Below are 115,343 nucleotides of genomic sequence, written 5' to 3'. Positions count from 1 at the left end.
GTCGATGCAGCTCGATGCCCTGCGTTCGAGCGATCACCCTGATCAGTCTTTGATCGAGGAATACGAGCGAACTTGCAGGGAGATCGAAAACAGCATCGAACCGTATCTGCGCATGTTTCGACCACCCCTGACGATGGGTGGTCGCTGAGGGCAGGAAAAGAAAAAGGGACGACACTTTTGTGCGACTGTCCCGGCTGCCTTGCCGAACCGTTAGCATGTCCCAGCTTGGCCAGAGCGAACTTGAGGCGGGACAAGAAAGTGCTGAACCGATGGAACTCGCACGCCCCACGGGCGTTATTCCACCGGAGGTGCAGTCATGTCCAAACATACCCCTGAGCAACGGTTGAATACGCAACCGCCCAAACCGGTGTTCGATGTCGTAGAACACTGCGTCCGGCACAGCATAAACAGCAAGGAACAGGGAAAGCTCCTTTCGCTGCTCGGGAGGTTCGCGAGCAGACATGAGCTCGAAACCAACGCCCCGCTAAAACCCCCGCGCTTCCGCTGAGCGATGCGCTGAATCCGTCAGGCGAGTACACGTGAGCCAAAGCAACTGCGTTGTACCGGGTGCTGCGCGGATGAGCGTACCGGGGCGACCTTGAACTCACCACCCGTCAGGCGTTAGCCGTCTTTAGCACCGGCACGCCCTCAGCATCACGTTGCTTCACCGCTTCGATATCGCGGTAGCCATCTGCCGGGTGAACCTTCGGCAGATAGGGACCTTCGCCGAAGAGTTTTTCGCGCAACGTGCCCGGCTTGTAGGTCGTGGGATAGGCTCCACGCTTTTGCAGCTCTGGCACGATATGCGCGACGACATCCTCGAAACTGTCTGGTGTCACCGCATAAGCAATGTTGAAGCCGTCAACATCCGTGTCGTCTACCCATTCCTGCAAAATGTCGGAGATACGGGTCGGCGAACCGACAAACACCGGACCCATACCGCCGATGCCGCCGAACTGGGCGAGTTCGTCGATTGTCCAGGACCTGTCGCCGCCGGCGACATGCTCGACAAAGGAGTGGATCGCATTGGTCTCGATCCTTTCTACAACGTCGGTCGGGGCGTACTGGCCGAAATCGATCCCGCTCCAGCCCGACATGAACGTCAGTGAACCGTCGTAGGAAACGTAGCTCTTGTAATCCTCAAACTTCCGCTGCGCCTTTTCTTCGGTCTCGTCGGTTATGATCGTGATCAACGTGTAGATATAGACTTTCTTCGGGTCGCGGCCGGCGTCGGCGATCCTTTGACGGATATCGGCAACATAGGCCTTCAGCACCGACTTGGTCGGCGCTGCCACGAAGATGCATTCCGCGTGGGCTGCGGCAAAGGCCTTTCCGGGACCGGATGCGCCAGCCTGATAGAGAACCGGCGTGCGTTGCGGCGACGGCTCCGTCAGGCCGTAACCTGGAACCTCGAAGAACTTGCCCTTGTGGGCGATTTCATGGACCTTTTCCGGATGGGTGAAAATGCGCTTGCTTCCATCGCGCACCACCGCGCCTTCTTCCCACGATCCTTCGAGCAGCTTGTAGAGCACCTCGACATACTCGGCGGCGACCTCGTAGCGGTTGTCGTGCTTGCGCAAGCCGCCCTGCCCGACATTCTTCGCACCGCTTTCCAGATAGGACGTGACGATGTTCCAGCCCAGGCGGCCCTTGGAGTGGTGATCGGCTGTGGCGAGGCGCCGGGCGAACGTATAGGGGTGCTCGAATGAGGTGGAAGCGGTGAGGCCGATGCCGAGATGCTCGGTGGCAAGAGCGATGGGCGCGACAAGCTGCAGCGGATCATTGACCGGGATCTGCGCCGCCTGATGAATGGCATGGTAGTTCGAGCCTTTGTAGACGTCGTAATAGCCGATGACGTCGGCGATGAAGATACCGTCAAAAACGCCGCGTTCCAGCGTGCGTGCCAGATCCTGCCAATAGTCAAGGTCCTTGTACTTCGAGGACTTGTCGCGCGGATGCGCCCAGAGGCCCGGTGACTGATGGCCGACACAGTTCATATCGAAGGCGTTGAAACGGATGTGGCGGGTCATGGCATTCTCCAGTGCAGTGACGCGATGCCAACCGGCATCATTTCTACAGCAGTAACGCGGCTAACAGTCTGTTTTTATCCACTTTATCTTGAGCGCATTCGGGCTCTGGCGTGTTGGCATGTTCGGATACCGCCACCACGAAACCGGTGATCGATGCCGACGTTGAGGGCAAGATCGCGCAGCAAGACTTCAGGTCCTGGCAGCCGCCTTGCGGTTGGCAAAGCCGATCGCAAGAACCGAGAAAATGAGAAGTCCTGTGCCGACCTGCTGCCAGTAGAAGTTCAGGCCAGAGAGAAGCAGGCCATTGGCGACAATGCTGAGAAGAAGCACGCCGAGCACCGTGCCAGGGATGTTCGGCCGACCATGCGGACTCAGCGTCGTACCGATAAAGGTCGCGCCAATGGCATTGAGCAGGAAGGCGTTGCCGGACGACGGAATATAGACGGTCACGGTCGATGTCAGGATCAAGCCGACAACGGCAGCGATACCCGACACGAGGATGTAGGTCGCGGCCGTGTAACGCCGCAACGCAATGCCCGAATAGCGCACAACGCTGGCCTGAATGCCGGTTGCAAGCACCACGCGACCGAACCTTGAGCGCGACAGGCCAAGCCAAGCGCCGGCGATCACCAAAGCAGCAACGAGGAGCGGGACCGGAATGCCCACGATGGTGCCGTGGCCGAGGAAACGGAAGGCGTCCGGCACACCCGTTGGCGGCAGATAGACCGGGTTGCCGCCATTGGTCAGCAACTGTTGCACACTGCGACCGACGAAGAGTGTGCCGAGCGTGGCAAGGAACGGCGAAATGCCGATACCCGCAATCAGAACCGCATTGAAAAGGCCGACGACAACACCGCCGGCAAGTCCGCCAAGTGCGGCAAGCGGGATAGGCTGCCCGGCTAGAACGAGGGAGACAAAGGCAAAGCTCGCGAAATCGATGGCGGTGCCGACCGAGAGGTCGATACCGCCGGCAGAGACGGCGAAGGTCATGGCAGTTGCGACGATGGCGAGAAGCGCAAAATTGTTGACCAGCACACTGAGCAGGTTGGCCCCGGAAAGAAACGCGGGCGCAAGCCATGCGAAGAGGACGAAGACGGCTGCAAGCGCTGCGATCAGGGCGTGGCGCCCGATGCTGCGGGTGACTGTCGGGATCGAAACGGAAAGCTGGCGAGCCGGCATATCAGATATTCTCCTGGCGACGCAGCAGCGTCGTTGCGGACACCACGAGCAGGATGAGCAAGCCCTGAACGCCGCTCACCAGCGTGCTCGAGATGTTGAGGAGCTGGAAACCGTTGATCAAGAACCCGACGAACAGCGTCGAGAGCAGCGTTCCCGTGATCGTCGGCACCAGCCGGCGCGAAAACACCGAGCCCAGTAGCGCCGTGACAACGACCGGGAGCAGCATGTCGCCCGCCCCTGTCGTGCTGCCGCTCAGGAAGGAAACAGAGAGGATCCCGGCAAACCCGCCGCACAGGCCACTCGCGATGAAGGACCCGGCCACGAAGGCCTTGACGGGCAGCCCCGCGGCGCGCGCCGCCTGCGGGAACTCGCCGACCGCATAGAGCCTGAGCCCCAGCGGAGTAAACTGCACGGCGGCGGCAACGAGCAGCGTGAAGCCGAGTAGAACATAGGCGAGCACGGGAATACCCAACGGCCCGCTGGCGGACAGGGCGGCCAGGAGCTCGCTCGAAGCCGGCACGACGGTGTTTTGAGTAAGCACAAGTTCGAGGCCCGCGACAACGTTCATGACGGCAAGCGTCGCCAACAGTGGCACGATGCCGGCAAGCGTAACCGCGGCCGCGTTGACCGCACCAATGACAAGCCCGGTCCCCAAAGCCGCCATGATTGCCACTGCGTCGCCCTGTCCCGCCTGCACCAGCGTCGCATAGACGGCCGCGCTCAGGCCCATGTTGGCGGCGAGCGAAAGGTCGATGCCACCCGTCACGACGTTGGAACCGCCACCGATCACAACGATCGTCAGGCCAATGGCAAGAACGCCGGCTATGGCGGATTGTCCGAGCACGTTTCCGATATTGCCGACCGTCAGGAAGAACGGCGCGGTCACGGAGAAGAACACAAGGACGCCGATGAAGACGGCCAGCGAGCCTCCCCGTAACGCAAGTGCTGCGGCCTGCCGCCCGTATGCGGGTCGGTCATTTCGCGGCTCCTGCGGGTTGCCTGCATCCGGTTCCGCCAAGGAACCGGGAATGTAGTATGGGGCGTCAACCAACATTGCTCAGCGTCTCGTAGGCGCCCGTCACTTCCGAAAGGATCTGATCGGTGCTCGTTTGGGAGGAAATGAATTCCCGCGTGACCTGGCCGCGGAAGAAGACGAGGATGCGGTCGGTTACCCCGAGCAGTTCCTCAATGTCGGACGAAAGCACGATGATGCCTGCGCCGCGTTGGGCAAGCTCGCCAATCAGCGTGTAGATCTCGACCTTGGCCGCGATATCGACGCCAACAGTCGGCTCGTCGAGCAGGTAGATCTCGGACTGGCGGCTCAGCCATTTGGCAATCGCCACCTTCTGCTGGTTGCCGCCGGACAGCGTCTTGACCAGCGCTTCGATACCATCCGTCTTGATCTGCAGGCGTTTGACGAGGTCTTCGGTCGCGCGTCTTTCGGCGGCCCGATCGAGCACCCCCCTGGAGAAGCGGTCGAGGCTGGCAAGCGTCGTGTTTTCCGTGACCGAGAGTTCGAGCGCCACACCGTCCCGTCGGCGGTCTTCCGGCACAAGTGCGAGGCTTTTGGCCGTGGCCTTCGCCGGAGTTGCGGTGAAGATCGGCTCGCCCTTGACCGCCACCGAGCCGGCGGTCGCCGTTTCCAGGCCGAAAAACGTGCGGAGGATTTCTTTTGCACCCGATCCCAAGAGCCCCGTCAACCCAAGCACCTCACCCTTGTGCAGCGTGAAGGACACGTTGGCGTAGCGGTTCGCCAGGCTGAGAGCATTCACCGCAAGCAGCGCCTCGCCGGCAACGACGTGCGGCTTCGGATACAGATCGCCGATCTCGCGGTTGACCATCAGCGCGCCGATTTCGGCAGCCGAGGTTTGCTTGACCGGCAGCGTCGCGACATCGCGGCCGTTGCGCAGGACCGTCACCGTATCGCAAAGTGCGGCGATTTCGCCGAGGTAATGCGAGATGTAGATGATCGTGACGCCATCGTCTCGAAGGCGTCGGATGAGTTGGAACAGAAGATCCGCCTCGCGCCGGACGAGTGCTGCCGTCGGCTCGTCGAAGACGAGGACCTTCGGGTTGTCGAGCAGCGCCCGCGTGATCTGGACGATCTGCTTTTCGGCAGCCGAAAGGTCCGCGATCAGCGCTGAATGCGGCAGCCGCAGGCCGAAGTAGCGATCGAGTATCTCCCCAGACCGGCGACGCATCAGCGCACGATCAAGGAACGGCGTTCCTGCAATACGCGGTTCGCGACCGAGAAAGAGCGCTTCGCCCACCGTGAAGGTCGGAACCAGCAGGCGATCCTGATGGATGAAGTGGATGCCGAGTTCCTCGACCAGATGCGGTGTCAGCCGGTCATAGGCCTTGCCATCGATCTCGATCCTGCCCTCGTCTGCCTCATGCAGGCCGGCGAGCAGCTTGATCAGCGTCGACTTGCCGGCGCCGTTCTGGCCAACGAGACCGTGCACCGTGCCGCGCTTGACGGCCATTGACGCACCGGAAAGCGCTTGCGCGCCTCCGAACCGCTTCACGATGGCGTCAAGGCGAATGATGTCGCCGACTTCGCCCCTCACCGTTTCAACCATTGCCGCTTTCTCCTGCACATCCTCGGAACGGATGGATCGCAGCCTTCCGTCGCAATCCGTTGTCGAGGCCGGATCAGCCGATGCCGAGCTTCCTGGAGATCTCGCCGACATTCTGCTTGTTGGCGAGCAGAGCAGGCACATAGGTTTCGCGCGCTAACGTCTCGCCGGCGAGGTATCTGGCGACGTTCTGGATCGCGACGCGACCGAGTTCTGCCGGTTGTTGGGCGACGTCGGCAGCCGCCGGCGAATTTGCGTCGGCGACGAGTTGGAGGACTTCCGGACTGCCGTCGACGCCATAGGTCTTGATCTCGGTGCGGCCTGCGGCGGTCAAAGCCTGCGTCGCGCCAAGCTGCGGAATGTCCCAGGCAGACCAGATCGCCTTGATGGACCCCTTCTCAGGATACTTGTTGAGGATCGCCGTAATCTGGGTGAAGGCGTCCTGCACCGTGTTCGGGATCACGTCGCGCAGCTCCGGCTGCACGATCTGCACCTTCGGGAAGTACTTGATGACGTTGACAAGCTGATCATAGCGGATCGCGCATGGCGTGACGCCGTAAAAGCCATTGAACACGACAATATTGCCCTCTCCCCCGATATCGGAAACGAGCTGGAGAGCGAGGTCCTTGCCGATGCCCCAGTTGTCGGACGTGGAGTTGTTGATCGAGTTCACCGAACCGACATCGATCGTGAAGACCGGAATGGCCGCATCGCGCGCTTTCTTCAGCCACGGATCGATCACGCTCAGCGTGCCGAGAAGCTGGACGATGGCATCCGGCTTCTGCGCGATAAGGGTTTGAAGCTGGGAGACGAGCTTGCCGTCGTTGCGACCGGCATCGACAGCGATCGGCTCGCCACCGAGGCGCTTCACCTCTTCGACCTGGGCATTGTAAGCCTGCAGATCGAAGAAATGGTCCGTACCGGCGGTGCTGATGCCGATGCGTTTGCCCTTCAGCGAGAGCTCGCCCTGAGCGAAGGAGGCGCGGCTCGTCAGAAGCCCCGACCCCGCAACGATGCCGGCTGCGGCCGTAAGCTTCAGAATGTTGCGGCGGTTGACGCCGGTGCGGGTCTCTTCCGTCATGCTGGTTCTCATCCTTTGGATTAAAGATATAATCCATAAATTAAGTGATTTATTATTACAAAACAGAGAGAATTTTCCAATTCTAGACGGGGGACAGAAATATTAGCACTGTCGCCGGCGCCCTTCGCGTCGCCGCCCCGACCTTCAACCGCGATGGTCGAGGCGGGAGACGAGCCGGTCGCCGAGCCACTGGATGCCGCAGACGAGCACGATGAGAACGGCAACGACAGCGATCATGACGGCCGTCTCGAAGCGCTGGTAGCCGTAGCGGATGGCAAGGTCGCCGAGCCCGCCGGCGCCGATCGCACCGGCTATGGCCGAGGCGCCGATGAGAGTGACCAATGTGACGGTGAAGCCGGAGACGATGCCGGGCATTGCCTCTGGGATCAGCACTTCGCGGACAATGGCCCAGCGATTGCCGCCCATGGCGCGCACGGCCTCGATCAGCCCGCGATCGACCTCGCGCAGCGACACTTCGGCGATGCGGGCGTAATAGGGCGTCGCGGCGATCGCCAAGGGCACGATTGCCGCCCAGGTGCCGATCGACGTCCCGACGATCAGGCGCGTCACGGGAATGAGCGCCACCAGCAGGATGATGAAAGGCACGGAGCGGAAGCCGTTGATCACCGCACCGAGCGCGCGGTTGACTGCGAGATTTTCCGCAATGCCACCACGCGCGGTCGCCACCAGTGCAAGCCCGAGCGGCAGACCGAAAACGAGCGAGATGAGGCCGGAGGCGGCTGTCATCACGATGGTTTCCCAGAGCGAGCGGACGAGAAGTTCAAGCATGATCGGCGACATGGCCGAGGACCTCCACCTTTGCGCCGAGGCGCTCGACAAAAGAAACAAGGCCGGCCGTCGAGGCTGCCGGCAGGGCAATGAAAAAGCGCCCGACGGGCTGCTTCTGGATATGGTCTACGCCACCGTGGATCAGTCGGTAGCCACCCGGAAACGCCCTTGAAAGATCCTGGAAGAGCGGGCCGGTGGCAGCAGGACCGGCGATGTCGATGCTGAGCACCACTTCGCCGGGCCCCTTCAACGAAAGCGTCTGGGCGATATGGTCAGGAAGTTGGGGGCGGATGCCGCTCAGCAGGCTTTTGGTCGTTTCCGCCTGCGGCGTTGCGAATACCTGCCAGACCGGCCCTTCCTCGACAATGCGCCCCGCATCGATGACGGTCACGCGGTCGGCGATGTTTCTTACTACCTCCATCTCATGAGTGATGAGAAGGATCGTCAGGCCGAGTTTGCTGTTGATGTCCTTGAGGAGTGCTAGGATCGAACGCGTCGTCTCCGGATCAAGCGCCGACGTCGCTTCGTCGGATAGCAGCAGAGCGGGGCTTGCCGCCAGAGCCCGGGCGATACCGACGCGCTGTTTCTGGCCTCCCGACAGCGCCGACGGATAGGCCTTCGCCTTGTCGGACAGACCGACCAGCTCCAGAAGTTCGGCCGCTCGCGCCAGCCGCTTTGCCTTCGGCCACCCCTCGATTTTCAGCGGCAGCGCCACGTTTTCCTCGACCGTCTTGGCCGACAACAGGTTGAAGTGCTGGAAAATCATGCCGATGCGGCGCCGTAGCGGCTGCAGCTCGGCCTCGCCAAGGCCGGCAATCTCGCGACCTTCGATCTCGATGCTACCGCCATCCGGCCGTTCGAGGCCGTTAAGGCAGCGAATGAGCGTCGATTTTCCCGCGCCGCTTCGCCCGATGATGCCGAGGATTTCACCGCGCTTGACGCCAAGTGAGACCCCGTCGAGGGCCGCCGTCTCGCCGAAGCGGCGTCGAACGTCGGTAAGCCGGATCACGTCGCCACCGGCGGCGGCTGTTTCGACCGGTGGCCATGACACGTGTCTGTTCATTCTGGTTCCCTTCCGGAAACGCCGAGACAGCCCGCAATGGACCGGGCCATGGCGGGCTGTCTCGGCTGACCTCACATGCCTCAGTAGGCGCTGATGCCCGTGCCCTTGTAGACACGATCGAACTCGGCCTTCACGATGTCGTTCTGGTAGGCTTCGACAAGCGGCTTGACCCAGGGCTGGTCCTTCGATTCCTCGCGCACGGCGATGAAGTTGCGGTAGGGATTGTCATCGACCGGTTCCTGCGCGATGCGGTTGTCCGGCGTCAGGCCGCTTTTCAGCGCCCAATCCGTGTTGACAACGGCGGCATCGAAGTCGTCGACCGAGCGGCCGACGATACCGGCGTCAAGTTCCTTGATCGCGACATTCTTCGGATTCTCGACGATGTCAGCGATCGTCGCGAGGATGCCGGTGCCCTCCTTGAGCTTGATCACGCCCTCGTTTTGCAGGACGCGAAGGGCGCGGCCCTCGTTTGACGGATCGTTCGGCACGCCGATCACGGCGCCCTCCGGCAGATCCGCAATCTTGGTGTGCTTCTTCGAATAGAGGCCGATCGGCCAAACGCCGGTGTAACCGACCGGGACGATCTTGTACCCGTGTGCCTTGATCTGGTTTTCGAGGTAGGGAAGGTGCTGGAAGGCGTTTGCGTCAACGTCGCCGCGGGCGAGCGCCTCGTTCGGCTGAGTGTAGTCATTGAAGACGACAGTCTCGATGGTCAGGCCCTTCTTGGCGGCTTCCGCCGTCACGGCGCGCCAGACGTCCTCGTCTTCGCCGGAGATGATGCCGACCTTGAGCTCCTTCTTGTCTTCAGCGAACGCGGGTGCGGGCGCAGCCAGGCTAACGGCAGTGACCGCAGCCGCGGCGAAAGCGGCAAGCGTTGCACGACGGGAGAGGAGAACGGTTGCCAGGAGGTTTGTGCGGATCTTCGACATGGTGATCTTGCTTTCGCGGTTGGGAGGATCAACTTCGAAACACGATTGTTTCTGCCCCAAAAATCGCAAATGCCGCGTTTGTGAACAACGAATGGCGATTTATGGAGGGTCAGGAACGGGAACTTTCCCTATCGCAGTCGCGCACCTCGGCGGAAAATATTTTCTATTAAATTTATCGAGTAAGAAGATTTACAGAGAGATCGAACCGAGTTGCGTGCGCTTGCGGGTTGGATTGTCGGAATGACCGGCACAGTCCCGCGACCGATGAGAATGGTGCGCAGGGCGTTGTGTCATAGGCCGCGTCAGCGGCGCATAAGCGCGCGGATGGCAATCTTGCCAGCAGGCTTGCGGCAACGGAACCACCGGCCCGCAGACACCGGGCTTACGTCAAGCGCGGTGGGAGTGCCGCGACCTTCGACAACAGCATGGATTCTTTCGATCCGCTGCCGCACATCACTAATGCATATCATCCATATACTATAGTTATTTAGTGTATTTCTAATGCGCCCTTTGATCGCCTGCCCCCGCGGTCGCTATCCCAATGATCAACTGTTCATCTTTGGCTGCCGTGGAATATTGGCATTCGACGTCGCCGCAGCACTCAGACCGCCCTCGATAGGCGAAAGACGCCCCAGGAACATTTCCGGCAAGTTCGAGACGAACAGGAGACGACGATGAACGAGGTCCGAGTTCCCAAGCCCAGTGATCACGCCGAAGCATCGGAAGGCAGGGTGCGCCGTTCCTCGGCAAAGCCACACTACGATCGGGACCGGTCCCTTCAGGATTACGTCCGCCAGCATGCACGCGCCGCGCCCGAGGCAACGGCCATCGTCTTCGATGATCGGTCGGTGAGCTATGGGGAGCTTGACCGGCTGTCCGATGCTCTTGCTGCCTACCTCGTGGCAGAAGGTGTCGGTAAGGCCGATATCGTCTGCCTCTTCGTGCCCCGCTCACTCGACAGCGTGATCGCGATGCTTGCCATACTGAAAACGGGCGGTGCTTATCTGCCGTTCGATACGACGTTTCCCGTCGAACACCTGAACTACGTGATCGGCGAATGCGCGCCGACGATGATATTCGTCGACAGATGCACGTCGGGAACAATGCAGCTGGTGGCAGGTACGCGGGGCAAGATCTCCGATCTGAAGACCACGATCGAGGGTCTTGCGGCCCTGGAGCCAGGAGTGGCGCCCGCAGTTGACGTCGGCGGAGACGATCTTGCCTATGTCATGTACACCTCAGGATCGACAGGCCGACCCAAGGGCGTCGCGATACCGCATCGCGGCATTGCCCGCCTGGCACTCGATCAGAACTACGTGGAGATCAGCAGCACTGACGTCGTGCTGCACGCTGCGACCATCGCCTTCGATGCCTCCACCTTCGAAATCTGGGCAGCCCTTACCAATGGTGCCCAGATCGCGGGCCTGCCGGACGGCACCTTTTCGATTGGTCGCCTACGCGACGTCATCCACGAAAGTGCAGTCACGGTGTCGCTGATCACAACGGGTCTGTTCAATCTGCTGGCTGATTTCGCATCCGGCCCGCTGCCATCGCTGCGTCATATGCTGTTTGGTGGAGAGGTCGCCTCGGCTGAACATGTCAAACGGTTCCAGACCGCCCACCCCCATTGCCGGTTGACCAACTGCTACGGCCCGACGGAAATTACGGTTCTTGCCAGTACCTTCGACATACCAACCGGATTTGACGGCAAGGACGTGGCGATCGGCAGCACCGTGAACCACACCGACATCCTGATCGTCGACGAGGATCACACGCCTGTGGTCAAGGGCGTCGAGGGAGAGCTCCTGCTGATCGGCGATGGCGTCGCAATCGGCTATTTCAAGCGCCCGGACCTGACGGCGGAACGCTTCGTCACGGTCGAAACGGACGACCGCCCTGTGCGGGGTTATCTCACCGGCGACCTGGCTCTCCTCGACGAGCACGGTGTCCTGATTTTCAAGGGGCGCAGGGACAGGCAGATCAAGCTCAACGGCAAGAGGATCGAGCTCGACGAGATCGAGGCTGCACTCCGGCGCGATCCGCGCCTCGCCGATGGTGTGGTGATCTGCCAGGATCTCGGCCCTCGTAGCAGGCGTATTGTCGGCTATCTGTGTCCATGCGAAGGCACCACCATCGCCAGTGCCGAACTCAGACGCGGCGTCATGGAAACGTTGCGCAGTACCTTGCCGGCCTACATGATCCCAAGCGTGGTGATGGTTCTCGATCAACTTCCGCTGCATCAATCCGGCAAGATCGACCGCAGCAGGCTGCCGCTGCCCGCTGATACGGCTGCGGTCGATCACATACCGGTCGCGAACCGGACCGAAGGGCTGCTTGTCGAATTGTGGTGCAACGTATTGGGCATCCAGGCGGTGGAACTGGATCGCAATTTCTTTGATCTCGGAGGGACATCGCTTCAACTCATGCGGGTTCAGGCAGCGTTGGAAGTGAGGCTCGGCCGCACGATCGACGTGATCGCGCTGTTCCAGCATCCAACGATCCGGGACCTGGCGCGCTACATCGACGGCAAGGCAATGACGGGTGCCCGGGCGATCTCGGCCGCCGAGCGGGCAGCTTTGCTGCGCAGGACATTGTCGCATCTTCGCAGGGCCGAACCATAAGGGAAGCCAAGCCGCCTGCCGAGCGCCCTCCCAGTCCTTCGCCACCACGGACATTCTTCGTCGGATACGTTGAGCGGTCGGGCCTTCCTTGTTCCAGGCGACCGCGAGCCCACCTCCGCAGCCCCCTGACATCAAGCACAGATGCTCATCTGACCAGCTACCGTGCGGCGACAATGATATTATCGCAAAATTCTGACGGCTCGGATCCATCTCGGTCTATGGAAAGCAAAATTTAACCATACTTGTTCATTCTTTGTCGATCCGTCGTCAAAAAGGGGACAATCCGGGAAATCGCGCAGCGGTGGTCGCTCGTCGGCCCGAGAGCGTTTGCGAGATTTACTGGCTTGAGATGCGTTGTTGAGTAAGATCGTTCGTTCACAGTCTTTGCGCCGTCTGCTGCGTCCACTGCTGATCACCTGTTGCGGTATCGCCCTCGCCGGCGCGGCCGCGGGATCAGTGGTCGGTGCGGTCGCGATGGGCAGCTTTTTCGCTCACGGCTCGGGCAACCTCTTGCCCAAGCCACAGCTCTATGTGGCGCAGCGAAAAAAGGAACGCTCGTGGGTCAAGCAAGCTCGGGTCGAACAGACGCCGAGGCTGGTCGCCGCCGTCGCTGAGCCCGTCGTCCTTGCAAACGTCAACGGGGCCGAAGGCAAACTGCCCCGCAATGCAGACATCTTTGGAGATGCCGCGGCGAGAGGCAAGGCGGCGCGCTTTTCCCTGGCGGCGACGCAGGCCACTTTGACATCCGAGCAGATCGTCCGTCACTTCAAGGCCTCTCACTCCATCACGCCCAGCGGCGCGATTGCCAGCATCGACACGCCAGCACCGGAACGGTTCGGGCCGCCGCTCACCCGCGCGATCGACAAGCCCCTTGTCTCGTTGGCTTACGCGGGGCCCTCCAAGAGCGCATCGGGCAGCGCTGTGTTCTCGGCCTTGCTGACTGCACCATTAGCGGACGAATTCCCTGCCTCGAAAGACGCAAGCGTCGAAGATGAGGCCGTTGCCCTGCCAGATTATGAGGATACGCCGTCCTCGGGGCCGATGCCCCAGTTCCGTCCCGGCGGCGACCAAGCCCAAAAGCCTGCCACTGAAGCGGAGAAACCGGAGACCGGGCGCGCCAGGACCGACGCAGCGCCGAAGGCCGATGAACGCGAAACGCCAAAGCAGCAAGAGCTTGCCTTTGTGCGGCCGAACAATCCGGCAGACAATAAATCGGGTGGCGGCCTCAGGGCGTTGCGAGACCTGTTCGGCGGTGGGTCCCGGGCCGGAAATGGCGTCGCCGTCTACGACATCAGCGCCGCGAAGGTCTACATGCCCGACGGCAGCGTCCTCGAGGCTCATTCCGGCATCGGCAAGATGGCCGACAATCCGCGTTACGTGAATGTCAAGATGACCGGACCGACACCACCGCACACCTACAATCTCAAGATGCGCGAGACGCGCTTCCACGGTGTCGAAGCAATCCGCATGTTGCCGATCGACGGCAGAAACAAGCACGGCCGCGACGGCTTCCTGACCCACAGTTACCTGCTGCGCGGCAACCGGGCGGAATCGCACGGCTGCGTCGCCTTCAAGGACTATCCGCGTTTCCTCACCGCCTTCAAACAGGGCAAGGTCAGGCAAATCGTCGTGGTGCCGAGCGGCGGACGTGCAGCCGGAATGCAAATGGCATCAAACGGCAAGAACACCTGACAGGCAGTGCTCGCCAGTCGATTGGGTGAAGGAAGGCATGACGATAGGCTCTTCCGCCGGCGAAGCGTGGGCATTAGGATCTCGACTTCCAGAGGAGCGAGAATTACAGGCGCGGGAGCCAGTCATGTGCCGAAACATAAAACCCCTGTTCAATTTCGATCCGCCTGCGACCGACGAGGAGATCCACGACGCCGCAGTGCAGTTCGTGCGCAAGCTGAGCGGGGCGACAAAACCGTCCAAGCGCAATGAGGCAGCCTTCGAGCACGCCGTCGCTTCGATCGCGACCTGCGCCCGGGAATTGCTCGACACGCTCAAGACATCGCAACCCCCACGTAACCGCGAAGAAGAAGCAAGCAAGGCGCGCGCCAGGATGGCGACCCGATTCGCCTGACGAGCGACGACAGTTCCTCAAGGAGTTACGCCAGTCGGCGTGAAGCAATGTCCTCCTTCACGGGTCTTCGGACAGACCGGCAGTGCCGCGGCCGCTCACGCCGGCCCGAGCATGATGAAGGTTTCGCTTTTCGAGACGCCATCGATGGCCCGAACCGTCGAGATGAGCTCGTTCAGCTCCGACATGGTCGAAACCTCGATCTCGGCGATGATGTCCCAGACCCCATTGGTATTGGACACGGCAGCCACCCCTGGAAGACGCTTTACGGCCGACACCGCCGGCCGTGGCGAGCCGTCGATCGTGATCAGGATGAAGGCCCTGATCAGATCCTTGCTGATGTCGTCCTTCAGGCGGACCGTGAAGCCCTTGATCACTCCGTCGGTGACAAGGCGATCAAGCCTCTTCTGCGCCGTTGCGCGCGCTACCCCGAGAAGCTGTGCCAGCTGCGGCACCGAAGCTCTGCCGTTGATGCGCAGTTCTGCAATCAGCCGTCTATCGAGATCATCCACCGCAGACTTCCCATTTCGTCAATTTTGCTACTATTCCGGCATAAATAGGCAACTTCAAGCACTTTGTATTCTTTTTTGTTCCCCCCAACCGCAATACGACTCCCTCATCGAGATGGAACACCGGAATAAAGCGGGATCAGACAAGACAGCCCGGCCTCACATTCTGTCGATCGATCCATGCCCTTTGAATTGCCGTCGTAAACCACGCGATGATCCGTGATGTCGGGTCGAATTGGGAGATGATACAGATGAAGTTGCACCGCGTTTTTTCTGCCGTGATGGTCGCTGCCGCGATCTGCTTGCCGTTCACCCCTGCACAGGCTGATGATCTGCAGAAGATCGAGGAGGCCGGCAAGTTGTCGGTTGCTCTCTCGGGCGTGTTTCCACCCTTCAGCTTCGTGGACGAAAGCAACAAGGTCGTCGGTTTCGACGCCGATATAGGCTCCGAGATCGCCCGTCGGCTGAAGGTCGAGCCGAACATCGTGACAACTGCCTGGGACGGCATCATCGCCGGTCTCGTCACCGGTCGCTATGACACGATCATCGGTTCCATGAGCATCACCGACGAGCGCAAGAAGGCCGTCGACTTCGTCGGCCCCTACTACCGTTCCGGCCTTGCCGTTTTCGTTCGCAAGGGCGCCGCCGTCGCCCGTGTTGACGAACTGAAGGGCAAGACGATCGGTGTCACGCTCGGCGAAGCCGCCGAGAAATGGGCACGCGACCAGAACACATTCGAGATCCGCACCTACAAGGGCCTTCCCGAAATGCTTCTCGATCTCGGCGCAGGCCGCGTCGATGCCATCGTTGCCGACGACGTTCCCGTGTTCGTGGCGATTGCCAAGAGCAACGCGCCGATCGAACAGATCAAGGACGACAAGCTTCCCCGCTACGACATCGGCATCGCAATCCGCAAGGACAATCCGGAACTCGCCGCTGCCATGCAGAAGGCACTGGACGACATGATGGCCGACGGCACCTACGAAGCCATTTCGAAAAAGTGGATCGGCCAGGACATCCGCTGATGGGTTCGGCCGGGACACGAGATGTGTCTCGGCCGGCTATCCTTCATAGGGAATGACCGTGTTCGGCCTCAGGATGTCAGGCCGTCGGATCCGTCGAGTTTGGTAGCTCTAGGGCGTGTCATCTCAGGTGCCGTTTCACGCGGCCCGGAAAAGGCAACGCATCGCCCGTGAGCCTAGTCCGCAGAGGCCGGAATGGATTTTCAACTGATCGGGCGACTATTGCCCCATATATTGGAAGCGTCGCTGTTGACGATCGGCCTTACGGTCTGTTCGCTGGCGATCGGGCTTGTCGTCGCCACAATCGTGGCCACAGGACGCTTCTCCAGAATGACGCCGATACGCTGGCTTGCAACGGCCTATGTCAGCGTCATGCGTGGCACGCCATTGCTGGTGCAGCTCTTTATCGTCTTCTTCGGCGGTCCGCAGTTCGGGTTGGAGCTGACGCCGTTCATGGCCAGTGTGCTGACCATGGGGCTCAACATCGGCGCCTACATGTCGGAGGGTATCAAGGGCGCCATCGTCGCCGTCGACAAGGGACAGGGCGAAGCTTCGCGTTCGATCGGGTTTGGCCGCTTCGATACCTTGCGGCTCTTCATTCTGCCGCAAGCGGCGCCGCTGATGATCCGGTCGCTGGGCGTCAACACGGTTATTCTGTCGAAAAGCACCGCGCTTGTATCGACGATCGGCGTCGTCGAGCTGACCTACTCGGCGCAGCGTTTCGTCACCTCCACTTACAAGCCGTTCGAGGTTTTTGCGGTTGCGGGCGCTGCCTACATTGCAATCGTCGCCATGATTTCACTGTTCGTGCGCGGCACAGAAAAGCTTTTCGATGCCGACAGGAGGGTCGGAGCATGACACTCGATTTCGGCGTGGTGCCGTCCTACTCGGAGCTTCTGTTCACCGGTCTGCTCTGGACGATTTTCATCACCGTACTGGCCGGCTCCGTCAGCATCCTGCTCGGCCTTGCCATCGCCACCACAACGCTTTACGGGCCAAGTTTTGCAAGCCTGCCGGTGCGCGGCATCAGCTTCCTTTTCCTGGGCACGCCGCTGCTGCTGCAGCTCTACCTGCTCTACTACGGCCTATCGCAGGTGGGCGTCATGCTTCCCGCTTTCTGGACCGGGGTGGTCGGGCTTGGCCTGCACTATGCCGCCTACAACGCGGATATTTTCCGTGCGTCGCTGCAGGCGGTGGATCCCGGGCAGGCGGAGGCGGCACGATCATTGGGATTCAGCCGCGGCGCCACCCAGCGCCTCTTCATCATGCCGCAGGCCATCGCGACGGCGCTACCGCAAGTCGGCAACAACAGCATCATTCTGCTGAAGGACACGGCCGTCCTCTCGGTTCTGGGCATCGCCGAACTGGTCCTGAACGCGCAGCGTGCGATCAGCGAAACCTATCGCCCCTTTGAATTCTACTTCACCGCAGCTCTTCTCTATTACGTCGTCAATCTGGCGATGGAATTCCTGTTGAGCATGGCCGCCCGGAAAGCGGAGGAAATCCGATGACGACACAAACGCCCATGATCGAACTGCGGCAAATCCGCAAATCCTACGGCAGCCACGAAGTGCTCCGAGGTATCGACCTCAGTGTCGCCCGCGGCAAGATCGTTTCCATCATCGGCCCGAGCGGTTCGGGGAAAAGCACGTTGCTGAGATCCATCAACATGCTGGAGGAAACATCCAGCGGCGAGATCTGGCTTGACGGCCATCAGGTCAACCGCCCGTTAAAGGGGCGCGCCTTCGAGAACCACATCAACCATATCCGCCGCGAAATGGGCATGGTGTTCCAACAGTTCAATCTGTTTCCGCACCTGACCGTCCTGCAGAACATCACGATCGGGCCCATGCGCCTCAAGGGCCTGACCAAGGCGGAAGCCCTGGACCGAGCCAACGCCCTGCTTGCCAAGGTCGGGCTTTCGGACAAGGGAAATGCTTACCCCGCACGGCTCTCGGGCGGCCAGAAACAGCGTGTCGCCATTGCCCGCGCGCTCGCCATGCAGCCGAAGGTCATGCTGTTCGACGAGGCAACCTCGGCGCTCGACCCCGAACTTGTCGAGGAGGTCAACCAGGTCATGAAGCAGCTTGCCGCCGAACACATGACCATGCTGATCGTGACGCACGAGATGCGGTTTGCCGCCGAAGTGTCCGATCACGTGATGTTCATGGATGCCGGCGTGGTGATCGAACAGGGAGAACCCGCGCAGGTTCTTTCCGACCCGTTAGAGGAGCGCACGCGCGCTTTCCTTCGCAAGCACCTCTCGAATTGAACGACGGAGAAACAGAATGACGAACCCACAACAACGACAACATGTTTCCCGAACAGGAACCCGGATCGACGGCAATCGCGCCCGGGAACTTGCGTTGCGCATTACCTCATGGCCGAGCGAAACGGGTACTTCCGGTGAAGCCGGATTTGCCGACCAATTGCACGAACTTCTGAGCGAGCTTGCCTATTTTCGCGCGCACCCCGAAGATCTTCGCCTGGTTGAAAGCCATGGAGAGCCCCTCACCCGCAATGTCGTGGCACTTGTTCGTGGCACGGGCAAGCGGACGCTCGTCATGGCAGGACACTTCGATACGGTCTCGACCGATAACTATCACGAGCTCAAACCGCTGGCGTGCGACAGCCTCCGGCTGAAGGAAGCCTTGATCGAGAGCCTCTCGGTGCGGGATGACCGTTCCGAACAGGAGGAACGGGCTTTGCAGGATCTGCTGGGCGGTGACTTCTTGCCCGGCCGCGGTCTGCTCGACATGAAGAGCGGCATCGCGGTTGCGATCGCCTGCCTTGAAAACTTCGCGGCCGATCCCGATCGCCACGGCAATCTGATGCTGGTCGCCACGCCGGATGAAGAACGTGAAAGCCGCGGCATGCGATCGCTTCGCGACGCGCTGCCGAGCCTCACGTCAACATTGGGCGTCGAGATTGCGGCCGGCATCAACCTGGATGTGACGTCGGATCAGGGCGACGGCAGCGAAGGCCGCGCCGTCTATGCCGGCACGATCGGCAAGCTTCTGCCTTTCGCGCTGGTGATTGGCTGCAGCTCCCATGCCAGCTATCCATTCGAAGGTGTCAGCGCGCAGGCCATGGCCGCTGGAATTCTGGCGCGTTTGGAAGGCAACGCCTCGCTGGCCGATCGCGACGAGAACGATATTTCACCCCCGCCGATCTGCCTGGAGGCCAAGGATCTGCGCGATGGGTATGAGGTTACGACGCCGGAACGGTTCTGGATCGCTTTCAATTGGCTGTACCATGCAACGCCAGCGGACGACTTGTTCGCCCGCTTCGGGCAGGAAGTGCTCTCCGGCGCCACCGAAGCGGTAGATCGTTTCGCTTCGCAGTCCGCCGAATATGGCAGGCTCGTCGGCAGAAGCGCGGGCGCCACGCCGGGCAGACCGCATCTTTTGACTTTCAAGGAATTGCGGGCACTGGCCAAACGAGTTTGCGGCGAGGGTTTCGATGCCCTTTACGCGGCTAAGGAAACGTCACTGTCCGCTATCGACAATCCGCTGGTCTTCACGCGGCAACTGACGGAGTGGCTGGTCGGGATCGCCCGATTGTCCGGACCTGCCATTGTCATCGGCTTTTCCGGGCTTCACTATCCCTCCAGCCACCTGCGGCTCGACGAACCGAATGACCGCGCCCTGCATCACGCCATCGAAAAGGCACGTGCGGGTCTCGGCAACGATCCTGACCGTAGCCTGGTCTGGAAGCCACATTTCCAGGGTATCTCCGACATGAGCTTCCTAGGCTTGGCGGCGAGCGGCAGCCAGGTCGTTTCGGACAACACGCCGATCTCGCGGTTGATCGATCGTCCGCCGGAGAATGCGCTGCGCTTCCCGGCGGTCAATCTCGGTCCCTGGGGCCGCGAGTTCCACCAGAAGTTCGAGCGCGTGCATGCACCCTATGCTTTCGAGGTCCTGCCGGATCTCGTTTCCGAAATCGCCAGAACGTTCCTCGCCGACAACTGCCAAGGGAATTGATGCCGTCAATGGGTGCGAGTTGGAACCATTCCTCGTATCCTCAAGCCGAGTGTCTGAACCAAAAGGATTGAACAGTGACTGCTCCTTCAAATCTGAACATCGTACCGTTCGTCAGCGTGGACCACATGATGAGACTGGTACTGAAGGTCGGGATCGAGACCTTTCTCACCGAACTCGCCGCAGTGATAGAAGACGACTTCCGCCGGTGGGAACAGTTCGACAAGACGCCGCGTATCGCCTCGCATTCCAAGGAGGGCGTGATCGAGCTGATGCCGACAAGCGACGGCACGCTCTATGGCTTCAAATATGTCAATGGCCACCCCAAGAACACGAAGGAAGGGCGCCAGACGGTCACTGCCTTCGGCGTGCTCTCGGATGTCGGCAATGGCTACCCCATGCTTCTCTCCGAAATGACGATCCTGACGGCGCTTCGCACGGCAGCGATGTCGGCGGTCGCCGCCAAGCATCTCGCTCGCGCGAACGCCAAGACCATGGCGATCATCGGCAATGGCGCACAGAGCGAATTCCAGGCGCTTGCCTTCAAGGCGATTGTCGGGATCAGCGAGCTTCGGCTCTACGATATCGACCCGAGCGCGACCGAGCGCTGCGCCAGAAATCTCGCCGGCAAGGGCTTTGCGATCAAGTCGTGCAGCTCTTCGCAGGAAGCAGTCGAGGGAGCCGACATCATCACCACAGTCACGGCGGACAAGCAGTACGCAACGATCCTGTCCGACAACATGGTTGGTCCGGGTGTGCATATCAACGCTGTCGGCGGAGATTGCCCCGGCAAGACCGAACTGCACAAGGATATCCTGCTGCGCTCCGATATCTTCGTCGAATATCCGCCGCAAACGCGCATCGAGGGCGAAATCCAGCAGCTCGACGCAGACTATCCGGTGAAGGAACTCTGGGAAGTGATCGCCGGCAAGCGTGGAGGCCGTCAGTCCGAGCGGACGATTACGCTGTTCGATAGCGTCGGTTTTGCAATCGAGGACTTCTCGGCGCTGCGCTATGTGCGCAGCAAACTTCAGGAAACCGGGCTTTACATCGATCTCGATCTGTTGGCCGATCCGGACGAGCCGCGTGATCTCTACGGCATGCTGCTGCGTTGTGAGGCGAAGCTGCGCGAGGCGTAGAACCGTCTTTCGCATCCCTGCTTGCGAAGGCCAGCCAGCCGAGCCGTCGAGCCTGCGATATCGACGATGCCGTCTCGTGTTGCGGCAGGATCTCCCGTCCTGCGCACCACACCGCCCGGGGGCCGCCCAACAGTGATCCGGAGAAGACGAAGAATTCTATCGCTGTTACGTTCTAGGATTGAGACCGAACGCGTTGGCACCAAAACAAGAGGAGTGGGTTGCCGGTACAGCGCATGGCGAGATCGTTGCCCTCATCGCTGAAGAAAATGCCTCCCGGCGAGCGAACGAGCCAATCGTCGTCGTTGAGGCGCACTTCGGCGCGCGACAGCGCTAGAAAGACTGTCGGATGTTTCTTGCGGTGATCGGGAAAGCGGCTATAGGGCGCCATGATCGTCGCGCCAATATGGACGTCGTCACGCTCCTCCATGCCGCCAGGTCCCACCATCAATGCATGTGCATGACCACGTACGAAATTGATGCTTGCGAAAGGTCCCGTCCTTGAACTGTACCAGCGAAGGTCCGGCGCGATTTCCGCGATGGCTTTTCCGAGGTCCGCGATAGGTCCGCCCGCCTTGACCGCCACGGCCAGGGCCTCGGTCAGATATCCCGAGGCTGGCAAGGTGTTGCCGGAAACGCCGAACATGGACGATGGCTTGGAAAGATCGTGGAAGATCTTGCCTGCGGTATAGCGCGCCATGGACGGGACATCGTGAGCAAACAGAAGGTTGCCCGCTGCGTTGATCAGTCGCTGCAGTGCGATGGGCCGATGTCCCCAAACCGAGATCGGCCCGTGTCCTTCCGGTGAAGGATCGCAGTCGACCGCGGGAAGGGTAGCACGTGTCGTCATGTTGTGTTCCCTATGAACGGTGCGAACTCCATAGCTGCTACGAAAATGTGTCGCAACACACTTCGTTCACTGCACATTTCGCCACCCCGACTGAGGTCCATCGGCAGGCCCTCTGCCGCAAGAACCGCCCCCCCTAAACCTCTCCGACGCCAAATCGATAGCTCCACCGAGGGCATTCGAACTCTTTGCCTGATCACTCTCACACCTTTGGCCCAACCACGTTTAGACCAATGCATCGCGCTCGGTTCGGCTGGTTGCCACAACCTGATGTCCACTGCCAAACGGGCATTCTCCTGCACAGATCAAGCGGTGGTAATCGCGAAATGCCGTCATCGCCCACAGCCAATCCGCCATGCGCGATTATTCAGAATGTTCACGCTTTATTTTAACAAATCTGCAAATTCACAATTTTTGACCAATCATCGGCAAACAATTTGACGATTGTTTCAATAGGCTTCCGTCAACTGGGAGACGGAAATGGACATCACAATTTTGGATCGGCAGCCCTGTCACCGATCGCCGAGTACAGAAGGCATGCCAGGTTATCTGACCGTGGACCTTGGCGCTCTCGCCCGCAACTACGAGAAGCTGGCGGCCGACGCAGCGCCGGCGCGCGCAGCGGCCGTCGTCAAGGCGGATGCCTATGGGCTTGGCGCCGAGCAGGTGGCCGTCAAACTCTATGCCCATGGCTGCCGCCACTTCTTCGTTGCCCAGTTTGGTGAGGCGCTCGGCCTTCGGCCTTGCTTGCCGCTGGACGCGGACATCTTCGTGTTGAACGGCCTGCAGCCTGGTAACGAGCGCGCCTGCGCCGAAGCCGGCATCATTCCGGTCGTCAATTCGCTGGAACAGTTGCAGCGCTGGTCCGCGGCCGCCGACAGCCTCAAGAGCCGTCTGAGGGCCGTGTTGCAATTCGACACCGGGATGTCTCGCCTCGGCGTGCCGCCGGAGGAACGGCTGGCCCTTTCCGGCGCAGTTGAGGACGCCGGCCTTATCGAAATCCTCTTCATCATGAGCCACCTTGCCTGCGCCGACGATGTCGGGAGCACCCAGAACGATGCCCAACTTGCCGAGATGGACCGCATCGCGGCGGAATTCCCAGGCTTCGAGATCTGCGTCGCCAACTCTGGCGGCATCTTCCTCGGCAACACCTATCACCGTGCACTCGTCCGCCCAGGCATAGCACTGTACGGTGGTGCGCCGACGGTCGGCGCACGAAATCCCATGGAAGCTGTCGTGCGGCTCGACGTTGCAGTGGTGCAGACGCGCTGCGTCCCCTCGGGCGCACGCGTCGGTTACAGCGGCGGCCATGTCACGACGGCAGAAACCCGCCTTGCAACCATTGCCGCAGGCTACGCCGATGGCCTTCCACGCAGCTTGAGCGGCAAGGGTGCCGTCTATTGCGACGGAGTTCGGCTGCCGATCGTGGGGCGCGTTTCCATGGACAGCATCACGATTGATATCTCCGCTTTGCCGGAAGGCCGGCTTAAGCTCGGCACATTGGTGGAAGTCCTTGGCCCGAACCAGACGCTCGAAGACGTGGCGCGCGATGCCGGCACCATTTCCTATGAGATTCTGACCGGTCTCGGACGCCGTTACGACCGGAGATACGTCTGACCATCACGCCCCCGGCAAGGCACCGTCAGGCTGATGGTTATCGGCATTGACGTCCGAGAGCCGGCGTTGCCGTGGATAGATTTGCGACCCCGTTACCGGTCGCCCGTGCGTGCCACAGGCTGGGCCGCCTCGGCATGAAGTCGAGAAAACCGATTGATCGCTGACCGACGCGCCGAGGAAGAAGGCGTCGTTGCTTGACAGCGACGCAAGGACCAGACGGCAGCCTTGGCGCTCCCCACGCGCAGCAACCGTACGCCCAATCTGTGGAGGGCAATTCGAACGGGTACACGGGGTACCAAAGCCCCCTCCCTTTGTCCGCCGGAACAACCGCGGCGGCACGCCCTTGACAGGTTCTTCTAAAAAATTGCAAGCTTAGTGAAAGTGTAGGCGTCTGCCTCACAGGAATCGCCCCGTTCAACTCACGTTGATGACGATCCGGAGTTCGCACCTCCTGGAACAGGGTCCTAGCGAAACTGGCCAATGGTCGGTTCAACTATGGAGCTGGTGGGGCATGGAGACTGATCTCCCCTTTCGTATTATTTTTTGCTTTGATCATGGTTGGAAGATCACGCCCGACGGCGGGTTAGTCTATGACTTTCATTGCGTTTCCGGTCGCAACACACGTCCGTGTGATGCCCGTCGCGAGACCCCCGTCAGCACTCCTGCAAACGCTTCGGGACGCCCTGTCCCTCTTGCGCGAAGAGCCATCTCTTTTGCGCGTTCCAGCAACGACAATCGGCAACGATTTCTGCTTCAGGCATGAGCCCATGTGCGGCATGGGCCTGTGCCCCGATGGCTATGCCGACGTGCCTGATTGGAATGGGGATCAACTCAAAGCGCAACACACGCAAAGGTATGGAGGAGTTTACCTTGGCAACTTTAGAAGAGGGAAGTGCATCAAGCCGGCGCCCGGAAGACGAAAAGCTCAGCATCGGCGCCAATATCGCCTATGGACTACAACACGTTCTGACCATGTACGGCGGCATCGTCGCCGTACCCCTTATTGTCGGCCAGGCAGCCGGGCTTAGCCCAAGCGATATCGGCCTTCTCGTGACGGCGTCGCTTTTCGCCGGTGGTCTGGCCACCATCCTGCAAACATTGGGAGTGCCATTCTTCGGAAGCCGGCTGCCGCTTGTTCAGGGCGTCTCGTTCTCGGGCGTCGCGACCATGGTTGCGATTTCCGGTAATGGAGGAATACCGTCTATTCTGGGTGCCGTTATCGCGGCGTCGTTGATCGGGCTGTTGATCACGCCTGTTTTCTCCCGGATTACCCGCTTCTTTCCGCCCCTTGTCACCGGGATCGTCATCACCACCATCGGACTGACCCTGATGCCGGTCGCCGCGTTCTGGGCGATGGGTGGCAACAACACCTCGCCCGATTTCGGGAGCCCGGCGAATATCCAGCTGGCCGCCACAACGCTCGCCATCGTTCTCCTGCTCAGCAAACTTGGAAGCGCCTCGGTTTCAAGGCTCTCCATCCTGCTTGCGCTCGTGATCGGAACGGGCGTCGCCTATGCCGCTGGCATGACCGACTTTTCGCAGGTGGCAAACGGCCCCTTCTTCGCCCTGCCGACGATATTCCATTTCGGCTATCCCACATTCGAGATCGCCGCCGTCGTCTCGATGCTGATCGTCATCATCGTAACGCTCGTCGAGACATCGGCCGACATTCTCGCTGTCGGCGAAATCGTCGAAACCAAGGTCGATTCTCGCCGCCTGGGCGATGGCCTTCGCGCCGACATGCTGTCGAGCATTCTCGCACCGATCTTCGGTTCGTTCACGCAGAGCGCTTTTGCGCAAAACGTCGGGCTTGTCGCTGTCACCGGCGTCAAGAGCCGCTATGTGGTAGCGACAGGCGGTCTCTTTCTCGTCGTCCTCGGCCTTCTGCCGGTCATGGGACGCGTTGTTGCGGCGGTGCCGAGTTCCGTTCTCGGCGGGGCCGGCATCGTCCTTTTCGGTACGGTCGCGGCAAGTGGCATACGCACGCTCTCCAAGGTCGACTACCACAACAACATGAATTTGATCATCGTCGCGACGTCGATCGGTTTCGGCATGATCCCGATCGCGTCACCGGGATTCTACGAGCACTTCCCGGCCTGGGTTGCGACGATCTTTCACTCGGGCATCAGTTCCGCCGCCTTGATGGCGATCGTCCTCAATCTGCTGTTCAACCATTTCAAAGCAGGGAATGCCGACCAGCAATCCGTGTTCGTGGCGGGGACGGAACGGACGATCCGCTACAAGGACATCGCGCCACTTCGCGACGGCGACTACTTCCTCAACGGCAAGCTCTATGACGAAAAGGGTATCGAAATACCAATGATCCCTGAAGGCGCTCATTGAGCTTTGCTTTGAACTCACGCTCCGGATCGAAATTCAAAATTTTGATCCGGGCAAAATTTACCCGACATTTCAAGGAGATGAAGAATGTCAGAAAAAATCGAAACGGCGCGGCTGCTCGACGCCCTGCTGACCACCATGGAGGCTGGCATCATCCCCGCCACGGAGGCAGGCGTTGCCGCCGGCAACAAGATCTTCGGAGCGGCACTCCTGCGCAAATCGGACCTTTCCACGGTCCTTGTCGAAACCAACAACGAGACTGAAAATCCCCTGTGGCACGGCGAGGTTCACACCCTGAAGCGCTTCTATGAGATGACCGGATCCGAGCGACCGGATTCGAAGGACCTCATTTTCCTGTCGACCCATGAGCCGTGCTCGATGTGCCTTTCGGCGATCACCTGGGCAGGGTTCGACAACTTCTTTTATTTCTTCAGCCATGAAGATTCCCGGGACGCGTTTTCCATTCCGCACGATCTGAAGATCCTGAAGGAAGTCTTCACCTTGGAGCCAGGGGGGTACAATCGGTCGAACTCATTCTGGAAAGGCCAGTCGATCGGGGGGCTAATAGATCAGCTGCCCGAGCCGCAGCGTTCCGATCTGAAGGGAAGAGCCTCCGCCATCAGCCGGAAGTACGACGACCTCTCTGCCGTCTATCAAGCCAGCAAGGGGGACAATGCAATCCCCCTCAACTAAATCGTCGCCCCGCCCCCTTCGGCGTCGGTCTCGATAGAGACCGTTGTCGGTGGGCTGACGATTACGCAACCCTTGCTCTGCGGCCGGACGGTCGTGCAGTCGCGGGCCAGGCGGCCCTCGAAATCATTGCGGCCATACCTTGCATGCTCCCGCAGAAAGTTGCGGATATCAACCAATACGAGCATTTCTTCTGCCGAACCGCATTGACGCAACCAGCAAAATCGGCACAACGCGTCGAAGCTACAATCGGCTGGAATCACTCAACTCTTTTAGGGACAACTCGCAAGGGCATCCTAGACAGACTGCATCGTGGGGGCGATGGCTAGATGAAGATACTGAAACGCGTGCGTCAATCTATGATTGAGGGCCTGCCAAACCGGCAGTTTGTCCAATTTACAAACGGCACCAGCGTATTGAAGGGCTACAGCCATCGCATCGCGATGCATAGCAACGACAATACGATGACGGTCATGGACGGAAGCGACAAGCTGCGTATTTGCCGCCGCGACCGGCTCTGGCTCTATAAGCGCGGTATCGGCGCCCGCGTGAACCAGCTGGCGGAATCTTATCTGCTTCATCACATCTCGGAACCACTCCAAGGCGCTTTTGTCGATTGCGGCGCTAATGTCGGCGAATTGGGTGCATACAGCCGTTCGAAGGGCCTGGAGTACCACGCCTTTGAGCCGGAAGGCCTGGAAGCGGACTGCTGCGACCGTAACAATTTCGACGGCAAGCCCCAGACAAACCGGTTCGGGCTCTGGTCGAGTGACGGAGAACTGACATTTTACTCCAAGCCCGGGACTGCAGACGGTTCGCTTTTCGAGACCGAGCAATATGCTGACCGCTTCCAGGTCAAGGTCAGGAGCCTCGATAGCTATGCAGCTGAGACGGGGCTGACGAATGTTGCCATCTTGAAGATCGAAGCAGAGGGTGCGGAACCGGAAATCCTCGCCGGCGCTCGCGAAACCCTGAAGTCGACGCACTATGTCACCGTGGATTGCGGCTTCGAAAAAGGGGTAGCAAAGGAAAGCACCCTCATCCCGGTCTTCAATATCCTACTGGACGCCGGCTTTGAAGCGATCGACTGGAACCCGCGACGGGTGACGGCTCTTTTCAAGAACCGGGCCATTTAGAGCGCGTCGCGATCTTTCAGATTCGCTTGGCGCGCTTTAAGTTCCTGTTTTCACGCATGCAGTTGTCGCAAAACCGCGGCACACTTTTGCGCGATACGCTTTAGGTTCGACCATCGCATGACCGTGTGACTGTTTCTCTCTGTCGGCGCATTCTCCAGGGATGTGCGCCGAGGAGCCTGTTGGAGCGCGATGGCAAAAAGCATCGCGGCGAATTCGTTCTTTACTGCGACCAAACAAAACGCGTCGCCGACGTTACGATGGCCGCGATATGCCACCGCCTTTTGGTCTCATTCTATCCATGCCACGTCCACCGGCCATGGAATATCGCAACCGCCAATGACGACGGCTGCGATTGCATTGCGTTTCCACTGGGGAGTGTGCACTCGATCTGCGCACCAGCCGCAACCTTGCGGCAATGCTCCTCAATCAAATGTGCCGCCGTCGCACAGACACATTGGAGAATCGATGCATGCGCCTACTCCTTGTTGAGGATGAGCCCGAGATGGCTGCCGCGCTCGGCGTCGCTCTTGGTCGGTTTGACATGATCCTTGACCACGCGCCGTCGCTCGATCACGCCATCGCCGCCATGGCCAATCAGGTCCACGACGCGATCATTCTCGATCGGCAACTGCCTGACGGCGACGGGCTGACGCTCATACCGCGCGTTCGGGCGCTGAAGCGGGCATTCCGGTGATCGTGCTGACGGCACGTGGCAGCGTCGACGAGCGGATCAAAGGACTGGACATGGGCGCCGACGATTATCTCGCCAAACCCTTCGCCGTCGAGGAGTTGCTGGCAAGGCTTCGCGCGTTGATGCGCCGTGCGCCCGATATCGCACCAATGACTGCGCGCATCGGCAATCTTGTCTTCGATTTCGATGGTCGGGAAGCCCGCATCGACGGCCGCGTCCTGGAGCTTCCCCGCCGCGAACTGCTTGTGCTGGAGGCGTTGGTGCGGCGACAGGGCAGAACCGTGCAGCGTTCGACACTGGAGGAGTCGGTCTACGGATACGACGACGAGATCCAGTCCAATTCGCTCGACGCACATGTTTCGCGGCTGCGTAGAAAGCTGCTGGAATCGGGTTCCGGCGTTGAAATCCACGGCATTCGCGGGGTTGGATATCTGCTGAGGACATTGTCGTGACCACGAGCGCCAACCACTCGCTGAAGAAGCGGCTGATCTGGCATATCCTGACATTTCAGGTGCTTTTGCTCGTGGCCGTCATTGCCGGTTTCATGGCCCTTTTGATCAGGGCCGATCTCGGCGGCATGATCCTCGACGCCGGTTCGGCATCGATCGCCGCCGGCGCCGTCGAGGTTGGCTCGGACCAGAAGCTGAAACTGAAAGACACGCCCGAGCTGCGCGCCATGCGCGCCGAGACGCCGGGCTTCTGGTTCGTTGTGCGCAACGAGCGCGGCGAGACGGTCCAAAGCGGACCGGTGCCCGACGCCTATCGCAGCATCGGCGAACATCTCGATCGTGTAACATTTGCCGATATCCGGGACGGTATGGCACCTTACATGCTCTCGGCGATCGCCCGGGTGGTTCAGACCGAGCGGGGTACGTATACGGTCCTGACGGGCGGCGGACGCCTGTGGAGCGCCTCGTTCGCCGTGTTCTTCCTGACGAACCTGCTGCTGCTGCCGATCGTTCTGATCCTCGTTCTCATTCCGGCCTTCGCCATTCCGATCATCGTGCGCCGTGCCTTTGCAAGCCTTGCCGAGGTCGCCGACCATGCCAAGAGCATCGATGTCGACCGTCGCGGCGCCCGCCTGCCCGATGGTCGCGTTCCCGGTGAAGTGCGCCCGCTCGTGGAAGCAGTCAACGGCGCGCTGCAGCGCTTGGACGAAGGCTACGAACGACGCCAGCGCTTCATCATGGATGCCGCTCACGAGCTCAGAACACCGGTCGCAATTCTGCAGACGCGTCTTGAGGGCATGGACTTCGGCCCGCTGCGCAGCCGCCTGCTGGTTGACACCGCCCGTATTGCCGGGCTTGCCGAACAATTGCTCGACCTCGAGCGCATCGATCGCGACAGCGCTCACTTCGCCTCAATAGACCTGGTCTCGCTCTGCCGCGATGTGGCTGCCGACCTCGCCCCTCTCGCTCTGTCGGCCGGCTGCGACATCTCCTTTACCCACGGACCCGAACAGGTCAGTGCGCACGGAGACGCCGGCGCCCTGGAGCGTGCCGTCACCAATCTGGTGCGCAACGCGATCGAGCATGCGGGTGGCCTGATTTCCATTCATGTCGAACGTGGCGGTATCATCGAGGTCAGCGACGCAGGTCCCGGCATTCCCGAAAGCGAACGGGAACGGATCTTCGAGCCATTTCACCGGCTGCAACCGCGCGACCATGGCGCGGGCCTTGGGCTCCATCTCGTCAGCGAGATCGTCAGCCGCCACAAGGGCCACATATCGGTGGTTTGCGCGCCGACCGGCGGCGCCTGCTTCCGCATGACCCTGCCTGTGGCCTGAGACGAATACCGCCTCGGGCCGCCCAACATTCGCCATAGAGGCTAACAGGTTATTAATAATAAAATCAGCACTTTAATCGATATTTGCAATGTTGATGCAATCCGCGCGGCGCACAAATGCGCACATCTTCCAGCGTCGATGATCGCGCCAGCCCGGCGCGAAACAGAGAGCGGAGATGAAAGCGCCACAAGCGGCGCTATGTCCAATCCACGGAGCAACGCCATGCAGCAGCATTACAAATTTCCCCTCTGGCTCGGTATCGCCTTCCTGGCAGCAGCCGGTGTGCAACAGGCACAGGCCGCCGACCCCTATTCGCCGGAACCGGCCTCCTCCTACCAGGATCCGCCGGCCTTCAACTGGAGCGGCGCCTATGTCGGTGCCCATGGCGGTATCGGCTTTACCGGCAGCCCCAATCCGTTTGCCGACCGCAACGGCGTCGCCTTCGGCGCGCAGGCCGGCTACAACATGCAGGTCGGCCCCGGCATTGTCGGCGCTGAAATCGAAGGCTCCTATCTCGGCGACACCGAACACAAGGTCAGCGGCGGCAAGCTCAAGGAGAAATGGCGCGGCGCGATCAAGGCGAAGGCCGGCCTGTCGTTCGACCAGACGCTTGTCTACGGCACCGCCGGTTATGCCATGACCAGCTACAAGAAGGGTGGCGGCGTCCAGAACGATGTCGGCTTCAAGGGTGGCTATCTCGTCGGCGCCGGCGTCGAGCAGGCCTTTGCAGGCGGGCTCTCGGCGAAGCTCGAATATAACTACATCACCACCCCTGATGTCCGCACCAACACGGCCTTCGGATCGAGCGAGAAAGACATCAACAGCCACGTGATCAAGGCCGGCGTGAACATGCGGTTCTGATCGTTCGATAGTGATCGCAGCGCCGTTGGCCAATCCTCCCTGGGTCTGCGGCGCCCGGATCGACATGGAACGATCAAGCCGATGGCCGGCCCCGGCCCTCGGCTTCACTGTTTCGGCTGTCCACGCGATCGACGATGAGGTTGCCAGCCCATCCTTCGGCCGCTAGGCCGCCACCTCCGACACGTCATCTGCGGCATTCGAAAGCCGTCGCCAGATCGGCGCCATTGCTTCGGCAATATCCTTGTAAAGCTCATAGCGTCGCGCGTAATGGCGCGCCATGGCCGCGTTCGGGCGGTAGTGACGTTCCGTCTTCACCATGGCTGCCGCACCTTCCGAAAAATCGGCAAAAATGCCCGCCCCTGTGCCGGCGGCAATCGCCGCCCCCAGCGCCCCGGTTTCACGCGACCGGGCAACCGACACCGGAACCCCGAGCACATCGGCAAAGATCTGCGGCCAGATCAGGCTGCGCGATCCGCCACCCGAAAGCACCGCTTCGTCGAAGGTCGCGCCTGCCGCACGCATGGTGGCGATGTGCTGGCGATGGCCGAAGGCGACACCTTCAAGCACGGCCCGAACGAGATGACCCTTGGTGTGCCATCCGGCGACCCCGTAGAAGCCGGCACGGGCATTGCCGTCCTGCTGCGCGCCATAAAGGAACGGATGGTAGATCGGGTCGTTGGCGGCCGGCTCGATATCGGCTGCAAGCGCGCAGCAGACATCATAGGGCGAGCGCCCGTCTTCGATGCCGACTTCGGCAAAGAACTCGCGCACCAGCCATTCGAGATTGGCCGCAGACGTCGCGCTCGATTCGATCGCCATGTAGCGGCCGCGGTCGAATGTCGATGACATGAACACGGGCCCCGAAAGATCGGGGCCGTCGATGATGACCTGGTTGATGCTCCAGGTCCCGGCGATGATGGAGGCCGCGCCGGTACGCGTCACGCCCGAACCCACGGCCGAGGCGATGACATCGAAGAGGCCGCCGACCACCGGCGTGCCGGCGGCAAGCCCTGTCTGCGCTGCCGCCTCCGGCGTGACCGTGCCGACGACATCGGCGCTTTCGGCGAGATCCGGCAAAAGCCCGGTTGCCTCGCCGAGATCGAAGGCGGCCATCAGGTCGCGGTCGTAACGCCGGTTGACGACGTTCAGCAGGCCGCAGCCGGTCATATCAGAGACGTCGCTCACTCGTCGGCCCGTCAAACGGTTGACGATGAAATCCTTGCACAGGAACACGGTGCCGATCCTGGCGAACGTCTCTGGCTGATAGCGCTTGAGCCAGGCGAGCAGGGTCGGCGTCTGCGACGGCCATGGGCGTTGACGGCCGATGGCATAGGTGCGGTCGCCGACGCCTTGCGCCTTCCATTCCTCAACCAGTCCTGCGGCGCGCGTGTCGAGCGACTGGATGCCGAGAAACGGATCTCCGCTTTGATCAAGTGCGTATAGGCCGTTGCCGTGCCCGGCGCAGCCGATCGCGACGATCTCTTCGGCGCGGATGCCGGCACGCTCGACGCATTGGCGGATGACTGCCCGGGCATGGGTCCATAGCTCTTCGAGCCCCCGCTCGACATGCCCGGGCCGCGGAACCCGGCTGTGTCCCTCCTGCGCAGCCGCCGCGATCTCGTTACCCTCAAGGTCGAAAATCACCGCTTTGATGACGGTGTTTCCGGCGTCGAGTCCCAGAAGATAGTCTGCCATTGAAGAACCCCTCCCAAGGTTCGGATCCTCGCTCTTATACCAAGCGGAACTGATGTTAGCCCTGTTGATACAACGCGAAGGCGGCTTCACCATCGGCGTCGTCGTGCACGATGGCCATCAATCCGCGAACGATGGCGCTCGGGTTTGCATGCTGATAGATATTGCGCCCGTAGACCATGCCGACGGCACCTTGCCGCATCAAGGCCGCAGACTTGTCGAACACCGCACGCAGGTCTTCCTTGCCGCCACCACGCACCAGGACTGGGCAACGAGCGGCCTCGACTACCCGATGGAAATCCTCCGCATTGGTCGTCGGGTCGGCCTTGATGATGTCGGCGCCCATCTCGCGGGCAAGCCGCGTCAGCGTCACGATCTTTTCCGCATCGCCGTCGACCATGTAGCCGCCGCGCTCGGTGACCGGCTGCATGACCAGCGGCTCGATCATCAGCGGCATGCCGTATTTTTCGCAATCGGCGCGCACGCGGGAAATGTTGGCGACGCACTGGCGGAAGAGATCCGGCTCATCGGGCAGCATGAACAGATTGACGACCACGCAGGCGGCATCCATCTCCAGAGCGCCGATCAGCGGTTCGGCCTCGTTCTGCAGCACAGCCCACATGTCGCGGTGGCGAATACGGTTGTAGGGATTGCCCATGTCGATGCGCATGACGAGGGCCGGCTTGTCCTTGCCGGGAATATCCTGCAGCAGGTCGGCTTGGCCATAATTCATCTGGATCGCGTCGGGCCTGGCATCGACCAGCGCCTTGACTACGGCCTCCATGTTCTCAAGGCCGTCAAGGAAGGACGGCTCGTTGCAGACGCCATGGTCGATGGCCACGTCCAGGCAGCGTCCTGCGCCAAAGAGACGGTTCATCCGGACCTTGCGGTTGTTTCGCATAATGCACTCCTTTGTTCGTTCCGTGCGGAAAGCATGTCTTCGTCGACGCCGTGGCGTTCGAAGAGAAGGGTGAGAAAACGGGCGCGCTCCTGCGCCTGATGGGCAGCGGGCCAGTGCTTTTCAGCGGCGAGCAGGGCGAGCACGGCATCGGTCATTTCGAGCGAAAGTTCGCCGGTGATTGCCAGCGTCGTGCGGCGAAGCAGGAGATCGTCGAGATGCTCCACCTTTTCGCTACGGATCAAAAGCTGGATTTCGCGGATAGAGTAATCAGGGTGCGGGAGCGGCGCGTCAGGGGCTACGGCAATGAAGGCTGCGATGCGCTCGGCGTCCGTTCCATAGCGTTCGAACAGAGTGGTGATACGCGTCGATGAAAGCGCCGTTGCCGCTGCGACCCGCACAATCCAGGCCTCGCGATCGGCCGGAAAATCCCGACCACCGCCTATCGCCCGGTCGGCGGTGGCCACAAGGCGAGGCTGCGCCAGGCGTTCCAGAACAAGATCTGCCGCCAGCTCGCCGAAGGAGCGGAAGGTCGTCCACTTGCCGCCGATCATGCACAGCACCGGCGGCCCGGCATCGGCGGTCTCGACGAAGGTGCAATAGTGGTCGCGCGGAATGCGGCCGGTAAAACTGTCCTTGCTTGCCGGCAGCGGCCGCACACCCGAAAACTGAAATACGATCTCTTCAGTTCTGACCTTGATGGTCGGCAGGACGAAGGCGAGCGATTGCAGGATGTAGTCCCGCTCCGCCGTTTCGCAACGCACGGCTTCGGGATCGTCGACACGAATGTCGGTGGAGCCGACCAGAACCTTGCCGAGATAGGGAAACAGGATGCAGATGCGCCCGTCCTCGTTCTCGTAGTAGATCATGTGGCCATCGAGGGCGCGGGTCAGATCGTCGTTGTCGATGATCAGATGCGAGCCCTTGGTGCCGCCCATCAACGGCGCCAGACGTGCGGGCTCGGAAAATAGGCTCTGATTGGCGATGTCGATCCAGCCGCCTGTCGCGTTGACGATCAGTGTCGGCTCGATCGAAATTTCCGTGCCGCCGATCGTGTCCTTGATCACGTAGCGTCCCGGGGCGGTCAGCTTGAGTTCGGCATAGTTGACGGCGCGTGCGTGAGTGCCGGCCGACAGCCCGTCCTCGAGCAGTTCGATGCCGAGACGCTCGGGCTGGCTGACCCAGGCGTCATAATAGGTGGCGGAATTCTTGATCGCCGGATTGAGCGCCGGCCATCTGTCAAGCGTCGAGCGCCGCCCGCGAAACTCGTGACGGGGCATCAAGGCGCGCTTTCGCGTCAGGAAATCGTAGATCGCCAGCCCCGCCTTGATGACGACAGCACCGCGGCGGCTCGGCCGGCGGGAAAGCCCGAGGAACCGCACGGCGCCGTTGGCGATGCCAGAGAAGACATCGAAGACGGGAACCGTCGTCGGCAACGGACCGACATAATGCGGCGCGTTGCGCAACAGTCGGTCGCGCTCGACCAGCGATTCCCGCACCAGGCTGAACTCGCCGTTTTCGAGGTAGCGCAGCCCGCCATGGACCATGCGCGACAGTGCCGCGCTGGCGCCGGAACAGAAATCGTGTTTCTCGACGAGCACGACATTGACGCCCTGTAGCGCCAGCTCGCGAAATACGCTGAGGCCGTTGATGCCGCCGCCGAGGACGCAGACGTCCACCTTCGGGCTCTGGCGGAGCCCGTCAAAGATCTCTTCTCGGTTCATGATGGCGGTCCGTTACCTATCCATGTGGGCGAGCTTCGCCGCTATCGCGTCGTCGATCGCCGCGAGATCCGGGGCGTCGAGCCGGAGTGTACCTGCCCGGGCGTTGTCGAGCGCCTGCGCCGGGTTGCGTGCACCGCAGAGTGCAAACGTCACGCCGGGCTGGGCGAGCGTCCAGGCGATAACGGTCTGGGCGATGCTGGCTCCGTGCTTTTCGGCAACCGGACGAATGGCCTCGGCAAAAGCCGTTGCCTTCTCGCGGTTTCCGACCGAGAAGCGCGGATTGTCGCGACGCTGATCGTCGCCTGAGAACACGCGGTCAGGGCCGACCGTGCCGGAGAGCAGGCCCAAAGCAAGCGAAGAATAGCTGAGTGTCGCGACGCCGTTCTTCGTCGTCAGCGGTAGCAATTCCGCCTCGATCTCGCGATCGATCATGCTGAAGCGCTCCTGGATCGCATCGAGGCGACCGGTGGCGATGTACGCCTCAAGTTCGGTCCGGTCGACGTTGCTGGCACCGATCGCGCGGATCTTGCCGGCATTCTTCAGATCCTCGAGCGCCCGAACCGTCTCCTCGATCGGGGTCGTCGGATCTTGCCAATGGGTGATGTAGAGATCGATGTAATCGGTCCCGAGCCGTTTCAGGCTCTCTTCCACCTCGTGAACAATGGCGTCACGGCCGAGATAGCGATGAACGGGCTTATCGTCCTGGTCGAAGAAATGCCGCCCCTTCGTCGTGTGCCAGACAAGGCCGCATTTGGTTGCGATCACCGCCTTGTCGCGACGGCCGGCGAGCGCCTTGCCGACGATTTCCTCGGAGCGGCCAAGGCCGTAGGCTGGTGCCGTATCGATGAGGGTTACGCCGGCATCGAGCGAGGCCTGGATGGCGGCGATCGAAGAGCCCTCATCCGTCCCGCCCCACATCCAGCCACCGATCGCCCAGGTGCCGAGACCGACGGCGGATGCCTTGACACCGGAGCGGCCGATCTCGCGCGTCAACTGTTCATTGCTCATGCCGAAAGTCCCTTTTCGCTTGCCATGGCAAGGATGCGCTCGCCGGTCGCCTCGTCGGTCACGAGTGTATCGAGATGCCTGCCGCGCAGGACGCTGAGGATGGGGCCGGCCTTGTTCGGTCCGCTCGCCACCCCGATCTTGGTCGGGATCGACGCGAACTCGTCGAGGGTGAGCGAAACCAGCGAACGGTTGAGGCTGTAGTCGCAGACCCGGCCCTGATCGTCGAGCAGGTGCGCGAGCAGCTCGCAGCTTGCACCGGAGCGCTTGATCGCATCACGATCCGTGCTCGAAGACGGGTGCAGGTCGTAGTAGCTGGAATCGTCGGAGAGGATCGAGCCGATGCCGACGATCGCGACCTTCGCTTCCCGGGCGCGTTTGAAGACGTCCGCCACCGAGCGCATATTGATCAGCATGGCGCGCTCGGCCGCACTGTCGGCAAAGAGCGGCGCGTGGATCTGATAGGATCTGCCGCCGAGCCTGTCGGCCATCAGCGTCGAGACGTGGTTGACATCGGTATAGTGCTTGCCCTGCACGCAGCCGGTCGCCGGGATCACCTCGACATCGAGGCGCCGTGACGGATGCAGGCCTGCAACGACGGCACTGACGCCCTTGCCGCCGGTAATGCAGATGGTGTCGCCGTCGGCGATCTCCTCCATTAACAGCCGGGCCGCGGCCTCGCCCACCGCCTGCAGCGCCGTCTGCTGGTTATCCGAGACGGTCGGGACCACGACGGCACGGCTGATGCCGCCGAGCGCCAGCAATTGCTCTTCCATGTCGACGAGCGGCTCGATCGGCGACTTGATCTTGATTTCGACGAGGCCGAGCTGGCGTCCGCGCTTGATCAGACGGTTGACAGTCGGCTGGGAAATGCCGAGCCGCTCGGCAATCTGCGACTGGGTCAGACCTTCCAGGAAGTGTAACACCAGAGCCTGGTGCATCTGCCGGGCGACGACGAGCTCCTCGCGAGCGCTGGAGATGATGTTCTGATTGGAATTGGCAATCGGCATGGTCAGACGGCCTTCCGCTTATGCAGGAAATGATCGATCGAAACGGCGGCGAGCAGAATGCAGCCCTTGATCATATCCTGCCAATAGACGGAGACGTCGAGCAGGATCAGCGAACTGGTGACGACCGACAAGAGGGCCATGCCGAGAATGGCGCCGAGGATCGTACCCGATCCGCCGTTGAGCGAGGCCCCGCCGATCACGGCCGCTGCAATGATGTTGAGCTCCATGCCGACGCCGAAGGTGGGCGTGGCGGCACCGAAGCGCGACATGTAGATGACACCGGCGACACCGGCGAGCGTGGAGCAGAGCACCGTCACCCAGAACTTCACCTGCTTGGTCTTGATGCCGGAATAGAGCGCCGCCTTCTCGTTGCTGCCGGTGTAGAACACCTTGCGAAAGGCGGTCGCCCGGCGGAGCAGAAAGTCGAACAGGACGACGACCGCGACAAAGATCAGGATGACATATGGGATGCCATTGAAGGTGCCCTGACCGACGGCCTTGAACGATGGCGGCAGGGTGAACAGCGACAGCGGCGTGCCCTTGGTAATGACGAGGCAAAGGCCGCGCACGATCACCATTGCCGCAAGCGACGTGATGAAATGGTTGAGCCCGACCACGGTGACGAAGAAGCCCATGATGGCGCCGATGAGGCTGCTTGCCAGGATCCCGAAGAGCGAGGCCGTCCAGGGATCGACGCCGGCAAGGAACAGCGATCCCGCCAGTACCATGGCAAAGCAGACGACCGATCCGACAGCAAGGTCGATGCCGCCGACGATCAGGAGGATCGTCATGCCGACGACGACGATGCCTTCGACCGAGAAGCTCATGAGCATCGCGCGCATGTTGCCGAAGGTGAGGAAGTGTGGTGAGGCGAAGCTCATGATGATGCCAAGCGCGAGAATGATGGCGATCAGCCCTGCCTCGCGCATCGTGCCGATCCGCCGCCAGGCCGGAACCCGCACCTGCGTTGCAACCACCGTATCGACTGCCATTTCCGCCTCCCCATTCACTCTGCTTGTCTCAGGCAACATGCTCGGCCGCCCTGCTTTTTTGTTGGTCGCTGTGCGGCCCGACCCCGGATGCAAGCCGGATCACCGCCTCTTCCGTCATCTCGGCCTCGCCGAGTTCGCCGGCAATGCCGCCTTCGCGAACGACCAGAACCCGGTCGCACAAGCCCAGAAGCTCGGGCAGTTCCGACGAGATGACGACGATGCCGATGCCCGAGCGCGCGAGATCGCGCAGCAGCCGATGGATTTCTGATTTCGCACCGACGTCGATGCCGCGTGTCGGCTCGTCCATGAGAATGACTTTGGGCCGCACCGCAAGCTGCTTGGCGATCGCCACCTTCTGCTGGTTGCCGCCCGAGAGCGACGACACCGGCATGGCGATGCCGCCCATGCGCACGCCGAGCCGCCGGGTGAAATCACGGGCGAGGTCCGCTTCCGCCTTCGCATTCATCAAGCCGAGCGGCCCGGTCAGCGTCTTCAGATCCAGCACCGAAATGTTCTGGGCGATCGACATGTCGACGAACACGCCGGAGCCCTTGCGATCCTCCGAGAGGTAGACGATGCCGGCATCGACGGCGTTTCTGTAGTTGCCGATCGTCTGTTTCTTGCCGTGCAGCAGCACGTCGCCGCGCACTTTCCGGCGCAGGCCGCAGATGGCTTCCGCGATCTCGGTGCGGCCGGAGCCGATCAGACCGCCGATCCCGAGGATTTCGCCTTTGCGCAGTTCAAACCCGACATCGTCAATGCGCTCGCCGTCGCCAAGACCGCGAACCGACAGGATGACGTCGTCGGACTGTTCGCGGGGTGTCTGCTTCGGCGGGTAGAGTTGCGTGATCTCGCGGCCGACCATGCGTCGCACGACATCGTCCGGAGTTACATCGGCGACACGCTCGGTCGAGACATGGCGGCCGTCGCGAAAGACGGTGACGCGGTCGCACAGGCTGAAGATCTCGGCCATGCGGTGGCTGATATAGATGATGGAAATGCCCGCGGCCTTCAGGTCGCGGATGATGCCGAAAAGCGCCTGCGCCTCCGCCTCCGTCAGCGCCGCCGTCGGCTCGTCGAGGATCAGCACCCGGCAATCGAGCGTCAGCGCCTTGGCGATCTCGACCAGCTGCTGGCTGGAAATAGAAAGGTCGGCGACCTTGCGGCGCACGTCGATCGGCGCCAGCCGGTTCATCACGGCCTGCGCATCGCGGGCAAGCGACGCATAGTTCATCAGCGGCGAGCGCCGCCGGTTGGTCGCGGCCATGAACATGTTTTCCGCCACCGTTGCATCCGGGCAGAGCGCGATCTCCTGGTGGACGAGGCCGATGCCGAGCGACTGGGCTGCAGCCGGCGAGGCGATCCTCGTCGGCGTGCCGTCGACGAGGATTTCACCCTCGTTCGGCTGCAGCACGCCGGCGATGATGTTCATGAGCGTGGATTTTCCGGCGCCGTTCTCGCCGCAAAGCGCATGGATCTCGCCCTTTTCCAGGTTGAAATCCACATTGGTCAGCGCCTTCACAGCCCCGAAGTGCTTGGTGACGTTGCGGACCTGAAGGACCGGCTGCGATGTCATCGCCTTCTCCACTCTTATGCGTTCGACGGGCTATCCGGGTATCCGGATAGCCATGTCAAAAGTCCCTTACTCGTCAATGCCCTTGGTGCCGCGGCGCTTCAGGTACTTGTCCCAGTAGAAGTCGTCCGCATTGGCGGCGGTGACGATGGAGAGACCATTGTCGACGAACGGAATGCTCATCGGGTTGAAGCCGGAACGCTTGGCGTCATTCATCGGATCGATGAGTTCCGGGTGCTTGGCGAGCCACAGCAGCATGAAGCCCATATAGCCCTGCATGCCCTGGTTCGGGTTGATCGAGCCGAAGACTTCGCCGGCCTTGATCATATCGAGGATGTTGGCGTTGACGTCGGCGCACATGACGAGAACCTTGCCGCCGCTTTCCTTGCTCGCCTGTGCGGCACCGATCGCGGAGTTCGCTTCCGGCATGAACACAGCGCCGAGGTTCGGGTTGGCCTGGATCAGGCTCATCAGGCCCTGATAGGCCTTGTTCGGATCCTGGTTGGACGCGGCGCGGCCGACGAGTTTCATGTCGGGCCACTTTTCAGCCATGCGGCCGACAAAGGCCGTGATGCGCTTGTCATGGTTGTCCTGGCCGGGGTTTTCCAGAACGGCATATTCGCCCTTGCCACCCATCTTCTCGGCGATCGCATCGGCAGCATAAACGCCTTCGCGGTTGTTGTCCGAAGTGATGAACGAGATGCGCTTGGAGAGCGGCGAGTCTGCCGCAAACGTGACGACCGCCGTGCCCTGATCGATGGCGCGGTTGATCGGCTCGATGAACGGATCCGAGTTCATCGGATGAACGAGAATGCCGGCCGGGTTCTGCGCCAGCGCCTGATCGAACGTGGCGATCTGCTTGTTGACGTCATATTCCGGGGTGCCGGTATATTCGGTCTCGCAGCCGAACTGCTGACCGGCCTGCTTGAACATTTCATAGACCGGGAACCAGTATTCGACGCCCGAAACCATGACGTTCATGACATATTTTTCGCCGGGTGCGCAGCGAAACGGGTTAGCCGTCTCCGCGCTGGCGGCGCCAGCCAGAAACGTCGTTGCAATGACCGCCAGTGCGGTCGTGCTCAAAAAAGTGCGCAAGCGTCCTCCTCGAGGCCGAAGCCCCTCCCAAAAACCAATCGTGCCGTCAGAAATGACCGCTGATGTGTGAGTTTGCCGGAACTCCTCCTCGACTTCCGACTGTCACGATTAAAACGACGACCAGGGCTTCTGTCAATATAATTCATGCCATGAATAATAATTCATGGCGACCTGTATATTGCCACCGCCTGTCGGCCTCACTCGCCCATCGCCATCGCCAACTGTGCGTTCGACGCAGCGGCTTCGGCGATGATCCACTCGCGGAACGCCTGGATCTTCTTCTGCCGCCGGTGGCTCTGCGGATAAACCAGCCAATAGGCGCGACCGTCCCTGACCACGTGATTGAACGGACGGATGAGTTTTCCGCTGCGAAGCTCCTCGATCAGAAAGGTCGAGACGGCCATGGCAATGCCGTGGTCGAGCAATGTCGTCGCCACGTCCATTGCCTGGACGTCGAAGATCAGCTCGGTGCCGTTGCTGGCCGGCGGCTCCACGCCGGTTTCGACCATCCAGCGCCGCCACCAGCTGGCGTTGCCGAACCGCCTTACCTTCAGAACGTCGGCGGGATGCTTGAGCTGATGCTTTTCAAGAAACGTCGGCGTGCAGACCGGCAGGTATTCGATCGGGAAAAGCGGAAACACATCGTGGCCCGGCCAGTCGCCGTTGCCGCTGCGTACCACCAGATCGATCGCGTCGCGCTTGAAGTCGATCAGCTCGGTCGACATGTGCACGCGAATGCTGATGTTGGGATGCGCCGCCTGGAACGAGGCGAGCCGCGAGCCGAGCCAGCTTGAGACGACCGTCGGAAGCACGGAGATGTGCAGGTGATGCTCGGTCTTGTCGGCAATCTCGGAAAAGGCCGTGCCCAGGAGATCGATGGCCTCCGTTACCTTCGGCGCGAGCTGACGGCCGGCGGCGGTCAACCGCACTTCCCGCGGCAGACGAACAAAGAGCGCCGTTCCAGTACGGTCCTCGAGCAGCCGGATCTGATAGCTGACGGCCGCTTGCGTCATTCCAAGCTCCTGCGCCGCGCGGGTGAAGCTCAGGTGCCGGGCGGCTGCCTCGAAGGCGCGCACCGCGCTCATGGGGGGAATCTTGCTCATACGCTGAGATAAGCATTCTTTATGCCAGCATGCGAGAAACCGCTTTGCGCGAAACCCTGAAAATCCTCAATTTTCTCGCGAACACATCACCGCAAAAATGAAGGGGTTAGCAATGCCGAGCGCACTGCGATCGATCATCCGCCATGTCTGGACCTTGGCCAGGAGAGCCGCCGACACCACGACAACGGTCGATACATTCAGCGAATTCCAGTTGAGGGACATCGGCCTGACGCGAGACAATGACGGAATCCGGGCACGCGCCGGCGACATCGCCGTCCCATGGCAGCGGGTCGCGGATCCCAATCCTGGAGACGCCCCGTCGCTGCAGGTAACGGAGAATTCAATCGCGTCCGTGCAGACAACGTCTCATGACGCTGTACCGCGGACCGTCGCTACAAGACCCCTCTGCCCGCCGAGGAACGAGAATAAAGACATAAACATTTCTTTATGCGATTGACCTGCCTGTCTTTGCAGGGCATTGTCAAAGCATCGTGGTTCTGCGGCTCGTCTCACGGCGGGCCGGAGCTAAGAGGGAATTCGGTGCGGCGCCGCAAGGCGCTCATGCCGGAGCTGCCCCCGCAACTGTAAGCGGCGAGCGGCCGTCCAATGATGTCACTGAGGAGACGCCTCGGGAAGACGGGACGGTTCGTGTTGACCCGCAAGCCAGGAGACCTGCCGCGATCGATAACGTCCACGGGCGGGGTGTCCGATGTGCCGCCTTGACGAGCGAGCCTGCCTCGGTCGTGGATGCGTCGCGTTCCAGCCTTGCCCACAACCTTCGGGGTAAGGAAATGACCATCAAGACAGCCAATCTCGGCTTTCCACGTATCGGCAGCCACCGTGAACTGAAGTTCGCGCTGGAGCGCTATTGGGCCGGCAAGATCGAAAGACAGGACCTGCTCGCCGTCGCCGCCAGGCTTCGGGCAGAAAACTGGGCCGCGCAAAATGCGCGGGGAATCCAGATCATTCCGTCCAACGACTTCTCGCTCTACGACCAGGTTCTCGACACATCCGTGCTCGTCGGCGCGGTGCCGCCGGCCTATGGCTGGAAAGGCGGCCCGGTCGATCTCGACACCTATTTCGCCATGGCGCGCGGCTCAACAACCGCGACCTGCGCTTCCGGCTGCGCCCATGGCGGACCTGACGGCGGCAATCAGGCGCTGGAGATGACCAAGTGGTTCGACACCAACTACCACTACATGGTTCCAGAATTCGCGGAGGACCAGCGCTTCGAGTTGACGCGCAATGCGCCGCTTGACGCCTTCCTCGAGGCCAAGGCGCTTGGGCATGTTACCCGTCCTGTTCTCCTCGGTCCCGTCACGTTCCTGAAGTTCGGCAAGGCACTTGCCGGCGGGTTCGACACGATCGAGCTGATCGAGCGGCTGTTGCCTGTTTATGTGAAGCTCTTGACCGAGCTTGCGATCGCCGGTGTCGAATGGGTGCAGATAGACGAGCCCTGCCTGGTGCTCGATCTCGACGAGCGGGAACGCCGGGCGCTGGCGCTCACCTACAGGACGTTTGCTGCGGAAACCCCGCAGCTGAAGATCATGCTTGCGACCTATTTCGGCGCGATCGGCGACAACCTGCCGACAGCGCTTTCGCTGCCGGTTGCCGGGCTGCATCTCGATCTCGTGCGGGCGCCGCAACAATTGGAAGTGCTGCTTCAGACGGCACCGGCGCAGCTCGTGCTGTCGCTTGGGGTCGTCGATGGCCGCAACGTCTGGCGGACAGACCTTGCCGGGCTCTTCCGCCGGCTGCAGCCGCTGATCGAGGCGCATGGCCGCGACCGCATCGAGCTTGCCCCCTCCTGCTCGCTGCTGCATGTGCCAATCGACCTCCATCTCGAACGGGGGCTCGATCCCGAGCTTTTCTCCTGGCTTGCCTTCGCCCTGCAGAAACTGGACGAACTCAGCCTGCTTGCCCGCGCCTTCGAGCCCGGCCTTGCCAATCCCGAGCAGGTCTTTGCAAAATCGACCGCAGCCGCCGCGGCGCGGCTGACCTCGCTCAAGGTGCACGACCCGCTGGTTGCCGGACGCCTGAAGACCCTGACGGCAGCCGACAGTCGCCGCAAATCGGGCTTTGCGACCCGCCGGCACCTGCAGGAAGACAGGCTGGCCCTGCCGCTCTTCCCGACAACGACCATCGGCTCCTTCCCGCAGACATCAGAAGTGCGTCAGGCACGGTCGCTGCATGCCAAGGGCGAGCTCAGCTATGTCGACTACCTCGCCTATCTGCGCCAGGAGACGGAGAAGGCCGTGCGCTGGCAGGAGGAGATCGGCATCGAGGTGCTGGTGCACGGCGAGTTCGAGCGCAACGACATGGTGCAGTATTTCGGCGAACAGCTTTCCGGCTACGCCTTCACCCAGAGCGGCTGGGTCCAGAGCTACGGCTCGCGCTACGTGCGCCCGCCGATCATTTTCGGCGATGTCTCGCGGCCGAACCCGATGACGGTTGACTGGGCAACCTATGCGCAGTCGCTGACGTCAAGGCCGATGAAGGGCATGCTGACCGGCCCGGTGACGATGCTGCAATGGTCGTTCGTGCGCGACGACCTGCCCCGGTCGATCGTGTGCCGGCAGATCGCGCTGGCGCTGCGCGATGAAGTCACCGATCTGGAAACGGCCGGCATCGCCGTGATCCAGATCGACGAACCGGCGCTGCGCGAGGGGCTGCCACTGAGACAGGCCGATCGAAAGGCCTATCTCGACTGGGCGGTCGAGTGCTTCCGCATCAGCGCCTCCGGTGTCGGCGACGAAACCCAGATCCACACCCACATGTGCTACTCGGAGTTCAACGACATCATGGCGGCGATCGCTGCGATGGATGCCGATGTCATCTCCATCGAGACCTCGCGCTCGAAGATGGAACTGCTCAGCGCCTTTACCGATCAGGCCTATCCGAACGAGATCGGCCCCGGCGTTTACGACATCCACTCGCCGCGCGTGCCGACGGTCGATGAGATGGTCCATCTGATCGAGAGGGCGACGGACGGGCTGACACCGGCGCAGATTTGGGTCAATCCGGATTGCGGCCTGAAAACGAGGCGCTGGGAGGAAGTGCGCCCGGCCCTCGTCAACATGGTGCAGGCGGCACAGGCGCTGCGGCAATCCTTTGCTGCCGGCCGGCGAGAGGCCGTGAACGTATGACGGACGATAGCAATGTCGAAATGGCGCCGGGGGAAACCCCGGCGCCTGCCACCCTGATCGACATCGTTTTTCCCGGCGATGCCAATCACCATGGCACGCTCTTTGGCGGAGCCGGTCTGGCGCTGATGGACCGGATCGCCTTCATCGTCGCCACGCGTCACGGCCGCGTTCCCTTCGTCACCGCGTCCTGCGATCGCGTCGACTTCCGCGCCCCTGCTCGTATCGGCCACGTCATCAGCTTCAGCGGTCGCCGGGTCCGGGTCGGGCGGCGCTCGATGGTGGTCGAAGTCGACATGGTCGCCGAGGATCTGATTGCCGGTACCCGCGATCTTTGCACCCGCGGCCAGTTCACCATGGTGGCAATGCCCGAAGGCAAGGACGCCGAATGGTCGTTGCCCTCTCTCGACAGCGCCACGATCGGTCCGACAAAGGACGACGCCGTGCGCATGGTCGATATCGTCTTTCCCGACCAAGCCAACAGCTTCGGGGCCATGTTCGGCGGCGACGCGCTGGCGCAGATGACCAAGGCGGCCTTTGTCGCGGCCACGCGGGCAAGCCGCAAGACGACGGTTCTCGCCTCCTGCCAGCGCATCGATTTCAAGCACCGCATCACCGTTGGCTCGATCATCGAGCTTGTCGCCCGGATCGTGAAAACAGGGCGAAGCTCGACGACGGTCGAGGTCGAATTGTGGTCCGAAGACCTGATGGGCGGGAAACGGACGCTGACTGCCCGTGGCGCGTTCATCATGGTGGCTGTCGACCGGGACAATCGTCCGGTTCCCGCTTTCGCAGCCTGACGATTTCAACCGAGGGAGCCGTCGCGACGGCCCCTCATCCACAGGCATTGCCGGAAGCGCGCGTTTACTCCCCGTTATCCACACCCGGAAAAATATTGTCGGCTCCCAGCGACCGCGGCAGCACCAGACCTATTGACGAGATTTCACACCCATATACTATATCTAGTGTTCGAGGTTCTTCCGATTCGCAAGGATTGGGAGCGAAGATGGGAATACGGTGCGCTTTAGCGATTTTGCTTGGCTAAGCCGTGGCTGCCCCCGCAACTGTAAACGGCGAGCGACTGTCCAGCATTCGGCCACTGAAGCATGATGCTTCGGGAAGGTCCGGACAGAAGCACCGACCCGTGAGCCAGGAGACCTGCCTCGATCAATAAACGTCCACGGGCGGGGTGTCCGGAGGGGTCAGAGTGTAATTGAGGCGGGATGAACCCTGCCTGATTGTCTCGACGTATCCCCGGAAGCGCCGTCTTCAACTTCGGGGTGAAGTCATGTCCGCGTCATCGAATTCCTATCACTCGCCAATGAAGAGGCGCGGGAACCCGCGCACCTGACGAAGACGTGCGCTCGGTCGTTTCGATCAGAGCAAGCCGTCATCCTGCCAGCCCTGCCCTTTCGCCGGAGCGCGTTCGCGCGCCCGCATGCCTTTTCATGCCCAGATCCAGCCGACCCAACGAGGAAGAAATGAACGTCACCGTCTACAGCAAGCCCGCCTGCGTCCAATGCACCGCCACCTACCGCGCACTCGACCGCAAGGGCGTCAACTATGAGGTGATCGACATCTCGATCGACGAGGACGCGCTCCAGACGGTCAAGGGCCTCGGCTACTTGCAGCTTCCCGTCGTCGTTGCCGGTCCTGAACATTGGGCGGGCTTCCGCCCCGACAAGATCAGCGCGCTGTCCTAAAGCCAAGGTGCCGGGCGATGGGCCTGATCGTCTATTTTTCCACCCGCTCGGAAAACACCCATCGCTTCGTCGGTAAGCTCGGCCTGCGCGCCATCCGCATCCCCGTCAGCGCAGCCGACGGGCCGCTTGAGATCAAGGAACCCTATGTGCTCGTCGTGCCGACCTATTGCGGCGACGACGGCCGGGGCGCCGTGCCCAAACAGGTGATCCGTTTCTTGAACGATGCGGACAACCGCTCCCACATCCGCGGCGTGATTGCCGCGGGCAACAGCAATTTCGGCGCGACCTACGGGATCGCCGGCGACGTGATCTCCGCCAAGTGCCAGGTGCCCTATCTCTACCGGTTCGAGCTCCTGGGAACCGACGAGGACGTCGCCAATGTCAAAAACGGGATGGAACGATTTTGGACGTCTCAACACTCGAACGCCCCTTGAAGGCGACGGAAGCGGCGCTCGATTACCACGCGCTGAACGCGATGCTGAACCTCTATGACGAGGACGGCCGGATACAGCTCGACAAGGACCGGCTGGCCGCCAAGCAGTACTTCCTGCAGCACGTCAACCAGAACACCGTGTTCTTCCATAACCTGCGCGAGAAGCTCGATTACCTCGTGGTCGAAGGCTACTACGAGCAGGAGGTTCTCGACCAGTATTCGTTCAATTTTGTGCGCGACCTGTTCGATCACGCCTATGACAAGAAGTTCCGTTTCCCGACCTTCCTTGGCGCTTTCAAATATTACACCAGCTACACGCTGAAGACCTTCGACGGGAAGCGCTACCTGGAGCGCTACGAGGACCGGGTGTGCATGGTGGCGCTGACGCTTTCGCGCGGCGACGAGGCGCTGGCGCGCGACATGGTCGACGAGATCATCTCCGGCCGCTTCCAGCCGGCAACGCCGACCTTCCTCAACGCCGGCAAGAAGCAGCGCGGCGAACTCGTCTCCTGCTTTCTGCTGAGGGTCGAGGACAATATGGAGAGCATCGCGCGCGGCATCAACTCGGCGCTGCAGCTGTCGAAACGTGGCGGCGGCGTAGCCCTGTCGCTCACCAACATCCGCGAAGCCGGCGCGCCTATCAAGCAGATCGAAAACCAGTCATCGGGCATCATTCCCGTGATGAAGCTCCTGGAGGATTCGTTCTCCTACGCCAACCAGCTCGGCGCGCGCCAGGGCGCAGGCGCGGTCTACCTCAACGCCCACCACCCCGACATCATGCGTTTCCTCGATACCAAGCGCGAGAACGCCGACGAGAAGATCCGCATCAAGACTCTGTCGCTCGGCGTCGTCGTTCCAGACATCACCTTCGAGCTCGCCAAGAACAACGAGGACATGTACCTTTTCTCGCCCTATGACGTGGAGCGCGTCTACGGCGTTGCCTTCACCGATATCTCGGTCACGGAAAAATACCGGGAAATGGTCGCCGACAGCCGGATCCGCAAAAAGAAGATCAAGGCGCGCGAGTTCTTCCAGGTGCTGGCCGAAATCCAGTTCGAGTCGGGTTATCCCTACATCATGTTCGAAGACACGGTGAACCGCGCCAACCCGATCGCCGGCCGCATCACCATGAGCAACCTTTGCTCGGAAATCCTGCAGGTCAGCGAAGCCAGCGAATATAACGACGACCTGTCCTACAAGCACATGGGCAAGGACATTTCCTGCAACCTCGGCTCGCTGAATATCGCCGCGGCGATGGACAGCACCGATTTCGGCAAGACGATCGAAACATCGATCCGGGCGCTGACGGCGGTGTCGGACATGAGCCACATCTCTTCGGTTCCCTCCGTCGAAAAAGGCAACGACGACAGCCACGCGATCGGCCTTGGCCAGATGAACCTGCACGGCTATCTCGCCCGCGAACGGGTCTATTACGGCTCGGACGAAGGCATCGATTTCACCAACATCTACTTCTACACCGTGACCTACCACGCCATCCGCGCCTCGAACCGGATCGCCGTCGAACGCGGAACGAGCTTCAAGGGCTTCGAGAACTCGAAATACGCCTCCGGCGACTATTTTGACAAATACACCGAGCAGGAATGGAAGCCGGCGACGGAGCGCGTGCGCGAACTGTTCGAAACCGCAGGGATCGATATCCCGACGCAGGAAGACTGGCTGGAACTCAAGAAGGCCGTGATGACCTCGGGCCTTTATAACCAGAACCTGCAGGCCGTGCCGCCGACCGGGTCGATCTCCTACATCAACCACTCGACTTCCTCGATCCACCCGATCGTCTCGAAGATCGAGATCCGCAAGGAAGGCAAGATCGGCCGCGTCTATTACCCGGCCGCCTTCATGACCAACGACAATCTCGACTACTATCAGGACGCCTACGAGATCGGGCCGGAGAAGATCATCGACACCTACGCGGCAGCGACGCAGCATGTCGACCAGGGCCTGTCATTGACGCTGTTCTTCAAGGATACGGCCACGACCCGCGACATCAACCGCGCGCAGATCCATGCCTGGAAGAAGGGCATCAAGACGATTTACTACATCCGCCTTCGTCAGATGGCGCTGTCCGGCACGGAAGTGCAGGGCTGCGTCTCCTGCGCACTGTGATACCCCGGGGAACACGATGAACATCCAAGTGAAGACCAAGACACCCAAGGGTTCGCAGGCCGTGCGCGCCATCAACTGGAACCGTATCGAGGACGACAAGGACCTCGAGGTCTGGAACCGGCTCACCGGCAATTTCTGGCTGCCGGAAAAGGTGCCGCTCTCCAACGACATTCCCTCCTGGTCAGCACTTCGGCCGGAGGAGCAGCAGCTGACGATCCGGGTGTTCACCGGCCTGACCCTGCTCGATACGATCCAGACGAGCATCGGTGCGCCGACACTGATGGCGGATTCGATCACGCCGCATGAGGAAGCTGTCTATTCCAACATCTCCTTCATGGAAGCGGTGCATGCCCGCTCCTATTCCTCGATCTTTTCGACGCTCTGCTCGACGCCTGATGTCGACGATGCCTATCGCTGGTCTGAGGAGAACGAACACCTCCAGAAGAAGTCGGCGCTCATTCTCGAGCACTATCGCAGCTCGGACCCGCTGAAACGCAAGATCGCCAGCGTCTTCCTCGAGAGCTTCCTGTTCTACTCCGGCTTCTATCTGCCAATGTACTGGTCGAGCCGCGCCAAGCTCACCAATACCGCCGACATGATCCGCCTCATCATCCGCGACGAAGCGGTGCACGGCTACTACATCGGCTACAAGTTCCAGAAGGGGCTGGAGCGGTTGAGCGAGGAGCGCCGGCAGGAGATCAAGGATTTCGCCTTCGACCTGCTGCTCGAACTCTACGACAATGAGGCGAAATATACGGAATCGCTTTACGACAGCGTCGGGCTCACCGAGGACGTGAAAAAGTTCCTGCACTACAACGCCAACAAGGCGCTGATGAACCTCGGCTATGAAGCGCTGTTCCCGGCGGATGCCTGCAAGGTCAATCCGGCGATCCTGTCGGCCTTGTCGCCGAACGCCGACGAGAACCACGACTTCTTCTCCGGCTCCGGCTCGTCCTATGTCATCGGCAAGGCGGTCGCGACCGAGGACGAGGATTGGGATTTCTGAGCCCGAACGCGCCTTACATCATCGCTGCATTTTCCCGTGGACCGAAGTGGTCGGAGGCTGAAAGCCTGCAGCGGGTTGAACGTGCTGCCGGCTCACTGCCGGCCGCACCATTGACTGCCGGCCCGCCTTCGAGTAAAGGGCGCGCCAATCCGTATTGCCGCGGCTGCTGAACCCAAGGCAACGGAGAATCTAGCAATGTCCAACCAATATAACCCTATCGTCCGGAACGATATCGTTTCCGGGCATGCGATCAGGTCCGTCGTCGCGATCGACGAACCTGAGCACCAACGCGCGCGCGCACTCGGCGATCTCACTTCCGCCCTTCCATCCCCGGAAGCGCTGGCGATCCATGGTGCCGTCGCCGGACGCATCATCACGACCCCGGACTTCCACCCGGGAAAACCGGTTCCGGTCGGACTTGTCGCCGACATCGAGAATGCCGTCATTCCGCACCTGATCGGCAACGATATCGGCTGCGGCATGCGCATGATTGTGCTCGACGGCATCCGGGAGGACGAACTTGTGCCTGATCTGGAGGGGCAGCTGCGGCATGTGTTCTTCCAGGGAGGGCGCGACATCGCGCTGACCGGCAGGGATCGCCATGCCGCCCTCAGGGACGGCGTGCCGGGCCTGCTCGAGAGCCTGGCCGGCAAGCGGCAGGGCCTGCTTGCGCGGCTCGACCTGGCATCCGCCTGGGCGGATGTCGCGTCCACATCCGACGATGGTTGCTTCCGCTCTGATGCCATCGATCCTGATTTCACCGACTATGCGGCACCCGATGACCGGCACCGGCATGATGCTATTCTCGGCACCATCGGCGGCGGCAATCACTTCGTCGAGTTCGGCGTGGTCGAGCGCATCGTCGACGGCGGTTTTGCCCGCATCGCCGGACTGAAACCGCAGAGCGTGGTGATCGTCGTGCATTCCGGGTCGCTCGACTTCGGCCAGCGGATCGGGACGGCGGTGCGTGAGCGGGCACGTCAAAACGGTGCGGTGGCGGTTGACGACCGGATCGTCTCCGAGGCCCGTCACGCCAGCCATTACCGGCGATACATGAACGGCCATGCCAATGCCGCGAATGCCGCCTTCGTCAATCGCTTCCTGATCGGCCTGGCGGCGGTGGAAGCGCTCGCGCGAACGATCGGCCGGCCGGTCGCACACCGGCTGGTCTACGACGCGCCGCACAACACCGTGTGGCAGACCGGCAATACCGTTCGCCATCGCAAGGGTGCTTGCCCTGCGCGCGGCCCCGGCAGGATCAGGGGTTCGCCCTACGAATGGTCGGGCGAACCGGTGATCCTGCCGGGTTCGATGGGCGATGGCACCTGGTTGTTGCGTGGATTGGGCGCCACGGAAGGCTTGGAATCGTCGGCCCATGGCGCCGGTCGACGGCTCTCGCGCCAGGAGGCACGCGGAGCGAAAACGACGCTCGCCGGCCTGCGCGTCGTCGGCCCGGTCGACACCGCGAGCGCGGCGATCCGCGGCCGGCCCGATATCCTCGCCGAGCTTCAGGGCCGGCTGAAGGAGGAAGCCCCGGCCGCCTACCGGCCGATCGACCAGGTCGTCGATCCGATGGTGGCGACCGGACTGGTCGCCCCTGTCGCCCGCATCAGACCGGTGCTGACCGTCAAGGGATAGGTCAGCCCGAAGCAGAAACGCCGGGAAAGCACATCCGCTTCCCGGCGTTACATACTGTATTCTCCGGCTTCACCACCTTCCTCAGCCGGCACCACTGGTGCCAGAGCGGGCGAGCGCAAAGCTCCGGTCCGCAAAGGTTGTGCTGCGACATTGCCCGCCCGCTACCCGGTGATCTGGAAGCCCTGAACCGGGTCGGGCACGGCGACCGGTTCGGTCTCGACGCTGACGACGGAGGCGGCCGCTGGCCCCATCCACAACCGCTCGACCATGTTTGAAAGCGCCCTGTCCGTGCCGACAATCATCGCCGCCACCGATCCGTCACGCTCGTTGCGCACCCATCCGGTCACGCCCAGGCGTTCGGCTTCTCGGCGGGTCCAGATACGGAAGCTGACGCCCTGCACCCTTCCACTGACACGGACCAACATCGCCTTGCGCTCTTTGACCATGATCGCACCTGATTCCGTCCCAGAAGAGGAACTGGAGCGAAGACGGCAAAAGGCAAGGCAGCCGCGTGTGACGCGCGACCATGTTGACAAGAGATTGAGCGGCGACGACATGCCGGATCCGTCGTAAACGCCGACGACCACCCAGACGAGAGGCGGAATAATTTTTCGCGCTACCTTGTTATTAATTACATCGCGTATTTTTACAATTTGACGTGCGCAAAGTTTTGTGGTTTTTGCACCATCGCCAAGACGGTGACGGGAGGGCCCTCCTGCTTGGCAGCCAAGACCAAAGGCCCACGTCGTTTCCAGGGAGGAAACTCATGAACATGCCCCGCATTCTGAAATCGCTTGTCGCCGGCACTGCACTGACCCTGATTGCAACGGCCGCATCGGCCGAAGGCATCGGCGCCTCGCTGCTCACCCAGCAGCATCCTTTCTACATCGAGCTTGCCGACGCGATGAAAGCCGAGGCCAAGGAGAAGAACGTCGCGCTCGAAGTTGCGATCGCCAACCAGGATCTCAACAAGCAGCTCGCCGACGTCGAGGACTTCATCGTCAAGGGCGTCGACGTCATCGTCATCTCGCCGGTCGATAGCCAGGGCGTGCGCGCCGCGATCGAAAAGGCAGAGAAGGCTGGCATCAAGGTGATTACCGTCGACGTGCCGGCAAATGGCGCGACCGTCACCTCGCATATCGGCACCGACAATTTCACCGGCGGCGTCAAGGCCGGCGAGCTGATGGCCAAGGTCCTCGACAACAAGGGCAAGGTCGCCGTGATCGACTACCCGACGGTCCAGTCGGTGGTAAACCGCGTCAACGGCTTCAAGGAAGCGATCGCCAAGCATCCTGACATGGAAATCGTCGCCATCCAGACCGGCATCACCCGCGCCGAAGCCCTTGCCGCCGCGCAGAACATGCTCCAGGCCAACCCCGACATCACCGGCATCTTCGGCTTCGGCGATGACGCGGCACTCGCCGCAGCCGTCGCCGTCAAGGCGGCGGGCCTCGAAGCCCAGGTCAAGGTCATCGGCTTCGACGGTATGAAGGAAGCCCGCGACGCCGTCGACAGCAACCCTGTCATGGTCGGCGTGATCCAGCAGTTCCCGGACCAGATGGGCAAGCAGGCCGTCGACACCGCCGTCAAGGTTGCAGCCGGCGAACAGGTTCCGGCCGAACAGCCGATCGTGCCGGGCGTCTACACCGCGAAGTAAGTCCTCCCAGGACAGCCGCCGCCCCAGGGGCGGCGGCACCCATACGACGAACGTCTCGGCCTGCCGCATGGAAAATGCAGGCATGTCAGAGCGTTACAGCGCCCATGCATGTCTCTTGAGATGCTCTGGGCCGTGACGCAGGAGACGCTTCTCGGCGCGATCCAAGGAGGCCGCCATGCATGGTTCGACCACGGACACCGTTCTCAAGATCAGCAATGTCACGAAATCCTTCGGGCAGGTTGCCGCGCTGAAGAGCATGCGGCTCGATGTCCGCCGCGGCCGCGTGCACACGCTGCTGGGTGAAAACGGCGCTGGAAAATCGACACTGATGAAAATCCTTGCCGGCGTCCACAGCGCGACATCAGGCGAGATTACGCTCGACGATCAGCCCTATCGACCCGCCAACCCGCAGCAGGCGTCAGCGCTCGGGCTCGCGATCGTCTTTCAGGAGCTGAGCCTCTGCAATAACCTGACGGTTGCAGAAAACATTCTCGCGACCCGCGAGCCGCGCAAGTTCGGCTTCATCAACGACAAGGCGCTTGTTGCCAGAGCCAAGGCGATCGTCGCCGAGCTCGGCTTGCCGATCGATGTCACCGAGAAGGTCGGCAATCTGTCGATCGCCCAGCGGCAATTGGTCGAGATTGCCAAGGGCCTGAGCCACGATGCCAAGGTCGTCATTCTCGACGAACCGACCTCGTCGCTCAGCGACAGCGAAGCCGAGATCCTGTTCGATATCATCGGCCGGCTGAAGAACCGCGGCGTCGCCGTCATCTACATTTCCCACCGCATGGAAGAGATCATGCGGCTGAGCGACGACATCACCGTCATCCGCGATGGCGAATATGTCTCCACTCACGATCGCAACGACGTCACCATCGAGGCGCTGATTGCACTGATGGTCGGGCGCCGGATGGAGGAGATCTATCCTCCGCCGATCCATGATCGCTCGACGCCGGGCGCACCGGTGCTCGCAGTCGAGCGCCTGACGCGCGACGAGGAATTCGCCGATATTTCCTTCACGGTCGGCGCCGGCGAGATCCTCGGCTTCTTCGGCCTCGTCGGCTCGGGCCGGTCCGAGGTGATGAACGCGCTCTTTGGCATGAAGAACGCCAATGGCACCGTCCGCCTCGATGGCAAGGAGGTTCGCTTCCGCTCACCGGCCGAAGCGATTGCCCGCGGCATCGGCTTCGTCACCGAAAACCGCAAGGAAGAGGGCCTGGTGCTTGGCCACAGCGTCGGCTGGAACATCTCCATGGCCGCCCTTCCCGATTTCACTGGCCCCTTCGGCTTCACCCGCGCTGGCGCCGAGCGAAAGGCGTCTGCCGCCGAAGTCGGCCGTCTCGCGATCAAGACGCACTCGCTCGACACGCCGGCCGGCTCCTTGAGCGGCGGCAACCAGCAGAAGATCGTGCTGGCGAAATGGCTCCTGACCCGACCGAAGGTGCTCATCCTCGACGAGCCGACCCGCGGCGTCGACGTCGGCGCGAAATTCGAAATCTACAAGATCATCCGCCAGTTGGCGGCCGAAGGGACGGCGATCCTGCTGATCTCCTCCGAGCTGCCGGAAGTGCTCGGAATGAGCGACCGCGTCGTCGTCATGCATGAGGGCGTCGTCGGCGCGACCCTCGCCGGCACTGACCTCACACCCGAAACGATCATGGCGCGCGCAACAGGTTTTCAATCATGACCCAGCAAACTGCAGCCCAGGCCGCCTTCGTCAGGGCGTTTAAGCAATATGGCGGTATCCTCCTCTCCCTGGTGATGCTCTGCGTCATCTTCTCTTTCCTCAATCCTCGCTTCATGTCGGTCGTCAACTTCATGAACATCCTGCAGCAGGTAGCCGTGATCGCGATTGCCGCCTTCGGCATGACCTGGGTGATCCTGCTTGGTGAGATCGACCTGTCGGTCGGCTCGATCATAGCTGTCGCCGGCATGGTCGGGGCGCAATGTTTCGCCTTCGGCCTTGGCTTCGGCACGGCGCTCGCCGTGACGATTGTGGCCGGCGCATTGATGGGCATGCTCAACGGCGTGTTGACGGCAAAGCTCCTGCTGCCTTCGTTCATCGTCACGGTTGCCACCATGGGCATCTATCGCGGCCTCGTCAGCCTGCCGACCAACGGCGCGCCGGCGATGATCGACAATTCGACCTGGACCGCCATCGGTACCGAAAGCTTCCTCGGCCTGCCGATCATCATCTGGGTCGTGGCCGTGCTCTTCGTCGTCAACCAGATCGTGCTCAGCAAGACGAGCTTCGGACGCCGCGCCTATCTGACCGGCGGCAACCGCGAGGCGGCCATCTATTCGGGCATCAAGGTCGATCGCCTCAAGATCATCATCTTCATGATCTCGGGCGTGATGGCGGCGATCAGCGGCGTGCTGCTCTCCTCCCGGCTCTTCTCCGCCCAGACCAATGCCGGCATGAGCTATGAGCTCGACGCCATCGCTGCGGCCGTTCTCGGCGGAACATCGCTTGCCGGCGGTGTCGGCACCATGGTCGGCACGCTCATCGGCGCCTTGATCATTGGCGTGATGAACAACGGCATGAACATGCTTTCCGTCCCCTATTTCTACCAGCTCATCGTCAAGGGCCTGGTGATCCTGATCGCCGTTTGGCTCGACGTGCGCGCCAAGCAGGCCAAGCGCTGATCCCTTCGAGAGTAACACACATGCACAAGATACTGACGATCGGCGAAATCCTCGTGGAGATCATCGCCACCGAAAAGGGTGACGGCTTCCGGCAGGCGACGCCGCTGATCGGCCCCTTCCCCTCCGGTGCTCCTGCCATCTTCATCGACCAGGTCGGCAAGCTCGGCCAGGCAAGCGCGATCATTTCCCGCGTCGGCGGCGACGATTTCGGTCACGTCAATATCGCACGTCTTGAGGCCGATGGCGTCGATATCTCCGGCATCGCCGTCGATGCACTCGCCACCACCGGCAGCGCCTTCGTTCGCTATCGCCATGACGGCAGCCGCGCCTTCGTCTTCAACATCCGCGACAGCGCCTGCGGCACCATTCGCCTCGATGACAAGGCGACCGCGCTCGTTCGTAGCTGCAGCCACCTGCATGTCATGGGGTCGTCGCTCTACGCGCCGAGCGTGGTCGAAAGCATTCTGGCGGCGATCGACATCGTCAAGGCCGCCGGCGGCACTGTGTCCTTCGACCCCAACCTTCGGGCAGAAATCCTCGAAAGCCCTGGAATGCGCGAGGCACTGAGGACGGTGCTTGCCAAGACCGACGTCTTCCTGCCGAGCGGTGCCGAACTCTTCCTGTTCACCGAAGCGAAAAACGAGTCGGACGCCATCGCCGAGCTCCTCGCCTCCGGCATCAAGGTTGTCGTCGTCAAGCGCGGCGCCGAGGGCGCCAGCTACTTCGACACGGAAACGACGCTCTCCCTGCCCGGCTTTGCGGTCGAAGAGATCGATCCGACGGGCGCGGGCGACTGCTTCGGCGCCACCTTCGTCACCTCTTGGCTGAACGGTGCCAGCGCCCGCGAAGCGCTCGAATTCGCCAACGCTTCCGGCGCCCGCGCCGTGATGATCTCCGGCCCGATGGAAGGCGCATCGACGAGAGCAGAACTCGAAGCCTTCATCAGCGCGCGAAAGGATTGAAGACTATGAAACCGAATTATCTGATCGACATTGCCCAGTGGCGCGATCGTCCGGGCCTGCGCGGCATTCCTTCGATTTGCTCGGCGCATCCTTTGGTGATCGAGGCTGCAATGCTCAGGGCGCTGAAGGAAGGCACGCACCTGTTGATCGAGGCGACCTGCAATCAGGTCAATCAGGACGGCGGTTACACCGGCATGACGCCTGCCGATTTCACCGGCTTTGTCGCAGAGATCGCCGCAAAGACCGGCTTTCCGATCGACACCATCATCCTCGGCGGTGATCATCTCGGCCCAAACCCGTGGAAGAACTTGCCGGCCGATGAGGCGATGGCGAAGGCCGAAGCGATGATTCGCGCCTATGCCGAGGCTGGCTTTACCAAGCTTCATCTCGATACCAGCATGGGCTGCGCCGGCGAGCCGGTCGCCCTTCCCGATGCAATCACGGCATCACGCGCGGCACGACTGGCCGCTGCCGCCGAAGATGCGATCCGCGGACTAGACGGCGTCGCCCCGGTCTACATCATAGGCACCGAAGTGCCGGTTCCAGGCGGTGCGCTGGAGGAACTGGATACGCTCGAAGTCACCGCACCCGAAGCAGCCGTCGAAACTGTTGGCATTCATCGCCAGGCGTTCGAGCATGCCGGCGCCGGCGAAGCCTTCTCGCGGGTGGTCGGCGCCGTCGTCCAGCCGGGCGTCGAATTCGGCAACGAGAACGTCATCCCCTATGATCGACCGAAAGCCGCCAACTTGAGCGCAAGCCTCACGAAGCTCGATGGCCTCGTCTTCGAGGCGCACTCCACCGACTACCAGACGCAAGACGCGCTTCGCGCCCTGGTGGCCGATGGTTTCGCCATCCTCAAGGTCGGCCCCGGCCTGACCTTCGCCTTGCGTGAAGCCCTCTATGGCCTCGACCAGATCGCCGCATTCCTGTTTCCCGATGCACGGTCGAAGACGCTGGCCGAGGTCACCGAAGAGGTCATGCGTGAGGAGCCGGCCAACTGGGGCAAGTATTATCACGGCTCGCCCGAAGCGCTGCGCCTTCAGCGCCACTTCTCCTACAGCGACCGCATCCGGTACTACTGGCCGCATCCGAAGGTCGCCACGGCTGTCGAAGAGCTTCTCCACCTGCTCGATGGCGTGACGATCCCCGAGACGCTGATCAGCCAGTATCTCACAGGCAGTTACGAGCGCGTGCGAGACGGCCACGTGGCACCGCAAGCAAAGGCGCTGGCGATCGCCGCCGTCGACGCGGTTCTTGAGGATTATTTTTCGGCCTGCAAAGGATAGAGCCGGCCGTTCATTCCGTGAATATTTCGCAGTCGACACTGCCTATCCCTCGGAAATAAATCTATAAACGAAACCCAAAAGAAGAATGGGGGCGCTTCGACCGTGGACAGACAAATCAAGACGATGGAGGATTTTTCGGAGTTCGTCGGTTTGTCGCGCCCCACAGTCTCCAAATATTTCAACGATCCGACTTCGGTTCGCAAGAAGACCCGCGACGCCATCGAGGCCGCGATCAAGCAATCGGGCTTCCGGCCAAACATCTTCGCCGTCAACCTCAATCGGCGGCGAACCAATATTCTTGGCGTCATCGTTCCCAATTCCACCGACCCGTTCTACATGGCGCTGACGCGGCGGATCGAGCATATCGCCAACCAGGCGGGCTTTCTCGCCTTCGTCCTGTCCTCCGACGGCAAGCCGGAGATGGAAGAGCGCGCCATCGAGACCTTCAAGTCGATGAACGTCGCCGGCGCCATCATCGCTCCGCTCGGCGTCCAATCCCATCACCAGAAACTGACGGCACTCGGCGAGAGCATTCCGCTTGTTTATGTCGACTCTCCGCTCGACGGCAGTTCCTCCTTCGTCGGCACGGACAACCGGCAGAGCTTCAAGCTGATGGTCGATTATCTCTGCCGGTCCGGCGAACCGCCCTGCTACTTCGGCATGCCGCCGGTCAACAACAACGCGCTCGCCCGCCAGCATGCGTATGAAGAAGCGATGCAGCAGTTGAAGATGGACGCCGCCATCGTGCCGACGGCCCCCAACGCCTCTTGGGACTTCGAAAAATTCGGCTACGACGAGACGCTGCGCATTCTGGGTGAAGGTGGCTTTCCGACGAAGACGGTGCTGTGCGCCAACGACCGCGTCGCCTTCGGCGTGATCGCGGCGGCGTTCCAGTCCGGCGTCAAGGTCGGGCGCGAGCCCGACAGCGACCTGCGCGTCGCCGGCCACGACGACCATCCGCTCTCGCGCTACACCTGTCCGCCGCTGACAACAGTCGCGCAGAACTATAACGAGATCGGCCGGCTGGCGATCGAGCTGCTGTTGTTCAAGCTTGGCGAGACCGAGAACGCCGATCAGGCCTTCCCTGCGGACGAACGCATTTTGCTCAGCGCCGAGATCATGCTGCGCGGTTCGGCTTAAGCCAATCCGCATTGTGGCCGCGCAATCGGATCAGACGAACGGCGCAAACGCCCCTACTCGCCAAGGCGCGGCGCCGCCTTCACCGTGTCGATGATATCGCCGAGCAGCAGGTGAAGCGCATCACGGTATCCGGTGCGCGCCGACGGGCCGCTCTCCTCAGACGTCATCGCCACTGTCAGGTCGAGCGCCGGCACGATGTAGAGCATCTGGCCGCCGTAACCCCAGGCGAAGTGCACGGTCTCGCCGGCGATCTCGCGCTGGAACCAGCCGTAGCCGTAGATGTCGCCGGAGAAGCGCGAATTGGTGCGCGGTTGCCAGGACAGCGCGATCCATTGCGCCGGGACCACCTGTCTTCCTTCTGCAGTCTTGCCGCCGTTGCGATAAACCTCGCCGAAGGCAAGCAGCGACCGCGCGCTCATCGCCATCTGGTTGCCGCCAAGATAGATGCCTTGCGGATCTCGGTCCCAGGCATCGATGCGAAAGCCCTTGATCGGACCGAGCCATTCGCGGGCGAGAGCAAGCGTCGACTTGCCGCTGACCCTGGTCAGGATGGCCGAGAGCAGATGGGTGGACGCGGTCGAATAGAGCATCTGCCCGCCGGGATCATCGTCGAACGGCTGTGCCAGTGCAGAGCGAACCCAGTTGCGGCTTGACACCCAGCGGCCGTAGTTGGGACCGGACATCCGCCCAAGGCCTGCCTGCATCGACAGCAGATGGCCGATGGTGATGTCGTCAAGCCGCGGGTCCTGCGTGGCCGGTAAGTCTGCCTTGAGGATCGGCGCAATCTTTTGCTCCGGTCCCTCCAACAAGCCCTTGTCGATCGCAATGCCGACGAGGGCCGATACGATCGATTTGGAGGCGGATTTGATATTGGTGCTGTCCGAGGGACGGTTGTCGCGATAGCCGCGCTCGGCAATGACAGAGCCGGATCGGGCGACGATTACCGTCTTCAACGGCGTCAGGTCGTCACGCGCCGCAAGTGCCTCCAATAGCGTCGGAAGCGAAGGCCGATCCTGCGCGACGGCCAAGGAGCACGTCGCCAGTAGCCAGAACAATGCAGCGGCAAATCTGATCATGTATTCCGATCTAGGGTGAAAGCGCGGCCGCGTCATCGCACGACATGCATTGTCACGCTGATTTGAAGCTCGGTGAAAAGCCCAGTCTTGGCGTATCCGTGCACCGGTTTCACGTTGTCTTTGGGCTGGCAGCGCCTGTGGCAAGGACCGACACGAAACGGCGCAAGCTCTGCCGGACGAAATCCGTAACCGGGATCTGCGGGTCGAAACTCCACCAAAGCAGTGCCCCCTGCCAGTGGGATGCCATCAGCAAACCGATTCCGGGAACCGGCCCGGACAGGCCGGCGAGGCGTTCGTCCAGCGCCTCAGCAAGTGCATCGCGCCACCTCGCGCCGCGGGCGCGAAGCGCCGGGTCTCGCAAATCCTCGCGCAAGACCCGCAGCCCGTCAGCGTAGGATTCGATGCCGCCGTAATCGCCCGACAGTCCAGCGAGCAAATCGACGGCGCCTTCCGGCGTCTTCGGCAGGGTCGACGAAAGCTCTGAAGTCAACCGGTCGAGCCCGTCCCAGGCCTGCAGAAGTGCACGCTGGACGAGGTTCTGCTTGTTGTCGAACCGCTGGACAAGGGTGGAGGCGGAAAGGCCCGTACCCGCGGCAAGGGCGGCGAAAGTCAGGCTCTCCGGTCCGCTCGCATGCATGATCGCGAGCGCGGCGGCCAACACATCTTCGTCAGGCATGGTTTTGGGACGCGGCATCTTGACTCTCATTAATAACCGAATAATCGTTTATATATCCCATTCACACAGCCACGACCAGATGGCTCAGACCGCCGATGGAGGAAAAATGACGCTCAAGGGAAAAATCGCACTGGTAGCAGGCGCCACGCGCGGCGGCGGACGTGGCATTGCCACTGAGCTTGGAGCGGCGGGCGCCACCGTCTACGTCACCGGCCGCACCACCAGAAGCCAGCAATCGGACTACAAGCGCCCCGAAACGATCGAGGAAACGGCTGGCCTCGTCAGTGATCTTGGCGGCAAGGGTATTGCAGTTCAGGTCGACCACCTGCAACCGGCTGAGGTGAAGGCACTCGTCGAACGCATCCGCCGGGAACAGGGTCGGCTCGATATTCTCGTCAACGACATCTGGGGCGGCGAAAACCTGTTCGAATGGAACAAGCCGGTCTGGGACCACGATCTCGACAATGGCCTGAAACTGCTTCGGCTCGGGATCGATACGCATCTGATCACCGCCCATCACGCCCTCCCGCTGATGATCGAAAATCGCGGCGGGCTGCTTGTCGAGGTGACGGACGGAACGGCCGAGTATAATGCCGAGCACTACCGGCTCTCACCGTTCTACGATCTCGCCAAGGTCGCGGCCAATCGCATGGCCTGGGCGCACGCCAAGGATCTGGAGCCGCACGGCGCCACGGCAATATCGATTACGCCCGGCTGGATGCGCTCAGAAATGATGCTGGAGCATTTCCAGGTGACGGAAGAGACGTGGCAGGAGGCGACAAGGAACCAGCCGCATTTCGTCATTTCCGAAAGCCCGCGCTTCGTCGGCCGTGCCATCGCAGCTCTTGCGGCAGACCCGCAGAAAGACCGGTGGAACGGACAATCACTTTCGAGCGGCGGCCTTGCCCAGGCATACGGCTTTACCGACCTCGACGGCTCGCGCCCCGATTGCTGGCGTTACATGCGCGAAGTGATGGAAAAGGAAAAACCCGCTGATGCGACCGGGTATCGCTGAAACTGCTCGCCTTCAGGCAGCCGGCGGCCATGTCCGTCAGATCACCAGCGTCTGCACCGCGCCATCGCCGAACTCGCAATCGAGTTCCCATCCGGTTTCCGCCCGGCGAACACGCAGGAACGTCGCCCCGTCCCCGGGTACCGGACGCGTTGCATTGACGGCGCAGCGGTAGGTCCTCGCGCCCGACCGGACTTCGATCGTCTCGCGCTCGACGATTTCCTCGTCGATGCCGTTGGCAAATGGATAGGGCGCAAACATCGCCGCCGTATGGATCGAGTGAATTCGGGTGACGGAACCATCCTCGGCAAAGAGGTCGACCGTCGCGACACAAGCCCGGTGTTCGTCTCCCGAGAGAAACACCACATGCTCGATCCGGTTCTCGGCGATATAGCCAAGCACCTCGCCAAGCGTGTTGGGATAGCCGTCCCATCCATCGGAATGCAACGCGCTCAAGTTCGTCCAGGAAAGGCTTTGATCGCGCTGGGTGGCGCGCCGATGCCGCGGCAGCAACATCGCAGGCGACACAACGAACTTCGGGCCGGGCGCCAGCAACAGCCATTGCTTCAAGCTGTCCATCGTCGCCGGTGTGAACATCGCGGCCGCCTTCAGGCCATCACCCACCTTTCGATGGGTTCGCTGCGTTCGCGTGTCGAGCATGAAGAAATGGAACCCGTCGAAATCGAACATATCGAGCTTGGCATGTTTGCCGCGCTGATACTTCCGGTAGGCTTCGATGCCGCGCATCGCATTGCCGGAGTTGTCATCGTCATCCGGATCGGAAATCGGCTCCCAATTGTCGTCGATCTCCTGGTCGTCGAGCAGCATGAAGGACGGGATCTGTCGCAAAACGTTGCGCACGCTGCTCTGGCTCAGCCAGGCCTCGTAGGGCAGGCGGTATCGATCATCCCGTCGGGTCGGATCATGGAGCCCTGCCTTCGGATCGACATAGACCTGGCCCCCGACGAAGAGCGCGAAGCGTGGCTTGATCCCAGCACGGGCCTCCAGCCGTTCGGCAATACGACCATAGCCGCGGTAGGCAACCGCCTCGTCGAGGAAACCGGCCGGATACTGGCAGGAGGAGAGCGCGAAGCTGGTTCCGTTCGGCGTCGGTTCCAAGGGCGGAAATGCCGGTGGATCATAGGGGACGATGCCGTCCTTCAGGTCGAAATCCTGTTCGACAACGGGCGGACACGCCGACTGCGTGAAGCCATGGTGCCTGGCGTTCGGCGATGGAAAGGCGATTGCGCGCTCCACCGCCGCGGCCATTTTCTCAAAACGGCTGTAGGCGAACGCGACCGCCTGCCCGCTCGCGGCATTGCCGGCTCCCGTCGGATCGAGGCGCCGCATCCGTCCTTGTCCGCTATCGGCAACGAAGTAGCCATAAGCCGCCCCTTGAGCGGCATGACGCGGCAGCGCTTGGCTTCGGTCGAAGTCGAAGGTCCGCAGCGACGGGCCTGCGCTAAGGCCGCCGACCAGATCTGGGAAGGCCGCGGGCTCGCGAAACATGGTCACGGTCGGTGGCGCCACGACGGGCTCAAGCGGCGATGGCAGCTCCTCATGTCTGAGGTCCGGTGCGGCCAACGCCGCATCGTCGCCGTAGGCCAGCAGAATCAGCAGGGCATCACTGCGATCGGTAATTCCGTGGCCGGGCATGCGGGTAAGCAACGGAACTTCGAACGCATCCCACCCATCGTTCTCAAGCGCCTTCGAGGTATAGGCCACGAGATGTTCCAGGAGATAGCCGGTGTCCCAAGGCTGCGTCGGATCATCCGGCCGACAGATACGATCATCGACCATCCGGACGCGCAGGAGCAATGCGGCTTCGGTTACCCGGTGCGAAGGCGCCGCACCAAGGCGGATGACCAGCGCCGGGGTCTTTGGGCGCTCTTCGGTGAGGATCGGACCGATCCAGGGCGGATAGACGACTTTTTCACTGTCGGCCTTGACGGCGCCCGCCGGTATGTCTGCGTCGAGAAACTGTTGGATCTGCTGCAAGGTCGCGTGACGTTTGGTTCCGACCAGCTCGTCCTGATGGCCTGCACCCGGAATGACGAAGGGAGGCATATAGACCCGGCCGGCATCGCCAAAAATCTGCCGCATGCGGTCGACGGTCGAGACATGTAACAGTCCGTTTTCTCCCCCATGCACGCTGGAGGTCGGGAACGACCAGTACTTTGCCAAGTTCTGGCGCGAGACCAGACCGTTGTGGCCATGAAAATACGTCATCGTCGAGGAACGCACAAAATGCAGGCGAGACGACACCGTCGACAGGCTCGGCGGACCGAAAAGCTCGTCGATATAGCGCAGCATTCCGGGCTCCATGTTGCGCACATTGAAATGGCGACCACACAGCGCGTCCATGCGATGGCGTGTGCGCGTCCAGGGCGTGCGCTTCGTTGGCCATAGCGGGTTCTCGACGTCGAACTCCTCGACCGGATAGGGCAGCGACGACAGCAAACGATCGAGAAGATCGTCCACAAGGGTCGGTTCCCTCGGGTTGAAACTGTAGTTGTCCTGCAGGAAATCGATGAGGTAGCGCACGAGATAGGCGCGAAAAATGTTGGCCGGCGCAAAAACGTCGAGCGGCCCGACCTGCGTGAAGGCGGCGCGATTGACGAGCCCGGTCGCATGGCCGTTCAGCACGGCGATGCTGAAGACGACGGCTCCCATGCAATGGGCGATCACGTCGACCGTCCCGTCCGGCGACGTTGCCGCCACTGCCTTCAGTGCCGCCGGTACGTCGACATTGCCGATCTGGTCGAAGCTCCACGCCTCTGTCGACGTCGGTTGGCCGGCGCTGGTTCTGAGATCAGCGATCCATATGTCACGACCGGTACACCAGAAATGGCTGGCGAAATTGGGATTGACCGCGTGATGCGCAAAGGTCGTGCCGCTAGCGCAATAGCCGTGGAACATAATGAGCGGGCGCTTCTTGCTGTTGGGATAGCGGTAGCGCGTCAACCGCACCTCGCCGGGCACATCGCTGCCTCTGCCATCCGGCCGTTCCGGTGCAAGCGCGATGCGATGCAGCTCGGCGGTAATCGACGCGCCGCCCGGGAGCTTCAGCGTAGTCGGCGGCAGGCGGCTGACGGTCGCCTGCCGCCACCGCTTGTCCTGATCGGGAGCACGAAAGCTCCAGAGATGCAGACCGAGCAGAAGCCGCGTGACGAAGCCGAAGAGCGTCAGCAGTTCGCCGATGGTGTTGACGCCGTCGCGTTGATTGGCGACCCGGAACAACGGCACGCCGATCCGCGCGAGATAGCCGACGTCGAGTTTCAGCACGCGCTCGCCGCTCTCGGGGCTCGAGCCCGGAAACGTGTCGAGCGTCATCTCCATAAGCTGGCGCCAGGGATTGCTGCGCCTCTCATAGGTCAAGGTCTTGAGGCCGACGATACGGTTGCCTGCAAGCGCGATCTTGCCGTCGACATCCGGCGGTCCAATCGTCAGATTGTAAGTGAGGGTCCTGATCTCGCCGGAGCGGCTGGCGATCGCAAAAGCCGATTTGAGCCGCGACCAGAGGCCAGGGCCACCATGTCCGTCGGCGAGTGCCTGGTAGCCGTCGCGAAGCCCCCGGTTCAGCACCCAGGCCTTGCCCGCGCGCCACACGCGTCCAGGCATCGAGCTCGGCTGGCGCTCGAAGATCCGCAGGCTGCCGGATATCGGCGCGCTGAATTCGGCGGCGGCATCGAGCCTTCGCTCCTTCACATGCAAAGGCAGCCAGGTCGTTTCCAGCGTTTCCCAAACGTCCCGAGGGAAAATCCGGATCTGGCTTCGGATGGCGCGATCCGGCACTTCGGTGGCGACAGGAATGATCGGGTGGCTGCCATTGCTCGGCGTCAACTGTAAAAGCGACGTGGGTGCGAAACGCATGGTCAGCTCAACGATCCGGGTTTCTTCGACCCCGCCCACCGGCGTCAAGCTGATGGGGCCGACAAGCCTTTCGATGATTTCCACCTCGCTCGACTGCGCTCGCGCGGCGACGTCGGTGTTGCGAAAGACAGGCCGCACCAGCGGGGGACCGATGGGCCGAACCTCGGCCGCGACATAGTTCCATTCCTCGGCCAGCGCTTCGGCCGCGCGCAGCGCAAGCGCAGCAATCGTCAGGGCTGGGTTTGTCGCAAGCGCGTTCGGAACGATCGACCCGTCCAGCACGACGAGATCGTGATACACCGCATCGGAATCCGCCGATGTGAAGACGCGGCCGAGGTGATCGACCACACCTTCTGCGCCGCTATCGGCCATCGCGCAGCCGCCAAGTGGATGGAAGGTCACCAGCGGTCCGCGTTGATCTTTAAGCAACCAGGTGAGGTCGGCCGGCAGCAGCTTCCAGACCGGATTGGGAATGAGCCGGCCGCCGGTGTCCTTCGTCAGCGCCGCGAGTGCCTCGACCTGCCTGTCGAAAACCGGCAGAGTTTGCAGATTGTCCCAGCGGATTCGCGCAATGCCATCCCGGTCGACCGCATTTGGGTCGCCGTCGAGCTCGATCCGGCCCGCTGCGCCGTCATCGGCCATGACGGCATAAAGTGCGGAGCGGCCGACGCGTGCGGCCGGCGCTGCGTAAATATCGTCATCCGGAAACCCCGGACGATGCCGCGTGCCGTCGTACCTGAAAAGGCCGTGCAGCGTGTTGAGGGTAGCAAAGACCTCGGCGAAGGCAATGCGCAGACCCGCCGGTACCGACATCTCCTCGATCATCACGCCCTTTGAGGCACGAAGGTCGATCACCCCGGTGGTCGTCGGCCCGATGGCCCGGGTCGATGGCTTGATCGCTTCGTCGGCGACGGTGTTGACATCGGAGACAGTCGCATAGTCGGCGACCAGCATGTCGCCATTGGTCGAGCATCCTGTGCCGAGGTTCTTGTCCGCCAGTTGCAAGCCTGCGCCACGAGAGCGCATGAGGATTTCGCTCGATCCGAGCGTACCGGCGGCGAGCACGACCTTGCGGGCTCTTATCACCACCGGGTCGGCATCGCGCTTGCGGAGCTTCGCATTGGTGTGAACACCCCTGACCAGCCACCCGGCATTTCCATCCCTGGCCAGGCTGAGCACCGTTGCGCCGCTGAAGATTTCGGCACCGTATTTGTTCGCGCTCACCAGTAAATTGACGTCGAGCGAGTTCTTTGCGCCACTATTGCAGCCGGTCGCACAATCACCACAGCGAAGGCATTTGTTCAGGCGCACATTGCCGGAACTGGTGGTGTCGCTCATCGCGACCGTGATCGAAGCCGGTCTGAAATTGCCGTCCGGCGCAATGGCGCGCACCGACCGAAATTTTTGCGGCACGCCATCGACATGGTCGGCGATTGTGTTTGGAGCGCCCATGATGGTGCTGCCGAGCAGATCGCGGGCGCGATCGAAATAGGATTTCCAGGCCGAGAGGTCCTTGAGGGGCGCCGGCCACCGCTTGTGAAAAACGTTTGGCAGCGGCGTTTCCATGACCCCGGCATTGATCAGAGACCCCCCGCCAACTCCGCTGGCGACGACGGCAACGACCTGCGCGCCGATCCTGATATCGATCAGTCCCTCCTTGTTGTTGTCGCCGCGTATGTGGCGCGGCAACTCGCCGAGCCCTGTCGGGAATGAGCCCGGCAGATATTCGCGCCCACGCTCCAGCACGCCGACCGACATCGGCCTGCCCTCATGTGTACGTCCGGCGAAAGTGGAAGCGGCAATGGCGCCGCCATAACCGCTGCCGATGATCAGGACATCGAAATGTACAGCGGCGGGAGCCTTGCGAACGCGATCGACAAGCCGCTCGAAACCCTGTGAGATCCAGGCCGTTTTCGATTCCGTATCGAGGTCGGTCATGCCAGCCCCCGCACCGAACCGTCGCGGCACGCGACGGTGGCACAGCCCGCATCATCGACGGACGCGCCCGTTCGTTTGAAAAGCCGCGATGCGCCGTTACCGATGTCGCCTGTCTGCACAATGTTCTCCATCAGATTTGCCGCCGCCATCGATCGCGGCCGCCGTCCTTCTGGTCGTTCCATGCCTGCTGAACATGCTCGCATCGTCTCCATGCTTCGCGTGCGACAGATGCGAACTTAACTTTAGATTGCATTCAAGCGCAAAGCGCAGCGCCGGGCCTTCCGACCCGTACCCCGATCTCGAATGAGGCTGAGAGACCCCTCTTAGCGCCGCGCGGGATTATATGCGAAAGTTTGCAAATACGTGAGAGGGGAGCCACTAATCCAGAAGTAGTAGCCTGCTCAGCCTGTCGCGTGAACAAATCGGGCGCCGGCGCTTCCTCCGTCTTTTCGCTGTCGTGAGAAAGAGGTCATGGGAAAAAGCCATCCACGCCTGGAGGGCTTCCTGCCGCAGCACGCTGATCGGCAGTTCCGGCATGGTCGAAGTGCTGTTGCGCGGCCGGGGGACCTCCCGCTCGGCACGGCGCAATATGGTCTGCTATGCGGTCTGGCCCATTGTCTGGACGGCAGCAGAACGCCCGCCGTCGACGTGGAAGCGAGGTGTTACCGCCACCAAGCGCCTTCGCCCCGACAGGACGACGGCCGTGACGGGACAATATCTGATTGGTAACACGCCGCCCTCAAGAGCGCCGCGATGCAGCACCGTTTCAATGGATGGTCTTGAACGAGCCCCTCGCCTCCTGTAGTTCGGGTCCTCATTGATTTTGGATTGGGACAATCGTGTCGAGAGATCGTTATTCGAGAAAACTGGAATGTGCCAAATGCGGCGCGTCCGGGTTTGCAGAGGCCTCGGAGAACGACGATCCGAGAAGCAGGACCCGTGGTTTTCTCATCGACCAAATGCCAGCGGGCTTTTCGACAGAGCGCCCGTCGAGCGACCCGGCCAAGCACATGATGCGATGCCGCTGCGGCAATATCTTCGCCTTCAAGCAGAAGACGGTCTACGCACCGAGCGGCGAACCGCGAAACTGAGCAGGTTCATGCGGCCTGCCGATCGAAGCAGACGTTGGCGAAAGACGATTTAGGACGCCCGGACCACCAGGCCCATGGCCTCGCAGATCATTACCGACTGCTCGATGGTGATGACCGCACGCTTCAGCGTAACCGTTTCCGGCTCGATCGACGTCAAGTCGCTGCCGCGCAGATCGCATCCGCTGAAATTGGCGCTGTGAAGCCAGGCGCCGGACAGATCGAGGCCGGTCATCGTTCCGCTCTCGCAACGCGCGCCGGTCAGGTCGGCCTCGCGCAGGACCGCATCGGTGAAAACGGCGCTGCGAAGGTCGGCGCCCGGCAATCCGACAAACGACCAGTTGCCGCCCTTGATCCTTGTGGCGTCGAACTTGCAGCTGTCGAACATGCTGCCGACGAATTTGCAGTCGTTGAAGTCGACGTCGTAGAAATTGCAGCCGACGAAGGTACAGTTGATGAAGGCGCTGCCCTCGTGGCGCGAGCAATTGAATTTGGCGCGGCGGAAGGTGCACTCCTTGAAGACGGCACCGGCGCTCGTGGCCTCGGTCATATCGAGATCCGAGAACAGCGTGCGGCTTTGGTTGCGGTCGGAGATATCGAGCCCGTACCAGTCGGCACCGGCAACGGTCACTTCCGTTGCGGGGGCTGCTTCTCCGTGCTTGCGTTCGGCCATCGTCCCCTGCCCTTCGTCAATTCCAGCGCTGTTTCGATCTTGTGTCTGGCGTGAAAACGTGCGCCAGGCAAGGCGGCAGAAGGCCATTTCCTCTCCTGCGCGTCTTGCAAGGCCGCCCGACACGTTTCGGATTTGCCGCAGACGTCGCAGCACCCGCAGTGCCTTGCCCTTAGTGGCCAGGCGCTTCGTCGTCGGTGTCCGCAGCGTCGACGGCGCGATCGTACACCGTGCGCCAGGCGAGGATCTTCGCAAGATATTCTTCCTTACCACTCTGACGGGCGAGGTGCTCCTGCTGCCTGAGGCCAACGCGCATGGCCGCGCGGGCCGACCGGTCGTTCGGGCAGGCAAAGTCCTGCGGATGGTCGCCGCGGGCCAGCGCCGCAAGCAGATCGGTCTTTACGGCTACGGCCGACGCATTGCCGTAACGCTCCAGAAGCGCCTGGAACCGGGCGTGCAGATGCGGATCGAAAGCCCTCTCCTCGCCCATCGGGCCGACCACCGGATTGCCGGGGTGCAGACTTCCGAGCGGCATCAGACCCGGCGGGATCGGCGTGTTGGCCGAATGAGTGCGACCGCTACGCAAGAGCTGCGGCAGCACGTGCGTGTGCGGGCCGGGTGGTGAAACGCCGCCTGTGTCCGGCCCGCCGATCTTCTGGTAAACCTCGACACGACCGATCGTCGTCACGGCGACGCGATGGGGATGAGCCTTCAGGATTGCCGGCATTGCCGGATTGTCGGGTTCGAACAGCGAGCGTCCGGCGCAACGCCGCAAAATCTCAAGGACGGCGACGTCCTCGGTGCGAATGCAGAAATCGCATTGCGGCAGCGAAAGCCCCATGTCGAAGAGGATCGCGCCGCGATCGCCGGTGCGAATGGCCGCTTCATCAGCGCCGAGTTCGGTCAGCACTGCTCGCGCCTCACGGCGTGCGTCGCCTTCAGGCAGACACAGGGCGACCGCGTGGCTCCAGCGGTGCGCTCTTGGGCTCAATGCCTCGTAGGTAACCGGAACGATGTCGGCCAGGCGGGAGGGATCGATCCGCACACCGCCCCGCTCCGTCGCCCGGCAAAACAGATCCGGCGTATCGACAGCGAGCGTTTCGCCGGGATCCTGGTGGAACTCGGCGATGGCGCCGAACGTCCCCATGCTCCACCCGGCCTCCGGGTCTTTCAGATGCGTGCAGAGCATGTCGGCCAATTCGGTCATACCGTGCTGTCCCTTGAAGTTTCTTGTTCGATACCGGTCTGCGCAAGGCGCGTCGGCTGCACGATCAGTCCTCCCGCCGCCTCGGCGACGTAGGCTTCGATGCCATAGACGCGCCGCAACAGGTCTGCGGTCAGCACGGTGGCCGGCGGACCGTCGGCGACGATGTGGCCCCCTTCGAGGAGGACCAGCCGATCGCACCAGCGCGCGGCCAGGCCGAGATCGTGCATCGAGGCGACGACCGACGTGCCCTGCTGCGCGAGCGCGCGGAACACCTGCATCAGCGCGATCTGGTGCGCCGGATCGAGGCCTGCGACCGGCTCGTCGGCGAGAAGCAGGTCGGCCTCCTGCACCAAGGCTCTTGCAATCAGCACGCGCGCCTTTTCGCCGCCGGAGAGATCGGTCGCCCGGCGCGATCTCAACTTGACGATATCCATACGCTGAAGCGCCGCTTCAACGGCCTCCCGGTCGGCGGCTGCGGGCCGCGCAAATGCGCCACGATGGGGCTGCCGGCCGAGATCGACCAACGCTTCAACCGTGATCGGCCAGGCAATATCCCGGTCCTGCGCGACATAGGCAACATGGCGGGCAAGCTCAGATGCCGCCATCTGTCGCAGATCTCGCCCGGCAAGCAGAATTTCGCCGCTCGATGGGATCAGGCCGAGGCAGGCGCGCAGAAGTGTCGATTTGCCGGCACCGTTCGGGCCGATGAGGCCGACGAATTCGCCGGGGCTGACGCTGATAGCGATATCCCTCAGCACCGTGTTGCCGCCAAGCGAGGCGGAGAGGTTGGAAACGACAAGCCGGATCATGCCATCTGCCTCCGCGCGCGCATCACCAGAACGAGAAAGAACGGCGCGCCCACGACCGCCGTCAGCACACCGAGCTTGAGATCGCGTCCGGAGGCCACGACCCGCACGAGGATGTCGGCCGCGAGCAGCAACGCTGCCCCGCCAAGTGCGCTGGCAAACAGCAACCGGGAGGGCCGAGCGCCGACGAGCGGGCGCAGCAGATGCGGAACAACCAGACCGACAAAACCGATCGCACCGGCAACCGCGGTTGCAGCACCGACCGAGGCGGCCGTGCCGATGACGGCAAGCCTCTGCACCCTTTTCATGTCGACCCCCATGCTCGCCGCCGTCTCGTGGCCGAGCGTCAGTGCATCCAGCGCGCGGCCGAGGCTTGCCAGCATCAGCCATCCAACCAGCATGAACGGTGCAGACAGCCAGACATGCGTCATCGAGCGGTCGGTGAGCGAGCCCAGCATCCAGAACATGATCTCAAGTGCAGCGAACGGGTTGGGCGAGAGATTGAGCGCCAGCGAGGTCATCGCGCCTGCAAAGGTCGAAACGGCGACGCCGGCAAGGATCACCGAGAGCGGTCGGGCATCAGCCCCAGCCATGAGCCGGACGACGAGCACGGCGCAGAGCGCACCTGCAAGCGCCATCAGCGGCAGGGCAAGCGGCAGAAGGGCCGACAATCCGGTGTAGATGGCGATCACGGCGCCAAGCGATGCCGAGGCGCTGACGCCGATCAGGCCGGGCTCGGCCAGTGGATTGCGCAAATAACCCTGAAGGGCAGCACCCGAGAGCCCGAGCGTCGCCCCGATCATCAACCCGAGGAGCGCGCGCGGCAGGCGAATTTCCCGCATCACCAACCCGATCAGGCTGTCATCTCCAGTGAAAAGGCCGGCAATGCCCTGCCAGGGGCCAACGTCCGCCGGGCCGACTGTCAGTGAAAGCACGAATAGGATGGCGACGACAATGGAGAGTAGGACGATCAGCAAGCGGTATCGGGCGGTTTCCGTCATCATTTCCCCATGTCGAAATTTTCGGCGTCGAGTTTCAAGGCGGCCTGCTGCAGGATGCTTGCGGCGATCAACGTGAAAGGCCCGCCGCAGATGGTATAACGGCTATCGAGCTGGACCGCCCGGTGCTGCGCGGCGACTGCACGGAAGGCCGGGTGGGAGAAGTTCTGCTTGGCGAGCGCCGGCCCGCGTTCGCCATTGGCATCGATGGCGATCAGGTCTGGTCGAGCAAGGACCAATGCTTCCAATGGCAACTGTCCGGTGCCGGCAATACCCAGCCTGTCTGCGAGATTTTCAAGTCCGGCGATGCCGAGGATATCGGCGACCAGCGTGCCGCTACCGGAGGTGAAGCCGTTGGCATAGTAGAGCGCCAGTTCGACTTCGGGCACCTTTGTCGCCTGCAGCCGCGCGATCTCGGCATCCATTGCCGCCACCAGCTCATCCGCGCGCTGCTGGCGGCCGAGCACCCGGCCCATGCGCTGAAGGTTGGTCCGCACCTCGGCGATCGAAGCCTCCGGTGCAAATTCCTCGACGGCAAAGCCGAGCCGCTTCAGCAGATCGACGGTCGTGCGCGTCGTATAGGTGCCGGCGATCACCAGATCCGGCTTCATCAGGAAGATCTCTTCGGCAAGCCCATGATTGACGACATAGGATTTGGCCTCGGCGGCAAGCGCCGAGGTCGCGCCGTCGGTGGCCAGATAGGAAACCGAATGAAGCTGGCCGTTGCCGGCAACCAGCATGGCCATCTGGTCGGTGCAGACGTTCATCGAGACGACGCGGCGCGGCGCTTCGCCCGCCCAGGCGCCGTGGGGCAAGGCTGCCCAAAGCATCCCCGCAACCAGATATCGCCTGCACCAACCGAACATCATCAGAACGAGGCCTTCAAGCCGGCAAAGGCGGCAACACCTCGCGTGTTGTAGCCGTAGATCTCCTCATAATCCTCATCGAAAAGGTTGTCGACGCGACCGAAGACCTCGAGCGTGTCGTTGACCCTGAAGCTGCCGCCGACATTGACCAGCGTATAGGCGCCAAGCGGCACCCGTTCCGGCCCCGGCCGATAAGCGACATCCTGCATCCGGCCATTGAGGATGACTTCGCCGAAGACGCGGGCGCGGTCGTCGTAAAAGACGTAAGCCGCATCAAGCGAAGCGGCCTGGCGCGGACGGCGGACTTCCTGCAGGCGGGGTCCGCCGGCAAGCGTCTGCTCGCTCGAAGCGGTGTAGGTGTAGGTCGCCGTCGTCGTCAGCCCGTTGAAGAAGTCGACGGTCGCCGACACCTCGATCCCGTGACGCAGGCTTTCGCCCGAGCGATTGACCGGCATCGACCGGAAGCTGGCGTCGTAGACCGTAGCAATCTCATTCTCCAGATTCTGGTCGAAATAGGTCACGTCGACGGTCAGGCCGCCGTCGAAGAAGCGCTGCTCGACACCGACGTCCCAACCGAGACTTTCTTCCGGCTTCAGGGAAGGGTTGCCGATGAAAGTTCCCGGGATATAGCCGAACTGCTCGTAAAAGCTCGGGTTGGTCACGCCGGTGCCGATGGATGCATGCAAGCGTGTTTCGCTGTCGGGTATTTCCCAGGACCCGCTGAGGCTCCATGTGGTCGCATCCTCGAAACGGTCGTTGAAATCGCGCCTGATGCCGGCATTGACGAAGAACTGGTCGGCCAACTCGCCGCGATACTCGCCGACGAGCGAATGCGCATTGCGGCTGAAGGTGTGCTGCAGATGCGACGGCGTGAACGTTTCGCGCTGCCATTCGTAGCCGCCGGTGATCTGATGGCGGATGCCGTCGCCGCCATCGAAGCCATAGCTTGCCTGATAGCTGCCATTGTAGCGGTTGCCGTCGTTCCAGGACCGTCCGAACCCGCTGATGTTGTCACGGTGGACGTCGAGGCCGGAGACGCGCGCCTTCTGCGCAAAGTCGCCGTCGAGGGCAAAATGCGTGAGACCGAGCGAGCCTAAGAGCTCGCGCGACCGGGTATAATCAAGGGTGTCGTAGGTCAGCGCAGTCATGTAGTCCTGCGCGTCGAGGTCGGTCTTGCGGTTGACGGCGCGCAACGTCGCGTCGAGCTGCAGGTCCGGCGAAAGATCGAAGGTGAACTTGCCGTTGACGGTACCGTTGCGGTCGCCGTCGTCCTCGGGACCGGTGTCGGAAATGTTGAAGCCGCCGGTCCTCTGCAACACGCCGGACAGCGCGTAATCATAGCCCTCGCCGCCGCCACGGGTCGAAACACCGCCAAGCCAGGTGCCGTCGCTGCCGACTTCGGTGCGGGCGCTCGACTTGGCGCCGTCGCGGCCTCCCTTCTTTGTGATGATGTTGATGACGCCGGCCATGGCATTGGCACCCCAGAAGGTGCTTTGCGGCCCACGCAGGATTTCAATGCGCTCGATATCGTCGGCAACGAGGGCGCCGAAATCGAACTCGCCTTGAGAGACGTCGTTGGCCTCGACGCCATCGATCACCACCAGCACCTGGTTGCCTTCGGCCCCACGGACCCGGACCTGCGTCAGGCCGCCGGACGCACCGGTGCGCGACACCGAAAAACCCGGGACCAGGCGCAGGGCGTCTGCGATATAGCGAATCTGGTTCTTCTCGAGTTGCTCTCCGGTAATGACCGTGAAGGCGCGTCCCGATTTGCGCTGTTCTGTTGGTGTCAGGCCATCGGAGACCAGAATCGGCTCAAGCTTGGTCGGCTGTTCGTTTCTGCCGGGATCCTGTGCCTGAGCCCCGCCAACGAGTGTCAGAACCAGCACTGCTGTGCCGGTCAATTGCTTCTTCATATCGTCCCCACTCCGGCGCGATGGGCACGACCTGGCCCACGCGCGATCGACCGCGGGCAGGAACTGGCGGAGAGCAAACGACAAGCGATCACCCCCGGCGCCGTCTGCGGCACGCGGCAACATTGCTCCAATGTCACCGCTACGGACGGCCGCGCCTCGACACCCCTCGTGTCCAGGCATGGGTGACCGAAACAGGCAGGTCTCCTGACTTCCGCGTCGTCGCTTCATCCCGCCTTCCCACGCGAGAGTTCGCGCAGTGGCTACATGGGGTTCTGCTCGGCGGTTACAGTTGCGGGGGCAGTCGCGGTTTCGGCCCCTTGCGGGCAATCCTCACCGTGTTCCCTTTTCATCCGTCGTTAGACGGAACCTGTTTCGCAGGAAGAGACCTACCAGATGCCAGTGGCACGTCAACCGCCGGTCGCATTTTCCACTGGCAATGTACGCGAGCAGAGTTGGAAGCGGTTCAGCGGACCGCTCCCAGAGAAGACATTCGAAAGGCTCAGCCCGGCCAACGCCAACCCTGGATTTCCGGCATGTCTTCACCGTATTCCCGGACATAATGATGGTGTTCCTCAAGCTTGCCGCGTAGCTCGGTGACAACGCCTGCCGCCTTTTCCGCCAGCCCCGGCACCCGGCTGATCGCTTCCAAGGCGAGATGGAAACGGTCGAGTTCGTTGAGCACGGTCATGTCGAAGGGCGTTGTGGTTGTGCCCTCCTCGATGAAACCGCGCACGTGGAAATTCCCGTGGTTGGTGCGCCGGTAGGTCAACCGATGAATCAGATAGGGGTAACCGTGATAGGCGAAGATCACCGGCCGGTCCGTCGTGAACATCCGATCGAAGGCATCGTCCGACAGACCATGCGGATGCTGGTCGCTGGATTGCAGCGCCATCAGGTCGACGACGTTGACGACGCGGACCTTGAGGGCCGGGATTTTTTGGCAAAGCATGGCGACGGCGGCCAGCGTTTCCATCGTCGGCACATCTCCGGCACAGGCCATCACCACGTCGGGCGCCACCGCACCGTCCTCGTTGCCGGCCCACTCCCAGATACCAATGCCGGCTTCGCAATGCCTGATTGCCTCTTCCATCGTCAGCCATTGCGGCTCGGGCTGCTTGCCCGCCACGATGACGTTGATGCGGTTGTAGGTCTTCAGGCAATGGTCGCCGGTCCACAAAAGCGTGTTGGCATCCGGCGGCAGATAGATGCGCACCACATCGGCCTTCTTGTTGGCGACGAGGTCGACGAAGCCCGGATCCTGATGGCTGAATCCGTTGTGGTCCTGGCGCCAGACATGCGAGGTCAAGAGGTAGTTGAGCGAGGCGATCGGCTTTCGCCATTCAATCTCGCGCGACACCTTCAGCCATTTTGCATGCTGGTTGAACATCGAGTCGACGATGTGGATGAATGCCTCGTAGCAGGAGAAGAAGCCGTAGCGGCCGGTGAGCAGATAGCCCTCGAGCCAACCTTGGCACAGGTGTTCGCTCAGCACTTCCATCACCCGTCCGTCGCGCGACAGGTGCACGTCATAGGGCTCGATCTCTTCCATCCAGACCCGGTCGGTGACTTCAAAGACGCTGCCGAGCCGGTTCGATTCGGTTTCGTCGGGACCGAAAATCCGGAAGTTGCGGTTTTCCGCGTTGAGCGTCAGCACATCCCGGAGATACCGCCCGAGCATCTCGGTCGATTGCACCATCAACTGGCCGCGGGCGGCGGGATCGACTGCCACCGCATGGGCCGCGATTTCGGGCACTGCAAGCTTGCGCCTGAGGAGACCGCCATTGGCATGCGGATTTGCGCCCATCCGGCGCTTGGCCGTCGGCGCCAGAGCCCGCAGCTCCTGCTTCAACCGCCCATCCCGGTCGAACAGATCCTCCGGATCGTAGCTGCGCATCCAGTCTTCGAGGATCCGGCGGTGGGCGTCGTCCCCGCGGCAATTGGAGACCGGCACCTGATGCGAGCGCCAGAAGCCCTCGACCTTCTTGCCGTCGACTTCCTTCGGACCGGTCCAGCCTTTGGGGCTTCGAAGCACGATCATCGGCCAGCGCGGGCACCGGTCGGGATCGGCCCGGCCCCGACGCGCCTCCTCCTGTATCGAGCGGATGCGCGCGAAAACCTGATCGAAGGTGGCCGCCATCTGCTGGTGCATGTCGGCCGGATCTTGGCCGACGACGAAGAACGGCTCGTAGCCGTACCCGGAGAACAGCTGCCGCAAATCCTCGTTACTGGCGCGCCCCATGATCGTCGGGTTGGCGATTTTGTAGCCGTTGAGATGTAGGATCGGTAGCACCGCGCCGTCGCGCGCCGGGTTCAGGAACTTGTTGGAATGCCAGCTGGCGGCAATCGGACCGGTTTCGGCCTCACCGTCACCGACGACGCAGGCGACGACGAGATCCGGATTGTCGAAGGCCGCGCCATAGGCATGCACCAAGGCGTAACCGAGTTCGCCACCCTCGTGGATCGAACCGGGCGTTTCCGGCGCCACATGGCTCGGAATGCCACCGGGGAAGGAGAACTGTCGGAACAGCTTTCGCATGCCTTCCGCATTCTCGGCAATATCGGGATAGACTTCGCTGTAGATGCCTTCGAGATAGGTGTTGGCGACCATGCCGGGGCCGCCGTGCCCCGGTCCGCAAACATAGATCATGTCGAGATCGGACTTGCGGATCATGCGGTTGAGGTGGGCATAGATGAAATTGAGGCCGGGGGTCGTACCCCAGTGGCCGAGCAGCCGAGGCTTGATGTGCTCGGGCTTCAGCGGTTCGCGCAAAAGCGGATTATCGAGCAGGTAGATCTGCCCGACCGAGAGATAGTTGGCGGCCCGCCAATAGCGGTCGATGAGGGCGAGTTCGCCAGCGGCGAGCGCCTGCGCGCCGGACTTCTCACTCGTCTTTTCCATAAGTCTGCTCCCGTTTCGGCCGAATGCGTTCAAACTAGTGCACGCGGCCGGGCCGGCCATGCGCTGGATCAATTGCTGGAAAGAAAGGTGAGCGCCTCTCTAGCGATAATCTGTTCCTCGTCCGTCGGAATGACATAGGCCTTGATCCGACTTTGCTCCGTGCTGACGACTGCCGCATTCCGGCCGTTACAGTCAGGTGAAACACAAGTGGCTTGCTGCGGAAATCGACCATGCCCCTGCCGACGCAGGCTTGGCTTGCCGTCGCGGATTTCGAACAGGCCGACCTTCACCGTCGAAGGGCCGGCGTTGAAAGTGACGAGCAGTCCCGGTGCCGTCACGGCCGTCCCTCCGCCCAATCAGGCATCGCGCAACGCACCACGACGGTCGCCGCCGTGGCGTTTGGGCTATTTCAGGAACGCCCGGAAGCGGCGCATGGCGAAGGCAAAGAGAATGGTGCCGATCACCAGCAAGGCAAGGAGCTGCGGCCAGACCACGTCCAGCCCGGCATCGCGGAACAGAACCGCCTGCGCCAGAATGACGAAATGGGTGTTCGGTGCCGCCAGCATAATGGTCTGGATGATCTCCGGCATGCTCTCGCGCGGCGTCATGCCGCCGGAGAGCGCCTGAAGTGGCAGAAGCACCAGCATCAAGAGCAGCCCGAACTGCGGCATCGAGCCGGCGATCGTCGCAAGCAGGATGCCCATCGACGTGGTGGCGAACAGTTGCAAGGCAGTTGCCAGCAGGAACAGCGCGAAGGACCCCTGCACGGGAACGGCAAGCACCCCCTTGACGATGAAGACCAATGACACCGCCGAAGCCAGCAACACCACCAGCCCCATCGACCAGACCTTGCTGACCATGATTTCGAATGGGGTTACCGGCATCACCAGCAGATGTTCGACAGTCCCATGTTCACGCTCGCGGATGAGGGCGGCTCCTGTCAGAACGATCGACAGGATGGTGATGTTGGTGATGACGTTCATGACCGCGCCGAACCAGCCTTTGTTGAGTTCGGCATTGAAGCGCGCGCGCAGGACCAGATCGACCGGAAGTTTCTGCTCGCTTCGGTGACGATCGAGGAAGCCGGCGACCTCTCCGGTGACGATCTGCTGGATGTAGCCATTGCCGGAGAAGGCCTGGCTCATGCGCGTCGCATCGACATTGAGCTGGATCGTCGGCGAGCGACCGGCTAGGAGATCGGCCTGGAAATTCGGCGGGATATCGAGCGCAAACGTGTCGAGCCCCTGGTCCATGCGCCGGTCCATTTCCGCCGGCGTGATCATCTGCGGCGGCACAAAATAGGGCGGATAGAACGCGGTGGAGATGCGCGTCGACACCGGCGAGCGGTCCTCGTCGACGATGGCGACGGCGGCGCGATTGAGGGTTTCCGGCATCGCCGTCGAGCCGGTGTAAACAGACAGCGTGAAGGAATAGGCGATCAGGATCAACAGGATCGGATCGCGCCAGAGCCCCCAGAGTTCCTTGATGCCGAGTTGATAGATGTGGGACACGCGCATCGTCACCTCGCCTGCTTCTTGAGGGACAGGGTGCCGATCGCCAGCAGCACCGGCACGGCGATCAGCATCGGCACGAAGGCGCCGGCGAGATCGCCGAAACCGAGCGCCTTGGAGAAGGTGCCGCGGGCGATCGTCATGAAATGCGTCGTCGGGTAGATCTGGCCGATGAAAGCCCCCGCCCCTTCGAGCGAGGAGACCGGGTCGATCATGCCGGAATACTGGATGGCCGGTATGAGCGTCAGGATCGCCGTGCCGAAGATCGCGGCGATCTGGCTCGACATGAAGGTGGAGATGACAAGCCCCATTGCCGTTGCCGCCGAGACATAGATCAGTCCGGCGACCGTCCAGGTGAGCAGACTGCCGGTAAAAGGCACCCGGAAGACGAAGATCGCAAACGCCGTCAAAAGCGCGAAATTGAGCATCGCCAAAGCGATATAGGGGATCTGCTTGCCGACCAGGAACTCCAGCCGCGTCACCGGCGAAACGTAAAGGTTGACGATCGAGCCCAGCTCCTTCTCGCGCACGACGCTGAGCGCCGACAACATCGCCGGGATCAACATGAGCAACAGCGGGATGACGGCGGGCACCATGGCGACGATACTCTTGACGTCAGGATTGTAGCGGAAGCGCGTCTCGATCTTGAAGGTGCCGGCGGTTGCCGCATCGCCATAGCGTTCGCGGATCTTGCCGGTCAGCCAGTGGGCGTGCAATCCCTGCACATAGCCCTTGACCGTTTCGGCGCGGCTGGCCATCGCGCCATCGATCCAGGCGGCAATTTCGACCGTGTCGCCACGCGCCGCGCGCCTGGCAAAACCCGGCGGGATCTCGATCGCGAGGCTCAGTTCGCCGTTGCGCATGCGCCGGTCGAGATCGGCATAATCGGTGATTGGTTCCTTCTCGATGAAATAGCGAGAGCCGGCGATCTCGAGAATGTATTCGCGGCTGGTGGTGGTCTGGTCGTGGTCGAGCACCGCGAAGGTGAGGTCCTCGACGTCCATGTTAATGCCGTAGCCGATGACGAACATCAGGATGACCGTGCCGATGGTCGCAAGCGTCGCGCGGATGGGATCGCGAACCAGTTCCAGCGCCTCGCGCCGGGTGTAGCTGAACATGCGCCCGACATCGAAAAACCCCGACGTGGACGACGGCTTCCTTTCGACATCAGGCGCGATTGCCGGCGTCGACGGAGCGTGCGCCCTGACCACGGCAGTCGCTGCCTGCTTCGCGCCGGCGATCGCCTCTTCCAGATAGGCGATAAAGGCTTCCTCCAGCGTCGATGCGGAACGGCTCCTCATGATGCCCAAGGGCGTATCGCTGACCAGCACCTTGCCGGCATGCATCAGCGACATGCGATCGCAGCGCATCGCCTCGTTCATGAAATGGGTGGAGATGAAGATCGTCACCTGCTCGTTGCGCGAGAGGTCGACGAGGATCTGCCAGAAACTGTCCCGCGCCACGGGATCGACGCCCGATGTCGGCTCGTCCAGTATGAGGATATCGGGTGAGTGGATCAGGGCAACCGCCAGCGACAGCCGCTGGCGCACCCCGAGCGGCAAGGCGTCCGGCAGGGCCTCCATCACGCCGGAGAGGTCAAAGCGCTTTGCCAGCTCTTCGATACGACCAGGAATGGTGTCAGTCGCCATGCCGAAGAGCTTGGCGTGCAGTTCGAGGTTCTGCAGGACCGTGAGCTCGGTATAGAGCGAGAACGCCTGCGACATGTAGCCAACGCGGTGGCGCACTTCCATGTCGCGCGGATCGACCTCGCGCCCAAAGAGTTTGGCCGTGCCTTCGCTGGCGGCAAGCAGGCCCGTCAGCATCTTCATCGTCGTTGTCTTGCCGCAACCGTTGGAGCCGAGGAAGCCGAAGATCTCGCCCCGGCCGATGCGGAAACTGACATTGTCGACCGCGACGAAATCGTCGAAGCGCATGGTGAGATTGTTGGCCTCGATAGCGATGTCGTCGCCCACCCCTTCCGGGCGCGGCGGAATGACGACGTCATGGTGTTCGCGCCTGAGATCTTCGGGAAGAAGCGCGATGAAGGCGGCATCAAGCGTGTCGACGCCAGTCTTTTGCAGCAGTTCGTCGGGCGTGCCGGTCGCCAGCCCCCGGCCGGCATCCATGGCCACCAGCCAATCGAAGCGGGCAGCCTCTTCCATGTAGGCGGTGGCGACGATGACGGTCATGCCTGGCCGCTCAGTACGGATCTCGTCGATCAGCTCCCAGAACTGCCGGCGCGACAATGGATCGACGCCGGTTGTCGGCTCGTCGAGGATCAGGAGATCGGGATCGTGGATCAGCGCGCAGCAGAGCCCGAGCTTCTGCTTCATGCCGCCGGAAAGCTTGCCCGCAGGGCGTTCTGTGAAAGGGGCAAGGCCGGTGCTTTGGAGCAGGCTGGCGATCCGCCGTTCGCGCTCCTCGCGATCATGGCCGAACAGGCGGCCGAAAAAGTCGACATTCTCGAAAACCGAGAGCGTCGGATAAAGGTTCTTGCCGAGGCCCTGCGGCATATAGGCGATGCGCGGGCAGGTCCGGCGGCGGTGGCCGGGATCGGCAATGTCGCCGCCGAGCACCTCGACACGTCCTCGCTGCATGGCGCGCGCGCCGGCAACGAGAGACAGCAGGCTGGATTTCCCCACCCCGTCCGGCCCGATCAGGCCGGCCATACAGCCGGAGGGGATGTCGAGCGTCACGTCGTCAAGGGCCCTGGTCTTTCCGTAGGAAAGCGTCACGGCGTTCAGGCGAACCACGGGATCCCCCGGTGGCAAGCCGGTCCGGTCGGGATCTGCCATCATTGCACCAATGTGCCGGTCTGGTTCGCGGGCCACTCCGCATTCGGATCGACCTTGACATAGGCCACGCCCGGAAGTCCCGTCTTCACCATGCGGATGTACTTCTTCAGCAGCTCCTTCGGAATCTGCGCCTTGATGCGGAACGTCAGCTTCTGCCGCTCTTCGGCCGTCTCGACCGTCTTCGGCGTGAACTGCGCGACATCGGCGACATAGGAGACCTTGGCGGGGATGATGTATTGAGGTGCTGCGTCCAGCACGAGGCGGACCTCGCTGCCGATCGACAACAGCCCTGCCTGATCGGTCGGCAGGAAGAACGTCATGTAGACATCGCCGAGATCGACGAGATTGAGCACCCGGCCGCCGGCCGCCAGCACTTCGCCGGGCTGGACGACGCGATATTGGATGCGGCCGTCGCGCGGCGAGACAAGGGTGCTGTCATTGATATCGGCGACGATGCTTTCGACCGACGCTCTGGCTGCCTCGACCGAGGCTTCGGCATCGACGACCTGGGATTTCGCAGAATTGATCGCGGCATTCGAGGCGGCAAGGGACGCTTCAGCGGCGCTGGCGGCTGCTCTTGCGCCTTCGGCGGTGGCCCGGTCGTCGTCCAGTACCTGCTGCGAAACCGTGCTCGTCTTGACCAGTTGTTCGGAACGGGCAAGCCGTCGCTCGGCAGCGTCCAGTTGTGCCCGCCGTTGCGCCAGAACGGCATCGGCAGCTGCCTTTTCCGCCTCGCGCTGGGTCACGAGGTTCTTTGCCGCCTCGACGCCGATGATAGCGCGCCTCTCCTGCGCTTCGGCCTGCCGCTTATGGGCTTCCAGTTGGACCGTATCCATCTGGGCGAGCACCTGGCCGGCAGTGACGAAGTCACCCTCGTCCACCAGGATCTCTTTGATTCTGCCCGGCGTTTTCGTCGAGATATCAATCTCGACCGCCTCGATGCGTCCGTTGCCGCTGGAGATCCCGGCGGGTAGCGCATTGCGATCGAGGTTCTGCCAGGCGTAGTAGCCGCCCGCGAGCGCTAGAACGACCAGACCGATCGCGAGCCAGTTCTTCCGGGCTTTTTCCATTTCAGCTTCTCACCTTCAATTACACACCACGACAATAGCCCGCGGTCACCCGAACTCAACCGGGAATAGGCCGGGCGCGGCGAAGCGTCACCGCGGCGTCAACGGATCGCCAGTGCAGACGCGATGGACGAGGGCATTGCATTGACTCATGTCAATTGGCTCCCGGCAGTGCCACAATTTGACAAAAGACGATCAAAATCATCAAAAGTAAAATAGCGTTATTGACATATGTCGATCATCGTGTGATTTTTGTCGAAATCGACGGCAAGATAATCGCCATCGCAGCGTGGGAGGACACCATGCAACCGCTCTTGAAGGTTGAAGGATTGAAGAAGTCATTCGGGGGAGTCGTCGCGTTGCGCGACGGCCGCCTGGAGCTTCAGGCCGGCTCCGTTCACGCGCTTTGCGGTGGCAACGGCGCTGGAAAATCGACGTTTCTTTCGATCCTGATGGGCATCCAACAGCGCGAGGGCGGCACGATCTGGCGGCGCGGCAAGGAAGTGCACTACGGCAACCCCGCCGAAGCGCTCGCCTCCGGCATCGCCATCATCGAACAGGAACTGAGCCCCGTCCCGCACATGACGGTGGCTGAAAACATCTATCTCGGCCGCGAACCCTCCGGCCGCTTCGGCGGCATCGACTTCAAGAAAATGAACCGGGACGCCCAGCAACTGCTGGATCGGCTGGAATTCGGCATCCGCGCCACCCAGACGATGATGACCCTTTCGGTCGCGCAGATGCAGCTGGTCGAAATCGCCAAGGCCTTCAGCCATGAAGCCGAGGTCATCTTCATGGACGAGCCGACATCGGCGATCGGCGAGAAGGAAGCACAGCACCTGTTTGCTGCCGTAGCCCGCCTCAAGGCCGAGGGCAAGGGCGTCGTCTACGTCTCGCACCGGCTTTCGGAGATCTTCCAGATCGCCGACAGCTACACCGTCTTTCGCGACGGCGGATATGTCGGCAGCGGCCTCATCGCCGACATCGATCGCCCTGGCCTGATCAAGATGATCGTCGGACGCGAACTCGGGGAAGAATACATCAAGACCAACGACCCGACCGACGAGATCGGCCTGGAGGTCTCGGGCCTGACGCTGCCGGGCAAGATCGAGGACATCTCGTTTTCGGTGCGCAAGGGCGAGATCTTCGGCATCTACGGGCTGATGGGCTCGGGCCGCACGGAGATCTTCAACTGCCTGTTCGGCCTCGACCGCCCGTCGCAAGGTAGCATCCGGCTCGAAGGCCAGCAGATCACGGTGGCCAAGCCGGCCGATGCAATGGCGAACGGCATCGCCCTCGTCACCGAGGACAGGAAGGTGAGCGGCCTCAATCTTGCCGACAGCGTTCGCGGCAATATCTGCCTGGCAAGCCTTCCCGAAATGAGCCCGCGCTTCGTCATGAAGGGTCGGGACGAGGCTGCAGCCAGCGCCGAAATGATCGCCCGCTTCGGCATCAAGGCCGCGCGTGACACGATGCCGGTTTCGGGCCTATCGGGCGGAAACCAGCAGAAGGTCGTGCTCGGCAAATGGTTCCTGCGCCAGCCGAGGTTGCTTCTGCTCGACGAGCCGACCCGCGGCGTCGACGTCGGCGCCAAGCGCGAGATCTACCGCATCATCTGCGATTTCACTGCAGCCGGCGGAACCGTCGTCATGATTTCCTCTGAAATCGACGAGGTGCTCGGCATGTCCGATCGCATCCTCGTCATGCGCCAGGGAAAATCCGCAGGCATCCACGACCGCCGGGCGACGGACGCCCAGTCGCTCGTCCATCTATCGACCTGAACCACCCGCGAGATCGACGCCAAAAGCGCTTGTCCGACATCAAAGGGGCCTGAGAACCGTGTCCAACATCGAAAACAATTCCTCCAGAAGCTGGTTCAGCGCCGAAAACCGCGGCACGTTGGTCCAGGAATACGGCATCTTTCTCGCCTTCCTGCTGCTGGCGGTCATCCTCTCGTTCTCCAACGAGTACTTCCTGACACCGGGCAACATCTCCAACGTGCTTTTGCAGACGTCGATCAACGGCGTGCTCGCGATCGGCATGACCTTCGTCATCCTGACGCGCGGCATCGACCTTTCCGTCGGTTCGGTGGTGGCGCTCGCAGGCATGGTCAGCGCCAGCTTCGCGACCACCTCGGCGACAGCAGGCGTCGCCGGCGCGCCATACCCCTTTTTCGTGGCGCTGGCGATCGGCATTCTCGTCGGCGTCGCCTGCGGCATCATCGTCGGCTTCATCGTTTCGCGCTTCTCGGTCCCTGCCTTCGTCGCCACGCTCGGCATGCTGTCTGCCGCCCGCGGCATGACGCTGATTTATGGCGGCGGCAAGCCGGTGCCGGCACTGACGCCGGAATTCCGCTGGATCGGCACCGGCAACATCCTCGGCATTCCGATGCCCGTCATCCTGCTTGGGATCGTCTTCCTCGCTTCCTGGTGGATCCTCACCCGCACGCGCTTCGGCCGCTACATCTACGCCGTCGGCGGCAACCCGCATGCGGCCAAGACCTCGGGCATCAACGTCACCCGCATCCGCTTCCTCGTCTACGTCATCTCCGGCGGTCTTTCGGGCCTTGCAGGCATGATGCTCTCGGCGAGAACCGGTTCCGCCCTGCCGCAGGCCGGCATCGCCTATGAACTCGACGCGATCGCTGCGGTCGTCATCGGCGGCACCAGCCTCTCGGGCGGCGTCGGCCGGGTTACGGGAACGCTGATCGGCGCCTTGATCATCGGCGTGATGAACAACGGCCTCGATCTGATGGGCATCCAATCCTACTACCAGCAGGTCCTCAAAGGCGCGCTGATCGTCGGCGCCGTGATGCTCGACCAGAAACGCAATCAGGGTCTCTGACCCTTGAGATATTGGCCGCCGAGCGGCGGCCATGAAGCAATCCGTGCGCCATGAAGGTCGCGGAAACCACAATAAGGAGGAGTAGCATGAAGAAACTCGTGATCGCCCTGGCTTCCGCCACGGCCCTCTTCGCGTCGTCGGCCGTCGCGCAGGAAAAGCTCAAGATCGGTGCGGCGCCCTACGGCCTCAATGCCGAATTCATGCAGATCTGGTCGGCGGCCCTTGAAGAGCATCCCGCCGTCAAGAGCGGCGAAGTCGAGTTGACCGTGTTCGACGGCCGCTACGACGCTCTGGTCCAGCAGGAACAGTTCAACACGATGATCACGCAGAAGTTCAACGCAATCATCTTCGTGCCCATCGACATCGAGGCTGGCGCGACCGCCGTGCAGGCCGCCCATGACGCCGGCATTCCGGTCGTCGGCTCCAACACCCGCGTCAACTCCGACTTGCTGACTGCCTATGTCGGCTCCGACGATACGGTGTCCGGCTACATGGAAGCCAAGACCGTACTCGACAAGATCGGCTGCAAGGGCAATGTCGTCATCATCGAAGGCCCGATCGGCCAGTCGGCGCAGATCTCGCGCCTCGAGGGCAACAAGAAGGCGCTCGCCGAGTGCCCGGATGTCAAGGTCCTCGAACAGCAGACCGCCAACTGGTCGCGTGCCGAAGCCCAGACCCTGATGGAAAACTGGCTGACGGCGCATTCGGGCCAGATCAACGGCGTCATCGGCCAGAACGACGAGATGGCGCTCGGCGCGATCGAAGCGATCAAGTCGGCCGGCCTCAAGGTCGATGACTTCGCCATTGCCGGCATCGACGGCGTGACCGATGCTCTGACGGCCGTCAAGGAAGGCACGATGACCTCGATTCTGCAGGATGCCCGTGCCCAGGCACAGGGCGCGCTCGACCTCGCGATCTTCCAGGCGAAGAAGGGCGACTACAAGCCGCAGTCGGACATCTGGGCGCAGTATCCCGACATGCCGTTCAACGACGGCAAGGACAAGGAATACAACGTTCCGTGGACGCCGGTCACGACCGAAAACGTCGACAAGCTGCTCGAAGCCCGCAAGTAACGCCAACTCAAGTGGGGCGGCCTGCCCGCCCCGCTTTCAAAACGCCGAGGGAACACGACATGACCGAGACCACACCGCAGATCGACCTCAATTTCCCGCTGACCGGCAAGGTTGCGCTCGTCACCGGCGGCGCCTCCGGCATCGGCGCGGCCGTGGCCAGCGCTTTTGCGGCCAAGGGCGCGAAAGTGGCCGTGCTCGATATCAACGAGGATGTCGCACGCGCAAAGGCTGAGGCGCTCGGCGGTGACGCGAAACCGTTCGTCTGCGACGTTTCGAACGCAGCCTCGGTCAATGCGGCTGTGTCGGGCGTCGTCGCTGCCTTCGGCGGCATCGATATCGCCGTCAACAGCGCCGGCGTCGTGTTCCTCGCGCCCGCCGAGGAGCTGTCGCTCGACTATTGGGACAAGACCATCGCCATCAACCTGAAGGGCAGCTTCCTCGTCACCCAGGCCGTCGGCCGGGCGATGATCGCTGCCGGCAAGGGCGGCAAGATCATCAACCTCGCCTCGCAGGCCGGCACGGTCGCGATCGAAGACCATGTTGCCTATTGCGCCTCGAAGTTCGGCGTCATCGGCATGTCGAAGACCTTTGCGGCCGAATGGGGCAAACACGGCATCACCGTCAACACCATCTCCCCGACCATCGTTCTGACAGAACTCGGAAAGAAGGCCTGGAGCGGCGAAAAGGGCGAGGCTGCCAAGAAACGCATCCCGGTCGGCCGTTTCGCCTATCCGGAAGAGATCGCGGCTGCCGCCGTGTTCCTGTCGTCGGCGGGAGCCGACATGATCAACGGCGCCGATCTCTTGATCGACGGCGGCTACACCATTCTCTGACGAAGCACGACCCCATCTACAGGAGCTACCATGCAAAGGTTCATCAACAATCCCGACGAGGTGGTCGAGGACACCGTCAAGGGCTTCGTCAAGGCGCACTCCGACATCGTGCGTCTGGCTGACAACCCGCGCGTGGTCGTCGCCAGGGGCGTACCGGTTGCCGGCAAGGTCGGCGTCGTCACCGGCGGCGGCTCCGGCCACGAGCCGGCCTTCATCGGCTACACCGGTCGCAACATGCTGGACGCCGTTGCCGTCGGCGAGCTTTTCTCGTCGCCGACCGCCAAGAGCTTCCACGATGCGATCCGCGAAGCCAATGGCGGCAAGGGCGTCGTCTGCCTCTATGGCAACTACGCCGGCGACAACATGAACGTGAAGATGGCCATGAAGCTCGCCGCCAAGGACGGCATCGACGTCCTGACCGTCGTTGCCAATGACGACGTCTGCTCGGCACCGCCGGAAGAGCGCGAGAAGCGCCGCGGCGTGGCCGGCGAGATCTTCATGTGGAAGATCGGCGGCGCAAAGGCGGCCGAAGGCGCAAGCCTCGAAGAGGTGCGTGCGACCGCGCAGAAGGCGATCGACAATTGCCGTTCGATCGGCGTCGGCCTTGGGCCCTGCACGCTTCCAGCCGTCGGCCATCCGAACTTCCAGATCGAGCCCGGCACCATGGAAGTCGGCATCGGCCACCACGGCGAACCGGGCGTGCGGGTCGAAGCGCTGAAGACCGCCGACGAGGTCGCCAAGGACATGTGCCAGATCGTGCTCGACGACCACAACCTGGCTTCGGGTACCGAGGTCGCCGTGCTGGTCTCCGGTCTCGGCGCCACGCCGCTCAACGAACTCTACATCCTGAACGACACGATCGAGAAGGAAATCACCGGTCGCGGTCTCAGCATTTACCGGACCTATATCGGCAACTACTTCACCTCGCTGGAAATGGTCGGCGCGACGCTGACCGTGCTGGCGCTCGACGACGAACTCAAGGCGCTCCTCGACGTCGAGGTTCGCTGCACCACCATCCTGTGACGAAAGAGGCGCATCATGCAGACGTTTAGCAACGCCAATTCCGGCGCGATCGTGCTGTCGCTCGCAGAGCGCATCATCGAGAACCGCGCCTACTTAAGCGAAATCGACGGCAAAATCGGCGACGGCGACCATGGCGTCAACATGGCCAAGGGCTTCGGCATGGCCGCCGACCGGCTGAAGGACAGGGAGAGCACCTTGTCCGAGGCGCTGGATACGCTCGGCACCGTACTGATGACCGAGATCGGCGGATCCATGGGCCCACTCTATGGGGTGATGTTCACCGAGTTCGCCGAGAAGCTCGACGGCGTTCCCGCCATCGATGCGGCGACCTACAGCAACATGCTGCATGCCGGCCTCGAGGGCATCCAGTCGATCGGCTCGGCCAAGGTCGGCGACAAGACGCTGATCGACACGCTCGTTCCGGCGGTGGAGGCCTTTGACGGCGCGACGGCGAACGGAAAATCGTTCGACGAAGCGCTCGACGCGCTGGTTGTCGCAGCCGAGGCAGGCCGCGATTCGACCCGCGATCTGGTCGCCAAGATCGGCCGCGCCAGCCGGCTCGGCGAGCGCTCGCTCGGCGTGCTCGACGCAGGCGCCACCTCCTGCGCGATTATCCTGAAGGAGCTTTCGCAGGGCGCCCGCGCGCGCCTGGCGTAATTCCTGACGAAGGCGGCGGCACGGAACCGTGCCTTCGCCAGAATACTTCGCCTCCCAGGGCCGGTGCGATCCCGCTAAAATGAGCGGGATCGCACACCGCGACGACAATCATATCAGCTGCCGCTGCCGGTCGGTACGCATGGCTGAATGCGCGACATTCCAAATCTACTGTATAAACACGGCGCTTCCCTCACACCCGACCTAGGGAACAGCGCAGTAAGGTTGCAAAAGCACGACGTTGCTTCCATGTTCACCAACCAAAACAGGGAACGAACGCAACCAGATGACATCGAAGACATCCTCACCACGCAAGGGCGGTGCGAGCAGGAGCGGCGCTGCCGATACGTCGGACGCCATCCCCTTGCGCTATGGTGACGATCCCTATGTCTGGGCCTGCTGGCTCTACTACGAAGATGGCATGACCCAGGGTGAGATCGCCGATGCAATGGGTGTCTCGCGCGCGACCGTCAACAGCTACCTCGCCGACGCCCGGGAAAAAGGCATCGTCAACATCTCGCTTGAGCCGGCCCGGCTAGCGTCGCTGACGATCGCCCAGGAACTCAAGCGCCATTTCGGGCTTGCCGACTGTCTCGTCGTTCCAAGCGACGACAACGCGCGTCCGCTGATAGACAGTCTCGGCGTCGCCGGCGCAATGGCGCTGCAGAAGCTGATGAAATCAGGCGACACGCTCGCTGTCTCCTGGGGCCGCACGGTGATGTCGGTCGGCGAGCATGCGGACGTGCAGGCGCTTCAGGATGCGACCGTGGTGCAGGCAACCGGCGGCACCACGGCGGCGTTCTCCTATACGCCGGAACTCTGCGCCGCTTCGATCGCCCGCGCCATTGGCGCACGCTGCGTCGGCATAACCGCGCCGGCGATCGTCAAGTCGCCAGAAATGCGGCAGATGCTGCTCGACGAGCCGCTGCTGCAGGAACAATTCGCCACGCTGGCGCAGGCCAACCGCATCCTCTTCGGCATCTCGTCGCTGCGCCCCAACTCGACCATCCATACCAGCGGCTTCTTCGACACCGTCTCTTTGCAGGATTATCTTGCCGCTGGCGCCGTCGGCGTCGTCGCCGGGCGCTTCATCGACGAGCGCGGACGCCCCGTCGCGGGACCGCTCGACGACAGGACGGTCGGCATTTCGCTCGACATGCTGCGCCGGATCGGCACGCGCATCGCCGTTGCCGGCGGTTTCGACAAAGTGCCGGCCCTGCTTGCAGCACTGCGCGGTGGCTATGTCAACGTGCTGATCACCGATGCGGCGACCGGTCACGGCATCCTTCGGGCCGATGGCGTCACCGGCCTCGACACCCGGATTTCGCAGCGCCCGAAGCTGGTACAGACGCCCAGCTCCTACCGCACCCACGTCAAGAAATTCCTCAACAACCCCAACGAGGTTGTCGAGGAAATGCTCGACGGCGTTGTCAGGGCGCATCGCGACTACATAGAACCGATCAACGGTTCGCATCGCGCACTTCTCGCCAAATCGGGGCCACGCCCGGGCAAGGTCGGCCTCGTCATCGGCGGCGGCACCGGTCACGAACCCTGCTTCCTCGGCTATGTCGGCAAGGGTCTCGCCGACGCAGTCGCAGTCGGCAACATCTTCTCTTCGCCCCCGCCGGATCCGATCGTTCAATGCGCCGTTGCTGCATCCGGCGGCGAGGGCGTGCTTTTCGTCTACGGCAACTATGCCGGCGATGTGATGAACTTCGAGATGGCGGCCGAGATCGCCGAGGAAAAGGGCATCAAGGTTCGCACCGTCCTGACCACCGACGATATCGCCTCCTCGCCGATCGAGGATCGCGAGGGTCGGCGCGGCGTTGCCGGCAACTTCTTCATCTTCAAGATCGCCGGTGCTGCCTGCGACCGGGGGCTTTCGCTCGACGCCTGCGAGGCCGTCACCAGAAAGGCGAACTTGCGCACCTATACGGTCGGTGTTGCGCTCGAGCCCTGCTCGATGCCGCAGACGCGCCGCCACAATTTCGAGATCGGCCCCGACGACATGGAAATCGGCATGGGCATCCACGGCGAGCCCGGCGTGACCCGCGAGCGCATCAAGCCCGCCGACGACATCACTGACGCGATCATGGACAACATCTTCAAGGAGATGAAGGCAACGGCGGGCGACCGCGTCGCCGTGCTTGTCAACTCGTTCGGTGCGACGCCACTGATGGAACTCTACATTCTCTACCGGCGCGTGGCGCAGCGCCTCGCCGCCAAGAACATAGAGATTGAAGCGAACTGGATCGGCCATTATTGCACGTCTCTCGACATGGTCGGCGCATCGATCTCGATCCTCCATCTCGACCAGGAACTGACCGATCTGCTGCATCACCCTTGCGAAACGGCTTTCCTGCGTATCAATTAGCGTTCCGTCAGGGACCCATGGTCAAGTGTGGGTATCGGGCGTTCTGGGAGGACAATGATGTCGGAAAATGCGGCGCGCCGCTTGGTCAGCATGTTTCAGGCGATCTCCGATGCCGTGGAAGCCGAGAAGGATCATCTGTCGGAGCTTGATGGTGCTATCGGCGATGCTGATCACGGCACCACCATGTCGCTCGGCTTCCTGGCGGTAAAAGCCGAACTGGCAAAACTCGAGCTCGACCAGGTACAGCTCTCGGACGTCATGGCGACGGCGGCCGGTGCATTCCTCAATGCCGTTGGCGCCTCGACCGGGCCGCTCTATGCCACGGCCTTTCGCCGTGCTGGGCAGGCCGTTGCCGGCAAGACGGAACTCGACCTTGCAACCTGCGCGGCCATCATCGAGGCCATGGGCTCGGGAATGCGCGAGCGCGGCAAGGGGCAGCGCGGCGACAAGACGATGCTCGACGCCTGGCTGCCGGCAGCCGACGCCGCCGCGGCAGCGCTTGCAGAAAACAAGGGCGCCGACGGCTTCTGGCGCGACGTCGTCGCCTCGGCGGAAGCCGGCGCCAACGCGACGCGCTCGATGATCGCCACCAAGGGACGCGCCGCTCGGGTTCGCGAACGCTCGCTTGGCCATGTCGATCCTGGTGCAGCTTCGTCCGTGGTGATCCTGCGCGCCATGGCGTCGTCACTCAACAAGGCGGCCTGAAAAGCGGGCGGCGACAACGGCCGGACGAGTCACGCGCACGTGATGCCGCTGTTTGGACAAAATTTACCATCACATGCCAAGGCTGATGTGCACTGGAGGCGTTCAAGTTTTGTTGAACCGCCGCGAGACGAAAGCCAGCGGCAAGCGCTTGCAGCTAAAGCCGCTAGAGGTTTTAAGGTCCGGTCGCCATTTCAAGGAGCCCGCATGCGGCGCATAACGAGACATCTTCTTTCCCTTTCGCCAGAAAATACCGGCGAACTCTTGGGCAAGACGAAGCAGGCCCGGCGCGCCGCCATCGCCGTGATGGCCGCCATCGCCCTTTCCGGCTGCATGTCGGCCTTTGACGACGTTCGTGCGCCGCCGCCGATCCCGGCAAAGCTGATCGGCGCCATGGCCAAGAACGGCTCCAAGCCGGAAAGCCCGGTGCTCGTTCGCATCTTCAAGCAGGAAAGCGAACTGGAGATCTGGAAACAGAACAAGTCCGGTCAGTATGCACTGTTGAAGACCTATCCGATGTGCCGCTGGTCGGGAAAGCTCGGACCGAAGACCAAGTCGGGCGACCGCCAGGCTCCCGAAGGCTTTTACCATGTGTCCGCCCGCATGCTGAACCCGAAGTCGCAATTCTATCTGTCGTTCAATCTCGGCTATCCCAACCGGCTCGAGTCTGCGCTCGGTTACACCGGCGACGCACTGATGGTGCACGGCGCCTGCTCGTCATCCGGCTGCTACGCGCTGACGGACGAGGGGGTCGGCGAAATCTATGCCGTCGTCCAGCGCGCGCTTGCCGGCGGCCAGGGACAATTCCAGGTGCAAGCCTATCCGTTCCGCATGACGGCAACGAACATGGCCAAACACAGCAGCGACCCGAACTTCACATTCTGGAAGAACATCAAACAGGGCTACGATATCTTCGAAGCGACGAAACGCCAGCCAAAGGTATCGGTTTGTGGCGGTCGCTACGTCTTCAACACCGAGTTTGCCGATGGCGAGCCGACCGACCCGCTTGCCGCCTGCCCTGCTGCCGCGACGACGCCCGATGCCGGGCTGATGGCACGGCTGCAGACCGAGGACGCCAAGATCGCCGGCCTGGTCGCCAACCAGACCACTGCACCTGTCAATGCCTATGTCGACGGCGGCATGCACCCGAGCTTCCGGGCGCTGCTTGAGAAAAACGGTGCGGAAAAGCTGGCCGCCAAGATATCGGCAACTAAATACCCCATTAGCCGACCGGATGCGGCGCTGGCAGATCCCTATGCCGGCCTGTGATCGGTGGCGGCGGGAGATGAGCGGCAGCAAATGCGTCATTCGCCCGGTGGTCATCGAACACAGGTAATTGAGGTCCCCATGCGCCAACGTGACGTCTGTCGCCGATCCTTCCTCAAGCTTTCCGCCGGCCTGGCGGCGCTCGGACTGGCGGGGTGCGGCTCGACGCGCGAGCGGGTTTCGCAGCAATATGCCCCGATCCAGGAGCCCGTTCCGGCCGCCAACACCGTGCTTTCGGAGATGTATGGCGAACGGCCGGGAGAAACCTATCCCCTGCCGGCGATCCCCTACGAGAAGATCGACCCGCGATATTACAGGCAGATGGTTCCCGATCCGACGGGCGAGCAGCCCGGCACACTGGTTGTCGATGTCGGTAACCATTTCCTCTACCGCGTCTACGAGAACGGCCAGGCGATGCGCTACGGCGTCGGCTTAGGCCGGGCCGGCTTTGCCTGGGCCGGTCGCGGCGTCATCCAGTACAAGCGGCCGTGGCCGCGCTGGAAGCCGCCGAACGAGATGGTCGCCCGCCAACCGGAACTACAGCAGTACAGCATCGAGGCAGGCGGCATGGAGCCTGGGCTGAAGAACCCACTCGGCGCCCGCGCCATGTATATCTTTCAGAACGGCGAAGACACGCTCTACCGCATCCACGGCTCCCCGGAATGGTGGACCATCGGCCAATCGGTATCGTCAGGCTGTGTGCGCATGATCAACCAGGACGTGGTCGATCTCTACGATCGCGTGCCGAACGGCACGCCGATCGTGGTGACGGACCTGTCGGGCGGCGGCATGGCGGCGCAGCAGGTGGAGCCGCAGCCGCAGAACAACCTCCTGCCCGGCGAAGGCGGCATTCCCGGCGCACCGCCGCCGATCTATTAAGGCGGGCCCTATGTGGGAGCGGTCGGCGCTCCCACGGTCGAGATCTGGCCTCAGATCACGAGCAGCGGCGTTTTTCCGCGGACGCGGTTATAGAGATCGATCGCGTCCTGCTGCAGCATGCGGACGCAGCCGGCCGAAGCGTTCTTGCCGATCGAGCGCCACTGCGGCGATCCGTGGATACGGTAGAGCGTGTCCTGGCCATCCTGGAAGATGTACATCGCCCGCGCGCCGAGCGGATTGCTGAGGCCCGGATCCATGCCGCCAGCCTCAATGCCGTATTTCTTCAGGTGCGGCTGACGCGCGACCATATCGTCCGGCACCGTCCAGCGCGGCCACTTGCGCTTCCAGTGCACGACCGCCCTGCCCTTCCAGGCGCGGCCCTGCGCGCCGAGGCCGACGCCGTAGCGGATCGCCTTGCCACCAGGCAGCACCCAATAGAGGAACATCTTCTGGGTATCGACGACGATCGAATAGGCCGGCTCGCCGGTCGCGTAGGCAACCTCCTGCCGCAGGAATTCCGGTTTGATCGCACCGAACTCGACCGCCGGAACGTCATAACCTTCGTCCTTAACTGGACCGTAGATCGTGGCGTAGTCCAGCTTCGGCGCCGGCTCGTCCTTGCGCTCAGGCTCGATCGGAGCCTTCTCCGGTGGGTTGATGACGTTCTTGTTGGCCTTGTCGGCGGCTTTCACCTCGAGACCGGGCTTCGGGACCTGGGTACAGGCGCTCAAAATGGAGCTTGCGACCACTGCAAGCAGCGATCGGCGGGACAATTGAAAAGACACTGTTTTATTCCGGGGTTGGGGACATGCGCGGAGAGAGGTGTGCTGTTGGTCCCATTCGTGACCGAAATGTGGTCAAATCCGATCTCTTTGGTGGATGGTCCTCGCCGGTGGTTCGCGGCCGCCGAAGTGTTGCAAAATTCACTCGGTCGCGTGCGTGCGGGGTATCGATGCAGCCGTGCAGGAGGGATGCCCAAAGTCGGTGAGGCGAGAAAACACCAGGCAGAACAGATGATTTTACCGGGCCTTGCCCCTATGTGACGGCGTCCTTCCGCAGCACGCTTTCCGCCTCGCCGAGGCTCATGTCGAACACTTTTCTGCCGATCTCGAAGCCGAAGCCATTGCGGGCGAATGCGGACAGCTCCTTGGCCTTGCGCTTGTCATCGAGCTCGCCGCGCCGGAAAGGCCCGAACGCGCGCTTGCGGGCAAACACCACGGCTGCGTAGAGATCATCCGTCGCCTCAAGTGCGATCGCTGCTGTCTCCCGGTCTATACCTTTCACCGAGAGCTTCAGGGCAATCGCCCGCTTCGACTTACCGCTGCGCACCGCCGACTGGGTACTGAGCTGCGCGTAATCGGCGTCATTCAGCGCGTTCAGATCATAGGCGAACTTGACCGCAAAGTCGGCCACTGCCTTCACCTGTTCCGGACTGATATCCTCGAACTTCTGCCGCGCCTTCCGGGTGATTGCGTCGAACAATTGCTTCTCGGTCATCATCTGGCGCTCGAGCCGATAGACCGCCGAGTTGCGCGCCCAGGACAGCATGCGCGCGGTCGGCGTGTCAGACGGCGGCGCATCGGAGGACGGATTATCGGCTTGCAGATCGTTTGATGTCACGGGGCGGATGGGCTCGGTTGCAATGCGCTCGTTGGCTGAAGAGTCGCGGAAAGGCATAACCGCTAACACGCAGCTCCGGTAGTCGCCAGCAATGGGATTGATTGCCGCGCCGTCAGATCGACGATTTCGCGAACGGAAACCGCGGGTGCATTTTAGCTATTGCCAACGGGGCCTTTGCAATATGTCCCACGGCTGATATGTTCCTTATTCGTTCCTCGCCAAGAATCGCTCTTTTCGCGCGCGGGGATGCCTCGCATTACCCGGAGCGCCGCGCAACTTGCGCCGGCACTCGGCGCATGGGGTAGAATCGGCAAAGACTTACCGGGGACTTCGGCGTGGCGGCGGCCTATCTGGAAAAATTGAACGACCGACAGCGTGATGCCGTCGAATTTGGCGTCACCGCACCGGGCGAAACGATTGCGGGACCGCTGCTGATCATCGCAGGCGCCGGGTCGGGCAAGACGAATACGCTCGCCCATCGCGTCGCCCACCTCATCGTCAATGGCGCCGATCCGCGCCGCATCCTGCTGATGACGTTTTCGCGCCGCGCGGCATCCGAAATGGCCCGTCGGGTCGAACGCATCTGCGCCCAGGTGCTCGGCGCGAACGCCTCGGTGGCCACCGACGCTCTCACCTGGGCCGGAACGTTCCACGGCATCGGTGCGCGGCTGCTGCGCATCTACGCCGAGCAGATCGGCCTCAATGTCGATTTCACCATCCATGACCGGGAAGACAGCGCCGACCTGATGAACCTCGTCCGGCATGAGCTGGGCCTCTCCAAGACCGAAACCCGTTTCCCGACCAAAGGCACCTGCCTGTCGATCTATTCGCGGGCAGTCAATTCCGAGACGCCTCTCAGCGAGGTGTTGCGCGCGCACTATCCTTGGGTCTCTGGCTGGGAGGAGCAGTTGAAGCAGCTGTTTTCCTGTTACGTCGAGGCAAAGCAGGCGCAGAACGTGCTCGATTACGACGACCTGCTGCTCTATTGGGCGCAGACCGTCAGCGTGCCGGAACTTGCCGAGGATATCGGCAACCGCTTCGACCATGTGCTGGTCGACGAATACCAGGATACCAACCGCCTGCAGTCTTCCGTGCTGATGGCATTGAAACCAGGCGGCAGGGGTCTGACGGTTGTCGGCGACGATGCCCAGTCGATCTATTCGTTCCGGGCGGCGACCGTGCGCAACATCCTGGATTTTCCAGGCACGTTCACGCCGCCGGCCGATGTCATCACGCTCGATCGAAACTATCGCTCCACCCAGACGATTCTCGCTGCCGCAAACGGCGTGATCGATCTTGCCCGCGAACGCTTCACCAAGAACCTCTGGACCGAGCGGCAGTCGGCGGAGCGGCCCAAGCTGCTGGCAGTCGCCGATGAGGCCGACCAGGCGCGCTATATCGTCGAGAAGGTGCTGGAGAACCGCGAGGTCGGCATGACGCTGAAGCAGCAGGCGGTGCTGTTTCGCACATCGAGCCACAGCGGGCCGCTCGAGGTGGAATTGACCCGGCGCAATATCCCCTTCGTGAAATTCGGCGGGCTGAAATTCCTCGACAGCGCCCATGTGAAGGACATGCTGGCCGTGCTCAGGTTTGCCCAGAACCCGAGAGACCGCGTCGCCGGCTTTCGCCTGCTGCACATGATCCCGGGTGTCGGCCCGCAGACAGCCGGCAAGATCCTCGACGCGATTGCCGCTGACCCGGAACCGCTGACGGCACTTGTGGAAATCCCCGCCCCGCCGCGTTCGGGCGACAGCTGGACGGCATTCGTGACCCTGATCGAGGGGCTGCGCAAACAGGCCGGCGGCTGGCCGGGTGAAATAGCCCAGGCGCGCGAATGGTACGAGCCGCATCTCGACCGCATCCACGAGGATGCCGACACAAGAAAGGCCGACCTGCTGCAGCTGGAGCAGATCGCCGGGGGGTATCCCAGCCGCGAACGGTTCCTCACCGAACTGACGCTCGATCCGCCGGATGCGACCAGCGACCAGGCAGGCGTGCCGCTGCTTGACGAGGACTATCTGATCCTTTCGACCATCCATTCGGCCAAGGGCCAGGAATGGCGCTCTGTCTTCATGCTCAATGTCGTCGACGGCTGCATCCCCTCCGATCTCGGCGTCGGCACCACGCATGAGCTCGAGGAGGAGCGCCGGCTGCTTTATGTCGGCATGACGCGGGCAAAGGACAGCCTGACGCTGATCACGCCGCAAAGGTTTTTCACCAGCGGCCAGCACGCGCAGGGCGATCGCCACGTCTTTGCGGCGCGCACACGCTTCATTCCGGCAACCCTCCTGCAGTTCTTCGAGACGGCTTCCTGGCCGCTGGTCAGCGCCGCCGCGTCCGAGCGCAGCGCCCGTCAGATCCGCATCGATGTCGGCGCGCGCATGCGGACCATGTGGAAGTAAGGAGCGGCACGTGGCCGAGCCCAACGACACCGTCGAGGAAAGGCACCCTCCAGCCGATACGACAGGCGCGGAACGGCAGCGCAAGATCATCCACATCGATATGGATGCCTTCTATGCATCGGTCGAGCAGCGCGACAATCCGGAATTGCGGGGCAAGCCGGTCGCCGTCGGTGGCGCAGCTGCGCGCGGCGTCGTTGCGGCCGCCAGTTACGAAGCGCGCAAGTTTGGCGTCCACTCCGCCATGCCGTCTGTCACGGCGAAACGAAAATGTCCCGACCTCATCTTCGTCAAGCCGCGCTTCGACGTCTATCGCGGCGTCTCGCAGCAGATCCGCGAGATTTTCGCCGAATATACGCCTGTCATTGAGCCGCTGTCGCTCGACGAAGCCTATCTCGATGTGACCGACAATCTGAAGGGCATGGAGATCGCCACCGAAATCGCCGAGGAGATCCGGGCAAAGATCAAGGCGGTGACGAAGCTGACGGCCTCGGCCGGCGTCAGCTACAACAAGTTCCTCGCGAAGATGGCAAGCGACCAGCGAAAACCGGACGGGCTGTTCGTGATCACGCCGAAGAACGGCCCGGCCTTCGTCGAAGCGCTTCCGGTGAAGAAGTTTCATGGTGTCGGGCCAGCGACGGCGGAGCGAATGAAGCGGCTGGGTATCGAGACCGGCCTTGAATTGCGACAGCAGCCGCTCGCGTTCCTCCAGGAGCATTTCGGCAAATCCGGCCCGTATTTCTACGGCATCGCGCGCGGCATCGACGAACGGCGGGTGCAGCCCGACCGGGTGCGCAAATCGGTGGGCGCGGAGGACACCTTCGTCGAGGATATTTTCGAGTTCGAACCGGCGTGCGCCGAATTGCTGCCCTTGGCCGACAAGGTTTGGCGCTACTGCGAGGCGCATGGGATGAGCGGCAAGACGGTAACCGTCAAGGTGAAGTATTCAGACTTTACCCAGGCGACACGAAGCAGAACTCTCGGGATGCCGGTGGGTGGAGCGGCAGAAGTGCTGGAGGTGGCAGTTGCGCTGCTCGCATCCGTCCACCCGTTCAAGCGCGGCGTACGGCTGCTTGGCGTCACCTTGTCATCGCTCAACGGCCATGATGCGGAAGAACGCCCTCAGCTTGAGCTTTCGTTCTGAACGGTCTCGCCCGGAAACAAAAAAGCCTGCCGCGGGAGGAGGTGCGGCAGGCTCTTAAAGGGATTGAATGGCAACTGGGAGGAGGAGTGTTGCCATTCCGGCAGGCGCTCGTTGGGAGGAGGAGAAAGCGCCTGCAGACACGAAGCTTTGCGGGAGGAGGTGCATCGCTTCGATGAGTTGACTATACAAGAAATCGGTCGGTTTCGTAGATCTGAGTTCGCAGAGCAGCCATGCGCCCAGCGCCGGGCAGCCGGCTCAGCGGGCCTTGAAGCGATCGAAGGCCGTCAGCCGGACCATGGGCGGATCGGCCTCGCTCCAGCGATAGATTTCCGTTCTGAGGTAGCGGAGCTCCTCGTCCAGAGCTTCTTCGCCGATCTCGATCCACCAGGATTTCGGGCGCCCGTCGCTACCGTCGGACCAGCGATAGCCGCGGCCCTTCAGCTGGTCCTTCATCTCGAAGGGGCTGTTTTCCGCATACAGGCGGGCGCGTGAGCGCTGACTTGCAGCATAAAGTTCGGCAAACGGTGTCTGCTGCGATTGATCGTCGGGCCCGGCGATCACTTCGAGCAGGGCAAAGCAGTCGTCGACGGCGCGATGACCATCGTGAAAATATCCGGCCTGACCGATGAGGTAACCGAGCTTCGTGCCCTCGAAGCCGCGATCGCTCCAGCCGATCTCCGACACGGAACAAGCCCAGGCCTTCTTCTCGAAGATCGGCGAAAAGGCTTCGCAAAACGGCCGGTCGAACCCGGCATTGTGGGCGATAATCAGGTCGGCACGTTCAATGATCGCCTGGAGCCGCGGAAGGTCGATCGTCTGGCCGGCGACCATGTCGTCGGTAATGCCGGTGATGCGCGTGATCTCGGCCGGAATGGGACCGCTCGGCTGCCGCAGACCGCCATAAACGTCGATGACGTCGCCGATCGCACCATGGGCGTCGAAGGTAAACGCGATAACGCCGATCTCGATGATCTCGTCCTTGCGATGATTGAGGCCCGTGGTTTCGGTGTCGAGAATGACGCCGACGAGCGGAAACTCCGCCCGTGGCTGCGTCACGACGGGACGCGCCTCAAGCTTTTGCAGCACGCGGTAGCGGCCCGTCGCCTCGAGATGATCGACCATCGCCCCGGCGCTCATGCCGGCAGCCGCGCGAGAAGACCCGCGCTTGGCGCGTGCTCCCTTTTCGTCCGGTTCAGACGAAACAAACATGTCGTATTGCAATGCCATCAGCCCTTCTCCCGGAACTTTTGGTGAAAGGGAAGATCGAGTGCCTATCGCGCCATCACTTTCCCGCCCTGTCAACAGACCTGTGGCAAGAGGGCCGGATTTAGCGTGGGAAAACCAATCATCGGGACGGCGCGTTGCGGGCAGGGCCCGCAGCGCACCGTCCCGTGGAGGAGCATCCGGCGCTTCTTTCGGGTTGGAGAATCAGCGCTCGCCTTGGGGGCAACAGGTTACGCGGCATGCCGCAAGCGGCGTTTCAGGTAGTCTCCGAGGCTGTCGAGCATCACCGCCCAACCGTCCTCATGCCCAGCGGGCTGTCGCTGCCATCGAGATAGACGCCGTTCTCCGTCATGACGAGACGTGTCGCGTCGCCGACGACCGATAACTCTACGGTGACAACGCCGGCAAAGATGAGGTCGCCCAGATGGGAAATCGTGCTTGTCGTGCGGTACCTTCCGGCTCCATATCGCTTTGACGAACCGGCAGCGCCTTCTGTGACGCGGTCGAGAGACGTTTTTTCACGTATAAATACGTTCTCGAACACAGGCCGGCCCGCTTGCCCGGGTCTCCGAAGCGAAACGTTCAAGATGAAACGTCGACGCCACGCGACACCATGATCGAACGGTTTCCAGCCAACCAAAATCAGATAGCCTCTTGGATACCCCGAGGGCGGCCTTGATTGCGCCAGCGGCAATGGCGTAGCTAGAGGCAGTCGGTTCGACGGATAGATCCAACCGACACGGCAAAAGGTGTCCCATGAACGAAGAACCGAAAATCGTCCTGTCCCCGCTCTCGCAGGAATTCTCGCGCGACGGGATCACCGTCACAGTCGAAATCTCCCGGGTCGAGGACGGCAACGAATGGGCGCTCGAAGTCACCGATAGCCAAGGCATGTCGACACGCTGGGAAGACCTGTTCGCGACCGATGCGGCCGCGCTCGCCGAATTTCTGAGCGCCGTCGAGGAGGACGGCATGTCCGTGTTCGTGATGCCCTCGGCGCTGCACTGACGGGCGCCAGCGAAGATAGATCGTCACGAGATGCCATAGGAGGTGCGAGGGTTGCCCTACGCCTCGGCATTGCACTCCCTTCATTGCCTAGAGTGTACGACCTGTTTTCTCGGCAGTAGACGCGACAAGGACAACCAGCCGGTTATTGCACCGACCCCGTTGGTCTCTCACGCGAGCCGTTCGCTTAAGGCAGACGTACGAAGGCGGGTCTCGTTCAGCAATCCCGCCGCCTGGATCAGCGGATAGGCCGCAGCGGCTATGTGCGAGTTGATCCGGTGCAGATCGCCGACGAGATCGATGAACAGGGCGTTGCTGCTCAAACTGACGCCCTTCTCCATGCCTTCCCGGCCGAGATGCGCGTTGATTGCGCGCTCCTCAAGCGCGCGGAAGCGATCCTTCTGCGAAGCCAGACGCGCGGCCGCACCGACATCACGTGACGAAAGGGCGGCCGGCACCAGGCGCAGCGAGATGGCCACCTCTTCGCAAAGCCTGTCGATGGCTTCGCGTTGGCTCGGCGCGAACTGGATGTCCTGCCTGATCTTTGCCCGGATGCGGTCAGCCAGATTGAGCTTGATGACATCTCCGGCATGCTCGATGTTGCTGGCAAACAGCATGATCTCGAAGGTCCGGCGGGTATCGCTGCCGGATAGCTCGCCCTGAGCCAGCCGGCCGAGATAGGCATGGACCGAGCCCATGTAGGTACCGAGCTTGAGATCGATGGCGTTGACCTCCTTCAATGCCTCCAGCCGATTGGAGGACAGCGCAGTCAGCGCCGTCAGGAACATGCGCTCCAGCAACTCGCTCATCCGGATCGTCTCCATCGTCGCATTGGAAAGCGCAATCGCCGGGGTCTCCAACGAAACGCTGTCGAGATAACGCGGGGTCGCCAAGGGATCGTCGGCGGCCGCCGCATTCGGGATCAACCGGTCGACAACACGCACGACGACCGGGGTGATCGGCAGGAACAGGGCTGCGACCACCAGGTTGAACGCGGCGTGGAGCCCAACTGCAACATGCAAGGGATCCATCGGCAGATGGCCGGCAAGATCGACGATCTGTCGCGCCACGGGCAACAGTGCAAGTGCCAAGAGGCCGCGGCAAAGCAGATTGGCGACCGGAAGCTTGCGAGCGACCGACGGCTGATCGAGGGTCGCGCTGACGGCAGGCAGGCCGCCGCCGAAATTGACGCCGAGGATCAAAGGCACGGCCCCGGCCACTTCCAGACTGCCGTTGGTCATCAGCGATGCGATCAACAGAATGACCGCCAGGGTCGAATGGCAGAACCAGGCAAGGATCGCACCGACGAGGAAGCCGAGAACCGGCTCGTTGGCAATCGCCGCCAGAACGTCGTGAAACAGCGTGGCCTCGCGCAAGGGTGCGGTCGCCGAAACGATGACCTTCAGTGCCAGGAGCATGAGGCCAAGCCCCATCATGATACGGCCGGCATTTCGCGGGCGAAACTCGCTCGACGCGCCGAAGGTGAGATAGCCCGCAAACAGAAAGAGCGGCGCCATCGTCGTTGCCAACGACGAGCCTGACGCAAAGAGCCCGGAGACGAGTGCCGAACCGATATCGGCACCGAGCAGGACCGCAAGGCCCGTTGCCGCTCCGATCGCCCCCGCACCGGCAAGGCCTGCTATGATGAGAGCCATGGCAGTGGCACTGCCGAGAACGGCGGTGGCGGCGATGCCGCCACCGAACGCGGTCAGCCGGTTGGAGAGCCGCTGCTCGACGAAGCGCTGCAGCCGATCGCCCCATCCGCGCATGACGCCGGTTCGTACCATCCGCACGCCCCAGAGCAGGAGTGCGACGCCGCCGAGCAGTTCCACAATGACAAACGTTCCGGAATTCATGTCCAGCCTGGCCCTTCCGCCCGAAGCGATCAATCGGCGACGGAAATGTCGGGGGCGACAGATCCGATGTTGTAGCCTTCGAGCTGCGCTGCAGACCGGTCCGCGACGGGGAAGTTCAGGATGGTTGCCGTTCCCGGCGTGACCGGAACGACGCGCGAGGGCGGCAAGTCCAGAAATTCGTGGCAGGCCGCGCGGATAACGCCGCCATGCGCCACCACGAGCAGGTCGCCGTCCGTACGCGACATCCAGTCGCGAACGCCGTCGGCGACGCGGTTGCGAAAGGCAATCCAGGTTTCGGCATTGGCGGGCGTAAACGTGCCGGCGCGCCAGGCGGTATAGTCCTCCGGGCGCTCGGCGATCAATTCCGGCTTGCGCCGCCCCGTCCACTCGCCCATGTCGAGCTCGCGAAAGCGCTCGTCAGAGGGCGCATCCGGATGTCCGATCAGCGCAACGGTCTGTCGTGTCCGGCCGAGATCCGAGGCGATGATGCGGGCGGGTTGCAGCGCCTTGGCATAGGGGCGGAAACGCCGGACCTGGGCCACGCCGCGCTCGGACAGAAGCGAGTTGTCCTGGCCCTGTAGTCGTTGTTCGGCGTTCCACTCGGTTTCGCCATGGCGCATGAGGATCAGCCTCATTGAGTTATCCTTTCTCCGCTGACGGCAAAGACTGCGTCAGGGGTCCTTATGAATGACAGTGTGACGGGGTCGCCAGGCATGGCGCTGAAATAGCCTTCCGCCATGCCGGTGATCCTGAGTTCGCCGAGCATGGCCGTGACCATCGTGCGTCCGGCGATCGGTGCGGCCTCCGCAAAACGCGCGGTGACCGAAGGCTTGTCCGCGACCGCCCCAACAGACACATCTTCGGCACGATAGAGGAGCTGTACCTCGTCATGACCGGGCGCGATGGAACCCGAAGCCAATGGCGTGTCGTTGAAGACGAATGTCTCGCCGACCCGGCGCGCCGGCAGAAGGTTGGCCGGCGGCGTGCCGAGAAAGGTGGCGACGAAGGTCGTTGCCGGATTGCGCAGCAGCTCGATCGGCTTGCCAAACTGCTCGACACGGCCATTGTTGAGCACGGCCACATGCGTCGCCATGGTCATGGCCTCCACCTGGTCGTGGGTGACGTAGACGGACGTGGCGCCCGTTGCCCGGTGGATGCGCATCAACTCGCTACGCATCTCGATACGCAGCTTGGCATCGAGGTTCGACAGCGGTTCATCGAACAGGAGAATGCTCGGCTCCGGCGCGATTGTGCGGGCGATTGCGACGCGCTGCTGTTGGCCGCCGGAGATTTCCGCGGGATAACGCTCGGCTAGAGCGCCGATGCCGAGCAGGGCGAGCACCTCTTTGACACGATGATCGCGCTTTTCGCGCGGCCAGCGCGCAACCTTCAAAGGCCATGCAATGTTGCCGGCGACCGTCATATGCGGCCACAAAGCGTAGCTCTGGAAAACGAGACCAGCGTTGCGGCGGCCGGCATCGGCAATTACGCCGCCCGCACCGCTCGACACCGTCTGGCCGACAAAGGCGATCTCGCCTTCGCTTGGGCCCTCGAGGCCAGCCAGCATGCGCAGTAAGGTCGACTTGCCGCAGCCGGACGGGCCGACGAGCACCAGGAACGAACCGGCCGGAACCGAAATGTTGACATCCTTGACGGCTGTGAAGGCGCCAAATCTTTTGACGAGGTTGCGGATCTCGATGGCGTCCGCGGCGCCGGTTGCAAGTGCGTTCATGACTCTTTCCATTTCTGGACGCGGTTCTGGAGGCCGTGGGCCAGAAACGAGGCCGCAAGGCAGACGATGAGAATGACGAGGGTGATGGCGTTGGCAAACTGCATGAAGCCCTCGGCGGCATAACGGTAGGCGACCATGCTGAGAACCGGCGACGTCGCCGTGAACAGGAGCACGACCAGCGAGAGATCGCGCACCATCTTGACGAAGACGAGGATCGCGCCGGCAAACAGACCGCGGATCGCCAAAGGGAAGATGATCGCAAACAACCGGCGAAGCAGGCCGGCCCCGGTCAGCCGTGCGCTTTCCTCGATGTCGGCAGAAATCTGGCCGAGAACCGATCGGCCGGACTGCACGGCGAAGGGGAGATTATGCGCAGATGCGGCAATCACCAGCAGTGCGAAGGTGCCGTAAAGCGAAGGCAGCGGACCGATCGGTGCACCGAAGAGCGCGATATAGGCCGCCGCAAAGGCAATGCTCGGCACCAGAAGCGGGACAAAGGCGAGCTGGGAAAGGATCGTGGCCAGCAGGCTGCCGCGTCGCTGGACGATCGTATAGGCGAGTGCGAGGCCCAGCAGCATCGTCGTCAGCGCGACGACAAGGCCGAGGCGGATCGTGTTCCAGAGGGCGTCGATCAGCACGGGATTGCGGAAAATACCCGCCTGCCCTTGCGCAATTTCGCCGCCGCCTTCGCCAATCCAGAAATGCAACGTCCAGTTCGAAAACAGCGCGCCGCTTTGTGGCGCAAGACTAGAGGCCGCCAGCACCAGAACCGGCACGACCGTGGTCAGAAGGCCGATGGTGACGGCGACGGCAAAGAGCGGCCAGCGCCAGGTACCAAGCGGAAAGCGTTTCGTGCGACCGCCCTTGCCGGTGACGGTGACGAAGGCCTTGCGGCCGGAGACGAGACGGTCCGACATCCACAGGAAGAGGGCCGAGACGGCGATCAGCAACAGGGCGAGCACGAAGCCGCGCTCGTTCTGGCCAGTTTCGATCATGCCGAAAAGGCGGGTCGACAGCGTCTGCATGCGCACGGGCAGACCGAGAAGCGCTGGAGCTGCAAAGTTGGCGACCGCACCGGCGAAGGTGAGCGAAGCGGCGGCGATCAGCGCCGGGGTGACGACGGGCAAGATGATGCCGAAGAAGATGCGCGGGCGTTTCGCACCAGCCATCTGGCCCGCTTCGACGAGGTCGGCGCCGACGGAACTCAACGCCGCGGCAATGATCGTATAGGCGAGCGAATAATAGTGGGCGATCAGCACGATTGCCGTCGGCACCAGACCCCAGGCGAGCCAGTCGGGAATGGAGAGGCCGTTGGTCTCGAAGAAGCCGGCGGAACCTCCAAGGCGGGAGTTCCGAAACAGCGTTCCCCAGGCAAGCGCCGCTGCGAAACTCGGGATCATATAGGGCAAGGTCCCCATCAGTGCGAGCACGCGACGTCCCGGCACGTCGGTCAGGACCACCAGCCAGGCCAGAAACCCACCGAGGACGAGGCAGCCGCTGGCGACCCCGAAGCCGAGAACCATGGTGTTGAACAACGGTCGCCACCAGAGATTGAAGGACAGCGGGCTGACAAGCACCGCCTGCCAGGCCTCGATGCCTGCAGGGGTGAGCGTCGACAGAAGGATGCGCACAAGCGGCGCCACCACCAGGATGGCGACGATGGCAACGAGGATTGCCGGCATGACGAAGCCTGATCGGAGCAGCCGGCGACCGCCCGATGGCGCGAAGGTTGATATGAATGTCATTTGCGAACCTCGGTGTTTGCCGGCGCAGCAACCACTGCGCCGGCAAACAACCCGTTACTGAAGCGTGATGATGAGATCGGAGACGCGGCCGCGTGCAGCGGCGGTTTTGGCCGGATCTATGGTCCAGGCCTTCAGGTCACCGAGTTTGACGGAGTCCGGATGATGGGCGATGGTCGTGCGCGTGGCATAGTCGCCAGGAACGTTGAAGGGTTCGAAGCCGGCACCTCCCGTCGGCGTGTCGTCGCCGAACATGAAGTCGATCAGCAACCGGGCGGCGGCCGGATGCGGCGCCTTGTCGGCAATCGTCAGAACCGCCGGAAACAGGATGCCGTTGGCGGGCTCGACATTGTTGGCGACCTGCAGTGCCCAGCCTTCCTTCTCGTTGTCGCGGCGGTCCGAATAGGTGCCGAAGCCGACGGGCGGGTTCTTGGCATTGGCGTCGCCGACCGACTTGTTGAGCACGTCGCTGTTGGGGACGAGAATCAGGTCGTTGGCAAAGAGGTCCTTGATGAACTGCTCGCCGGCGCCCTGAAGATCGGCATCGACGGTTATGTCCTTCCCGAACTGCGCCTTGTATGCTGCGGCCATCTCGTCCGGATGAAGCGCGATCTCGGTCAGGAGGTCGAGCAGTTCGCCGCGCTGGCTCGGGTCCACCATCAGCACCTTGCCCTGCCACTCCGGCTGGGTCAGCTGCCACAGATTGGTGACGGGTGAGCCGCCGGGGAAGGCCTTCTCGTTGTACATCAGCACCTTGGTCGACAGACGCTGGGTGAGGAGCGGCCCCTTGTAACGATCGTCGATCTGCCCTGCCACGCGCGGCGGCACGTAGTTGACGATACGCTTGGCTTCGAGAAGCTTGCTGAAAACAACCGGCGTGTCGGCAATGTAGAGCACGTCGACGGCATGCACGCCCGCCTGCTGCTCGGCTTCCAGACGCGCGATCTGCTTTGTCGAGCTCATGTCGAGACCGATCAGATCGATGCCGGGATAGGTCTCCTCGAAAGCTTTCTCGATCTTGGCGATGCGGCTCGACAGTGAGAAGACGGTGACGCTTCCTTCCTTCTGCGCGAGCGGCAGCAGTTGCTCGGGTGTCATGCTATCCAAATCTGCCGCCATAACTGCCGTGGGCAGCACGACGCAGGCCGCAAGTGCGGACTTCATCAGTCGCTTTAACATGGTTTCCTCCTCCATTTTCCCCAGTCAATCGAAGTCGTTGAACAGCTCCGACAGTTTCTCCAGCCTGCCGATCACCTCGCGCTCATGCCTGCCGGCGATCGTCAGGACGATGCCGTTGACGATGGCAAACGGGATGGTCGGCGTCTGAAACTCACTTCCCGAACGCCCGCGCGGAGCGGCAAGCATCAGATCCGCAACCGGCTCCATCAGCGGACCGGCAAGGTCGGAAATCAAAATCGTCCGCGCGCCGACGCGGCGAGCGTGCTCAACCAGTGGCGCATAGCTTTGCGGCTGCTTGCGAAAGGCGAGCGCAATCACGATGTCGTTCTTGTCCATGCTGACCATGCGCTCGGCGATATCCCGGCCGCGGCCGGTGAGCGCGATCGTCGTCATGCCGAAGCGGTCAAGGCGACGTTGCAGGAAGCCGGCGACGGACTGCGCATGCCCCTGGCCGAACACGAAGACCCGACGCCCCTCGAAGATCATGTCGGCGGCGAGGTCCACGTCACCTTGCGGCACCGAGCGCGCGAGCGTTTCCAGGGCCGAAATCTCCGCTGCGATCAGATCTGTCAGATAGTCGCCGTGCTCGACCTTGGCGACCGAGCGGCGCATGCGGGTCGCGGCATCCTGATCATCAAGCACTTCACGCTGAAGCTGCGCCCGCAGATCGGGAAAGCCGCGGTATCCGAGCTTTTGCGCCAAGCGGGTGACTGTCGCCTCATGAACGCTGGCGCGCTGCGACAGCTGCGGCCCGGACAGAAAGGCTGCCTCCGCCCGGTTCTCGAGCATCGTCGCGATCAGCTTCTGATCCGCCTCGGTCAGTCTTTTCGATTGTGCCTTTATGCGATCGATGAGTGTCATGGCGCTCTACAAGTTTCTTTGCATGACACATCGTTCAAGCAAACGACCTTGCAGTCAAGGTGATGCCCGCAAGAATCCTTGCAAGGCTCTGCAAGGCTTGACCCAGCACTCGAAAATCAGTCTATTTTTTAGGGTTTTCAGCGGCTATCGGACGAAATCCACGCCAAAGAGGGCAGAAAGCTGGCGCTTGCGACAGTGTGGAACGGCGCCGACAAAAATCTTTGCAAAGATCCGCAAAGGAGTGGGGGCCGTGCTGCCCCTCATTACCGAACGGCGGTCGAAGGCAGCGCAAGCGAAGCGACTTCGCTACACTCAGGCCTCGAAGTCGCCGAACACGTCCTGTAGCCGCGTCAGCATGCCGACCCGTTCGCTGACCTCGTCGCCCAGAACGACGATAATGTTGCTGAGCATCAGGTCCATGACGGCGATCGTCGTCGCCGCGCCGTCCCATAAGGGGCCATGAGAGCCGGGGACGACGAGGCAGATATCCGACACTTCCGCAGCCCAAGGGCAATATTCGTCGGTATAGAGGATCACCTTGACGCCGGCCCGGCGCGCCTCCATTGCGAGCGGCCTTGCCTTGGCTGCAAAGCGCCTGACATCGTGCAGGAAGAGCACGCGCCCCTCCACCGAGCCATCGAGCAGTTCCGAATAGGTGCCGTTCAGGCCATCGACGAATTGCACCCGCGAGCGGGTATAAGAGAGTTGGCTTGCAAAATACTGGGCGATGCCGCGCACATTCTGATAGGCGGCGACATAGACCTCGCTGGCGCCGATCAGCGCATCGATCGCCTTCTGCCACTCCGGCGACGTCGTAAGCTCGTAGACCATGCCGAGATTGTTGATCTGTTCCTGGATCAGGCCGGCGAGCAGCTTGCCCTCGCGAATGTCTTCGCGCAGTCGGTCCACCGGCCCCTTCACCTGCCAAGCCGGGTTGGAACTGCCGCGCCGCAACTCGTGCTTCAGCTGGTCGAGGCCGTCGAAACCCATGCGCCGGAGATAGCGCCCGACAGTCATCGGCGACAGCTCGAGACGACTTGCGATCGATTTTGCCGTTTCGAACGGGATCTCCGCCAGATTGCGCTCGATGTAGTGGGCAATCAGCTTGTCGGATTTCGACCGCCTGAGTTCCTCGCTCTGCACGAGCTTCAGGATTCGTTGTGCCACGTCCCCTCCCCGGAGATCCTTCCGCCCGCCCACAGCGCTGCGCGTCAGATGTCAGACGCAAAGCACGCTGTGAGCGGGCGGATTTGCCGATCTTTGCCGCCGTTACTGCGCCGTCTTCACCTTGGTCCAGACACGATCGAGCTGGCGCACGCCAGAGCCCAGGTCCTCGAAGATCTGGAGCCGCTGCATCGTTTCGGGAGTCGGATTGATTTCCTTGCTATTCTTGATCTGGTCGGGGGTCAATTGCCGCGCCGGCACGTTGGCGGTGCCGTTGGTCTGCTGGGAGACGTTGAGCGCTGCCACTTCCGGACGGGTGTAGAACTGCATGAACTTCATGGCGCTGTCCTTGTTCGGCGCCGTCTTCAACACGCACATATCCTCCTGGTACATGGTCGCGCCTTCCTCCGGGATCACGTAGCCGAGATCCTTCTGGTTGGCGAAGACGTCGACCATCGCGCCGACGAAGAAATGGCCGGCGGCGACGTCGCCGGACTGCACCATCGGGCGGGTATCGTAGGTGAAGGCAGCGACGTCAGGCTTCATGGCGATGATCGTATCGGCCGCCTGCTGCAACTCGGCAGGATCGGTCGAGTTGACCTTGTGGCCGTTGAGGATCAAGCCCACGGCCAGGACCTCGCGCATGTCGTCGAGCAGGGTGAACTTCAGGCCCTTTTCCTTGACGGTCGCGATCAGGTCCTTCCAGCCGACGACGTCCTTGCCGAGCACCTTGCGATTGTAGACGATGCCGACGGTTCCGAAGGCATAGGGCAAGCAATACTCGCCCTTCGGGTCGCTCTTTGCCCTCAGGAACGCCGGATCGATGTTCTTGAAACCTTCATAGGCATTGATGTCGGTCTTCTCCAGAAGGTCGAGCTTGGACATGATGTCCTGCATATGCACCGACGGGAAGACGACGTCATAGCCGGTCGCGCCGCCCTGGATCTTCGCCAGCATCTCCTCGTTGGAGGAATAGGTGGAAAGGTTGACCTTGATCTGGGTCTCTTCCTCGAATTTCTTCAGGACCGCCGGATTGATGTATTCGCCCCAGTTGTAGATGTTGAGCTCGGCTGCGTGGCCGAGACCCGTGGTGGCGATCAAGGCGGACAGCGAGAATGCGGCGGCCCGTGCGGAGCCGAAAAGTTTGGCCCTGGTCGCCCGGACGACGCGGCTTGCTTTCGTCATAGATAGTCTCCTCTGATGGTTCATGGGGCTTGGTACCCCAAGGTCGGACCGTTCCCTGGTCCTTGCCGGCTCCGGCTTCTGCGGCCGTTGACACCGATGAACAAATGGTATCCATATATCCAAAACGCACAAGCGTTATTTAAATAACATTTTGGGGAATGACAGATGCAGGATTCCATTGTCCGGCTGGAGGGGGCAAGCAAAGCCTTCGCCACTCCGGAGGGCGGGAGCGTGACTGCGCTCGACGCCATCGATCTTCAGGTGCGGCGCAACGAGTTCCTGACGCTTCTCGGGCCATCCGGCTGCGGCAAGACCACGCTGTTGCAAGCGATCAGCGGCTTCGTCGAACTCGACGGCGGGCGCATCCTGATCGACGGGGAGGACATGACCGACAGGCCGCCCTACCGCCGCCCCGTCAACACCGTGTTCCAGAACTACGCGCTCTTTCCGCACATGACCGTCGGCGAAAACACCGCCTATGCGCTTGAAGTCGCCGGCGTCGCCAAGGCCAAGCGACGCGAACAAGTTGCGGCGGCACTGAAGATGGTGGGACTTGAAGGCATGGAGGGCCGACGTCCGCGCCAGCTCTCCGGCGGCCAGCAGCAGCGCGTGGCGCTAGCCCGCGCCATCATTGCGCGCCCGAAACTGCTTTTGCTCGACGAGCCGCTGTCGGCCCTCGACAAGAACCTGCGCCAGGCCATGCAGATCGAGCTGAAGACACTGCAGCACGAGCTCGGCATCTCCTTCATTTTCGTGACCCACGACCAGCAGGAGGCGCTGACCATGTCGGACCGCGTCGCCGTTCTCTCCGGCGGGCGGATCCAGCAGCTCGACACGCCGCGCGCGATCTACGACCACCCGGTCAACAGCTTCGTCGCGACCTTCATCGGCGCCAGCAATCTCTTCGACGGCCGGATCGATGGCGACCGGCTGATGACCGGCGACGGCACGGAGATCCGCCATCGACAAACCCCGTCGACGGCATCGGGCGCGGCGACGGCGCTGATCCGGCCGGAACAGTTCTTTCTCGCTGGCGAAGGCGAACGGTTCCCCACCCTCGATGTCGACCTCGAGGCAATCGTGTTCGTCGGCTCTACATTCGAACTGTTCGGCCGAACCTTAGCCGGCAAAAAGGTCATCGCCGAGATCCCCGCCGGTCGACGCAGCCTGATCGGCGAAATCGAGCGGACGCGCCGCGCGAAGCTTGCCTATGATCCGGCAGCCGTTCACCTCATTCACGCTTGCGCGGAGGCGTGACATGTCGATCGCCGTTCGCCGCCGCGTCCAGCTTGCCGTCCTGCTCGGACCCGTTTCCCTGTTCCTTGCCGTTTTCTTCCTCGGCCCGCTCGCGATCATGATGGTCACAAGCTTCCTGGCGCCGGGGCTTTACGGCGGCGTCGAGTGGACCTTCTACCCCCACAACTTCGGCCGCATCCTCGGCTTTGCCGATCCGATGTTCGAGGATTTCGATCCCGTCTACATCGCCATCTTCATCCGCTCGGTGAAGATCGCGGCGCTGACCGTTCTGGCCGCTCTGCTTGTCTGTTATCCCGCAGCCTTCTGCATCGCCCGGCTGTCGGAGCGGTGGAAGAACTTCTGCCTATTCCTCATCACCCTGCCCTTCTTCACCAGCCTGATCGTTCGCCTGTTCGTCTGGGTGCTGATCCTGCGCCAGACCGGCCTCGTCAACGAGATGCTGATGTCGACGGGGATGATCGCCCGGCCGCTCGACCTGATCTATACCAATGGCGCCATCATTCTCGGCATGGTCTATGTCTTCATTCCGTTCATGTTCATGCCCGTCTATGCCAGCGTCGAAAAGCTGGACTGGACGCTGGTGCGCGCCTCGCTCGATCTCGGCGCCGGGCCCATCCGTACCTTCTGGCGCATCATCCTGCCGCTGACGGCTCCCGGCATCATCGGCGGCGCGATCATCGTCTTCATCCCGGCACTCGGCAACTTCGTCGTTCCGGCCGTCCTCGGCGGCGCCAAGGTGATGATGCTCGGCAATCTGATCGAGCAGCAGTTCCTCGCCGCCCGCAACTGGCCGTTCGGCTCGGCGCTCGCGATGATGGTGATGAGCGTGATGCTGGTGCTGCTGCTCGTCTACGTGTTCGCATCGGGCCGCCGCGGCGCCGACGCCGCACTCAATCGCTGAGGTCGCCCCATGAAGATCGCTCAATCCCTCTTCCGCGGCGGCCTCGTCGCTTACACCGGCCTTTTCTTCGCCTTCATCTACATCCCGCTGGTGGTGATCGCCGTCTATTCGTTCAATTCCAACCCGGTCAACATGATGACCTGGACCGGCTTCACCACCGAATGGTACGCGCAGGTGCTGGGGTTCAAGACCACGGTGTCCGAAAACGCGCTCTATATCGAATCGACCG

91 protein-coding genes, 1 pseudogene and 3 riboswitches (2 of these 95 running past the window's edge) are annotated in these 115,343 nt (G+C 62.2%); of the genes and pseudogenes, 47 read left to right on the top strand and 45 right to left on the bottom strand.

Annotated features, from left to right (window positions below; all coding sequences use genetic code 11):
• On the top strand, window positions 1-148 hold the 3' portion of the coding sequence (locus tag BLJAPNOD_RS29910; protein WP_115422452.1) for a hypothetical protein. It extends 119 nt beyond the left edge of the window; only the last 148 of its 267 coding nucleotides appear in the window; its start codon lies beyond the left edge, outside the window; the stop codon is at window positions 146-148.
• 466 nt (window positions 149-614) lie between these two features.
• Here BLJAPNOD_RS29910 and BLJAPNOD_RS29900 read toward each other — a convergent pair whose 3' ends face one another.
• The 8 genes from BLJAPNOD_RS29900 to BLJAPNOD_RS29865 all read right to left on the bottom strand — a co-directional run bounded on the left by BLJAPNOD_RS29900 (window position 615) and on the right by BLJAPNOD_RS29865 (window position 9,647).
• On the bottom strand, window positions 615-2,030 hold the full coding sequence (locus BLJAPNOD_RS29900; protein WP_077501289.1) for an LLM class flavin-dependent oxidoreductase: 1,416 nt from the start codon (window positions 2,028-2,030) through the stop codon (window positions 615-617).
• Between the two features lie 189 nt (window positions 2,031-2,219).
• Window positions 2,220-3,209, bottom strand: coding sequence for an ABC transporter permease (locus tag BLJAPNOD_RS29895; protein WP_077501287.1), 990 nt, complete (start codon window positions 3,207-3,209; stop codon window positions 2,220-2,222).
• Window position 3,210: 1 nt separating this feature from the next.
• Entirely contained in the window at window positions 3,211-4,263 is a 1,053-nt protein-coding gene (locus tag BLJAPNOD_RS29890) for an ABC transporter permease (RefSeq protein ID WP_115422450.1), read from the bottom strand.
• Complete coding sequence (locus BLJAPNOD_RS29885) at window positions 4,253-5,788, bottom strand: sugar ABC transporter ATP-binding protein (protein WP_077501283.1); 1,536 nt, start codon at window positions 5,786-5,788, stop codon at window positions 4,253-4,255. Before BLJAPNOD_RS29885 ends, BLJAPNOD_RS29890 begins: the two co-directional genes overlap by 11 nt.
• A gap of 73 nt (window positions 5,789-5,861) precedes the next feature.
• The gene (locus BLJAPNOD_RS29880; RefSeq protein ID WP_077501281.1) at window positions 5,862-6,866 is read right to left on the bottom strand and encodes a sugar ABC transporter substrate-binding protein; all 1,005 of its coding nucleotides are present in this window, start codon (window positions 6,864-6,866) and stop codon (window positions 5,862-5,864) included.
• Window positions 6,867-7,010: 144 nt separating this feature from the next.
• On the bottom strand, window positions 7,011-7,667 hold the full coding sequence (locus tag BLJAPNOD_RS29875; RefSeq protein ID WP_115422449.1) for a methionine ABC transporter permease: 657 nt from the start codon (window positions 7,665-7,667) through the stop codon (window positions 7,011-7,013).
• A complete protein-coding gene (locus BLJAPNOD_RS29870; protein WP_115422448.1) occupies window positions 7,648-8,718 on the bottom strand; it encodes a methionine ABC transporter ATP-binding protein in 1,071 nt (356 codons plus the stop codon). Before BLJAPNOD_RS29870 ends, BLJAPNOD_RS29875 begins: the two co-directional genes overlap by 20 nt.
• Before the next feature lie 80 nt (window positions 8,719-8,798).
• A complete protein-coding gene (locus tag BLJAPNOD_RS29865; RefSeq protein WP_115422447.1) occupies window positions 8,799-9,647 on the bottom strand; it encodes a MetQ/NlpA family lipoprotein in 849 nt (282 codons plus the stop codon).
• Window positions 9,648-10,321: 674 nt separating this feature from the next.
• Between BLJAPNOD_RS29865 and BLJAPNOD_RS29860 the strand changes: the two genes are divergently transcribed.
• The 3 genes from BLJAPNOD_RS29860 (at window position 10,322) to BLJAPNOD_RS29850 (ending at window position 14,351) form a co-directional block, all read left to right on the top strand.
• Window positions 10,322-12,268, top strand: a complete 1,947-nt coding sequence (locus BLJAPNOD_RS29860; RefSeq protein ID WP_115422446.1) for a non-ribosomal peptide synthetase — start codon at window positions 10,322-10,324, stop codon at window positions 12,266-12,268.
• 384 nt (window positions 12,269-12,652) lie between these two features.
• A complete protein-coding gene (locus tag BLJAPNOD_RS29855; protein WP_244611149.1) occupies window positions 12,653-13,960 on the top strand; it encodes a DUF2778 domain-containing protein in 1,308 nt (435 codons plus the stop codon).
• Window positions 13,961-14,084: 124 nt separating this feature from the next.
• A complete protein-coding gene (locus BLJAPNOD_RS29850) occupies window positions 14,085-14,351 on the top strand; it encodes a DUF2277 domain-containing protein (RefSeq protein ID WP_077501273.1) in 267 nt (88 codons plus the stop codon).
• Window positions 14,352-14,446: 95 nt separating this feature from the next.
• On the opposite strand, the gene BLJAPNOD_RS29845 is transcribed toward BLJAPNOD_RS29850, so the two are convergent.
• Window positions 14,447-14,860 carry an Lrp/AsnC family transcriptional regulator gene (locus BLJAPNOD_RS29845; protein WP_077501271.1) on the bottom strand — a complete coding sequence of 138 codons (414 nt, stop codon included), beginning with the start codon at window positions 14,858-14,860 and terminating at the stop codon, window positions 14,447-14,449.
• A gap of 248 nt (window positions 14,861-15,108) precedes the next feature.
• Between BLJAPNOD_RS29845 and BLJAPNOD_RS29840 the strand changes: the two genes are divergently transcribed.
• From BLJAPNOD_RS29840 to BLJAPNOD_RS29815, 6 genes are all read left to right on the top strand, one after another.
• On the top strand, window positions 15,109-15,882 hold the full coding sequence (locus BLJAPNOD_RS29840) for a transporter substrate-binding domain-containing protein (RefSeq protein WP_115422445.1): 774 nt from the start codon (window positions 15,109-15,111) through the stop codon (window positions 15,880-15,882).
• A gap of 192 nt (window positions 15,883-16,074) precedes the next feature.
• Window positions 16,075-16,737, top strand: coding sequence for an amino acid ABC transporter permease (locus BLJAPNOD_RS29835; RefSeq protein ID WP_115422444.1), 663 nt, complete (start codon window positions 16,075-16,077; stop codon window positions 16,735-16,737).
• Window positions 16,734-17,390, top strand: a complete 657-nt coding sequence (locus BLJAPNOD_RS29830; RefSeq protein ID WP_077501267.1) for an amino acid ABC transporter permease — start codon at window positions 16,734-16,736, stop codon at window positions 17,388-17,390. Before BLJAPNOD_RS29835 ends, BLJAPNOD_RS29830 begins: the two co-directional genes overlap by 4 nt.
• A complete protein-coding gene (locus BLJAPNOD_RS29825) occupies window positions 17,387-18,151 on the top strand; it encodes an amino acid ABC transporter ATP-binding protein (RefSeq protein ID WP_077501265.1) in 765 nt (254 codons plus the stop codon). The genes BLJAPNOD_RS29830 and BLJAPNOD_RS29825 overlap by 4 nt, the downstream gene beginning before the upstream one ends.
• 16 nt (window positions 18,152-18,167) lie before the next feature.
• Window positions 18,168-19,865 carry a M20/M25/M40 family metallo-hydrolase gene (locus tag BLJAPNOD_RS29820; RefSeq protein ID WP_077501263.1) on the top strand — a complete coding sequence of 566 codons (1,698 nt, stop codon included), beginning with the start codon at window positions 18,168-18,170 and terminating at the stop codon, window positions 19,863-19,865.
• 74 nt (window positions 19,866-19,939) lie between these two features.
• Window positions 19,940-21,001, top strand: coding sequence for an ornithine cyclodeaminase (locus BLJAPNOD_RS29815; protein ID WP_077501397.1), 1,062 nt, complete (start codon window positions 19,940-19,942; stop codon window positions 20,999-21,001).
• A gap of 172 nt (window positions 21,002-21,173) precedes the next feature.
• On the opposite strand, the gene BLJAPNOD_RS29810 is transcribed toward BLJAPNOD_RS29815, so the two are convergent.
• Entirely contained in the window at window positions 21,174-21,848 is a 675-nt protein-coding gene (locus BLJAPNOD_RS29810) for a dimethylsulfonioproprionate lyase family protein (protein WP_199566060.1), read from the bottom strand.
• A gap of 534 nt (window positions 21,849-22,382) precedes the next feature.
• On the opposite strand from BLJAPNOD_RS29810, the gene alr reads away from it, so the two are divergent.
• The 7 genes and pseudogenes from alr to BLJAPNOD_RS29770 all read left to right on the top strand — a co-directional run bounded on the left by alr (window position 22,383) and on the right by BLJAPNOD_RS29770 (window position 30,966).
• On the top strand, window positions 22,383-23,462 hold the full coding sequence (gene alr, locus BLJAPNOD_RS29805) for an alanine racemase (RefSeq protein ID WP_244611148.1): 1,080 nt from the start codon (window positions 22,383-22,385) through the stop codon (window positions 23,460-23,462).
• An 855-nt stretch (window positions 23,463-24,317) separates the two neighbouring features.
• Complete coding sequence (locus BLJAPNOD_RS29800; protein ID WP_115422442.1) at window positions 24,318-25,805, top strand: nucleobase:cation symporter-2 family protein; 1,488 nt, start codon at window positions 24,318-24,320, stop codon at window positions 25,803-25,805.
• Between the two features lie 84 nt (window positions 25,806-25,889).
• Window positions 25,890-26,495, top strand: a complete 606-nt coding sequence (locus BLJAPNOD_RS29795; RefSeq protein WP_077501258.1) for a nucleoside deaminase — start codon at window positions 25,890-25,892, stop codon at window positions 26,493-26,495.
• A 326-nt stretch (window positions 26,496-26,821) separates the two neighbouring features.
• On the top strand, window positions 26,822-27,628 hold the full coding sequence (locus tag BLJAPNOD_RS29785) for an FkbM family methyltransferase (protein ID WP_115422440.1): 807 nt from the start codon (window positions 26,822-26,824) through the stop codon (window positions 27,626-27,628).
• Window positions 27,629-28,097: 469 nt separating this feature from the next.
• Window positions 28,098-28,771, top strand: a pseudogene (locus BLJAPNOD_RS29780) (response regulator transcription factor).
• A complete protein-coding gene (locus BLJAPNOD_RS29775; protein ID WP_077501252.1) occupies window positions 28,768-30,105 on the top strand; it encodes a HAMP domain-containing sensor histidine kinase in 1,338 nt (445 codons plus the stop codon). The pseudogene BLJAPNOD_RS29780 and the gene BLJAPNOD_RS29775 overlap by 4 nt, the downstream one beginning before the upstream one ends.
• A gap of 222 nt (window positions 30,106-30,327) precedes the next feature.
• Entirely contained in the window at window positions 30,328-30,966 is a 639-nt protein-coding gene (locus BLJAPNOD_RS29770) for an outer membrane protein (RefSeq protein ID WP_077501250.1), read from the top strand.
• A gap of 162 nt (window positions 30,967-31,128) precedes the next feature.
• Here BLJAPNOD_RS29770 and BLJAPNOD_RS29765 read toward each other — a convergent pair whose 3' ends face one another.
• The 9 genes from BLJAPNOD_RS29765 to BLJAPNOD_RS29725 all read right to left on the bottom strand — a co-directional run bounded on the left by BLJAPNOD_RS29765 (window position 31,129) and on the right by BLJAPNOD_RS29725 (window position 42,043).
• Complete coding sequence (locus BLJAPNOD_RS29765; protein WP_115422439.1) at window positions 31,129-32,661, bottom strand: FGGY-family carbohydrate kinase; 1,533 nt, start codon at window positions 32,659-32,661, stop codon at window positions 31,129-31,131.
• 55 nt (window positions 32,662-32,716) lie between these two features.
• A complete protein-coding gene (locus BLJAPNOD_RS29760) occupies window positions 32,717-33,535 on the bottom strand; it encodes a class I fructose-bisphosphate aldolase (RefSeq protein ID WP_171986822.1) in 819 nt (272 codons plus the stop codon).
• A complete protein-coding gene (locus tag BLJAPNOD_RS29755; RefSeq protein ID WP_115422438.1) occupies window positions 33,532-35,280 on the bottom strand; it encodes a glycerol-3-phosphate dehydrogenase/oxidase in 1,749 nt (582 codons plus the stop codon). The genes BLJAPNOD_RS29760 and BLJAPNOD_RS29755 overlap by 4 nt, the downstream gene beginning before the upstream one ends.
• 12 nt (window positions 35,281-35,292) lie before the next feature.
• The gene (locus tag BLJAPNOD_RS29750; RefSeq protein WP_115422437.1) at window positions 35,293-36,288 is read right to left on the bottom strand and encodes an aldo/keto reductase; all 996 of its coding nucleotides are present in this window, start codon (window positions 36,286-36,288) and stop codon (window positions 35,293-35,295) included.
• The gene (locus BLJAPNOD_RS29745; protein WP_077501240.1) at window positions 36,285-37,295 is read right to left on the bottom strand and encodes a sugar-binding transcriptional regulator; all 1,011 of its coding nucleotides are present in this window, start codon (window positions 37,293-37,295) and stop codon (window positions 36,285-36,287) included. The genes BLJAPNOD_RS29750 and BLJAPNOD_RS29745 overlap by 4 nt, the downstream gene beginning before the upstream one ends.
• A 2-nt stretch (window positions 37,296-37,297) precedes the next feature.
• Window positions 37,298-38,287, bottom strand: a complete 990-nt coding sequence (locus BLJAPNOD_RS29740; protein WP_115422436.1) for an ABC transporter permease — start codon at window positions 38,285-38,287, stop codon at window positions 37,298-37,300.
• Window positions 38,288-38,315: 28 nt separating this feature from the next.
• Window positions 38,316-39,863, bottom strand: coding sequence for a sugar ABC transporter ATP-binding protein (locus BLJAPNOD_RS29735; protein ID WP_115422435.1), 1,548 nt, complete (start codon window positions 39,861-39,863; stop codon window positions 38,316-38,318).
• A 66-nt stretch (window positions 39,864-39,929) separates the two neighbouring features.
• Window positions 39,930-40,958, bottom strand: coding sequence for a substrate-binding domain-containing protein (locus BLJAPNOD_RS29730; protein ID WP_077501234.1), 1,029 nt, complete (start codon window positions 40,956-40,958; stop codon window positions 39,930-39,932).
• Between the two features lie 197 nt (window positions 40,959-41,155).
• Window positions 41,156-42,043 (bottom strand): LysR substrate-binding domain-containing protein, encoded by an 888-nt coding sequence (locus BLJAPNOD_RS29725; RefSeq protein ID WP_158556192.1) that lies wholly within the window; start codon window positions 42,041-42,043, stop codon window positions 41,156-41,158.
• Between the two features lie 493 nt (window positions 42,044-42,536).
• Window positions 42,537-42,756, top strand: a riboswitch (cobalamin riboswitch).
• A gap of 96 nt (window positions 42,757-42,852) precedes the next feature.
• Between BLJAPNOD_RS29725 and metE the strand changes: the two genes are divergently transcribed.
• The 7 genes from metE to BLJAPNOD_RS29685 all read left to right on the top strand — a co-directional run bounded on the left by metE (window position 42,853) and on the right by BLJAPNOD_RS29685 (window position 52,108).
• The gene (gene metE, locus BLJAPNOD_RS29715; protein ID WP_115422732.1) at window positions 42,853-45,207 is read left to right on the top strand and encodes a 5-methyltetrahydropteroyltriglutamate--homocysteine S-methyltransferase; all 2,355 of its coding nucleotides are present in this window, start codon (window positions 42,853-42,855) and stop codon (window positions 45,205-45,207) included.
• A complete protein-coding gene (locus tag BLJAPNOD_RS29710; protein ID WP_115422433.1) occupies window positions 45,204-46,004 on the top strand; it encodes an acyl-CoA thioesterase in 801 nt (266 codons plus the stop codon). The genes metE and BLJAPNOD_RS29710 overlap by 4 nt, the downstream gene beginning before the upstream one ends.
• A 155-nt stretch (window positions 46,005-46,159) precedes the next feature.
• A riboswitch (cobalamin riboswitch) is annotated at window positions 46,160-46,385 on the top strand.
• A 300-nt stretch (window positions 46,386-46,685) separates the two neighbouring features.
• Window positions 46,686-46,907, top strand: a complete 222-nt coding sequence (gene nrdH, locus BLJAPNOD_RS29705) for a glutaredoxin-like protein NrdH (protein ID WP_115422432.1) — start codon at window positions 46,686-46,688, stop codon at window positions 46,905-46,907.
• 17 nt (window positions 46,908-46,924) lie between these two features.
• Window positions 46,925-47,341 carry a class Ib ribonucleoside-diphosphate reductase assembly flavoprotein NrdI gene (nrdI, locus tag BLJAPNOD_RS29700; protein ID WP_077501225.1) on the top strand — a complete coding sequence of 139 codons (417 nt, stop codon included), beginning with the start codon at window positions 46,925-46,927 and terminating at the stop codon, window positions 47,339-47,341.
• Complete coding sequence (gene nrdE / locus BLJAPNOD_RS29695) at window positions 47,311-49,464, top strand: class 1b ribonucleoside-diphosphate reductase subunit alpha (RefSeq protein WP_077501224.1); 2,154 nt, start codon at window positions 47,311-47,313, stop codon at window positions 49,462-49,464. The genes nrdI and nrdE overlap by 31 nt, the downstream gene beginning before the upstream one ends.
• A 16-nt stretch (window positions 49,465-49,480) precedes the next feature.
• Window positions 49,481-50,470 (top strand): class 1b ribonucleoside-diphosphate reductase subunit beta, encoded by a 990-nt coding sequence (gene nrdF / locus BLJAPNOD_RS29690; RefSeq protein ID WP_115422431.1) that lies wholly within the window; start codon window positions 49,481-49,483, stop codon window positions 50,468-50,470.
• A 195-nt stretch (window positions 50,471-50,665) separates the two neighbouring features.
• Window positions 50,666-52,108 (top strand): RtcB family protein, encoded by a 1,443-nt coding sequence (locus BLJAPNOD_RS29685; RefSeq protein ID WP_115422430.1) that lies wholly within the window; start codon window positions 50,666-50,668, stop codon window positions 52,106-52,108.
• Window positions 52,109-52,269: 161 nt separating this feature from the next.
• Here BLJAPNOD_RS29685 and BLJAPNOD_RS29680 read toward each other — a convergent pair whose 3' ends face one another.
• On the bottom strand, window positions 52,270-52,554 hold the full coding sequence (locus tag BLJAPNOD_RS29680) for an acylphosphatase (RefSeq protein ID WP_077501392.1): 285 nt from the start codon (window positions 52,552-52,554) through the stop codon (window positions 52,270-52,272).
• Window positions 52,555-52,874: 320 nt separating this feature from the next.
• Here BLJAPNOD_RS29680 and BLJAPNOD_RS29675 point away from each other — a divergent pair, with 320 nt between their 5' ends.
• From BLJAPNOD_RS29675 to BLJAPNOD_RS29650, 6 genes are all read left to right on the top strand, one after another.
• On the top strand, window positions 52,875-53,765 hold the full coding sequence (locus BLJAPNOD_RS29675) for a substrate-binding domain-containing protein (protein WP_077501221.1): 891 nt from the start codon (window positions 52,875-52,877) through the stop codon (window positions 53,763-53,765).
• A 175-nt stretch (window positions 53,766-53,940) separates the two neighbouring features.
• The gene (locus BLJAPNOD_RS29670) at window positions 53,941-55,452 is read left to right on the top strand and encodes a sugar ABC transporter ATP-binding protein (protein WP_115422429.1); all 1,512 of its coding nucleotides are present in this window, start codon (window positions 53,941-53,943) and stop codon (window positions 55,450-55,452) included.
• A complete protein-coding gene (locus BLJAPNOD_RS29665; protein WP_077501219.1) occupies window positions 55,449-56,411 on the top strand; it encodes an ABC transporter permease in 963 nt (320 codons plus the stop codon). Before BLJAPNOD_RS29670 ends, BLJAPNOD_RS29665 begins: the two co-directional genes overlap by 4 nt.
• Window positions 56,412-56,431: 20 nt before the next feature.
• The gene (locus BLJAPNOD_RS29660) at window positions 56,432-57,373 is read left to right on the top strand and encodes a sugar kinase (protein WP_115422428.1); all 942 of its coding nucleotides are present in this window, start codon (window positions 56,432-56,434) and stop codon (window positions 57,371-57,373) included.
• A gap of 5 nt (window positions 57,374-57,378) precedes the next feature.
• Window positions 57,379-58,659: a D-tagatose-bisphosphate aldolase, class II, non-catalytic subunit gene (locus BLJAPNOD_RS29655; RefSeq protein ID WP_115422427.1), complete on the top strand. Its 1,281-nt coding sequence runs from the start codon at window positions 57,379-57,381 to the stop codon at window positions 58,657-58,659.
• 123 nt (window positions 58,660-58,782) lie between these two features.
• Complete coding sequence (locus BLJAPNOD_RS29650; RefSeq protein WP_077501215.1) at window positions 58,783-59,799, top strand: LacI family DNA-binding transcriptional regulator; 1,017 nt, start codon at window positions 58,783-58,785, stop codon at window positions 59,797-59,799.
• 53 nt (window positions 59,800-59,852) lie between these two features.
• On the opposite strand, the gene BLJAPNOD_RS29645 is transcribed toward BLJAPNOD_RS29650, so the two are convergent.
• Together BLJAPNOD_RS29645 and BLJAPNOD_RS29640 are read right to left on the bottom strand one after the other, a co-directional pair.
• Window positions 59,853-60,875: a serine hydrolase gene (locus BLJAPNOD_RS29645; RefSeq protein WP_077501213.1), complete on the bottom strand. Its 1,023-nt coding sequence runs from the start codon at window positions 60,873-60,875 to the stop codon at window positions 59,853-59,855.
• A gap of 109 nt (window positions 60,876-60,984) precedes the next feature.
• Entirely contained in the window at window positions 60,985-61,569 is a 585-nt protein-coding gene (locus BLJAPNOD_RS29640; RefSeq protein WP_115422425.1) for a TetR family transcriptional regulator, read from the bottom strand.
• Window positions 61,570-61,657: 88 nt separating this feature from the next.
• On the opposite strand from BLJAPNOD_RS29640, the gene BLJAPNOD_RS29635 reads away from it, so the two are divergent.
• Complete coding sequence (locus BLJAPNOD_RS29635) at window positions 61,658-62,566, top strand: SDR family oxidoreductase (RefSeq protein ID WP_115422424.1); 909 nt, start codon at window positions 61,658-61,660, stop codon at window positions 62,564-62,566.
• 36 nt (window positions 62,567-62,602) lie between these two features.
• Here BLJAPNOD_RS29635 and BLJAPNOD_RS29630 read toward each other — a convergent pair whose 3' ends face one another.
• The 12 genes from BLJAPNOD_RS29630 to BLJAPNOD_RS29570 all read right to left on the bottom strand — a co-directional run bounded on the left by BLJAPNOD_RS29630 (window position 62,603) and on the right by BLJAPNOD_RS29570 (window position 84,200).
• A complete protein-coding gene (locus tag BLJAPNOD_RS29630) occupies window positions 62,603-68,374 on the bottom strand; it encodes an alkaline phosphatase D family protein (RefSeq protein WP_115422423.1) in 5,772 nt (1,923 codons plus the stop codon).
• A gap of 1,140 nt (window positions 68,375-69,514) precedes the next feature.
• On the bottom strand, window positions 69,515-70,222 hold the full coding sequence (locus BLJAPNOD_RS29620) for a pentapeptide repeat-containing protein (RefSeq protein ID WP_199566059.1): 708 nt from the start codon (window positions 70,220-70,222) through the stop codon (window positions 69,515-69,517).
• Window positions 70,223-70,304: 82 nt separating this feature from the next.
• Entirely contained in the window at window positions 70,305-71,339 is a 1,035-nt protein-coding gene (locus tag BLJAPNOD_RS29615) for a hypothetical protein (protein WP_115422421.1), read from the bottom strand.
• Complete coding sequence (locus tag BLJAPNOD_RS29610; RefSeq protein ID WP_115422420.1) at window positions 71,336-72,148, bottom strand: ABC transporter ATP-binding protein; 813 nt, start codon at window positions 72,146-72,148, stop codon at window positions 71,336-71,338. Before BLJAPNOD_RS29610 ends, BLJAPNOD_RS29615 begins: the two co-directional genes overlap by 4 nt.
• Window positions 72,145-73,146, bottom strand: a complete 1,002-nt coding sequence (locus BLJAPNOD_RS29605) for an iron ABC transporter permease (RefSeq protein ID WP_115422730.1) — start codon at window positions 73,144-73,146, stop codon at window positions 72,145-72,147. The genes BLJAPNOD_RS29610 and BLJAPNOD_RS29605 overlap by 4 nt, the downstream gene beginning before the upstream one ends.
• Entirely contained in the window at window positions 73,146-73,973 is an 828-nt protein-coding gene (locus tag BLJAPNOD_RS29600; RefSeq protein ID WP_244611147.1) for an ABC transporter substrate-binding protein, read from the bottom strand. Before BLJAPNOD_RS29600 ends, BLJAPNOD_RS29605 begins: the two co-directional genes overlap by 1 nt.
• Before the next feature lie 38 nt (window positions 73,974-74,011).
• Window positions 74,012-75,925, bottom strand: a complete 1,914-nt coding sequence (locus tag BLJAPNOD_RS29595) for a TonB-dependent receptor (protein ID WP_158556191.1) — start codon at window positions 75,923-75,925, stop codon at window positions 74,012-74,014.
• Window positions 75,926-76,101: 176 nt separating this feature from the next.
• A riboswitch (cobalamin riboswitch) is annotated at window positions 76,102-76,311 on the bottom strand.
• 113 nt (window positions 76,312-76,424) lie between these two features.
• Entirely contained in the window at window positions 76,425-78,824 is a 2,400-nt protein-coding gene (locus tag BLJAPNOD_RS29590) for a phosphoketolase family protein (RefSeq protein WP_115422417.1), read from the bottom strand.
• 68 nt (window positions 78,825-78,892) lie between these two features.
• A complete protein-coding gene (locus tag BLJAPNOD_RS29585) occupies window positions 78,893-79,162 on the bottom strand; it encodes a hypothetical protein (protein ID WP_115422416.1) in 270 nt (89 codons plus the stop codon).
• Window positions 79,163-79,228: 66 nt separating this feature from the next.
• Window positions 79,229-80,341 (bottom strand): ABC transporter permease, encoded by a 1,113-nt coding sequence (locus tag BLJAPNOD_RS29580; protein WP_077501189.1) that lies wholly within the window; start codon window positions 80,339-80,341, stop codon window positions 79,229-79,231.
• Window positions 80,342-80,343: 2 nt separating this feature from the next.
• Window positions 80,344-83,130 (bottom strand): ribosome-associated ATPase/putative transporter RbbA, encoded by a 2,787-nt coding sequence (rbbA, locus tag BLJAPNOD_RS29575; protein WP_115422729.1) that lies wholly within the window; start codon window positions 83,128-83,130, stop codon window positions 80,344-80,346.
• A complete protein-coding gene (locus tag BLJAPNOD_RS29570) occupies window positions 83,130-84,200 on the bottom strand; it encodes an HlyD family efflux transporter periplasmic adaptor subunit (protein WP_115422415.1) in 1,071 nt (356 codons plus the stop codon). Before BLJAPNOD_RS29570 ends, rbbA begins: the two co-directional genes overlap by 1 nt.
• A 299-nt stretch (window positions 84,201-84,499) precedes the next feature.
• On the opposite strand from BLJAPNOD_RS29570, the gene BLJAPNOD_RS29565 reads away from it, so the two are divergent.
• From BLJAPNOD_RS29565 to BLJAPNOD_RS29520, 10 genes are all read left to right on the top strand, one after another.
• On the top strand, window positions 84,500-85,978 hold the full coding sequence (locus BLJAPNOD_RS29565) for a sugar ABC transporter ATP-binding protein (protein ID WP_115422728.1): 1,479 nt from the start codon (window positions 84,500-84,502) through the stop codon (window positions 85,976-85,978).
• Between the two features lie 58 nt (window positions 85,979-86,036).
• A complete protein-coding gene (locus BLJAPNOD_RS29560; protein ID WP_077501185.1) occupies window positions 86,037-87,041 on the top strand; it encodes a sugar ABC transporter permease in 1,005 nt (334 codons plus the stop codon).
• A gap of 86 nt (window positions 87,042-87,127) precedes the next feature.
• Window positions 87,128-88,114, top strand: coding sequence for a substrate-binding domain-containing protein (locus BLJAPNOD_RS29555; protein WP_025429352.1), 987 nt, complete (start codon window positions 87,128-87,130; stop codon window positions 88,112-88,114).
• Window positions 88,115-88,173: 59 nt separating this feature from the next.
• Window positions 88,174-88,947 (top strand): SDR family oxidoreductase, encoded by a 774-nt coding sequence (locus BLJAPNOD_RS29550; protein WP_115422414.1) that lies wholly within the window; start codon window positions 88,174-88,176, stop codon window positions 88,945-88,947.
• Between the two features lie 30 nt (window positions 88,948-88,977).
• Window positions 88,978-89,970: a dihydroxyacetone kinase subunit DhaK gene (locus tag BLJAPNOD_RS29545; RefSeq protein ID WP_077501182.1), complete on the top strand. Its 993-nt coding sequence runs from the start codon at window positions 88,978-88,980 to the stop codon at window positions 89,968-89,970.
• A 15-nt stretch (window positions 89,971-89,985) separates the two neighbouring features.
• Window positions 89,986-90,627 carry a dihydroxyacetone kinase subunit DhaL gene (dhaL, locus tag BLJAPNOD_RS29540; RefSeq protein ID WP_077501180.1) on the top strand — a complete coding sequence of 214 codons (642 nt, stop codon included), beginning with the start codon at window positions 89,986-89,988 and terminating at the stop codon, window positions 90,625-90,627.
• Window positions 90,628-90,910: 283 nt separating this feature from the next.
• Window positions 90,911-92,998 (top strand): bifunctional sugar-binding transcriptional regulator/dihydroxyacetone kinase subunit DhaK, encoded by a 2,088-nt coding sequence (locus tag BLJAPNOD_RS29535; RefSeq protein WP_077501178.1) that lies wholly within the window; start codon window positions 90,911-90,913, stop codon window positions 92,996-92,998.
• A 57-nt stretch (window positions 92,999-93,055) separates the two neighbouring features.
• Window positions 93,056-93,703: a dihydroxyacetone kinase subunit DhaL gene (gene dhaL / locus BLJAPNOD_RS29530; RefSeq protein ID WP_077501177.1), complete on the top strand. Its 648-nt coding sequence runs from the start codon at window positions 93,056-93,058 to the stop codon at window positions 93,701-93,703.
• Window positions 93,704-94,006: 303 nt separating this feature from the next.
• Entirely contained in the window at window positions 94,007-94,969 is a 963-nt protein-coding gene (locus tag BLJAPNOD_RS29525; protein ID WP_115422727.1) for a murein L,D-transpeptidase family protein, read from the top strand.
• Between the two features lie 78 nt (window positions 94,970-95,047).
• The gene (locus tag BLJAPNOD_RS29520) at window positions 95,048-95,845 is read left to right on the top strand and encodes a L,D-transpeptidase (RefSeq protein WP_077501176.1); all 798 of its coding nucleotides are present in this window, start codon (window positions 95,048-95,050) and stop codon (window positions 95,843-95,845) included.
• Window positions 95,846-95,895: 50 nt separating this feature from the next.
• Here the strand turns inward: BLJAPNOD_RS29520 and BLJAPNOD_RS29515 are convergent, their stop codons facing one another.
• Together BLJAPNOD_RS29515 and recX are read right to left on the bottom strand one after the other, a co-directional pair.
• Window positions 95,896-96,630 carry a L,D-transpeptidase gene (locus BLJAPNOD_RS29515; protein WP_244611146.1) on the bottom strand — a complete coding sequence of 245 codons (735 nt, stop codon included), beginning with the start codon at window positions 96,628-96,630 and terminating at the stop codon, window positions 95,896-95,898.
• A 250-nt stretch (window positions 96,631-96,880) separates the two neighbouring features.
• Window positions 96,881-97,465 carry a recombination regulator RecX gene (gene recX / locus BLJAPNOD_RS29510; RefSeq protein ID WP_256372355.1) on the bottom strand — a complete coding sequence of 195 codons (585 nt, stop codon included), beginning with the start codon at window positions 97,463-97,465 and terminating at the stop codon, window positions 96,881-96,883.
• Between the two features lie 335 nt (window positions 97,466-97,800).
• Here recX and BLJAPNOD_RS29505 point away from each other — a divergent pair, with 335 nt between their 5' ends.
• Entirely contained in the window at window positions 97,801-99,867 is a 2,067-nt protein-coding gene (locus tag BLJAPNOD_RS29505) for an ATP-dependent helicase (protein ID WP_115422413.1), read from the top strand.
• Between the two features lie 10 nt (window positions 99,868-99,877).
• Window positions 99,878-101,008, top strand: coding sequence for a DNA polymerase IV (gene dinB, locus BLJAPNOD_RS29500; protein ID WP_256372354.1), 1,131 nt, complete (start codon window positions 99,878-99,880; stop codon window positions 101,006-101,008).
• 255 nt (window positions 101,009-101,263) lie between these two features.
• Here dinB and BLJAPNOD_RS29490 read toward each other — a convergent pair whose 3' ends face one another.
• The gene (locus BLJAPNOD_RS29490) at window positions 101,264-102,235 is read right to left on the bottom strand and encodes a 3'-5' exonuclease (protein WP_115422411.1); all 972 of its coding nucleotides are present in this window, start codon (window positions 102,233-102,235) and stop codon (window positions 101,264-101,266) included.
• A 753-nt stretch (window positions 102,236-102,988) separates the two neighbouring features.
• Between BLJAPNOD_RS29490 and BLJAPNOD_RS29480 the strand changes: the two genes are divergently transcribed.
• Entirely contained in the window at window positions 102,989-103,240 is a 252-nt protein-coding gene (locus BLJAPNOD_RS29480) for a hypothetical protein (RefSeq protein WP_077501159.1), read from the top strand.
• 167 nt (window positions 103,241-103,407) lie between these two features.
• On the opposite strand, the gene BLJAPNOD_RS29475 is transcribed toward BLJAPNOD_RS29480, so the two are convergent.
• The 8 genes from BLJAPNOD_RS29475 to BLJAPNOD_RS29440 all read right to left on the bottom strand — a co-directional run bounded on the left by BLJAPNOD_RS29475 (window position 103,408) and on the right by BLJAPNOD_RS29440 (window position 112,956).
• Window positions 103,408-105,093: a Na/Pi cotransporter family protein gene (locus BLJAPNOD_RS29475; RefSeq protein WP_115422409.1), complete on the bottom strand. Its 1,686-nt coding sequence runs from the start codon at window positions 105,091-105,093 to the stop codon at window positions 103,408-103,410.
• 29 nt (window positions 105,094-105,122) lie between these two features.
• Complete coding sequence (locus BLJAPNOD_RS29470) at window positions 105,123-105,728, bottom strand: histidine phosphatase family protein (protein WP_077501155.1); 606 nt, start codon at window positions 105,726-105,728, stop codon at window positions 105,123-105,125.
• Window positions 105,725-106,825, bottom strand: coding sequence for an ABC transporter ATP-binding protein (locus BLJAPNOD_RS29465; RefSeq protein WP_115422408.1), 1,101 nt, complete (start codon window positions 106,823-106,825; stop codon window positions 105,725-105,727). Before BLJAPNOD_RS29465 ends, BLJAPNOD_RS29470 begins: the two co-directional genes overlap by 4 nt.
• A complete protein-coding gene (locus tag BLJAPNOD_RS29460) occupies window positions 106,822-108,507 on the bottom strand; it encodes an iron ABC transporter permease (RefSeq protein WP_115422725.1) in 1,686 nt (561 codons plus the stop codon). Before BLJAPNOD_RS29460 ends, BLJAPNOD_RS29465 begins: the two co-directional genes overlap by 4 nt.
• A gap of 117 nt (window positions 108,508-108,624) precedes the next feature.
• A complete protein-coding gene (locus tag BLJAPNOD_RS29455; RefSeq protein ID WP_199566058.1) occupies window positions 108,625-109,746 on the bottom strand; it encodes an ABC transporter substrate-binding protein in 1,122 nt (373 codons plus the stop codon).
• A 24-nt stretch (window positions 109,747-109,770) separates the two neighbouring features.
• The gene (locus BLJAPNOD_RS29450; RefSeq protein WP_115422406.1) at window positions 109,771-110,607 is read right to left on the bottom strand and encodes a MurR/RpiR family transcriptional regulator; all 837 of its coding nucleotides are present in this window, start codon (window positions 110,605-110,607) and stop codon (window positions 109,771-109,773) included.
• A 312-nt stretch (window positions 110,608-110,919) separates the two neighbouring features.
• Entirely contained in the window at window positions 110,920-111,774 is an 855-nt protein-coding gene (locus BLJAPNOD_RS29445) for a MurR/RpiR family transcriptional regulator (RefSeq protein ID WP_077501145.1), read from the bottom strand.
• Between the two features lie 102 nt (window positions 111,775-111,876).
• A complete protein-coding gene (locus BLJAPNOD_RS29440) occupies window positions 111,877-112,956 on the bottom strand; it encodes a spermidine/putrescine ABC transporter substrate-binding protein (protein WP_115422405.1) in 1,080 nt (359 codons plus the stop codon).
• Between the two features lie 165 nt (window positions 112,957-113,121).
• Here BLJAPNOD_RS29440 and BLJAPNOD_RS29435 point away from each other — a divergent pair, with 165 nt between their 5' ends.
• The 3 genes in view from BLJAPNOD_RS29435 to BLJAPNOD_RS29425 are tightly spaced (at most 9 nt apart) and all read left to right on the top strand, a layout consistent with a single transcriptional unit that may run on beyond the window.
• Window positions 113,122-114,213 (top strand): ABC transporter ATP-binding protein, encoded by a 1,092-nt coding sequence (locus tag BLJAPNOD_RS29435; protein ID WP_115422404.1) that lies wholly within the window; start codon window positions 113,122-113,124, stop codon window positions 114,211-114,213.
• A gap of 1 nt (window position 114,214) precedes the next feature.
• A complete protein-coding gene (locus BLJAPNOD_RS29430) occupies window positions 114,215-115,114 on the top strand; it encodes an ABC transporter permease (protein WP_115422403.1) in 900 nt (299 codons plus the stop codon).
• Between the two features lie 9 nt (window positions 115,115-115,123).
• Window positions 115,124-115,343, top strand: the 5' portion of a protein-coding gene (locus tag BLJAPNOD_RS29425) for an ABC transporter permease (RefSeq protein ID WP_115422402.1). 611 nt of this gene lie beyond the right edge of the window; the window shows 220 of its 831 coding nt (coding positions 1-220); the start codon lies at window positions 115,124-115,126; its stop codon lies off the right edge, out of view.

The organism is Ensifer sp. M14, assembly GCF_003355565.1.
In the GTDB taxonomy this organism is placed as follows: Bacteria; Pseudomonadota; Alphaproteobacteria; order Rhizobiales; family Rhizobiaceae; genus Ensifer.
This window is presented reverse-complemented; position numbering and strand designations above follow the sequence as displayed.

Excerpts from the sequence above, each read along its gene's own strand:
- BLJAPNOD_RS29900 (WP_077501289.1), bottom strand. The coding sequence starts at position 2,030 with ATGACCCGCCACATCCGTTTCAACGCCTTCGATATGAACTGTGTCGGC.
- BLJAPNOD_RS29895 (WP_077501287.1), bottom strand. The coding sequence starts at position 3,209 with ATGCCGGCTCGCCAGCTTTCCGTTTCGATCCCGACAGTCACCCGCAGC.
- BLJAPNOD_RS29890 (WP_115422450.1), bottom strand. The coding sequence starts at position 4,263 with ATGTTGGTTGACGCCCCATACTACATTCCCGGTTCCTTGGCGGAACCG.
- BLJAPNOD_RS29885 (WP_077501283.1), bottom strand. The coding sequence starts at position 5,788 with ATGGTTGAAACGGTGAGGGGCGAAGTCGGCGACATCATTCGCCTTGAC.
- BLJAPNOD_RS29880 (WP_077501281.1), bottom strand. The coding sequence starts at position 6,866 with ATGACGGAAGAGACCCGCACCGGCGTCAACCGCCGCAACATTCTGAAG.
- BLJAPNOD_RS29875 (WP_115422449.1), bottom strand. The coding sequence starts at position 7,667 with ATGTCGCCGATCATGCTTGAACTTCTCGTCCGCTCGCTCTGGGAAACC.
- BLJAPNOD_RS29870 (WP_115422448.1), bottom strand. The coding sequence starts at position 8,718 with ATGAACAGACACGTGTCATGGCCACCGGTCGAAACAGCCGCCGCCGGT.
- BLJAPNOD_RS29865 (WP_115422447.1), bottom strand. The coding sequence starts at position 9,647 with ATGTCGAAGATCCGCACAAACCTCCTGGCAACCGTTCTCCTCTCCCGT.
- BLJAPNOD_RS29860 (WP_115422446.1), top strand. The coding sequence starts at position 10,322 with ATGAACGAGGTCCGAGTTCCCAAGCCCAGTGATCACGCCGAAGCATCG.
- BLJAPNOD_RS29850 (WP_077501273.1), top strand. The coding sequence starts at position 14,085 with ATGTGCCGAAACATAAAACCCCTGTTCAATTTCGATCCGCCTGCGACC.
- BLJAPNOD_RS29840 (WP_115422445.1), top strand. The coding sequence starts at position 15,109 with ATGAAGTTGCACCGCGTTTTTTCTGCCGTGATGGTCGCTGCCGCGATC.
- BLJAPNOD_RS29835 (WP_115422444.1), top strand. The coding sequence starts at position 16,075 with ATGGATTTTCAACTGATCGGGCGACTATTGCCCCATATATTGGAAGCG.
- BLJAPNOD_RS29830 (WP_077501267.1), top strand. The coding sequence starts at position 16,734 with ATGACACTCGATTTCGGCGTGGTGCCGTCCTACTCGGAGCTTCTGTTC.
- BLJAPNOD_RS29825 (WP_077501265.1), top strand. The coding sequence starts at position 17,387 with ATGACGACACAAACGCCCATGATCGAACTGCGGCAAATCCGCAAATCC.
- BLJAPNOD_RS29820 (WP_077501263.1), top strand. The coding sequence starts at position 18,168 with ATGACGAACCCACAACAACGACAACATGTTTCCCGAACAGGAACCCGG.
- BLJAPNOD_RS29810 (WP_199566060.1), bottom strand. The coding sequence starts at position 21,848 with ATGACGACACGTGCTACCCTTCCCGCGGTCGACTGCGATCCTTCACCG.
- alr (WP_244611148.1), top strand. The coding sequence starts at position 22,383 with ATGCCAGGTTATCTGACCGTGGACCTTGGCGCTCTCGCCCGCAACTAC.
- BLJAPNOD_RS29800 (WP_115422442.1), top strand. The coding sequence starts at position 24,318 with ATGGAGGAGTTTACCTTGGCAACTTTAGAAGAGGGAAGTGCATCAAGC.
- BLJAPNOD_RS29795 (WP_077501258.1), top strand. The coding sequence starts at position 25,890 with ATGTCAGAAAAAATCGAAACGGCGCGGCTGCTCGACGCCCTGCTGACC.
- BLJAPNOD_RS29785 (WP_115422440.1), top strand. The coding sequence starts at position 26,822 with ATGAAGATACTGAAACGCGTGCGTCAATCTATGATTGAGGGCCTGCCA.
- BLJAPNOD_RS29770 (WP_077501250.1), top strand. The coding sequence starts at position 30,328 with ATGCAGCAGCATTACAAATTTCCCCTCTGGCTCGGTATCGCCTTCCTG.
- BLJAPNOD_RS29765 (WP_115422439.1), bottom strand. The coding sequence starts at position 32,661 with ATGGCAGACTATCTTCTGGGACTCGACGCCGGAAACACCGTCATCAAA.
- BLJAPNOD_RS29760 (WP_171986822.1), bottom strand. The coding sequence starts at position 33,535 with ATGAACCGTCTCTTTGGCGCAGGACGCTGCCTGGACGTGGCCATCGAC.
- BLJAPNOD_RS29755 (WP_115422438.1), bottom strand. The coding sequence starts at position 35,280 with ATGAACCGAGAAGAGATCTTTGACGGGCTCCGCCAGAGCCCGAAGGTG.
- BLJAPNOD_RS29750 (WP_115422437.1), bottom strand. The coding sequence starts at position 36,288 with ATGAGCAATGAACAGTTGACGCGCGAGATCGGCCGCTCCGGTGTCAAG.
- BLJAPNOD_RS29745 (WP_077501240.1), bottom strand. The coding sequence starts at position 37,295 with ATGCCGATTGCCAATTCCAATCAGAACATCATCTCCAGCGCTCGCGAG.
- BLJAPNOD_RS29740 (WP_115422436.1), bottom strand. The coding sequence starts at position 38,287 with ATGGCAGTCGATACGGTGGTTGCAACGCAGGTGCGGGTTCCGGCCTGG.
- BLJAPNOD_RS29735 (WP_115422435.1), bottom strand. The coding sequence starts at position 39,863 with ATGACATCGCAGCCGGTCCTTCAGGTCCGCAACGTCACCAAGCACTTC.
- BLJAPNOD_RS29725 (WP_158556192.1), bottom strand. The coding sequence starts at position 42,043 with ATGAGCGCGGTGCGCGCCTTCGAGGCAGCCGCCCGGCACCTGAGCTTC.
- metE (WP_115422732.1), top strand. The coding sequence starts at position 42,853 with ATGACCATCAAGACAGCCAATCTCGGCTTTCCACGTATCGGCAGCCAC.
- BLJAPNOD_RS29710 (WP_115422433.1), top strand. The coding sequence starts at position 45,204 with ATGACGGACGATAGCAATGTCGAAATGGCGCCGGGGGAAACCCCGGCG.
- nrdH (WP_115422432.1), top strand. The coding sequence starts at position 46,686 with ATGAACGTCACCGTCTACAGCAAGCCCGCCTGCGTCCAATGCACCGCC.
- nrdI (WP_077501225.1), top strand. The coding sequence starts at position 46,925 with ATGGGCCTGATCGTCTATTTTTCCACCCGCTCGGAAAACACCCATCGC.
- nrdF (WP_115422431.1), top strand. The coding sequence starts at position 49,481 with ATGAACATCCAAGTGAAGACCAAGACACCCAAGGGTTCGCAGGCCGTG.
- BLJAPNOD_RS29685 (WP_115422430.1), top strand. The coding sequence starts at position 50,666 with ATGTCCAACCAATATAACCCTATCGTCCGGAACGATATCGTTTCCGGG.
- BLJAPNOD_RS29680 (WP_077501392.1), bottom strand. The coding sequence starts at position 52,554 with ATGGTCAAAGAGCGCAAGGCGATGTTGGTCCGTGTCAGTGGAAGGGTG.
- BLJAPNOD_RS29675 (WP_077501221.1), top strand. The coding sequence starts at position 52,875 with ATGAACATGCCCCGCATTCTGAAATCGCTTGTCGCCGGCACTGCACTG.
- BLJAPNOD_RS29670 (WP_115422429.1), top strand. The coding sequence starts at position 53,941 with ATGCATGGTTCGACCACGGACACCGTTCTCAAGATCAGCAATGTCACG.
- BLJAPNOD_RS29665 (WP_077501219.1), top strand. The coding sequence starts at position 55,449 with ATGACCCAGCAAACTGCAGCCCAGGCCGCCTTCGTCAGGGCGTTTAAG.
- BLJAPNOD_RS29660 (WP_115422428.1), top strand. The coding sequence starts at position 56,432 with ATGCACAAGATACTGACGATCGGCGAAATCCTCGTGGAGATCATCGCC.
- BLJAPNOD_RS29655 (WP_115422427.1), top strand. The coding sequence starts at position 57,379 with ATGAAACCGAATTATCTGATCGACATTGCCCAGTGGCGCGATCGTCCG.
- BLJAPNOD_RS29650 (WP_077501215.1), top strand. The coding sequence starts at position 58,783 with ATGGAGGATTTTTCGGAGTTCGTCGGTTTGTCGCGCCCCACAGTCTCC.
- BLJAPNOD_RS29645 (WP_077501213.1), bottom strand. The coding sequence starts at position 60,875 with ATGATCAGATTTGCCGCTGCATTGTTCTGGCTACTGGCGACGTGCTCC.
- BLJAPNOD_RS29640 (WP_115422425.1), bottom strand. The coding sequence starts at position 61,569 with ATGCCGCGTCCCAAAACCATGCCTGACGAAGATGTGTTGGCCGCCGCG.
- BLJAPNOD_RS29635 (WP_115422424.1), top strand. The coding sequence starts at position 61,658 with ATGACGCTCAAGGGAAAAATCGCACTGGTAGCAGGCGCCACGCGCGGC.
- BLJAPNOD_RS29630 (WP_115422423.1), bottom strand. The coding sequence starts at position 68,374 with ATGACCGACCTCGATACGGAATCGAAAACGGCCTGGATCTCACAGGGT.
- BLJAPNOD_RS29620 (WP_199566059.1), bottom strand. The coding sequence starts at position 70,222 with ATGGCCTTCTGCCGCCTTGCCTGGCGCACGTTTTCACGCCAGACACAA.
- BLJAPNOD_RS29615 (WP_115422421.1), bottom strand. The coding sequence starts at position 71,339 with ATGACCGAATTGGCCGACATGCTCTGCACGCATCTGAAAGACCCGGAG.
- BLJAPNOD_RS29610 (WP_115422420.1), bottom strand. The coding sequence starts at position 72,148 with ATGATCCGGCTTGTCGTTTCCAACCTCTCCGCCTCGCTTGGCGGCAAC.
- BLJAPNOD_RS29605 (WP_115422730.1), bottom strand. The coding sequence starts at position 73,146 with ATGACGGAAACCGCCCGATACCGCTTGCTGATCGTCCTACTCTCCATT.
- BLJAPNOD_RS29600 (WP_244611147.1), bottom strand. The coding sequence starts at position 73,973 with ATGCTTTGGGCAGCCTTGCCCCACGGCGCCTGGGCGGGCGAAGCGCCG.
- BLJAPNOD_RS29595 (WP_158556191.1), bottom strand. The coding sequence starts at position 75,925 with ATGAAGAAGCAATTGACCGGCACAGCAGTGCTGGTTCTGACACTCGTT.
- BLJAPNOD_RS29590 (WP_115422417.1), bottom strand. The coding sequence starts at position 78,824 with ATGGAAAAGACGAGTGAGAAGTCCGGCGCGCAGGCGCTCGCCGCTGGC.
- BLJAPNOD_RS29580 (WP_077501189.1), bottom strand. The coding sequence starts at position 80,341 with ATGCGCGTGTCCCACATCTATCAACTCGGCATCAAGGAACTCTGGGGG.
- rbbA (WP_115422729.1), bottom strand. The coding sequence starts at position 83,130 with ATGGCAGATCCCGACCGGACCGGCTTGCCACCGGGGGATCCCGTGGTT.
- BLJAPNOD_RS29570 (WP_115422415.1), bottom strand. The coding sequence starts at position 84,200 with ATGGAAAAAGCCCGGAAGAACTGGCTCGCGATCGGTCTGGTCGTTCTA.
- BLJAPNOD_RS29565 (WP_115422728.1), top strand. The coding sequence starts at position 84,500 with ATGCAACCGCTCTTGAAGGTTGAAGGATTGAAGAAGTCATTCGGGGGA.
- BLJAPNOD_RS29555 (WP_025429352.1), top strand. The coding sequence starts at position 87,128 with ATGAAGAAACTCGTGATCGCCCTGGCTTCCGCCACGGCCCTCTTCGCG.
- BLJAPNOD_RS29550 (WP_115422414.1), top strand. The coding sequence starts at position 88,174 with ATGACCGAGACCACACCGCAGATCGACCTCAATTTCCCGCTGACCGGC.
- BLJAPNOD_RS29545 (WP_077501182.1), top strand. The coding sequence starts at position 88,978 with ATGCAAAGGTTCATCAACAATCCCGACGAGGTGGTCGAGGACACCGTC.
- dhaL (WP_077501180.1), top strand. The coding sequence starts at position 89,986 with ATGCAGACGTTTAGCAACGCCAATTCCGGCGCGATCGTGCTGTCGCTC.
- BLJAPNOD_RS29535 (WP_077501178.1), top strand. The coding sequence starts at position 90,911 with ATGACATCGAAGACATCCTCACCACGCAAGGGCGGTGCGAGCAGGAGC.
- dhaL (WP_077501177.1), top strand. The coding sequence starts at position 93,056 with ATGTCGGAAAATGCGGCGCGCCGCTTGGTCAGCATGTTTCAGGCGATC.
- BLJAPNOD_RS29525 (WP_115422727.1), top strand. The coding sequence starts at position 94,007 with ATGGCCGCCATCGCCCTTTCCGGCTGCATGTCGGCCTTTGACGACGTT.
- BLJAPNOD_RS29520 (WP_077501176.1), top strand. The coding sequence starts at position 95,048 with ATGCGCCAACGTGACGTCTGTCGCCGATCCTTCCTCAAGCTTTCCGCC.
- BLJAPNOD_RS29490 (WP_115422411.1), bottom strand. The coding sequence starts at position 102,235 with ATGGCATTGCAATACGACATGTTTGTTTCGTCTGAACCGGACGAAAAG.
- BLJAPNOD_RS29480 (WP_077501159.1), top strand. The coding sequence starts at position 102,989 with ATGAACGAAGAACCGAAAATCGTCCTGTCCCCGCTCTCGCAGGAATTC.
- BLJAPNOD_RS29475 (WP_115422409.1), bottom strand. The coding sequence starts at position 105,093 with ATGAATTCCGGAACGTTTGTCATTGTGGAACTGCTCGGCGGCGTCGCA.
- BLJAPNOD_RS29470 (WP_077501155.1), bottom strand. The coding sequence starts at position 105,728 with ATGAGGCTGATCCTCATGCGCCATGGCGAAACCGAGTGGAACGCCGAA.
- BLJAPNOD_RS29465 (WP_115422408.1), bottom strand. The coding sequence starts at position 106,825 with ATGAACGCACTTGCAACCGGCGCCGCGGACGCCATCGAGATCCGCAAC.
- BLJAPNOD_RS29460 (WP_115422725.1), bottom strand. The coding sequence starts at position 108,507 with ATGCCGGCAATCCTCGTTGCCATCGTCGCCATCCTGGTGGTGGCGCCG.
- BLJAPNOD_RS29455 (WP_199566058.1), bottom strand. The coding sequence starts at position 109,746 with ATGTTAAAGCGACTGATGAAGTCCGCACTTGCGGCCTGCGTCGTGCTG.
- BLJAPNOD_RS29450 (WP_115422406.1), bottom strand. The coding sequence starts at position 110,607 with ATGACACTCATCGATCGCATAAAGGCACAATCGAAAAGACTGACCGAG.
- BLJAPNOD_RS29440 (WP_115422405.1), bottom strand. The coding sequence starts at position 112,956 with ATGACGAAAGCAAGCCGCGTCGTCCGGGCGACCAGGGCCAAACTTTTC.
- BLJAPNOD_RS29435 (WP_115422404.1), top strand. The coding sequence starts at position 113,122 with ATGCAGGATTCCATTGTCCGGCTGGAGGGGGCAAGCAAAGCCTTCGCC.
- BLJAPNOD_RS29430 (WP_115422403.1), top strand. The coding sequence starts at position 114,215 with ATGTCGATCGCCGTTCGCCGCCGCGTCCAGCTTGCCGTCCTGCTCGGA.